This is a genomic window from Gilliamella mensalis, from assembly GCF_900103085.1.
GTDB lineage: Bacteria > Pseudomonadota > Gammaproteobacteria > Enterobacterales > Orbaceae > Gilliamella > Gilliamella mensalis.
Genome location: NZ_FMWR01000010.1, coordinates 1 through 115,343, shown reverse-complemented (window position 1 = coordinate 115,343; position 115,343 = coordinate 1). Strand labels below are relative to the sequence as shown.

Annotated in this window: 101 protein-coding genes, 4 tRNA genes and 1 CRISPR repeat array (1 of these 106 running past the window's edge); of the genes, 51 read left to right on the top strand and 54 right to left on the bottom strand. The window is 36.4% G+C overall.

The annotated features are described in order from the left end of the window. A protein-coding gene (miaB, locus tag BQ5209_RS05940) for a tRNA (N6-isopentenyl adenosine(37)-C2)-methylthiotransferase MiaB (RefSeq protein WP_085247626.1) crosses the window boundary here: on the bottom strand, positions 1–1,077 show its 5' portion. The gene continues 351 nt to the left of window position 1, outside the view; only the first 1,077 of its 1,428 coding nucleotides appear in the window; the start codon lies at positions 1,075–1,077; its stop codon lies beyond the left edge, outside the window. Between the two features lie 297 nt (positions 1,078–1,374). Here miaB and BQ5209_RS05935 point away from each other — a divergent pair, with 297 nt between their 5' ends. After that, positions 1,375–2,610, top strand: a complete 1,236-nt coding sequence (locus BQ5209_RS05935; protein WP_085247625.1) for an N-acetylmuramoyl-L-alanine amidase — start codon at positions 1,375–1,377, stop codon at positions 2,608–2,610. 40 nt (positions 2,611–2,650) lie between these two features. Here BQ5209_RS05935 and rsmG read toward each other — a convergent pair whose 3' ends face one another. Further along, on the bottom strand, positions 2,651–3,250 hold the full coding sequence (rsmG, locus tag BQ5209_RS05930) for a 16S rRNA (guanine(527)-N(7))-methyltransferase RsmG (RefSeq protein WP_085247624.1): 600 nt from the start codon (positions 3,248–3,250) through the stop codon (positions 2,651–2,653). Next, positions 3,228–5,120, bottom strand: coding sequence for a tRNA uridine-5-carboxymethylaminomethyl(34) synthesis enzyme MnmG (gene mnmG, locus BQ5209_RS05925; protein WP_085247623.1), 1,893 nt, complete (start codon positions 5,118–5,120; stop codon positions 3,228–3,230). Before mnmG ends, rsmG begins: the two co-directional genes overlap by 23 nt. A 619-nt stretch (positions 5,121–5,739) precedes the next feature. Between mnmG and hda the strand changes: the two genes are divergently transcribed. Further along, positions 5,740–6,423, top strand: coding sequence for a DnaA inactivator Hda (gene hda, locus BQ5209_RS05920; RefSeq protein ID WP_085247622.1), 684 nt, complete (start codon positions 5,740–5,742; stop codon positions 6,421–6,423). 1 nt (position 6,424) lies between these two features. Then, positions 6,425–7,204, top strand: coding sequence for a Cof-type HAD-IIB family hydrolase (locus BQ5209_RS05915; RefSeq protein WP_085247621.1), 780 nt, complete (start codon positions 6,425–6,427; stop codon positions 7,202–7,204). Positions 7,205–7,228: 24 nt separating this feature from the next. Here BQ5209_RS05915 and BQ5209_RS05910 read toward each other — a convergent pair whose 3' ends face one another. From BQ5209_RS05910 to BQ5209_RS05865, 10 genes are all read right to left on the bottom strand, one after another. Beyond that, positions 7,229–8,335 carry an anhydro-N-acetylmuramic acid kinase gene (locus BQ5209_RS05910; RefSeq protein ID WP_085247620.1) on the bottom strand — a complete coding sequence of 369 codons (1,107 nt, stop codon included), beginning with the start codon at positions 8,333–8,335 and terminating at the stop codon, positions 7,229–7,231. Positions 8,336–8,339: 4 nt separating this feature from the next. Continuing rightward, the gene (tsaC, locus tag BQ5209_RS05905) at positions 8,340–8,903 is read right to left on the bottom strand and encodes an L-threonylcarbamoyladenylate synthase type 1 TsaC (protein WP_085247619.1); all 564 of its coding nucleotides are present in this window, start codon (positions 8,901–8,903) and stop codon (positions 8,340–8,342) included. A gap of 236 nt (positions 8,904–9,139) precedes the next feature. After that, a tRNA-Asn gene (locus BQ5209_RS05900) sits at positions 9,140–9,215 on the bottom strand. 86 nt (positions 9,216–9,301) lie between these two features. Beyond that, complete coding sequence (locus BQ5209_RS05895) at positions 9,302–9,877, bottom strand: YiiX/YebB-like N1pC/P60 family cysteine hydrolase (RefSeq protein ID WP_167370319.1); 576 nt, start codon at positions 9,875–9,877, stop codon at positions 9,302–9,304. Beyond that, positions 9,861–10,448, bottom strand: a complete 588-nt coding sequence (locus BQ5209_RS05890) for a biotin transporter BioY (RefSeq protein WP_085247617.1) — start codon at positions 10,446–10,448, stop codon at positions 9,861–9,863. The genes BQ5209_RS05895 and BQ5209_RS05890 overlap by 17 nt, the downstream gene beginning before the upstream one ends. 151 nt (positions 10,449–10,599) lie before the next feature. Beyond that, positions 10,600–11,232, bottom strand: coding sequence for an MBL fold metallo-hydrolase (locus BQ5209_RS05885; protein ID WP_085247616.1), 633 nt, complete (start codon positions 11,230–11,232; stop codon positions 10,600–10,602). A gap of 4 nt (positions 11,233–11,236) precedes the next feature. Beyond that, complete coding sequence (locus BQ5209_RS05880) at positions 11,237–12,640, bottom strand: DHA2 family efflux MFS transporter permease subunit (RefSeq protein WP_085247615.1); 1,404 nt, start codon at positions 12,638–12,640, stop codon at positions 11,237–11,239. Positions 12,641–12,984: 344 nt separating this feature from the next. After that, entirely contained in the window at positions 12,985–13,776 is a 792-nt protein-coding gene (locus BQ5209_RS05875) for a TatD family hydrolase (protein ID WP_085247614.1), read from the bottom strand. A gap of 8 nt (positions 13,777–13,784) precedes the next feature. Continuing rightward, complete coding sequence (gene recC / locus BQ5209_RS05870) at positions 13,785–16,994, bottom strand: exodeoxyribonuclease V subunit gamma (protein WP_085247613.1); 3,210 nt, start codon at positions 16,992–16,994, stop codon at positions 13,785–13,787. Between the two features lie 648 nt (positions 16,995–17,642). Beyond that, positions 17,643–17,718, bottom strand: a tRNA-Phe gene (locus BQ5209_RS05865). Positions 17,719–17,877: 159 nt separating this feature from the next. Here BQ5209_RS05865 and BQ5209_RS05860 point away from each other — a divergent pair. From BQ5209_RS05860 to groL, 3 genes are all read left to right on the top strand, one after another. Then, positions 17,878–18,315: an FxsA family protein gene (locus BQ5209_RS05860; RefSeq protein WP_085247612.1), complete on the top strand. Its 438-nt coding sequence runs from the start codon at positions 17,878–17,880 to the stop codon at positions 18,313–18,315. A gap of 145 nt (positions 18,316–18,460) precedes the next feature. Then, positions 18,461–18,754: a co-chaperone GroES gene (locus tag BQ5209_RS05855; protein ID WP_034915350.1), complete on the top strand. Its 294-nt coding sequence runs from the start codon at positions 18,461–18,463 to the stop codon at positions 18,752–18,754. A gap of 46 nt (positions 18,755–18,800) precedes the next feature. Further along, positions 18,801–20,447, top strand: a complete 1,647-nt coding sequence (gene groL / locus BQ5209_RS05850; protein WP_085247611.1) for a chaperonin GroEL — start codon at positions 18,801–18,803, stop codon at positions 20,445–20,447. A gap of 631 nt (positions 20,448–21,078) precedes the next feature. Here the strand turns inward: groL and BQ5209_RS05845 are convergent. From BQ5209_RS05845 to rlmN, 3 genes are all read right to left on the bottom strand, one after another. Then, on the bottom strand, positions 21,079–21,660 hold the full coding sequence (locus BQ5209_RS05845; protein ID WP_085247610.1) for a manganese efflux pump MntP: 582 nt from the start codon (positions 21,658–21,660) through the stop codon (positions 21,079–21,081). A 63-nt stretch (positions 21,661–21,723) separates the two neighbouring features. Continuing rightward, the gene (locus BQ5209_RS05840; RefSeq protein ID WP_085247609.1) at positions 21,724–22,338 is read right to left on the bottom strand and encodes a tetratricopeptide repeat protein; all 615 of its coding nucleotides are present in this window, start codon (positions 22,336–22,338) and stop codon (positions 21,724–21,726) included. 27 nt (positions 22,339–22,365) lie between these two features. Then, positions 22,366–23,556 (bottom strand): dual-specificity RNA methyltransferase RlmN, encoded by a 1,191-nt coding sequence (rlmN, locus tag BQ5209_RS05835; RefSeq protein WP_085247608.1) that lies wholly within the window; start codon positions 23,554–23,556, stop codon positions 22,366–22,368. A 102-nt stretch (positions 23,557–23,658) separates the two neighbouring features. Between rlmN and BQ5209_RS05830 the strand changes: the two genes are divergently transcribed. Next, positions 23,659–24,408, top strand: a complete 750-nt coding sequence (locus BQ5209_RS05830; RefSeq protein WP_085247607.1) for a M15 family metallopeptidase — start codon at positions 23,659–23,661, stop codon at positions 24,406–24,408. Positions 24,409–24,420: 12 nt separating this feature from the next. Here BQ5209_RS05830 and BQ5209_RS05825 read toward each other — a convergent pair whose 3' ends face one another. Both BQ5209_RS05825 and BQ5209_RS05820 read right to left on the bottom strand, forming a co-directional pair. Beyond that, a complete protein-coding gene (locus tag BQ5209_RS05825; protein ID WP_085247606.1) occupies positions 24,421–25,716 on the bottom strand; it encodes an ATP-binding protein in 1,296 nt (431 codons plus the stop codon). A gap of 19 nt (positions 25,717–25,735) precedes the next feature. Continuing rightward, positions 25,736–26,416: a response regulator transcription factor gene (locus BQ5209_RS05820; RefSeq protein ID WP_085247655.1), complete on the bottom strand. Its 681-nt coding sequence runs from the start codon at positions 26,414–26,416 to the stop codon at positions 25,736–25,738. Between the two features lie 566 nt (positions 26,417–26,982). On the opposite strand from BQ5209_RS05820, the gene BQ5209_RS05810 reads away from it, so the two are divergent. The 3 genes from BQ5209_RS05810 to asd all read left to right on the top strand — a co-directional run bounded on the left by BQ5209_RS05810 (position 26,983) and on the right by asd (position 28,699). Continuing rightward, positions 26,983–27,058, top strand: a tRNA-His gene (locus BQ5209_RS05810). Between the two features lie 24 nt (positions 27,059–27,082). Continuing rightward, positions 27,083–27,159, top strand: a tRNA-Pro gene (locus tag BQ5209_RS05805). Positions 27,160–27,595: 436 nt separating this feature from the next. Further along, positions 27,596–28,699: an aspartate-semialdehyde dehydrogenase gene (gene asd / locus BQ5209_RS05800; RefSeq protein ID WP_085247604.1), complete on the top strand. Its 1,104-nt coding sequence runs from the start codon at positions 27,596–27,598 to the stop codon at positions 28,697–28,699. 62 nt (positions 28,700–28,761) lie between these two features. On the opposite strand, the gene BQ5209_RS05795 is transcribed toward asd, so the two are convergent. From BQ5209_RS05795 to nagB, 3 genes are read right to left on the bottom strand one after another with little or no spacing between them, the layout of a single operon-like run. Then, on the bottom strand, positions 28,762–29,991 hold the full coding sequence (locus BQ5209_RS05795) for an ROK family protein (protein WP_085247603.1): 1,230 nt from the start codon (positions 29,989–29,991) through the stop codon (positions 28,762–28,764). A gap of 36 nt (positions 29,992–30,027) precedes the next feature. Continuing rightward, entirely contained in the window at positions 30,028–31,170 is a 1,143-nt protein-coding gene (gene nagA / locus BQ5209_RS05790) for an N-acetylglucosamine-6-phosphate deacetylase (protein ID WP_085247602.1), read from the bottom strand. Positions 31,171–31,181: 11 nt separating this feature from the next. Further along, entirely contained in the window at positions 31,182–31,988 is an 807-nt protein-coding gene (gene nagB, locus BQ5209_RS05785) for a glucosamine-6-phosphate deaminase (protein WP_085247601.1), read from the bottom strand. A 242-nt stretch (positions 31,989–32,230) separates the two neighbouring features. Between nagB and nagE the strand changes: the two genes are divergently transcribed. Continuing rightward, positions 32,231–33,724, top strand: a complete 1,494-nt coding sequence (gene nagE / locus BQ5209_RS05780; protein ID WP_085247600.1) for an N-acetylglucosamine-specific PTS transporter subunit IIBC — start codon at positions 32,231–32,233, stop codon at positions 33,722–33,724. A gap of 180 nt (positions 33,725–33,904) precedes the next feature. Here the strand turns inward: nagE and tusC are convergent, their stop codons facing one another. Genes tusC through fkpA form a run of 3 tightly spaced genes read right to left on the bottom strand, consistent with a single transcriptional unit; the run spans position 33,905 to position 35,459 of the window. After that, positions 33,905–34,258, bottom strand: coding sequence for a sulfurtransferase complex subunit TusC (gene tusC, locus BQ5209_RS05775; protein ID WP_085247599.1), 354 nt, complete (start codon positions 34,256–34,258; stop codon positions 33,905–33,907). Between the two features lie 15 nt (positions 34,259–34,273). Then, positions 34,274–34,639 (bottom strand): sulfurtransferase complex subunit TusD, encoded by a 366-nt coding sequence (tusD, locus tag BQ5209_RS05770; protein WP_143421861.1) that lies wholly within the window; start codon positions 34,637–34,639, stop codon positions 34,274–34,276. A gap of 4 nt (positions 34,640–34,643) precedes the next feature. Continuing rightward, entirely contained in the window at positions 34,644–35,459 is an 816-nt protein-coding gene (fkpA, locus tag BQ5209_RS05765; RefSeq protein WP_085247597.1) for an FKBP-type peptidyl-prolyl cis-trans isomerase, read from the bottom strand. Between the two features lie 232 nt (positions 35,460–35,691). Between fkpA and fabZ the strand changes: the two genes are divergently transcribed. The 4 genes from fabZ to rnhB are packed head-to-tail and all read left to right on the top strand — an operon-like array spanning position 35,692 to position 38,699. Continuing rightward, complete coding sequence (gene fabZ, locus BQ5209_RS05760) at positions 35,692–36,138, top strand: 3-hydroxyacyl-ACP dehydratase FabZ (protein WP_085247596.1); 447 nt, start codon at positions 35,692–35,694, stop codon at positions 36,136–36,138. A gap of 43 nt (positions 36,139–36,181) precedes the next feature. Continuing rightward, complete coding sequence (gene lpxA, locus BQ5209_RS05755) at positions 36,182–36,961, top strand: acyl-ACP--UDP-N-acetylglucosamine O-acyltransferase (protein ID WP_085247595.1); 780 nt, start codon at positions 36,182–36,184, stop codon at positions 36,959–36,961. Then, positions 36,961–38,115, top strand: a complete 1,155-nt coding sequence (gene lpxB / locus BQ5209_RS05750) for a lipid-A-disaccharide synthase (RefSeq protein WP_085247594.1) — start codon at positions 36,961–36,963, stop codon at positions 38,113–38,115. The genes lpxA and lpxB overlap by 1 nt, the downstream gene beginning before the upstream one ends. Further along, a complete protein-coding gene (gene rnhB, locus BQ5209_RS05745) occupies positions 38,109–38,699 on the top strand; it encodes a ribonuclease HII (RefSeq protein WP_085247593.1) in 591 nt (196 codons plus the stop codon). Before lpxB ends, rnhB begins: the two co-directional genes overlap by 7 nt. A gap of 373 nt (positions 38,700–39,072) precedes the next feature. Here the strand turns inward: rnhB and BQ5209_RS05740 are convergent, their stop codons facing one another. Then, entirely contained in the window at positions 39,073–40,362 is a 1,290-nt protein-coding gene (locus BQ5209_RS05740) for an NAD(P)/FAD-dependent oxidoreductase (RefSeq protein WP_085247592.1), read from the bottom strand. A 351-nt stretch (positions 40,363–40,713) separates the two neighbouring features. On the opposite strand from BQ5209_RS05740, the gene BQ5209_RS05735 reads away from it, so the two are divergent. The 5 genes from BQ5209_RS05735 to rraA all read left to right on the top strand — a co-directional run bounded on the left by BQ5209_RS05735 (position 40,714) and on the right by rraA (position 45,601). Then, positions 40,714–41,685, top strand: a complete 972-nt coding sequence (locus BQ5209_RS05735) for an HlyD family secretion protein (protein WP_085247591.1) — start codon at positions 40,714–40,716, stop codon at positions 41,683–41,685. Continuing rightward, positions 41,685–42,806: an ABC transporter permease gene (locus tag BQ5209_RS05730; protein ID WP_085247654.1), complete on the top strand. Its 1,122-nt coding sequence runs from the start codon at positions 41,685–41,687 to the stop codon at positions 42,804–42,806. The genes BQ5209_RS05735 and BQ5209_RS05730 overlap by 1 nt, the downstream gene beginning before the upstream one ends. A gap of 17 nt (positions 42,807–42,823) precedes the next feature. After that, complete coding sequence (locus BQ5209_RS05725) at positions 42,824–43,984, top strand: ABC transporter permease (RefSeq protein ID WP_370737829.1); 1,161 nt, start codon at positions 42,824–42,826, stop codon at positions 43,982–43,984. Between the two features lie 135 nt (positions 43,985–44,119). Continuing rightward, the gene (locus tag BQ5209_RS05720; RefSeq protein WP_085247589.1) at positions 44,120–45,022 is read left to right on the top strand and encodes a 1,4-dihydroxy-2-naphthoate polyprenyltransferase; all 903 of its coding nucleotides are present in this window, start codon (positions 44,120–44,122) and stop codon (positions 45,020–45,022) included. 87 nt (positions 45,023–45,109) lie between these two features. Continuing rightward, on the top strand, positions 45,110–45,601 hold the full coding sequence (gene rraA / locus BQ5209_RS05715) for a ribonuclease E activity regulator RraA (RefSeq protein ID WP_085247588.1): 492 nt from the start codon (positions 45,110–45,112) through the stop codon (positions 45,599–45,601). A gap of 89 nt (positions 45,602–45,690) precedes the next feature. On the opposite strand, the gene dprA is transcribed toward rraA, so the two are convergent. Continuing rightward, positions 45,691–46,797 carry a DNA-processing protein DprA gene (gene dprA, locus BQ5209_RS05710; protein ID WP_208609960.1) on the bottom strand — a complete coding sequence of 369 codons (1,107 nt, stop codon included), beginning with the start codon at positions 46,795–46,797 and terminating at the stop codon, positions 45,691–45,693. Between the two features lie 156 nt (positions 46,798–46,953). Here dprA and def point away from each other — a divergent pair, with 156 nt between their 5' ends. Further along, positions 46,954–47,466, top strand: coding sequence for a peptide deformylase (def, locus tag BQ5209_RS05705; protein WP_085247587.1), 513 nt, complete (start codon positions 46,954–46,956; stop codon positions 47,464–47,466). A gap of 43 nt (positions 47,467–47,509) precedes the next feature. On the opposite strand, the gene grpE is transcribed toward def, so the two are convergent. After that, the gene (gene grpE / locus BQ5209_RS05700; RefSeq protein WP_085247586.1) at positions 47,510–48,094 is read right to left on the bottom strand and encodes a nucleotide exchange factor GrpE; all 585 of its coding nucleotides are present in this window, start codon (positions 48,092–48,094) and stop codon (positions 47,510–47,512) included. A 157-nt stretch (positions 48,095–48,251) separates the two neighbouring features. On the opposite strand from grpE, the gene nadK reads away from it, so the two are divergent. Continuing rightward, the gene (gene nadK, locus BQ5209_RS05695; RefSeq protein ID WP_085247585.1) at positions 48,252–49,130 is read left to right on the top strand and encodes an NAD(+) kinase; all 879 of its coding nucleotides are present in this window, start codon (positions 48,252–48,254) and stop codon (positions 49,128–49,130) included. A gap of 55 nt (positions 49,131–49,185) precedes the next feature. Here nadK and BQ5209_RS05690 read toward each other — a convergent pair whose 3' ends face one another. Both BQ5209_RS05690 and argF read right to left on the bottom strand, forming a co-directional pair. Further along, positions 49,186–49,683, bottom strand: coding sequence for a phosphatidylglycerophosphatase A family protein (locus BQ5209_RS05690; RefSeq protein ID WP_085247584.1), 498 nt, complete (start codon positions 49,681–49,683; stop codon positions 49,186–49,188). A 99-nt stretch (positions 49,684–49,782) separates the two neighbouring features. Beyond that, entirely contained in the window at positions 49,783–50,793 is a 1,011-nt protein-coding gene (argF, locus tag BQ5209_RS05685) for an ornithine carbamoyltransferase (RefSeq protein ID WP_085247583.1), read from the bottom strand. Positions 50,794–51,064: 271 nt separating this feature from the next. Here argF and carA point away from each other — a divergent pair, with 271 nt between their 5' ends. The 8 genes from carA to cas6f all read left to right on the top strand — a co-directional run bounded on the left by carA (position 51,065) and on the right by cas6f (position 64,228). Then, positions 51,065–52,228, top strand: a complete 1,164-nt coding sequence (gene carA, locus BQ5209_RS05680; RefSeq protein ID WP_085247582.1) for a glutamine-hydrolyzing carbamoyl-phosphate synthase small subunit — start codon at positions 51,065–51,067, stop codon at positions 52,226–52,228. A 2-nt stretch (positions 52,229–52,230) separates the two neighbouring features. Beyond that, positions 52,231–55,443: a carbamoyl-phosphate synthase large subunit gene (gene carB / locus BQ5209_RS05675; protein WP_085247581.1), complete on the top strand. Its 3,213-nt coding sequence runs from the start codon at positions 52,231–52,233 to the stop codon at positions 55,441–55,443. Positions 55,444–55,611: 168 nt separating this feature from the next. Next, positions 55,612–56,565, top strand: a complete 954-nt coding sequence (cas1f, locus tag BQ5209_RS05670) for a type I-F CRISPR-associated endonuclease Cas1f (RefSeq protein ID WP_085247580.1) — start codon at positions 55,612–55,614, stop codon at positions 56,563–56,565. Next, the gene (gene cas3f, locus BQ5209_RS05665) at positions 56,562–59,885 is read left to right on the top strand and encodes a type I-F CRISPR-associated helicase Cas3f (protein WP_085247579.1); all 3,324 of its coding nucleotides are present in this window, start codon (positions 56,562–56,564) and stop codon (positions 59,883–59,885) included. The genes cas1f and cas3f overlap by 4 nt, the downstream gene beginning before the upstream one ends. A 416-nt stretch (positions 59,886–60,301) precedes the next feature. Next, entirely contained in the window at positions 60,302–61,684 is a 1,383-nt protein-coding gene (gene csy1, locus BQ5209_RS05660; RefSeq protein WP_085247578.1) for a type I-F CRISPR-associated protein Csy1, read from the top strand. Next, complete coding sequence (gene csy2, locus BQ5209_RS05655; RefSeq protein ID WP_085247577.1) at positions 61,684–62,607, top strand: type I-F CRISPR-associated protein Csy2; 924 nt, start codon at positions 61,684–61,686, stop codon at positions 62,605–62,607. Before csy1 ends, csy2 begins: the two co-directional genes overlap by 1 nt. A gap of 35 nt (positions 62,608–62,642) precedes the next feature. After that, on the top strand, positions 62,643–63,653 hold the full coding sequence (gene csy3, locus BQ5209_RS05650; protein ID WP_085247576.1) for a type I-F CRISPR-associated protein Csy3: 1,011 nt from the start codon (positions 62,643–62,645) through the stop codon (positions 63,651–63,653). A gap of 5 nt (positions 63,654–63,658) precedes the next feature. Further along, a complete protein-coding gene (gene cas6f, locus BQ5209_RS05645; protein ID WP_085247575.1) occupies positions 63,659–64,228 on the top strand; it encodes a type I-F CRISPR-associated endoribonuclease Cas6/Csy4 in 570 nt (189 codons plus the stop codon). 137 nt (positions 64,229–64,365) lie between these two features. Then, positions 64,366–64,633: a CRISPR direct-repeat array (repeat unit 28 nt; unit sequence CTTCAATGCCGTATAGGCAGTTTAGAAA). Positions 64,634–65,073: 440 nt separating this feature from the next. On the opposite strand, the gene flhA is transcribed toward cas6f, so the two are convergent. The 5 genes from flhA to flgA all read right to left on the bottom strand — a co-directional run bounded on the left by flhA (position 65,074) and on the right by flgA (position 69,947). Further along, positions 65,074–67,161 (bottom strand): flagellar biosynthesis protein FlhA, encoded by a 2,088-nt coding sequence (gene flhA, locus BQ5209_RS05640; protein WP_085247574.1) that lies wholly within the window; start codon positions 67,159–67,161, stop codon positions 65,074–65,076. 17 nt (positions 67,162–67,178) lie between these two features. Further along, positions 67,179–68,309: a flagellar biosynthesis protein FlhB gene (gene flhB, locus BQ5209_RS05635; RefSeq protein WP_085247573.1), complete on the bottom strand. Its 1,131-nt coding sequence runs from the start codon at positions 68,307–68,309 to the stop codon at positions 67,179–67,181. Between the two features lie 143 nt (positions 68,310–68,452). Next, positions 68,453–68,887 carry a flagella synthesis protein FlgN gene (locus tag BQ5209_RS05630; protein WP_085247572.1) on the bottom strand — a complete coding sequence of 145 codons (435 nt, stop codon included), beginning with the start codon at positions 68,885–68,887 and terminating at the stop codon, positions 68,453–68,455. A gap of 28 nt (positions 68,888–68,915) precedes the next feature. Next, positions 68,916–69,209, bottom strand: coding sequence for a flagellar biosynthesis anti-sigma factor FlgM (gene flgM / locus BQ5209_RS05625; protein ID WP_085247571.1), 294 nt, complete (start codon positions 69,207–69,209; stop codon positions 68,916–68,918). Between the two features lie 78 nt (positions 69,210–69,287). Continuing rightward, positions 69,288–69,947, bottom strand: a complete 660-nt coding sequence (flgA, locus tag BQ5209_RS05620; RefSeq protein ID WP_167370318.1) for a flagellar basal body P-ring formation chaperone FlgA — start codon at positions 69,945–69,947, stop codon at positions 69,288–69,290. Positions 69,948–70,099: 152 nt separating this feature from the next. Here flgA and flgB point away from each other — a divergent pair, with 152 nt between their 5' ends. The 9 genes from flgB to flgJ are packed head-to-tail and all read left to right on the top strand — an operon-like array spanning position 70,100 to position 77,340. Beyond that, a complete protein-coding gene (gene flgB / locus BQ5209_RS05615; protein ID WP_085247569.1) occupies positions 70,100–70,510 on the top strand; it encodes a flagellar basal body rod protein FlgB in 411 nt (136 codons plus the stop codon). A gap of 5 nt (positions 70,511–70,515) precedes the next feature. Next, positions 70,516–70,920 carry a flagellar basal body rod protein FlgC gene (gene flgC / locus BQ5209_RS05610; RefSeq protein ID WP_085247568.1) on the top strand — a complete coding sequence of 135 codons (405 nt, stop codon included), beginning with the start codon at positions 70,516–70,518 and terminating at the stop codon, positions 70,918–70,920. A gap of 13 nt (positions 70,921–70,933) precedes the next feature. Then, positions 70,934–71,650, top strand: a complete 717-nt coding sequence (locus BQ5209_RS05605; protein WP_085247567.1) for a flagellar hook assembly protein FlgD — start codon at positions 70,934–70,936, stop codon at positions 71,648–71,650. A gap of 16 nt (positions 71,651–71,666) precedes the next feature. After that, positions 71,667–72,878: a flagellar hook protein FlgE gene (gene flgE / locus BQ5209_RS05600; RefSeq protein ID WP_085247566.1), complete on the top strand. Its 1,212-nt coding sequence runs from the start codon at positions 71,667–71,669 to the stop codon at positions 72,876–72,878. 14 nt (positions 72,879–72,892) lie between these two features. After that, positions 72,893–73,648 (top strand): flagellar basal body rod protein FlgF, encoded by a 756-nt coding sequence (locus BQ5209_RS05595; protein WP_085247565.1) that lies wholly within the window; start codon positions 72,893–72,895, stop codon positions 73,646–73,648. 29 nt (positions 73,649–73,677) lie between these two features. Beyond that, entirely contained in the window at positions 73,678–74,460 is a 783-nt protein-coding gene (flgG, locus tag BQ5209_RS05590; protein WP_085247564.1) for a flagellar basal-body rod protein FlgG, read from the top strand. Positions 74,461–74,470: 10 nt separating this feature from the next. Then, on the top strand, positions 74,471–75,172 hold the full coding sequence (locus BQ5209_RS05585; RefSeq protein WP_085247563.1) for a flagellar basal body L-ring protein FlgH: 702 nt from the start codon (positions 74,471–74,473) through the stop codon (positions 75,170–75,172). A 14-nt stretch (positions 75,173–75,186) separates the two neighbouring features. Further along, positions 75,187–76,293: a flagellar basal body P-ring protein FlgI gene (locus BQ5209_RS05580; RefSeq protein WP_370737828.1), complete on the top strand. Its 1,107-nt coding sequence runs from the start codon at positions 75,187–75,189 to the stop codon at positions 76,291–76,293. 12 nt (positions 76,294–76,305) lie between these two features. After that, a complete protein-coding gene (flgJ, locus tag BQ5209_RS05575; RefSeq protein WP_085247561.1) occupies positions 76,306–77,340 on the top strand; it encodes a flagellar assembly peptidoglycan hydrolase FlgJ in 1,035 nt (344 codons plus the stop codon). A 360-nt stretch (positions 77,341–77,700) separates the two neighbouring features. Here flgJ and BQ5209_RS05570 read toward each other — a convergent pair whose 3' ends face one another. The 10 genes from BQ5209_RS05570 to tyrA all read right to left on the bottom strand — a co-directional run bounded on the left by BQ5209_RS05570 (position 77,701) and on the right by tyrA (position 86,924). Then, positions 77,701–78,126: a F0F1 ATP synthase subunit epsilon gene (locus BQ5209_RS05570; RefSeq protein WP_085247560.1), complete on the bottom strand. Its 426-nt coding sequence runs from the start codon at positions 78,124–78,126 to the stop codon at positions 77,701–77,703. A 42-nt stretch (positions 78,127–78,168) separates the two neighbouring features. After that, positions 78,169–79,551, bottom strand: coding sequence for a F0F1 ATP synthase subunit beta (gene atpD, locus BQ5209_RS05565; protein ID WP_065635973.1), 1,383 nt, complete (start codon positions 79,549–79,551; stop codon positions 78,169–78,171). Between the two features lie 47 nt (positions 79,552–79,598). Further along, positions 79,599–80,468: a F0F1 ATP synthase subunit gamma gene (gene atpG / locus BQ5209_RS05560; RefSeq protein WP_085247559.1), complete on the bottom strand. Its 870-nt coding sequence runs from the start codon at positions 80,466–80,468 to the stop codon at positions 79,599–79,601. Between the two features lie 14 nt (positions 80,469–80,482). Further along, the gene (gene atpA / locus BQ5209_RS05555; RefSeq protein WP_085247558.1) at positions 80,483–82,024 is read right to left on the bottom strand and encodes a F0F1 ATP synthase subunit alpha; all 1,542 of its coding nucleotides are present in this window, start codon (positions 82,022–82,024) and stop codon (positions 80,483–80,485) included. Positions 82,025–82,035: 11 nt separating this feature from the next. Further along, positions 82,036–82,569, bottom strand: a complete 534-nt coding sequence (gene atpH / locus BQ5209_RS05550) for a F0F1 ATP synthase subunit delta (protein ID WP_085247557.1) — start codon at positions 82,567–82,569, stop codon at positions 82,036–82,038. A 13-nt stretch (positions 82,570–82,582) separates the two neighbouring features. Then, a complete protein-coding gene (gene atpF / locus BQ5209_RS05545) occupies positions 82,583–83,053 on the bottom strand; it encodes a F0F1 ATP synthase subunit B (protein WP_085247556.1) in 471 nt (156 codons plus the stop codon). A gap of 24 nt (positions 83,054–83,077) precedes the next feature. Further along, on the bottom strand, positions 83,078–83,308 hold the full coding sequence (atpE, locus tag BQ5209_RS05540; RefSeq protein ID WP_034901511.1) for a F0F1 ATP synthase subunit C: 231 nt from the start codon (positions 83,306–83,308) through the stop codon (positions 83,078–83,080). 36 nt (positions 83,309–83,344) lie between these two features. Next, positions 83,345–84,127: a F0F1 ATP synthase subunit A gene (gene atpB, locus BQ5209_RS05535; protein ID WP_085247555.1), complete on the bottom strand. Its 783-nt coding sequence runs from the start codon at positions 84,125–84,127 to the stop codon at positions 83,345–83,347. A 256-nt stretch (positions 84,128–84,383) separates the two neighbouring features. Then, positions 84,384–85,715: a phosphoglucosamine mutase gene (gene glmM / locus BQ5209_RS05530; RefSeq protein WP_085247554.1), complete on the bottom strand. Its 1,332-nt coding sequence runs from the start codon at positions 85,713–85,715 to the stop codon at positions 84,384–84,386. Between the two features lie 87 nt (positions 85,716–85,802). Next, complete coding sequence (tyrA, locus tag BQ5209_RS05525; RefSeq protein WP_085247553.1) at positions 85,803–86,924, bottom strand: bifunctional chorismate mutase/prephenate dehydrogenase; 1,122 nt, start codon at positions 86,922–86,924, stop codon at positions 85,803–85,805. A gap of 116 nt (positions 86,925–87,040) precedes the next feature. Here tyrA and xthA point away from each other — a divergent pair, with 116 nt between their 5' ends. The 3 genes from xthA (at position 87,041) to dolP (ending at position 90,038) form a co-directional block, all read left to right on the top strand. Further along, positions 87,041–87,847, top strand: coding sequence for an exodeoxyribonuclease III (gene xthA / locus BQ5209_RS05520; RefSeq protein WP_085247552.1), 807 nt, complete (start codon positions 87,041–87,043; stop codon positions 87,845–87,847). A gap of 35 nt (positions 87,848–87,882) precedes the next feature. Next, positions 87,883–89,217, top strand: coding sequence for an exodeoxyribonuclease VII large subunit (xseA, locus tag BQ5209_RS05515; protein ID WP_085247551.1), 1,335 nt, complete (start codon positions 87,883–87,885; stop codon positions 89,215–89,217). A 242-nt stretch (positions 89,218–89,459) separates the two neighbouring features. Then, entirely contained in the window at positions 89,460–90,038 is a 579-nt protein-coding gene (dolP, locus tag BQ5209_RS05510) for a division/outer membrane stress-associated lipid-binding lipoprotein (protein ID WP_085247550.1), read from the top strand. Positions 90,039–90,082: 44 nt separating this feature from the next. On the opposite strand, the gene csdE is transcribed toward dolP, so the two are convergent. The 10 genes from csdE to BQ5209_RS05460 all read right to left on the bottom strand — a co-directional run bounded on the left by csdE (position 90,083) and on the right by BQ5209_RS05460 (position 101,649). After that, positions 90,083–90,478 carry a cysteine desulfurase sulfur acceptor subunit CsdE gene (csdE, locus tag BQ5209_RS05505; protein ID WP_085247549.1) on the bottom strand — a complete coding sequence of 132 codons (396 nt, stop codon included), beginning with the start codon at positions 90,476–90,478 and terminating at the stop codon, positions 90,083–90,085. 69 nt (positions 90,479–90,547) lie between these two features. Then, the gene (gene csdA / locus BQ5209_RS05500) at positions 90,548–91,771 is read right to left on the bottom strand and encodes a cysteine desulfurase CsdA (protein WP_244168449.1); all 1,224 of its coding nucleotides are present in this window, start codon (positions 91,769–91,771) and stop codon (positions 90,548–90,550) included. Beyond that, positions 91,728–92,606: a U32 family peptidase gene (locus BQ5209_RS05495; protein WP_085247547.1), complete on the bottom strand. Its 879-nt coding sequence runs from the start codon at positions 92,604–92,606 to the stop codon at positions 91,728–91,730. The genes csdA and BQ5209_RS05495 overlap by 44 nt, the downstream gene beginning before the upstream one ends. 152 nt (positions 92,607–92,758) lie before the next feature. Continuing rightward, complete coding sequence (gene ubiU, locus BQ5209_RS05490; protein ID WP_085247546.1) at positions 92,759–93,754, bottom strand: ubiquinone anaerobic biosynthesis protein UbiU; 996 nt, start codon at positions 93,752–93,754, stop codon at positions 92,759–92,761. A gap of 631 nt (positions 93,755–94,385) precedes the next feature. Next, on the bottom strand, positions 94,386–95,213 hold the full coding sequence (ubiA, locus tag BQ5209_RS05485) for a 4-hydroxybenzoate octaprenyltransferase (RefSeq protein WP_085247545.1): 828 nt from the start codon (positions 95,211–95,213) through the stop codon (positions 94,386–94,388). Between the two features lie 139 nt (positions 95,214–95,352). Beyond that, positions 95,353–95,910: a TorD/DmsD family molecular chaperone gene (locus tag BQ5209_RS05480; RefSeq protein ID WP_085247544.1), complete on the bottom strand. Its 558-nt coding sequence runs from the start codon at positions 95,908–95,910 to the stop codon at positions 95,353–95,355. Between the two features lie 99 nt (positions 95,911–96,009). Beyond that, positions 96,010–96,858: a dimethyl sulfoxide reductase anchor subunit family protein gene (locus BQ5209_RS05475; protein WP_085247543.1), complete on the bottom strand. Its 849-nt coding sequence runs from the start codon at positions 96,856–96,858 to the stop codon at positions 96,010–96,012. 5 nt (positions 96,859–96,863) lie between these two features. Continuing rightward, positions 96,864–97,478 carry a DMSO/selenate family reductase complex B subunit gene (locus tag BQ5209_RS05470; RefSeq protein ID WP_085247542.1) on the bottom strand — a complete coding sequence of 205 codons (615 nt, stop codon included), beginning with the start codon at positions 97,476–97,478 and terminating at the stop codon, positions 96,864–96,866. A gap of 30 nt (positions 97,479–97,508) precedes the next feature. Then, positions 97,509–99,950 (bottom strand): DMSO/selenate family reductase complex A subunit, encoded by a 2,442-nt coding sequence (locus BQ5209_RS05465; RefSeq protein WP_085247541.1) that lies wholly within the window; start codon positions 99,948–99,950, stop codon positions 97,509–97,511. Between the two features lie 346 nt (positions 99,951–100,296). Then, positions 100,297–101,649 carry a hypothetical protein gene (locus BQ5209_RS05460; protein ID WP_143421858.1) on the bottom strand — a complete coding sequence of 451 codons (1,353 nt, stop codon included), beginning with the start codon at positions 101,647–101,649 and terminating at the stop codon, positions 100,297–100,299. 445 nt (positions 101,650–102,094) lie between these two features. On the opposite strand from BQ5209_RS05460, the gene parE reads away from it, so the two are divergent. The 9 genes from parE (at position 102,095) to fusA (ending at position 115,253) form a co-directional block, all read left to right on the top strand. Beyond that, a complete protein-coding gene (parE, locus tag BQ5209_RS05455) occupies positions 102,095–103,984 on the top strand; it encodes a DNA topoisomerase IV subunit B (RefSeq protein WP_085247539.1) in 1,890 nt (629 codons plus the stop codon). 27 nt (positions 103,985–104,011) lie between these two features. Continuing rightward, a complete protein-coding gene (gene parC / locus BQ5209_RS05450) occupies positions 104,012–106,240 on the top strand; it encodes a DNA topoisomerase IV subunit A (protein WP_085247538.1) in 2,229 nt (742 codons plus the stop codon). Between the two features lies 1 nt (position 106,241). Beyond that, positions 106,242–107,087: a co-chaperone DjlA gene (gene djlA / locus BQ5209_RS05445; RefSeq protein ID WP_208609959.1), complete on the top strand. Its 846-nt coding sequence runs from the start codon at positions 106,242–106,244 to the stop codon at positions 107,085–107,087. A 14-nt stretch (positions 107,088–107,101) separates the two neighbouring features. Further along, the gene (locus BQ5209_RS05440; RefSeq protein WP_085247652.1) at positions 107,102–108,547 is read left to right on the top strand and encodes a TrkH family potassium uptake protein; all 1,446 of its coding nucleotides are present in this window, start codon (positions 107,102–107,104) and stop codon (positions 108,545–108,547) included. A gap of 142 nt (positions 108,548–108,689) precedes the next feature. Further along, positions 108,690–110,264 carry a TerC family protein gene (locus tag BQ5209_RS05435; protein WP_085247536.1) on the top strand — a complete coding sequence of 525 codons (1,575 nt, stop codon included), beginning with the start codon at positions 108,690–108,692 and terminating at the stop codon, positions 110,262–110,264. Between the two features lie 197 nt (positions 110,265–110,461). Next, a complete protein-coding gene (locus tag BQ5209_RS05430) occupies positions 110,462–111,772 on the top strand; it encodes an NCS2 family permease (protein ID WP_085247535.1) in 1,311 nt (436 codons plus the stop codon). A 317-nt stretch (positions 111,773–112,089) separates the two neighbouring features. After that, complete coding sequence (rpsL, locus tag BQ5209_RS05425) at positions 112,090–112,464, top strand: 30S ribosomal protein S12 (protein WP_034883792.1); 375 nt, start codon at positions 112,090–112,092, stop codon at positions 112,462–112,464. A 101-nt stretch (positions 112,465–112,565) separates the two neighbouring features. After that, positions 112,566–113,036 carry a 30S ribosomal protein S7 gene (gene rpsG / locus BQ5209_RS05420; RefSeq protein ID WP_034915550.1) on the top strand — a complete coding sequence of 157 codons (471 nt, stop codon included), beginning with the start codon at positions 112,566–112,568 and terminating at the stop codon, positions 113,034–113,036. A 114-nt stretch (positions 113,037–113,150) separates the two neighbouring features. After that, on the top strand, positions 113,151–115,253 hold the full coding sequence (gene fusA / locus BQ5209_RS05415; RefSeq protein WP_085247534.1) for an elongation factor G: 2,103 nt from the start codon (positions 113,151–113,153) through the stop codon (positions 115,251–115,253). Positions 115,254–115,343: the final 90 nt, after the last annotated feature.

Genomic DNA, 115,343 nt, shown 5'->3' with positions numbered 1-115,343 from the left:
CTTTTCTTCTTCTGATACATTATCTTCCATTTCAGCAGCAGGAGTACCTGGGCGCGATGAATAAACAAAGCTATAACTTAAATCAAAATTGACATCGGCAATCAGTTTCATTGTTTGTTCAAAATCTTCTTGTGTTTCACCTGGGAAACCAACAATAAAATCCGAACTAATTTGAATATCAGGACGCACTTTACGTAATTTTCGAATAATGGATTTATATTCAAGAGCAGTATGCGTACGTTTCATTAAGTTTAATACACGATCTGAACCACTTTGTACTGGCAAATGTAAAAAATTAACTAGCTCTGGCGTATCACGATAAACATCAATAATATCATCGGTAAACTCAATTGGATGACTGGTTGTAAAGCGAATGCGATCGATACCATCAATGGCTGCAACTAAGCGTAATAACTCAGCAAAGGAACAAATATCACCATCAAATGTGGGTCCACGATAAGCATTAACATTCTGACCTAATAAATTAACTTCACGCACACCTTGTTCAGCCAGTTGAGCTATTTCATAAATGACATCATCACAAGGTCTGCTGACCTCTTCACCTCGGGTGTAAGGCACTACACAGTAAGTACAATATTTATTACATCCTTCCATAATCGACACAAATGCAGTTGGACCTTCGCTACGAGGTTCAGGCAAACGATCAAATTTTTCAATTTCAGGAAAGCTTACATCAACCACATGATTGTTGTTACCACTGCGAATCTGTTCAATCATTTCAGGTAAGCGGTGAAAGGTTTGTGGTCCAAAAATAATATCTACAAATGGTGCACGTTTACGAATTTGAGCACCTTCTTGTGAAGCAACACAACCACCAACACCAATGATGATATTTTTATTATGTTGTTTAAGGTTTTTCCAACGACCTAATTGATGAAAGACCTTTTCTTGGGCTTTTTCCCGAATAGAACAAGTGTTAAGTAATAATATATCGGCTTCTTCAGCATTGTCTGTTAAGGTTAAACCATGGGTAGATTCAAGGAGATCAGCCATTTTTGTTGAGTCATACTCATTCATTTGGCAACCCCAAGTTTTGATATGTAATTTTTTGCTCATCAATAACTCAGCTATATTTAATAGTTAAAATGAAAACGGGTTTAAATCCGCGATTTTAGCGTGCCATATTGTAATCTTTTGTTATTGTAGGGTCTATAACAAAATAAAAAATGGCAATGCAAAGCTATACTTGTTTTTCCCATTTAAAATAGTTCCTTTTTAATAAAAAGGGCAGGTAACTTAAAAAAGTTTATTTATCAAAATAACCACTTATTATGATAATCATTTTTTTTAATATCCCTTTATTTTGTGCTATTATCTGCGACTGATTTTGATAATAATTAAAGTGTTTAAAGTATGATAAAAACATTTAGCCCAACAAAACGCCTATTAGTTAAAGGTATTATTGCTACATGTTTACTATCAGTCACTCGTGTTGGCTTTGCAGCAACCAAAGCTCAAGTTGTTGCTGTGCGTGTTTGGCCTTCCTCTACCTATACTCGAATTACATTAGAATCAAACATTAAACTCAATTATAAAAGTGCTTCACTATTCAACCCTGATAGAATAGTGATTGATATTAATAATCTCAGTGTAAATCCAATTTTAAAAACAATTTCATCAAAAGTATTAAGTCATGATCCTTATATTAAGTCGATACGCGTTTTGCAATTAGATCCTAAAACAGTAAGAATTATGATTGTATTAAAACAAGGGGTTAAACCTAATACTTTCACACTATCACCGGTGGCAAAATTTAAACATCGTTTAGTTATGGATATTTATCCATCAAAGCCTTCTTCTACAACAGATGATGATCCTTTACTTGCATTATTAGAAGAATATAAAGAGGGAGATCTTAATAAAAAACAATCTGAGATCAAAACACCAACTAATAAAAGTAAAAATGCCCCGATTATCGTGGTACTCGATCCTGGGCATGGAGGTGAAGATCCTGGCGCAATTGGCTACAATAAAACACGTGAAAAAGACATTGTTTTACAAATTGCACGCCGCACTTATAATTTATTAAAAAAAGAGCCTAACATAAAAGTCTACATGACACGTAACGAAGATGTGTTTATTCCCTTAAAAGTCCGCGTTGCTAAGGCGCGATCTTTGCATGCTGATCTGTTTATTTCTATCCATGCTGATGCCTTTACAAACCGTTCTGTTGGTGGTTCATCTGTTTTTGCATTATCAACACGTGGGGCGAGTAGTTCTGCAGCCAGTTATTTAGCTCAAACCCAAAATGAAGCTGATCAAATAGGTGGCGTAAGTCGCAGTGGCGATAAATATTTGGATAATACAATTTTAGATTTAGTTCAAAAAACAACGCTAAGTAATGGCGTGTTACTTGGTAATGCCATTTTAAATCGTATGAAAAAAATAAATAAATTACATAAGCCATCACTTGAAAAAGCAGGCTTCGCTGTATTAAAAGCGCCCGATATTCCATCAGTTTTAGTCGAAACAGCCTTTATTAGTAATGCTACTGAAGAAAAAAAATTAAAGACTGCCTCATTCCAAAATCAAGTATCTAAATCGATTGTTGATGGCATTAAAGATTATCTGAAAAAACGTAAAAATTAAATTTATAAAAAGTTTCAGATAATATTTTTTAATATTAAAACTATTGAATAATAATCAAACACCTTTCAGCATCTAATCCTGGTATAGTTAATTTAATATTTTGTTTAAGTATAAAGCCATCAGGAATAGGATCTATATCACTTCCTTTTAAAGCATAAAAAGATCCCTGTTGATCTGGAAGATGCTTACACCAATTAAGCATATCTTGTAAAGAAGCAAAAGCTCGGCTAATAACCCCATCAAATTTTTTATCATTATACTCTTCGATTCGGCTTTGTACTGGATTAATGTTTGTTAGTTTTAATTCAAATTGTACTTGCTTTAAAAAGCGAATACGCTTACCTAAGCTATCCACTAAATCAAATTGTTTATTCGGGTTAATAATAGCTAATGGAACGCCTGGTAAACCAGGACCGGTTCCTACATCAATAAAGGTTTTGCCAGTTAAATAAGGTGATACAACTAGGCTGTCCATAATATGCTTAACTAACATTTCGCTCGGATCGCGAACGGCTGTTAAGTTGTAAGTTTTGTTCCATTTGCTGAGCATCTCAACATAATGGATCAATTGATCTATTTGTGATTCAGAGATCGAAAGATCCGTTTGATCAATTAGATTAGTGAGTTTCTTTTTTAACATAATTCTTCTTTTTTAAATAAACTAATAACATTGAAATAGCAGCTGGTGTAATTCCTGATATACGAGAAGCTTGTCCTATTGAAACAGGTTTATGCTGCTTTAATTTAGCCACAACTTCATTCGATAATCCCGATATTTCTGCATAATCAATATGCTCTGGAATAAGTGTTTCTTCATTGCGCTTTTGACGTTCAATTTCTTCTATTTGCAGTTTAATATAACCATCATATTTTACTTGAATTTCAACCTGTTCAGCAGCCTGTATGTCAGATAAGCCAGGTGCAAATAATGAAAGTGATTTCAATGAGTTATAACTCATTTCAGGCCTTTTAAGTAACTCTTCACCATTGGCTTCTTTAGTCAAATTAGCACTTAAAACAGCATTGACTTCATCGATGGTTTCAATATGAGGATGTACCCATATATCCCGTAACCTTGCTCTTTCTTGTTCAATAGCTTCGAATTTTTCATTAAAACGACGCCAACGATAATCGTCGACCATGCCTAGTTTACGACCTATTTCAGTTAAACGAATATCAGCATTGTCTTCACGTAACATTAAACGATATTCAGCGCGCGAGGTAAACATACGATAAGGTTCGTTAGTGCCAAGTGTACAAAGATCATCAACTAGCACACCTAAATAAGCTTGATCACGATTTGGATACCATTGATCTTGATCATGTGCAAAGCGGGCTGCATTTAAACCAGCAAGCATTCCTTGTGCAGCCGCTTCTTCATATCCTGTTGTGCCATTGATCTGTCCAGCTAAAAAGAGCCCTTTGATCACTTTACTTTCAAGTGTTGGTTTAAGATCCCTTGGATCAAAATAATCATATTCGATCGCGTAACCCGGTCTTATAATGTTGGCTTTTTCTAATCCTTTCATACTACGGACAAATGCAAGTTGCGTATCAAATGGTAAGCTTGTTGAGATCCCATTTGGATAGATCTCATTGCTATCTAATCCTTCAGGTTCTAAATAGATCTGATGAGAATTGCGATCGGCAAAACGCATGATCTTATCTTCAATTGATGGGCAATATCTTGGTCCTACACCTTCAATAATACCAGTATACATAGGGCTGCGATCTAAATTAGATCTAATAATATCGTGGGTTGTTTCATTCGTGCTGGTGATATAGCAAGGGATCTGCTTAGGGTGTTCATTTGTATTACCCAAAAATGAAAATACTGGAACAGGATCATCGCCATATTGCGTTCCTAATTTTGAAAAATCAATGGTTCTAGCATCAATTCGTGGTGGAGTACCCGTTTTTAAGCGCCCCATTCTAAACGAATATTGATGTAGTGATTTTGATAAGCCGATCGAGGCTGGATCGCCGGTACGACCGCCACTATAATTATCAAGCCCTATGTGGATCTTACCGTCTAAAAAAGTACCTGTTGTAAGTACAACAGCTTTGGCTTTAAAAGAAACACCCATTTGGGTTTTTACACCAATGATCTGATCGTTTTCAATGATCACATCTTCAACCGATTGTTGAAACAACATTAAATTTTCTTGGTTTTCAAGTGTTGTTCTTATCACTTTTCGATACAGAGATCGATCAGCTTGTGCACGCGTAGCCCTAACGGCTGGACCTTTGCTGCTATTTAAGATCCTAAATTGGATCCCTGCACGATCGATAGCATGGGCCATTAAGCCTCCCATTGCATCAATTTCTTTAACTAAGTGGCCTTTACCTATACCGCCAATGGCTGGGTTGCAAGACATTTGTCCTAATGTATTGATATTATGGGTTAAAAGTAGTGTTTTTCGTCCCATTCTTGCTGATGCCATGGCTGCTTCTGTTCCGGCATGGCCGCCGCCGACGATGATGACATCAAAAAGATCTGGATAAAACATAAAAAAAGCCTCGTATTTATTTTGTGTACAGAAGATCGCTAATTTAGATCTGAAGATTTGGTTTATTTAGGGTAGGGAATTTTACTCATCTTTTCGATTACGTCAAATGATCTATTTTGATCGCGATCTAAATAAAATAAGATCTTTTAGATGATCTTTTTATTTTTATTATTATTACTGTGGATCCTTTTTGTTGATAACTCTTTTTTATAATTATTTTATAGGATCTTATCTATCATCTAATTCTGTTAATTGATCGGATCTTTTTTTATTTTAACTTGTTTATAACTATTCTATTTATCCACAGATGATTTATTAGGTAAGGTTATTAATGCGATCATAACAGCTTGTGATCCTAATTTATCACAGAGTTATCCACAAAAAATAAATTTGTTTGCTTAAATTTTATCCTTTATTGCTTCTATTTTATACTTATTAAATGAGCTTTTATTAAAGATCTAACATATTTAGTTCAAAAACTAAATGATGAATATGAAACAAAATAGTAAGTAAATTATAATATGATACTAGGATATTTTTCTTTTCTATAAAAGTGATTGATTTTTATGAAAGCAAATTTATACTTAACATGATTATGTTTTTATTGTGAGGTTATTTTATTACTCTTTCGCAGCTACCTTTACCTTTTTCATTACCTAATAATGAAACTTTTGATAGTTTTTATGTAGGCGATAATCGATTATTATTTGATTCATTACAAACCTTATTAGGTAAAGAGGGGTTTAATATCTTTTATATATGGTCGGCTAGCGCTGCGGGTCGAACTCACCTTTTACATGCATCAAGTCAAAATAAATTAGCCAGTTATATTCCCTTAAAGCAGTACTATCATCTTGTGCCTGAAATTCTGCAGGGGTTGGATCATTATGATTTAGTCTGTTTAGATGATATTGATGCAATAGCTGGTCATAGAGATTGGGAAGAAGCTATTTTTGATTTATTTAATCGTTTAACTGAAAAAAACGTGAGTAAATTATTGATAACGGCAAGTAGACCGCCTAAACAAATCTCTTTTATATTACCTGATTTGGTTTCTAGATTATCTTGGGGGCAAGTTTATCAATTAAAAGAGCTTAGCGATGATGATAAGCTTAAAGCCTTGCAATTAAGGGCACAATTAAGTGGGTTTGAATTATCAACAGAAGTTGGGTTATTTTTATTAAAGCGCGTTAACCGTGATATGCGTACACTGTTTTCTTTATTAGAAAAGTTTGAAGTTGCAACGCTTGCGCAACAGCGTAAATTAACCATTCCTTTTATTAAACATATTTTGGATTTGTAATATGAGCAAGAAACCTGATGCTATTGTTTTTTTTGATTTAGATGGAACATTATTTAATAGCCAAATTGATGTATTACCAAGCTCTTTGGAAGCTATAAACAAATTAAAACAAAATAATATTACACCAATTATGGCAACGGGTCGAACACCTTGTGAGGTGGTTGATTTAATGAAAAAGACTCAGATTGAGTCGATAATTGGCATGAATGGGCAAGTTGTTTTATATAAAGGCGAAAAAGTCTTTACTAATGATATTGATAAGGGTGTTATCGATCGGTTGTATCAATTTTCTAAACAGCAAACAGGTTTTCCACTGTCTTTTTATAATTACGAAATTATGCGAGTGTCGCAAGATAGCCAACCAACTAAAAAATTTTATCGTTTCCTAAAAGAGCAAGTGCCGCCTGTTGATGATCAGATTTATTTAAAAACACCTATTCAGATGCTTTTATTACTTTGTGAATCCGGTGAGGCGCTTTATAGAGAGAGCTTCCCTGAGTTAACTTTTATTCGTAATACGCCTTACTGTGTTGATGTTTTTAATCATGGTGGTTCTAAAGGTTATGGTATTACTAAATTGTTACAAAATAAAGGGTTTACTGATGTACCAACCTATGCCTTTGGTGATGGCATGAATGATTTTGAAATGTTTCTAACCGTTGATCATCCTATTGCTATGGATAATGCTGTTGATGAATTAAAAGCACAAGCTGAGTTTGTGACAGATACTAATGATAATGATGGAATAGCTAAAGGATTACAACATTTTGGCTTGATTTAATCAAAATCTATCTATATTTTTAGTTTATTGATAAATAACCCCTAAACAAACAGCTTGGCTTGCACCAGTTACCTCGGGAATGTTTGATGGAATATTATTGATTCGACAATAAGCAAGCCAAGCAAAGGCTATTGCCTCCATATCATCACCATTTATGCCTTTTGTGTCGGTTGTTAATACTGCCCACGATGGTAATAATGCTGATAATCTTTGCATAATTAGTGGATTTTTCGCTCCTCCACCGCAAACTAAAAGCTCACAAGGTAATGTGCTGACTATAGGTAATTTATTAATTTCGTTGGCAATGGATAAAGCAGTAAATTCAACGAGCGTTGCTTGAATATCTTCTGGTTTTAAATTAGTTCCTGCTAATTTTTTATGTAACCAAGGTAAATTAAATAGTTCTCGTCCTGTGCTTTTTGGTGCGGGTATTTGAAAGTAGTCTTCTTTATATAAAAGCTTTAATAAGTCTTGATTTATTTTACCTGTTTTTGCCCATAAACCATTTTTATCATAGTTTTTACCTAAATGTTCTTTTATCCAACCATCAAGTAATACATTACCTGGACCTGTATCGTAACCAATAACAGTATGGTTAGGAATTAATACTGAAATATTACTTATTCCCCCAATATTTAATACTACACGATTGATTTGTGGATCTTGTAGTACCGCTTTATGAAAAGCAGGCACTAGTGGTGCGCCTTGGCCTCCATAAGCCATATCTTTACGACGAAAATCGGCAATAGTGGTTATACCTGTTTTTGCAGCAATAATATTGGCATCACCAATTTGTAAAGTAAATGGAAACTCGCCGTTTGGTGCATGGTAAATTGTTTGTCCGTGACAACCAATAGCTTTAATTTTTTGTTTATCAATATTATTATCTTTTAAAAACTGATTTATGCTATCAGCAAATAGTTTGCCTATTTGATGATCTATCTCACCTAAATTTTGTAATGTGGTTTGCTGGGTTTCACATAATGTTAGTAAATGCTGTTTTAAATAGGCGGGCATTGGATAGCAGTTGCTCGCGATTGATGTAACGTTTTTGGCAGTAATATTAACTAAAGCAATATCAACTCCATCCATGCTAGTACCTGACATCACACCAACATATAAATTTTGCATAACTTTATCCTTGTCTAATGATTTGCCCTGTTTTGATGTCTTTTATTTCCGATGGTTGTGATCGATGACCTGTGTCACCGGCTAAAATGGGGAAATATGGACCAAATTGTTTGGCGACTTCGATGGCAGTTTTGCAAGGATTATGAGTAGAAAGATTAGCGCTAGTTGATACTATTGGTTTGCCATAAAGATCACAAAGCTTGCAAACTAAAGGATGATTAGTGACGCGTACCGCAATAGAATCAAATTTACCTGTCAAAAAATAAGGCGTATTTTTATTTTTAGGAAAAACCCAAGTAACAGGTCCAGGCCAGCTAGTAAGTGCTAACTGTTTTTGTTCATTGGTAATGGCGGATACATCTATGTAAGGAATTAGTTGGCGGTAACAGCTAGCAATTAAAATCAAGCCTTTATCTATTGATCGTTGTTTTAGTTGTAGCAACTTTAATACGGCTGATTCATAATCCGGATCACAACCTAGACCAAAAACGGCTTCAGTTGGGTAAGCGATCACTTCACCATTTTTTAAATAATTACTTATTTCCGATAGCGTTAATAAATTAGCCATTAAATTTGAATATCAACTGAGTACAATTGGTATTTATATTAAACCTAGGTTTTAGGTTTTGCAAATTCACATTATTCATGTCTATAAATGGTCATATGCTCTCAAAATAATTTATAGAGGATCATCCATTTGCAAGTACAATATAGAGTTTTGATATTAATACTGTAAAAAGTGAATAAAAATATTACTGTAGATATCGGATAATTTATCAAAGACAGGATTAAAACTTAGGAAGTTGGCTCCTCCAACAGGACTTGAACCTGTGACATACGGATTAACAGTCCGCCGTTCTACCGACTGAACTATGGAGGAACCGAAATGTAGCGCGCATATTATAGATTTTATGGCGCTATGTCAATAGTTAAATGCTTTTTTGTATGAACTTGCCTCCTTTATAATCATTCAAGTGTTAGGATTGTCTTGAATAAATGTTTTTGTCTGAGTAATTGTTGTGGATGCGAACCAAGCTCTTGTTGTGGGATGCTCTGTTTTAGATCGCGATAATAATCAATCCAATAAGGCAAAACTTGATTTGTCGTTATATCCTTAAAATTCATTGGATATAATGCGAAATAATCACTACCTTGTTTAGTTTTAAAAGCATAAGTAATCAGTTCACTGCAATAAAACCCATCTGTATTTTGATTAAAGCTATGATTGTAAGGTGAACCTAAGCAATGTTTAGCTCGCTTTAATGCATTTTGAATAACAGCCAAATCATGGATTCTACCAATGATATTACGTCTAGCCGCACCAACAAAGTCAGTCAAAGATTGTTCAATCACGCCATATTTTTGTGTGGCTTCAATGACGCTATTATTGCCAATATATAAACCGACATGATTGATATTTTTTGTTATCTCATCCATGTTAGGCACTGCACCAGAACGGTTTATAGCGTCACTAAAATCATCATCTTCGTTAAGGCTTTGAAAGATGATATCGCCACTTTGAATATTATTTATTTTTAGCACGATAACGCCATAGTGAAAACATTACACAAGTTGCAATAATAAATTTAAGTGCATCAATACCAACAAATGGAAAATAACCTACTTTTAACGCATCAATAAGTGTAATGTGTAAATAGCCCATTAAATAGACAACACCAAATACAAATAACAGTTGATGCGCACAAGCAAATGCAATTAAGCCTAAAATAAAGCGACGATCGTACCCTCTTTCTGCTGCAAAACCGGCTAAATAGGCACTAAATACATAGCCATATAAGTAACCGGAAGAAGGTGACGCTAATGCCATAATCCCACCACTGCCATTAGCAAATAGCGGTAATCCCATTGCGCCTAAAAAAAGGTATTGGATTATTGCTAATGCGCCTAATTTACGACCTAAAAAAGCACCAATTAACAATACCGCCAATGATTGTAGTGTAAATGGAACAGGGTAAGTTGGAATACTAATATTAGCCGCTAACCCTAAAAGTAATGCTGCACAGGTAGTAGTCAATAGCTTACGTTGCCAAGAAGATAAATTAACCAGTGTAGTGATAAATGTTGGATAATACGAAGTAATTTGTTGTTTCATTATTTTCTACCTTTGATACATAAATAGTAGAACTATAATAGCGCAACGCACTTTAATGTAAACTATTTTTTTTATTTTAAAGTTTACATTAAGTTTGGGATTTGCTATCACCCCAAAACAAAGAGCGTGATAACAAAAAATAAGGTTCTACTTAAACTAAGTAGGGATTGCTTATTCGTTCATGACCAAAACTTGACATAGGGCCGTGTCCTGGCACAAAAATAAAGTCATCACCAAGTGGTAATAATTTATTAGTGATTGATGATATTAAATCGGTATGGTTGCCTCGAGGAAAATCAGTTCGTCCAATACTGCCTTTAAATAATACATCGCCGACAAAAGCTAGTTTATCCAAATGATTAATAAAAACAATATGTCCAGGAGTATGGCCTGGGCAAAAAAGCACATCAAGGGTTATGTTACCTACTTGAATTTGGTCGCCTTCTTTTAACCAACGATCAGGTAGAAAGCTGTCAGTATGAGGAAAACCAAATTGTATGCATTGCTGTGGCAAACTTGTTAGCAAAAATTCATCTTCTTGGCTTGGTCCAATAATCTTTACATCATAATATTGAGCTAATGTGGTTGCTGCACCCACATGATCTAAATGTCCATGGGTTAATAAAATCTGTTTAATATTTACGCCTAGTTTTTCAACGGCTTTTTTCAGTAGTTCTGGTTCACCACCAGGATCAATCAATGCGCCTTCCATGGTTTGATCGCACCAAATAATGCTACAGTTTTCTTGGAAAGCAGTAACAGGGACGATTTGATATTGAAACATTTACTTATCTCCTTATTTCTTGGTGATGGGTGATTAGATTTTGGCCGTCTTCTTTTTTTAGTTGCGCAAAAATAACGCTTGATAGCACTGTAACCACACCGAGTATAACAAATGTTAATTGAAATGCGTGAATAGTACTAGCTGAGTTGCTAATTAATCGCAGTAAAACTGCACCAAATCCTGTACCAAAACTGATTGCAAGCTGTTGATTAACTGCCATTAAACTATTACCACTACTCGTATTTTCGTTTTCTAAGTTCGCTAAAGTTATGCTATTCATCGCGGTATATTGCATAGAATTAATACCACCTATACAAAATAACAATAAACTGATTAAGATAAGGGGCGTCGATAAATTTAGTAGAGACATTAAAACAATCATGACGCCCGCTAAAATGGTATTAGCAACGAGCACAAAACGATAGCCTAAACGAGCTAAAATACGTGGAATAAAAATTCGAGTACAAATTGATGCAATGGCCATTGGCATTAGCATCACACCGGCAAAAACAGCCGAGTAGCCAAAACCGACTTGTAATAACAATGGAATTAAAAAAGGCACACCAGATATACCTAATCGGCAAATTAAATTGCCAATAATGCCTATTTTGAACGTATGGATCTGAAAAAGTGATAGTGGGAATAAGGGGGTTGGTTTCTTTTTGGCATACCCATAATAAACAAGTAGAAAAACGAAGCTGATTACGGCAAGTAGCAATGGAAAATCATATGTCTGATTTTGGTTTAAAACCTCTACACTTAAAGTAGCACTAATAAAGGCAATCACAATAAATATAAAGCCAAACAAATCAAAAGGCATGTGTTCACCCTTTAGATTGGGCATATATTTCCAACTAATTATCACACCTAAAATACCAATGGGTAAATTAATAAAAAACACCCAATGCCAACTCACCATATCAACCAAATATCCTCCTAATACCGGTCCTAAAACAGGTCCAATTAAACCGGGAATGGTGGCAGTATTTAAGGCGGCTAAAAAATCACTACGCTTAAAAGATTTAATTAATACTAAACGTGATATCGGTACCATCATTGAGCCACCAATACCTTGAATAACACGCGAGATATCTAAAAAAATTAATGAATTGGATAAAGCACAAAGCAATGAGCCAAGGGTGAACAGTGAAACTGCCATCACAAAAATATTTCTAGTGCCAAATTTATCTGATAAAAAACCACTGACTGGAATAAATAATGCCAAGGTTAAAGCATAGCTTATCACTGCTGATTGCATATTTAAGGGGGATTCATTAAGATCTTTAGCCATCGTGGGAAGCGCAGTGTTTAATATCGAGGTATCAAGCGATTGCATAAAAAATGCAAATGCTGCAATCCATGGTAATATTCGATAAACAAAGGGTGGTAATTGTAATTCGCTATTCATTTTAATTTTGCCTAAAATTAATTTAAATGCTGGATGAGCAGTTGGCTATAAGCTCGGAAAATTAAGCTCTCTTACTACCTATTTTATTAAGAAAAAGAGCAGATAAATGCTATTTTACAATATTATTTGCTAATTATTGGCTTTTTTCTTATTTTTAACAGGTTTATCTTGCCGATAGCCAGCTAGTAATCAACTTACAATATTGTGCCAAACCGAAAATACTACAGCGGGCAGCATTGATAAAAGAGAGGTAATCGATCGAACAAATAGTTGATAAAATTGTCTGGTCATATAAACCTGCTATGAGTCTAATAAAATTATTCTATAATAATGATAAAGTTATTTTAGTTTCTTTGTGTGATTTTTGCTCTATTGAGTCTACTAAATAGCGTCAAGGTATTTGCTAAAATCGTGTGCATTATGTGCTCTGCTGACTCATTGCGTAATTGAGTCAAGATTTTAAATACTTCTGCGATATATTCAGGGCGATTTATTTGACCTTGACGACCACTTAATGGCATATCGGGAGCATCCGTTTCAAGCACAAGACTTTCTAGCGGTAATTGAGCAATCGTATTGCGCGTTTTATTCGCTCGTTCATAACTAATTACGCCACCTACACCAATATAATAGCCCAGCTTAACAAATTGCATAGCTTGCTGATAGCTACCTGAAAATCCATGTATTACACCACGGCAAGGTAGGTTGGCACGGTGTAATTCATGGTACATAATATCGTGCGCTTTGCGTGAATGAATCAAAACGGGTAAATCAAATTGTTTAGCAAGCGCTAATTGTGATCTAAAAAATGATAGCTGCTGTTGCCAATCAATACTTAAATCATAGCGATCCAGTCCTATCTCTCCAATGGCAATTAATTTTTTAGGTTTGGTTTTAACGATATTGGTTAACAGCTCTAAATCAGCTATGGTATGTTGATAAATAGGATGCAGCCCCAAAGCAGCATAGATCTCGCAATAATTATCAGCAAGTTGCAAAACGGTATTAAAATAGTTAGCGCTAACTGCGGGTATGATTAACCCAACAATATCCGCTTGGCGAATTTTAGCTATTGAATCGGCCAGATGATCAGTAAAAGGCGGAAAATCAAAATGACAGTGTGTATCAATAAACATAATGCCCCTTATTCTACAGTTGTTTGATGTAATAAAATTGGCAGTAAAAATCGTTGGGCAGCAAAAATAATTTGTTCAATTAATGCGTCGGTTAAGTCAGGGTAAACTCTAGCGTAGTAGCTATCACATTCAGGTGATTGGTATAATCCTCCTTGCCAAGAATTTAACAGCTGATTAATTGCTTTTTCACTTGAGATTACCTCACCTGTTTTTTTGTTATAGGCTGCAATTAACCAATTCCATGCGCATTGTACAGGTAGTAATAAAGGTTGATTGATACCTTGTACATAGCCTTCAACTAATGTGGTTAAAATTGCCATAGCCTTATCACTTGGGATGTGTGAAAATCGCCATTCATTATTTTCCCTACCATACATACGACTTTGACTGTCAATTTTTTCGGGATGTAAAATGCAATAAACCAAATGATCGATCCACAACGAAATACCATCTCGAATCGAAAGTTTTGCAGGGCGCCATGTTAAAATACCATCATCTTGAATATGGGTTAACCAACCTTGTAATTGGGCATGTTGCCCATTGGTCAAAATAGTTAAATTGACCTCTTGCGTTGTCATAACCAAGCGTTCTTGGTTAATTTTATTCGCTAATGGTTGCAGTGATTCAAATTGATTATCATAAATAATTTCACCAAAGGCACCATCTGGTAATTCACCTGTTAATGCTAAACGCTGATAAAAATCATCGGATTTTGGTGGTTCATTAGAGATCAGCTGATTTAAAATCAGCAAGTTCAATTGATAACGTTTTAAACTATCAAGATTAAAATTTTCGGCATCAGGTAAGGTATCATCCAAATAATTGATATAAAAATTAAACCGTTTTTGTAAAAAAAACCGAATAGAGTGTTGGTAAAATCGTTTTAATTCATCGAGATTGATATTATCGACATCAATAACAGGTATTTGACTAATAAATAATTGGTTTTCACCTTGTTGCAATGCCGCAGGTAACCACTCATCGGCATAGCTTTTTGGTTCTTGTAAAAAATTTTGCGGATTAAACGGTGTGCGTGTATGGTTTACACGTAAAAAATCCAAGCTGTTAGCAGAACTAACCATGTTATTTGCAGGTATATTATAATATTGGGCAATATACTCCCAAAGTTCATCAACAAGTATAGAGGGATAACGCTCACTATCATCTTTCATTTCGCGACCAATATAACTGATATACAGCTGTTTTTGCGCAGATAAAATTGCCTCTAAAAAAAGGTAACGATCATCGGTGCGACGACTGCGATCGCCTCGTCTTGGATGCTGTGAGATTAAATCAAAGTCAAGTGGAAGCGACGTTCTTGGATAATCCCCGTCATTCATTCCCAATAAACAAACAACTTTAAAGGGAATCGAGCGCATTGGCATCATGGTACAAAAGTTTATCTTACCGACTAAAAAACGATGTGCTAAATGATTTTGTTCTAAGCGTGATTGCATGGCATCATGCAAAATCGTAATAGAAATATTATCCATATAATTGGCTGACAAACCACTATTAATCAACGCTTGCCACTCTTGTGCTATCATCAATAAAATGGATTCACGTTGTGAATTGCTGACAAAAAAATCATTAATCAATTCAAGACAACAAGGTTGCCAATCAATGAGCGGTTTTTCTTCGTTTAAGATAGCAAACCACTTCTTTACCACTTTAATAAATTCGGCTAATTGACCGATTAGTTCGGCATCTAAACCGGTTGCACCATCATAAGGTAATATCTGTTGCCAACCGCCTTGTTCACTACTCATGGTATAGCCTAGTAATAAACGTTCCAGTCCAAATAACCAACTATGTGCACTATCAAGCCCAAAACGAATGCCTGACTCAACAATCCAAGTCCTCAACAAGGTTAGCTGTGATTGATTAATTGCAAATTTTTCACAAATAGCCGGGATCTCAAGCAGATTAAAGAGTTCTTCTGCTGTAAAGCGGCTATTTGGAAAATTTAAAATAGTAAAAAAACCTTGAACAATTGGATCGATATTTCGTGCTTTTTGATCTGAAATGGTAAAAGGTAAATAGCGCTTTTCATAAGCATTAGCAAAAACAGCTCGAATATAAGGCACATACTTATCAATATCCGAAACCATAACTATGCAATCACGTAATTCTAGTGTGGGATCAGCGTCAAAAACCGATAGCAGATAATCATACAAAACCTCAACTTCACGTTGTTCACTATGGCAGACATGAAACGAAATTGAGTTATCTGTTGCTGCAATATGCTCATTACCAAAATCGTTTTGATACAGATCTAAAATATCTTGCTGAATGGCATTTAATAAACAAGATCGCCCTTGATCAACAAATGCTTCAATATCTTGTTTATTATTAAATTCCTGTAACAAAAACAGATTATCACGTCCCAATTTTCCCCACGAGGTTAAAAGAGGATTGGGGATTTTATCGGGTGTATTTAATATATCTGACAACTGCTTTTCAACAATATCGCCCCAATACCATTTACACGGATTGTTAAACATCAAATGGACATCAATATGTTGCCCAAGTGCTGACAGTAACGAAAGATAAATAGGAGGAAGAGAAGTAATACCAAAAATAAAAATACGATTAGGTGATAGAGCTAAACGTGAACGCTCAAAGTTATTATCTAACAAAATTTCAAGCATTTGTTGATAAATATTAGCGCGATGATAAGGTTGACTGATAGATATTAGCTTTCGCCATAGCTCTGCTTGCCACTTTTCATCGGAATGATGATTTAATTCACTAACAGTCTGATTGGCCTCCCACTTTGCTAGCCAATCAGGGCGATAAACTAAATATTGGTCAAATAACCGCGCTATACGGGTTGCAAGCTGATATCGTTTTTTATCTTGTTTATCAATATCTAGATAATGTTTAAGTGCGCTAAACTCAGGTTGCCCAATAACTTGGGGCAACAAATAGTACAGACGCCAACTCATTGCTTCAATACTATAACTATTTTCAATGGGCGCATCGGGCAATAACGTTTGATAAAGTTGCCAAATCAATTGAGTTGGAAAAAGAAAATCAACATTAGCCACAATACCCAGTTCATCCGCTAACGCAATTTGCAACCACTGTGCCATACCTTGACTTTGCACCATAACTATATCAGATGTAAATACATCCTCTAATGGTTGCCTGCGCATCAATTCACTCAATAGCGTCTTGAGTAAATCGACCTGATTTGAATGATAAATGGTAAACATAACAATACTAATTATTGATAAGAGAAGATTAAGATTATCGCTGATCGTTACTAATAAATCTAGTTGCTATTATTTGTTCATTTTAGGCATCTTTTTGTTGTTAAAAAATATTTACTAAACTATGAACGGCTCAGACTTATTTTGTATTATCTATATATTCTATTAATTATATATTTTTTAAGTGATTGAATTATAATTTGTTAAAATTTGATCAAAACTTAATAACATTTGATGTAATTGTCATAAACGAATTAATGAAAAAAATTGATAAAATTTATACAGTACTACAAAAAACGCACAATCAAACAAATATCACTTTTATAATATAAAAAATATTTTAATTTCAAAATATTAAAAATAAATATTCAAGCACTGAATAAAATTATTTAAAAGATTAGAATCATGACCGAGATTAAACCTAATTGATTCTATTAACTATTTTATTATTGAAGGTAGTGGGAATGAAATATCAAAAAGAACTTTTAGATAGGTTGTATTCCTATGTAGCAACTGCGATCACAAGATTAGCTTATCCAAATTCAATATTTGGGTTGAACTAAGTTGAATAGTGAAACAAGTTGAAAGGCTTATTCTAAAAGGATTTAGACATAAAAAAACCTGCTAGAGCAGGTCTTAGAATTTGGTAATTGGTGCCCGGACGCGGAATCGAACCACGGACACGGGGATTTTCAATCCCCTGCTCTACCGACTGAGCTATCCGGGCAACAACGGATGCACATTAAACACGATTCGTGATTATCAGTCAATCCTTTTTGTAAGATTTTTTAAAAAAATATATTGTTTGGTTGAAAAATAGCTAATCATCTTCATATTAATAGCTAGTTTCTAATAATATGTCTTTTATGCTTATAGGAATTGTTATATGCGATTTATTGGTTTTATTGTTTTTTTTATTTATGTTTATTGTGAGGTTAGTTGTTTCATTGCAGTTGCAAATATAATCGGGGTTTTTCTTGCTTTAATTTGTATTATTGCAACGTCAATTCTTGGTTTTTCATTAGTTAAAACACAAGGTTTAAAGAATCTTAGCATTATGCAACAAAAAATCGCAAATAACCAAAGTCCTAAAAATGAACTCATTAAAAGTGTAGCCTTACTTTTTGCTGGTTTTTTTCTGCTTATTCCTGGGTTTTTAACTGATATTTTAGGTGCAATTTTATTAATACCTAATGTTCAAGAACATATTGTTAAATTTATTGTTAGAAAAATACCAATTAAATCAACATTTTCATCATCACAAACACATTACCAAAATGAAGATATTATTGAGGGGGAGTTTAAACGTAAGAATGATGAATAAATAATCAATTGGATTTTTTTTTAATTTTTACCACTTGAAGATTTTAAAATAGTCCCCATTTAAAGTGGACTATGTCATAAAATCGTAATTTTATGATTTATTTTTAATAATTGTCTATTTAAAAATTAGTGCTAGGAGATAACTAATGAAAATTCGTCCATTGCATGATCGTGTGATCATTAAACGCAAAGAAGTAGAATCAAAATCAGCTGGTGGTATTGTGTTAACTGGTTCAGCAGCTGGTAAATCAACACGTGGTGAAGTTTTAGCTGTTGGTAATGGTCGTATTTTAGAAAATGGTCAAGTACAGCCGTTAGATGTTAAAGTGGGTGATATTGTAATTTTCAATGAAGGATATGGCGTTAAAACCGAAAAAATCGATAATGAAGAAGTGCTTATCTTATCAGAAAGCGATATTTTAGCCATTGTTCAAGCATAATCGGCATATAATTAAACTATAGACAGAATTTAGGAGAAATACGAAGATGGCAGCTAAAGATGTAAAATTTGGTAATGATGCTCGCATCAAAATGCTTCAAGGTGTTAATGTATTAGCTGATGCAGTTAAAGTAACTTTAGGTCCAAAAGGACGTAATGTAGTATTAGATAAGTCATTTGGTGCACCAACTATTACTAAAGACGGTGTTTCTGTTGCTCGCGAAATCGAATTAGAGGATAAATTCGAAAATATGGGCGCACAAATGGTGAAAGAAGTGGCATCTAAAGCGAATGATGCTGCGGGTGATGGTACAACTACTGCAACTGTGCTTGCTCAAGCGATTGTTAATGAAGGATTAAAAGCTGTTGCTGCTGGTATGAATCCAATGGATTTAAAACGTGGTATTGATAAAGCAGTTGTTGCTGCGGTTGAAGAGCTTAAAAAATTATCTGCGCCATGTGCCGATTCTAAAGCAATTGCACAAGTTGGTACAATTTCAGCTAACTCTGATGAAACTGTTGGTACTTTAATTGCGCAAGCAATGGAAAAAGTAGGTAAAGAAGGCGTTATCACCGTTGAAGATGGTACAGGCTTACAAGATGAGCTTGATGTTGTTGAAGGTATGCAATTTGATCGTGGTTATTTATCTCCATACTTTATCAACAAACCAGAAACGGCAACTGTTGAATTAGAAAGCCCTTATATCTTATTAGTAGACAAAAAAATCTCTAACATTCGTGAATTATTACCAGTTTTAGAGGCTGTAGCTAAAGCAGGTAAATCTTTATTAATTATCGCAGAGGATGTTGAAGGTGAAGCATTAGCAACATTAGTTGTTAACACCATGCGTGGTATTGTTAAAGTTGCTGCGGTAAAAGCACCTGGTTTTGGTGATCGTCGTAAAGCAATGTTACAAGATATTGCTATCTTAACTGCTGGTACTGTTATTTCAGAAGAAATCGGTTTAGAACTTGAAAAAGCAACACTTGAAGATTTAGGTCAAGCAAAACGTGTTGTTATCAATAAAGACAATACTACAATTATTGATGGCGTTGGTGAAGAGTCTTTAATCTCTGCTCGTGTTGAACAAATCCGTAAACAAATCGAAGAATCAACTTCTGATTATGATAAAGAAAAACTTCAAGAACGCGTAGCCAAACTTGCTGGTGGTGTTGCTGTAATTAAAGTCGGTGCTGCAACTGAAGTTGAAATGAAAGAGAAAAAAGCACGCGTAGAAGATGCTTTACATGCAACTCGTGCCGCTGTTGAAGAAGGTGTTGTTGCTGGTGGTGGTGTTGCCCTTGTTCGCGCAGCGTCAGCAATTGCAGAACTTAAAGGTGCGAACGAAGATCAAAACGTGGGTATTAAAGTTGCACTTCGAGCAATGGAAGCACCATTACGCCAAATCGTGACTAACTGTGGTGAAGAAGCTTCTGTTGTTGTTAACTCTGTTAAAGGTGGTGAAGGTAACTATGGTTACAATGCTGCAACTGAAGAGTATGGCGATATGATTGCAATGGGTATTTTAGATCCAACTAAGGTAACTCGTAGCGCATTACAATATGCGGCATCTGTTGCTGGTCTTATGATTACCACTGAATGTATGGTAACTGATTTACCTAAAGATGATAAAGCTGATTTAGGTGCTGCTGGTGGCATGGGCGGCATGGGTGGTATGGGCGGAATGATGTAATTTCTGTCGATAATCCAACCAATATCCATTAACTTAAACCATTTGCGTAGGCAAATGGTTTTTTTTTCATAAAACTCCTTTTACCAACGCCCTTAAAATCCAAACAAAATATAACTAAAACTAAATAGTAACACTATGAAAAGATAAGTTTTATTTTTAAATAGAATAAGTATTTGTTATTTAATTTTCATCTGAAATAGGATTAAAAATAGATAATAAAAACAAGTTGTTAATCTTATAGAAAAAACTTGGCAGTACAAAACTAAAAAACTACTTAGGTAAAAGGTGATAGAATATGCTCAATTTAAATGCCGATTAAATGAAGTTATTGAGCGGATTATTTTTTTGTGAAATTGACAAACAGAATCAAATATATCAACTTCGTGATTTTACTGTAGAGAAATCTGATTATTGTACAAGTCCATTTTGACATGACATTTTGTACAATTTAAAAAGAGGCACATAGAAGTGTTTTTTATAAACTGTTACCTTTGGGAAGATAACAGCTTATGGTAACTTACTTAAGTTGGTTTCAATGCTACCGATTGGATTTCTTAAAGTTAGAGGATATTGTTATGATGATTTATCCTTTAAAAATTAATTTGTTATTCTATATAAGCGTCAAAAAAGGCTAGTTAGATAAATGCTGATAAAGTGTAATTGTACCAATCAGAATAAGCACCAATCCCCCTAAGAATTCAGCCCGCTTACCAATTAAACATCCCAACTTATTGCCTAGCAATAACCCAATGGTAACCATTAAACAGGTTGCTATGCCAATCATTGTTGCAGCAAAACAGATATTGACGCTTGCTAATGCCAATCCAACCCCAACAGCAAAAGCATCAATACTGGTTGATATAGCAGTAAAAATTAACATTAAAGAAGATTTTTTTGATGAGGCTTCTTTATCATCTTGATCTTGGCAATCTTCATCAGATTTTTTAAAACTATTGTAAATCATGTTAATACCTAAAAATAACATGACAATAAAAACAACCCAATGATCCCATTGTTCGATATATTGCAGTGCAATATAGCCAATTAACCAACCTAGTAATGGCGTAATAGCTTCGACAACACCAAATAAAATACCGACTTTGAGTGCCCCTAAAAATGGGGTAGATTTAAGCGAAACTCCACGACATACAGCGACAGCAAAGGCATCGGTTGACATAGCCAGTGCTAACAACAAAATAGCCCAAAAACTCATGACATATACTCTTGCTTTACATTATATTAATTTTATTATTATTGAATAATAATTCGTTATGATTTATTTTTTTATTACTGAAAATAAATAATTTGCGACATTTATATCCCCCTTGTTTTGATAAAGCTCAGCTATTTGTTTGACGTTAGCTCGACGATTTGCATCATATTGAAAAAGTAGTTTAAACATTAAGTCAGCTGTTTTTTTATCATGATGTTGGATAGCACAATAGCCATATTGCTCATAAGCATCCGCTTTCCAATGGTGGCGATCTAAATCAAGGCTTTGCTGAAATTGCTGTTTTGCTTCTTCATAACGATCCAGACCACATAAAAAAGAGCCATAATGCACTCGATATAATCCATTACCTGGTTGCATTAGGGTAATACGTTTATAAATCATCTCAGCTTCTTTGTATTGACCAACATGTTGATCAAACATTGCCATAGCTAACATAATTTGGGGATTGTTTGGAGAGTATTGCGCAGCTAATTTTAGATTATAATGAGCTGCTTTGACATTTTCTTCTGACTCATTTGCTTTAGCAAGATATCCTAATCCAAGTCTCATTCTAGCCAAAGCAGCTTTCTCTGGGTCAAATTCATGGCTGTTATTCATTTGACAACCTGATAGTATTAACATCAAAAAACAGCTAGATATAACTAACAATTTTTTCATCTATCTCTCCTTTATAAAGGTTTATCCTTAAGCTGTTTGCTCAATTAAATTTTGTTTTTTATAAAGTGTTCTTTTAGTGCGATCAACAACTTCGCCAGCCAATTGTCCACATGCTGCATCAATATCATCGCCACGTGTCTTACGAACAATCACTGTAAAACCATAGCCCATTAGTGTTTTCATAAAACGATCAATACGTGTATTTGAGCAGCGAGAATAAGGGGCTCCTGGGAATGGATTCCAAGGAATTAAATTAATTTTACTAGGTACATTTTTTAGAAATTGTGCAAGCTCATGGGCATGCTCAACGCCGTCGTTAATTTGATTAAGTAATACATATTCAATTGTTACTTTACCATGATTGGCATTTGAAGTAGAAAGATAGCGTAAAATAGAATCTCGTAGCATTGCCATGTTATATTTTTCGTTTATTGGCATAATTTCACTTCGAATCTTATCATTTGGAGCATGAAGTGAAATGGCTAATGCAACATCAATCATACCGGCTAGTTTATCTAAAGCGGGTACAACCCCAGAAGTTGATAGTGTGACACGTCTTTTGGATAATCCATAACCAAAATCATCTAACATAATTTCCATCGCTGGTGCTACATTAGATAAATTAAGTAGTGGTTCTCCCATTCCCATCATAACGACATTAGTGATAGGTCTATCAGCTAGTTTACCAGTTACCCCAATAGCGTTTGATGCACGCCATACTTGTCCAATAATTTCTGAAACGGTTAAATTTCGATTAAATCCTTGTTGCGCCGTTGAACAGAATTTACATGCTAATGCACAACCAACTTGTGATGAAACACATAATGTTGCACGATCACGCTCAGGAATATAAACAGATTCAATCATTTGGTTATTTCCAACATCAAGTGCCCATTTAATTGTTCCGTCTGATGAACGTTGCTCCATTGCAATCATCGGAGCTTTAATTTCAGCTAAAGTTTTTAGTTGTTCACGTAATTTTTTATTGATATCGGTCATTTGATCGAAATCATCTATTCCAAAATGATAGATCCATTTCATTACTTGATCGGCTCGAAATGGTTTTTCGCCAAGAGATATAAAAAACTCTCTTAATTGCTGGCGTGTGAAGTTAAGTAAATTTATTTTTTCGTTTGTGTGATTAGTTGTATTTAGGTTCATTGTATTTGTAGTGCTTGAATAATTAACAGACGTGTTAGATGAAGGTGGTGTTAACATAAGGCCTCGTTTTTACACATTATGGCTATTTTAATTTTTAGGAAAAGGATTATACTGTTTTTAACTTAATCTGGCTAATAGAATATTGGTAATGCTCAAAAGATGAAAAATTCAACACTACTTAACAAAATGGGCAGTTTGATTTTAAACTTAGCGTTACTTTTATTTTCTACTTTTACTATGGCACAACAAATCCCTCTAAATAAACTGATTGGGCAGTTTGATGAAAAAAAAGACGATAATTTTATCGCATTAGATTCAACCATATTGCCTGTAAATAAAAAAGGAATGTATCTGCAAAAAGAGCCTACCGAGCAACTTATTAAAGCTTATAATGATTTTAAAAAAGTTCATCCAGACATTCCTTTTATCGTAGTAAGCGCAACGCGGAGTTATACTTACCAAAATGGAATTTGGCAACGAAAATGGGATGCATTGTCTACTAAGTTCAATGACCCGCAAAAAGTTGCGAAACAAATTTTAAAATATTCATCAATGCCAGGTACTTCTCGTCATCACTGGGGCACAGATATCGATATTACGAGTGTTTCATCAGAATATTTTAAGTATGATAAAAAAGGAGCCATTCTTTATAAATGGCTACAAGAGAACCTACCTAAATATGGATTTTGCCAAGCATTCAATGATGGAAGAAAAGGGGGATATCAACCCGAAGAATGGCACTGGTCATATAAACCGATCGCTAGTCAATATATTGCGCAATATCAAGCTATATTACAAAGCGAACCACACACTATCATGAAAACATTAACATTTACAGGTCACGATAAAATTGAACTGGAAAATCTTGTTAAAGAGTATGTATTAACTGTTAATACAGATTGCTATTAATATATTTTAATATTAACGTTTTCTCCAATATGGCAAGCGTATTGTTACAACAAGTCCGCCACCATCACGATTAGTTGCTTGGATAGTACCGTTATGCATGATGACCGTTTTTCTAGCTATTGCTAACCCTAAACCATAGCCTTTGCCTAATTGTGGAGACTGAATTCGGACAAACGGTTCAAAAATACTGGATAATTTATTCGCTTCAACGCCTGGTCCACGATCTTTAACTTCAATTTGTAAATACTTGCCTGTTTCTTTTAATGATACATCTACTTCTTGTCCAGCTTTTGAGAAGCGAATAGCATTACGGATAATATTTTCAACAGCGCGGCGTATCTGTTCTGAATTGCCTTTAACAATTGAATGAGTAATTGATGATGAAATGAAATGTACATCAATTAACTGGTGGTTCGCTTCATAGTTAGCGTCATTGATAACTACACTTATTAAATCTTTTAAGTCAAAATATTCATCGGTGCGATTATTCATTTCAGCACGAGAATAGTTTAGGATCTCACCAATTAACTGATCTAATCGTTCTGATTCTAATTCTATTCTAGCCAAAGCAGTATCAATATTCTGCTTATTTTGTTGAGCAAGCCCAATTGCTAACTGTAAACGAGCAAGTGGCGTTCTGAGTTCATGAGATACATCATGAAGGAGTGATTGACGATCAGATATCAAGATATTAAGTTGCTCAACCATCATATCGAAATCTTTACCTAGCTCACTTAATTCATCACGACGAGGTTTTAATTGATTGAATAATCTAACAGAAAGATCACCTTGAGAGACTCTGAAAAAACCTTGTCTTAATAGTCTCATTGGTCTAGTTAAATTCCATGCTAAAAAAAGACTAAAAACAAGCCCAACGCATATTCCCATTAATACAATTAGCAGGGGCATATTGAATAATGCTTTTTTACCACGATCATCTTTATCTTCTTTAAATGAAACCGAATAAAGTGTTCCGTCTGGCGCGACAGCCATACGTTGATAAGCATATGAGGGTGTTTCTAATTCATCGTTCAGAATATTGACTTGATCATTTAATGGAGAAACTAATTTTATTGACAATAAAACTCTTTCTCGCTCAGGCAAATGCGCGATAAAATTAAGTGTCTCATCTTCACCTGCGACATGTAACAACTGAGCGATCATATCGACTTTTGTCGGCATATGATTAAGAAATCTTTGATTTTTATTTTCTACATAAATAGAAAACGCAATCCAAGTTAATTGAAAGGTTAGATAAAAAATAACTCCAAATATAATGAGTATTTTCCAGAATAATCGACGATTCATACCAAAAGCCTATTAGTCGTTAACGGATACGGTAACCGACTGCTCTAATTGTTTCAATAGTTACATCATTTTGTGCTACTTGATGTAATTTTTGACGAATATTACTAATATGAACATCGACACTACGATCGTAAAGTTCTCGTGCTCGACCAAGCCCAATCTCGGATAACTCTTCTTTTGTAACCACGCGCTCACTATGTTTTACCAACAGAACTAATAAATTAAACTCAGTTGAAGTTAAATCAATGGCTTGTCCATTCCAAGTACATAATCGCTGTGGAAGATCTAAAGTTAAACCATTAAAATGGTATTTTTTATCATCCACTATTTCGACGGAACGTTCATCAAAACGTCGTAAAACAGCTCGCAATCTTGCAAGTAATTCACGTGGATAACATGGTTTAGGAATATAATCATCAGCACCTAATTCTAATCCCAAAACTCGATCAATATTATCGCCTTTGGCAGTTAACATAATAACAGGCATATTGCACTGTTGACGGATACATTTAAGAACATCGATGCCATTAATATCTGGTAGCATTACATCTAAAATTGCTGCACGATATTTACCTGATAGTGCTTCATCAATCCCATCTTTACCCAAATAAACACTTTTGATATTAAAACCTTCATTAGTCAAATATTCACTAAGCATTTGTGATAGTTCAATATCATCGTCAATTAATAAAATATTTATCATAATCGCAATCGCCATTAGTTATTTAATTTAGGTTTTTACATTATTGCAATAATAAAAAAAAAGTCAGGTTCTTTTACTAAAATATTACATATTTTGAACGATTCCTGATAACTAAATTTACTATTAAAATAATATAAACAGTTTTAGATCATCTATACGTTATAGTATATGTTTTAAACAAACAATTAAGAGCATAAGTAACCGAGCATTCATTATGCAATCACATCACTCAATTTATCATCCAAATATAATAAATTAATATTTATATGATTTTTTTTAAATTTTAACTTATAACATCTACTATTGTAGATAGAATATGGAGATAAAAAATGAAACAACAAGTAGTGCAGTAAGAATAAATTTTGTAAAGCCCAAAGCGTTTGATACAGAGTTAAGTTATACAAAACTAATATTTGTACTAAAACTGTTCATGGAAAATTTTATATTGAGAGTCGTCAAATTTTATACCTTTATCGTTTTATATCTAACCAATTGGCGTATTTTTTAAAAATTATACTGGACAATATTATTTTTTATGCGTAATATTTCGTCCTGCTTCTATGGTGGCTATAGCTCAGTTGGTAGAGCCCTGGATTGTGATTCCAGTTGTCGTGGGTTCGAATCCCATTAGCCACCCCATTTATAGAATGCAAAAATATCTAACGGCGAGTAGCGCAGCTTGGTAGCGCAACTGGTTTGGGACCAGTGGGTCGGAGGTTCGAATCCTCTCTCGCCGACCAATTTTCAATAAAAAAGCCTGCTTTATCCAAGTGGGCTTTTTTATTGTCTTCTAAACAATTAACAGGTGCTTAAAGATTGATACAATTTGATTGATGCCCTGTCATTTTTTTCATATTCAAATCCTCTGTTACTTTTATCATGGAGAATTTTCAACTTTTTGGCTGTACTATTTAGGGGGGAGTTACAAAAGTAATATTTGTTTATAATAATACAAACAACAGAAATAAATATTTAATTCTGTTATATTCATCCAATAAAAATCTACGTTTAGCTTACTTAAACTCTCATTCAAATCAAAAATAACATAAACGCATATAAAACCACGTTATCAATTCGTTGCCTACAAAAATAATTCTTATCTGACTTGTTTTATGATGATATTTTGCTTTAATAGTGAAAATATCTTTTTATAACATCTACTTTTGGAAATAAAATATGAAAAATGTTGGTTTTGTCGGTTGGCGTGGAATGGTAGGTTCTGTTCTTATGCAACGTATGGTTGAAGAACATGATTTTGATTATATCAATCCAGTTTTCTTTTCTACTTCTCAAGCAGGTCAAGCTGCTCCTACTTTTGGCGGTAAAACAGGCACATTACAAAGTGCAGATAATATTGATGCATTAAAAGCGTTAGATATTATTGTTACTTGCCAAGGTGGTGATTATACCTCCGAGATTTATGCAAAATTACGCGCAACGGGCTGGCAAGGTTATTGGATTGATGCAGCATCAACATTACGTATGGCTGATGATGCAATTATCGTGCTCGATCCAGTGAACAAAGCTAACATTGATGCTGCTTTAGATAAAGGTATTAAAACCTTTGTTGGTGGTAATTGTACTGTGAGCTTAATGTTAATGTCTCTCGGTGGTTTATTTGCTGAAAATCTTGTTGATTGGGTTTCGGTTTCAACTTATCAAGCTGCTTCAGGTGGTGGTGCGCGCCATATGCGTGAACTACTTACTCAAATGGGCATGCTAAATGCTGAGGTTGCCAAAGAGTTACAAAATCCGCATTCTTCTATTTTAGATATTGAGAGAAAAGTGACTCAAAAAATGCGGGATGGTAGCTTGCCTACTGATAACTTCGGTGTGCCATTAGCCGGTAGTTTAATTCCTTGGATCGATAAGGCGCTTGATAATGGTCAAAGCAAAGAGGAATGGAAAGGACAAGCTGAAACCAATAAAATCTTAGGTACCAGTCAAATTATTCCAGTTGATGGACTTTGTATTCGTATAGGGGCACTACGTTGTCATAGCCAAGCTTTTACCATTAAATTGAAAAAAGATATCAGTATACCCGAAATTGAAAAACTGCTTGCCGCTCATAATGATTGGGTAAAAGTCGTACCTAATGATCGTCAATTATCCATGAGGGAATTAACGCCAGCAGCTGTTACTGGTACGTTAACAACACCGGTTGGGCGTTTACGAAAATTGAATATGGGCAAAGATTATCTTTCTGCTTTTACAGTGGGTGACCAATTATTATGGGGTGCGGCTGAACCATTACGAAGAATGTTACGCATTTTAGCCTAAATTTAGAAATAATATAGCAAAGCCCGATTAATTGGTCGGGCTTTATTTTTTATCACAATAGATTACTGTTGTGTATCGTCTAATAATGTCATTAATAACGATCCATTAAATAAAGCTTGCTGTACTAGTGCAAATGCCCCAATTGCCGATCTATCATTAAGTGATGAGCAAGTAATGGTCAGGTTTTTGCGTAAATCTTCTAAGCTTTGAGCGTTTAATGCACTATTGACTGCGTTTAATAGTATTTCGGGCGACTTGGTGAGTTCACCGGCTAATACGATTCGTTGGGGATTAAAGATGTTTACCATAATTGCAACTGCTCTGCCAAGGTTTTCACCTGCATCTTTAACTAGTTTTATAGCTAGCTCATCACCTTGATTGGCGTATTGACAGATATGATTAATGTCACAGTGCTTGGCTGTCAATTTGGATACATAACCTTGTTCAATCATCTGTTTAGCTCGGTATTCAATGGCTTTGTTCACTACACGGTTTTCTAAACAACCAAAGTTACCGCAATGGCAGCGTTCACCTAATGCATCGACTTGAATATGCCCAACTTCGCAAGCGCTTTGATTATGGTTTGTAAGCAGTTGCTGATTAACGATAACGCCAGAGCCTACACCACGGTGTACACGAATTAAAATTGAATCATCAATATATTGTGTTGATCCAAAATAACTTTCAGCTAATGCTAAACTTTGAATATCATTACCTAAGAAAATAGATACATTAAATTTTTCTTGTAGGACTTTGGCTAAAGCCCACTCTTTCACTTGAATGTGTGGCGTATAACGGATAACGCCATTGACAGAATCAATTAAGCCAGGAAGTACAACGGATATTGCAACTAAATGTTTTATTTTTTTTCTATTTTCCACAATGAATTCTTTAATCAATGTAATTAAATATTCTTGTACTTTTCGTTGGGTAAAATTGGTAATTGGATATGTGTTTGACGCAAGACATTTAGCCCCTAAGTCAAAAAGCTCAATGGTGACATGAGAACGGCTTAATTGCACAGCAATGGCTTGGTAGTGTCCAAATTTAGCTTCAATTGAAACCGCAGGTCGTCCCCCTGTTGATTGCTGGGCATCGACTTCTTTAATTAATTTCTTTTTAAGAAGTTGGCGGGTTATTTTAGTAATACTTGCTGGTGCTAATTGACTAATTTCGGCCAATTGAATACGAGAAACAGGCGCTTGCTGAACAATCAAACGATAAATCATTGCATAATTTAGCTGTTTGATTAATTCAGCATTACCAACTAAGTTCAGATAATTAAATGTCATATATTACTCAATATTTTTCATTAATTATCTGATATTCTAGCGATTCATTTCTCCATTAACAACCGTTTTCACTACCGTAAAGTCACGATTAAAGATAACAAGGTTTGCAATTTTGCCTTCACTAATACTACCAAGATGTTTATCCACACCAATTGCTTTGGCAGGGTAAAGTGTTGCCATTCTTAACGCTTCATCTAACGCAATGCCTACATATTCCACAGCATTTTTTACTGCATCAATCATGGTTAATGCTGAACCACCAAGAGTGCCGTTTTCGTCCACACAGCGTCCATTTTTATAATAAATGGTTTTACCTGCAAATATGCCAGATTCTAAATTAGAGCCAGCAAGTAGCATTGCATCGGTAATTAAGATTAAATGATCTTGTTTAATTTTGTGACTATTGCGAATATTTGCCCAACTGACATGTTGACCATCAGCAATAATGCCAACATACACTTCAGGTTCATCATAAATTGCACCAACTACGCCTGGTTCGCGTCCAGAAATATAAGGCATGGCATTAAATAGGTGAGTTCCTAAACGAATACCATCGTTAAATCCACGACGACAATCATCATAATGACCATTGGAATGCCCAACAGAAACATGAATACCTGCGTTAACCAGTTGCTTGATAAAATGACTTTCAACTTTTTCTGGTGCTAAGGTAATAATTTTAATGACATCAGCATTTTCACATAGAAAATCAATCATTTCTTGCGAAGGCTGACGAATAATATTTTCATCATGGATCCCTTTCTTTTCTAGACTAATATAGGGACCTTCAAGGTGTAAACCAAGCGCTTGATTGGTATGCGTAGCTAAATATTCACGCATCACTTTAACCGCCTTTATCATAAATTCATCAGTTGATGTAATTAAAGTCGGTAAATAACTTGTACAACCCGAGATAAGATTGGTGGCTTGCATTGATTCTAATGTCTCAATGCTTAGTGCATCAAGTGTTTCATTAAATTGCACCCCACCACAGCCATTGACTTGAATATCAATAAAACCAGGTGCAACCATTGCACCTTGTAAATTTTCAATTTTAATATCCACAGGTAACTCGTCTTGTTTGCAGATCTGTGCAATTTTATCTCCGTTGATAACAACGGCGTGATTTTCAAGAATTTCATAACCTGTATAGATGCGACAATTTGTTAATGCGTACATTGATTTATCCTTTATAAAACGGTCACTTTAAGATTATCAGCTTCCATTTGCTTAAAATATTTTAGTGTTTTCACTTTAAGATCATCAGTACTTGGTTCATCACAAACAATGATTGATGCTGGATGCATTTGTAGTGCAGTTACTGTCCAAAGGTGATTTACAGAACCTTCAACACCGGCTTGTAACGCTAAGCTTTTATTATGACCACAAACTAATAAAATGACTTCTTGTGCATCCATTAAAGTTCCAACACCAATGGTTAATGCATATTTTGGTACTTGATTAACATCATTATCAAAGAAACGAGAATTAGCAATTCGTGTATCTTCAGTTAATGTTTTGATCCGAGTACGAGAACAAAGTGAAGATCCTGGTTCATTAAATGCGATATGTCCATCTTGACCAACCCCACCTACAAAAATATTGATTTTGCCATAAGCTTTGATTTTTGCTTCATATTGACGACATTCTTCATCAATATCTGGTGCATTACCATTTAGTATATGGATATTGTTTTTATCAATATCAATATGGTTAAAGAAATTTTCGTACATAAATGTGTGATAACTTTGTGGATGATCTTCTGGAAGTCCAACATATTCATCCATATTAAAAGTCACAACATGTTTAAAGCTAACATGACCTGCTTTATAATGTTTAATTAATTGTTGATACATTACTAACGGTGAGCTTCCTGTTGGTAAGCCTAGTAAAAATGGTCGATCTGCGGTTGGTTTGAATTGGTTAATTTTATTAACAATGCGTTGTGCGACCCAAGCGCCGGCTTTTTGAGCATTTTGTAAAGGGATAAGTCTCATAAGATGATACCTCTTTTGATATAATTAATAACTTATTTTTTTAAGTAAAAAATGTTGATTACATTTTACTATATAAAAGCAACTAATCAAAAAAAAATCGTGATTATAGTCACAAAAACAAATAATTAATTTGCGAAGTAAAATAATATAGAGTGAAATAAAGAAGACTTACTTATAATCGATTAAAAATGTAAAATTTTATTACATTTTTATATGCCCTTAAAAATATATGAGGTTAACTTATGGGAATTTTAGCTTATATGCAACGTATTGGGCGCTCACTGATGGTGCCTGTCGCAGTACTACCCGCCGCCGCAATACTACTAGGGATTGGGTATTGGATTAACAGCGTGGAATGGGGAGCTAATAGTATTAGCGCTATATTTTTAATAAAATCAGGAAATGCAATTATTGGCAATATGCCAATACTTTTTGCTATTGGTGTGGCTTACGGTATGTCTAAAGATAAAGATGGTGCCGCTGCACTTGCTGGATTGGTTGGTTTTTTAATTATTACTACTCTGTTATCGCCTGAGTCAGTAGCTCTTTTCCAAGGGATAAATATAAAAAATGAAGGCTGGGAAATGTTAATATCACCAGCGTATGAAAAAATTAATAATCAATTTATTGGTATTTTAGTTGGGATTATCTCGGCTGAATTATACAATCGATTTAGCTCAGTAGAATTACATAAAGCATTAGCTTTCTTTAGTGGTAAACGTTTAGTTCCGATTATCGTTTCTGTGGTAATGCTATTTATTTCTGTGATTTTTTATTTTATATGGCCTGTTGTATTTAGCGCATTAATAACATTTGGTGAGTGGATTAAGGACTTAGGCGCAGTTGGAGCAGGTATTTATGGATTTTTCAACCGTTTACTTATTCCAGTCGGCTTACACCATGCTTTAAACTCAGTGTTTTGGTTTGATGTTGCTGGTATTAATGATATTCATAATTTTTTAGCTGGACAAGATGCAATTAATTCAGGTGAGGCTATTGTAGGTGTTACTGGGCGTTACCAAGCAGGTTTTTTCCCAATTATGATGTTTGGTTTACCTGGAGCTGCATTAGCGATGTACCATACAGCTAAAAAAGGTAATAAAGATAAAACAGCTTCAATTATGTTAGCTGCTTCATTCGCTGCATTTTTGACTGGAGTTACTGAACCGTTAGAATTTGCGTTTATGTTTGTTGCACCAGTACTTTATTTATTACATGCTATTTTAACAGGTATTTCTCTGTTTATTGCTGCTTCTATGCAATGGATATGTGGGTTTGGTTTCAGCGCAGGTCTAACCGATATGTTACTACAATCAAGCAATCCACTTGCCGTACATTGGTATATGCTTATACTTCAAGGTTTAGTGTTCTTTATTGTTTACTATGTTGCATTTCGTTTTGTAATTGTTAAATTCAACCTTAAAACACCAGGTCGTGAAGATGAAGATACCACAGTTTCATCAACCGAAAACACTCAGCAAAAACAAGCAATTGGTGATACATCGAAACTTGCAGAGCAATATTTAGCTGTTGTTGGTGGCAAAGAAAATTTAACCAATATTGATTCTTGTATTACACGTTTACGTTTAGGTGTTCATGATTCAGATCTTATTGATGAGCAAGCGGCCAAAGCGCTTGGCGCAATGGCAGTGATTAAGTTAGGTAAAACTGGCGCACAAATTATTGTTGGAACTCAAGCTGAAAAAATTGCTGATCAAATGAAAAAATTAGTTTAGTCAAAAAACTAAATCAAATGAAACTATAGCCCACTCTATTTAAGCATCGAAAAAAAATGGCGTGGGTTATTTATTTGATTTAAAAAAATAAAAAATTAAATAAAATCAATTGTTTTTCTGAGTGATTTTGTTTGGATATAAATCTTGTTGTGGCGTGATATTTTATATTGCAGTATAAAATTAGAATCGCAATATTACATCTTGAGTGGTTAATAATTGAGCTATCGATAGCGTATCAATCACTTTACTTGGGATATTACGAGATATCTGGGTTAGATTTCTTGATTTAAGGGATGATTTACATACATATACATCATCAACGTCATAAAGTTCAAGCATATTAAAAGTTGCAATATAATCGCGCATTAAAATTTGATCTGGTTGCTGATTAGGTAACAAATGAAATACACCATCATTGACAAAAAAAACAGAAATTTGGTTAAAAGCTGAGGTCGCCAATGCGATATCTAGTGCTTCTCGACCTTTGGCATTTCCATGAGGTGGCGAGCTAATAATTATTGCTACTTTTTTCATTTGCCCCCCCTAACTTTAAAACTGAATAGTACGATCTGTGGTTGCAATTGATTCACTCAATTCACCAAGACCAGTTAATTCAAAACGATCAGCTAGGTTATTTTCGATAATGCCACGACGCTGTGCTGCTGCTACACAAACCGTTAACGCAAAAGCGTGTTTTTGAGATAATTCTTGCCATGCCGAAACTAATTTAAATTCATCATTAGCGGGATCGGTATAGCGGTTGCCATTATAAACACCATCGGCATAAAAAAAGATATTCTTAATAGTATGAGGAGTATTCGATAGTAAGGCTTGTGCAAATTGATACGCACAATAAGCAGATTGGGTCCCATAAGCAGGACCCATAACAACAAGTGTATAGCTTAGTGAACTAATCAAATTATTTATCTGATTGTTCAGATTGTTCTTGATTTTGAACTGGCGTTGATTCTTCAGCTTTATCACCATCAATACCAAGTAACTCAACTTCAAACACTAACGTTGATGCAGGTTGGATCCCTGCTTTATCTTGTTGCCCTGGAAGACTTTGATCACCATAAGCTAAATCAGGTGGTACAACCAATTTAATCTTACCACCAACGCCGATCAATTGAATTCCTTCTGTCCAACCTTTGATAACACCATTAAGTGGAAATGTAGCGGTTTCACCACGATCATAAGAACTATCAAATTTACGTCCATCCGTTAATGTGCCTAAATAATGAACAATTACAGTATCTTTAGCGGTTGGATGACGTCCTGATCCTTCGGTAATAATTTGGTAAAGTAAACCAGATTTGGTTTGTTTAACACCATCTTGTTTAGCAAATTCTTCACGGAATTTGTCACCGGCAGCTGTATTTTCGCTTTTTTGTTTTTCAAAACGCGCTTGGCTTTCTTCTTGAATTCGTTTACCAAACGCATCTAAGATATTTTTAACATCATCTTTTGAAAGTTGAGATGCATCATGAAATGTTTCATTAAAACCACTAATTAAATATTCTTTGTCTGGATTAATTTCATTTTGTTCTAAGTTTGACTTCATGTATGTTGCAAATGACGACCCCAAAGCATAAGCTTCTTTTTGTGCATCAGTTGAAATTGTGATTTGATTAGTTGCGGAACTACTAGTGTCAGATGACTTTTTATCATCACAACCAGCTAATGCTAGTACAATCGCACTACTTACTAAGGTCATTTTAATCAATGATTTCATTATACTTCTCCGTGTTGTCAACTTTTGTAGCTAATTATTCTAACTATTATATATGATTTCCCACTGAATAATAGAGTGATTTATAAATCATTTATTTAATTAAGTTAGTTTAACATTTCATCAATATTTTGGAATAAATAAAACCGGCTATTTAAATCATCCTTGAGTGAAACATGCATCCTCAGTTATAATGTATAAAATTTATAGCAAATAATGTATAAGGATAGCTATTTTGACTACCGAACTTAATGCCCTTGATATTGAAGAAATTATCAGTTTATTACCCCATCGTTATCCATTTTTAATGGTTGATCGCGTGCTTAGTTATGAAAAAGGTAAAACATTAAAAGCGATAAAAAATGTTACTGTAAATGAACCATTCTTTCAGGGGCACTTCCCTAATAAACCGATTTTCCCAGGTGTATTAATTTTAGAAGCAATGGCACAAGCTACAGGAATTTTAGCATTTAAAAGCATTGAAGAGTTATCTCCTGGGCAACTTTATTATTTCGCTTCAATTGACAAAGCACGTTTTAAACGTCCTGTTGTACCTGGTGATCAACTTGTGTTGGATGTTGAATATATTAAAGAGCGTCGTGGCATTGCGCTATTCCATGGTATTGCAACCGTTGATGGCAAGTTAGTTTGCGAAGCTGAAATGATGTGTGCTCGTAAATAACATTTGGTATTTTACATATTCCAAATTGTTTTAAGGAAATACTATGGCAACAGAAATACATCCAAGTTCAGTCATTGAAAAAGGTGCTAAAATCGGCGATAACGTCAAAATTGGTCCTTTTTGTTTTATTGGTGAAAATGTTGAAATTGGTGACGGAACATTTTTAAAATCACACGTTGTCATCAATGGTCACACCAAAATTGGTAAAGATAACCAAATTTATCAATTTGTCTCAATTGGTGAAGTAAACCAAGATTTAAAATATCGTGGAGAACCAACGCGCACTGAAATCGGCGATCGTAATATGATTCGCGAAAGCGTAACTATTCACCGTGGTACGGTTCAAGGTGGTGAATTAACTCGTATTGGTAGTGATAATTTATTGATGATCAATGCGCACGTTGCGCACGATTGTCATATTGGTAATCACTGTATTTTAGCAAATAATGCTACTTTAGGTGGGCATGTTCAATTAGACGATTATGTCATTATAGGTGGTATGACAGCTGTTCATCAATTTTGTGTGATTGGATCACATGTAATGGTCGGTGGTTGTTCTGGCGTTGCGCAAGACGTTCCACCTTATGTTATTGCTCAAGGTAATCATGCAACACCGCATGGCGTGAATTACGAAGGCTTAAAACGCAGAGGGTTTAGTAAAGATGCCTTACAGGCGATTCGTAATAGCTATAAAATTCTTTATCGAAATGGCTTAATGTTAGACGAAGCCAAAGTTGAAATTGCAACCCTTGCCCAACAATATCCTGAAGTACAACTCTTTGTTGACTTTTTTGCACGCTCAACGCGTGGCATTATTCGTTAATGACCAATAAACCATTAACCATTGCCTTAGTCGCTGGAGAAACCTCTGGTGACATTCTTGGCGCAGGATTAATTTGTGCGCTAAAAAATTATCATCCCAATATTAAATTTGTTGGTATAGCTGGTCCAAAAATGCAAGCCGAAGGTTGTAGGGCTTGGTATGAAATGGATGAATTATCGGTTATGGGCATTGTTGAAGTATTGGGACGATTACGCCGTATTTTATCTATTCGCCGGGATATCACTAAACGTTTAATTGAACTTAAACCCGATATATTTATTGGTATTGATGCACCTGATTTTAATCTTTCCCTAGAGGGTAAGCTAAAGCAAGCGGGAATTAAAACCATTCATTATGTTAGCCCCTCTGTTTGGGCTTGGAAGCAAAAACGGGTTTTCAAAATTAAACGTAATACCAATCTTATTTTAGCTTTTTTACCGTTTGAAAAAACATTTTATGATAAATTTGATGTGCCTTGCCGCTTTATTGGTCATAAAATGGCGGATGACATTCCCCTTATTCCCGATCAAATAGCGATGCGTCAGTTATTAGGTGTTCCGACTGGTTGCCCCTGTTTAGCATTATTACCGGGTAGTCGTCATGCTGAAGTGACATTACTATCAGCTCCTTTTTTAGCGGCTGCGCAACTATTACGTCAACGTTATCCTAATTTACATATTGTTGTGCCATTAGTGAATGAAAAAAGACGAAAAGAGTTTGAACAGATTAAAGCAGAAGTTGCCCCACAACTTGACATACAATTATTAGATGGTCATGCCCGTGAAGCAATGATTGCCAGTGATGCTGCAATTTTAGCCTCCGGTACTGTGGCACTAGAATGTATGTTAGCCAAATGTCCTATGGTTGTAGGTTATAAGATGAAACCTTTAACTTTTTGGCTTGCTAAAAAATTAATTAAAACACCTTATGTCTCATTACCTAACATTTTAACTGGTAAAGCCTTGGTTCCAGAGTTATTACAGCAAGATTGCACACCTGAAAATATCGCCAATCACATTATTCCCTTGTTAGAAGGTGATAATTCTGAGCTAAAACAGACATTTTTATCTTTGCATAAACAAATCCGTTGTAATGCCGATGAACAAGCGGCTAAAGCAGTACTTGATGTATTAGAGGATGTACATTGTTGTTAGACTTTACTTATCCAGATATAACACTTATTGCAGGCGTCGATGAAGTAGGACGTGGTCCACTGTGTGGTGATGTGGTCACTGCTGCGGTTATTTTAGATCCTAACAAGCCAATTAAAGGCTTAACTGACTCTAAAAAACTGACTGAAAAAAAACGAGAACAGCTATTTGATATAATCAAACAGGATGCTTTAGCGTGGAATATTGCCCGCGCTTCAGTGGATGAAATAGATAAATTAAACATATTACATGCCACTATGCTAGCAATGCAGCGTGCTGTATCAGGTTTATCTATTAAACCCAATTTTGTATTAGTCGATGGTAATCGTTGCCCTGATTTTGGTATTCAAACTCAAGCGGTCATTAAAGGCGATTTATTGGTAGCAGAGATTAGCGCTGCTTCAATTTTGGCTAAAGTTACACGTGATCGTGAAATGGTTGAGCTGGATAAGTTGTATCCACAATATGGTCTTGCTAAGCATAAAGGTTATCCGACTAAAGCGCATTTAGCGGCAATCGAACAACACGGTATTAATCATCTATATCGTAAAAGCTTTGCACCAGTTAAGAATTTAGCGTTATTTTAATACTAGCTTTAATCCTACCATTGCTTATCAACCGTTATCAGCTATGGTGAATTATACATAGAAAGTGATAAAACAACTATTTCTTAATAAAGGCATCTTATTATCGTAACGTTTTCTATTTTTAATAAAAATAATATCCATATGGCTGCATGGCGAGTTTATTGTTTGTTTAGTAGCGAGGTTTTATTCTGATTGTGAAGATGGAAAAATGTTTATAGCTAGCAATACTAATTAAAACTAATTAAAGTGAATTAAAAACAGCATAGACACTAAAACAAAACGTATATACATCAATAATGCTATACCTATTTTGAATAAATAGCTACTTATCAAAGGTATTTTGTAAGTAGCTATCAAACAAAAGGAGAAGAACCTAATCTTGATGAGTAAAGATAGATGCAAATTTACTTTTGTACATTTCTTTGCTAGCTTTAGCAAATCGGATTGTTTTGAAAATACCCAATAAGCTTGCTTGATGCATACGATACAATAGGCGATGAATAGTTAAAGCAAAAAATCCTTTAACATTCATTTCTCGTTTTCCTGCAATTTTAACCACACCTTGTGCTGTATCATGCAGGGAAATAATCGTTCCATTATCGGTATAATTAAACGATTTCATTGACTTATTATTTAACATGTTAACAATATTTTCAAAACAGATTTTTGCCATCTGATGTGCAGCTTGTGCTGTAGCGGGAGCTGCTCGTCCGCTGTTTTGCATCGCGTAAGCACAATCACCAATAACAAAAATATTATCATCGCGTGTTGTTTGTAGCGTCGGTTTAACAACAAGTTGATTAGAACGACTTGATTCTAAACCAGCAATATCTTTTAGATAGTCAGGTGCTTTTACACCAGCAGTCCAGATCATAATATCTGCGTTGATGGTATCGCCTTCTTTTGGATAAAAGCCATCACTTTCCGCTTTAGTTATCATGGTTTTGGTTAACACATGAATACCACGTTTTTGTAATGTTTCGGTAATACCTAATGCTGTTTTTTCAGGTAATGCTGGTAAAATACGATCAGTTGCTTCAATAACCGATATATCCAATACATCTGAACACATTTTATTTTGGCCACAAGCACCAAATGTTTCAACCATATGAGGTAATTCGGAAGCTAATTCAACTCCAGTTGCGCCACCACCAACAATAGCAATACGAATCTTATCTTCATTAGTTGCTTCATGTTTATCAATAATTGAACAAAAACTAGCAAATTTTGCAATAAGTGTTTCACGTAAACGAATTGCAGCATTTTGGTCATCTAAAAAGATACAATGTTCTTTAACACCAGGCGTACCAAAATCGTTTGAAGTACTGCCTATTGCCATAACTAAAATATCATATGGAATAGAAACAGACTCGTGATTTAAGTTTTCAATAATAACTTGTTTTTCTTCACGATTAAGATTAGTAAAAGTACCTTGATTAAATTGGAAATTGTGTTGTTGCCCTTGTGCAGCATAATCGATTTTATCCGCTTGTTCGTTTAAAACGCCTGTGGCAACTTCGTGTAATAGTGGTTTCCATAAGTGATAACTGTTTTTATCAATCAGCGTAATTTCGGCTTGGTCACCTTTGCCTAGTTTATCACCAAGGTCTGTTGCTAGTTCTAATCCCCCAGCACCACCACCAATAATAACTATTTTTTTCATATATTAATGCCTTATCATTTTCTTTAAAAATATCATACTAAATAACTAGGTTTTTATCTATTTCTTTTGACTGATATCATTTATATATAAAATCTATTAAAGTGGTGGTTTGTAATCATTAAAAATTATCTTAATCAAGTATAGAAAGCTGACTTACAGCGATTACTTGCTGTAATAGTAAATTAGTATTGATATTGTATGATTTTTAAATTAAATTGGCATTAGCAGTAAAAATAAAGCACTTTTCGTGCAATGCGGAGACGAAAATTTACGTATGTTTATTTGACCAAGCATATAATAAATTTAATTCTCTATGTCTTATCTCTTTACTACCACTCTATACAAAATTTTATGAACAAAAAAATTTTTACTAGTATTGCGTTAATCGTTATTTTAATATCAATGACGATCTTAATTCGCTCACATAACAGTCAACTTATCCTACAAGGTGAAGTTGATGCACCAAATGTTAGTGTTGCCTCTAAAGCCAAAGGTCGAGTACAAGTCATCCATGTCCGTCGTGGAGATGATGTTAAACCTAATGATGTCCTTATTACACTCGATAGCCCAGAACTCTTAGCTCAGGTTAAAGCTGCTGAAGCTGCGCGAGACCAAGCAAAAGCACAATTAGCACTTTCAGATCATGGAACACGTGAAGAAAGCATTCGTTATTACGAAGCAATTTTAGAGCAAGCAAAAGTAACGTATGATAATGCTTCCAAAGAATATGATCGTAACAAAACTATTTCGGCCAAAGGTTATGTTTCTCAATCAATTTTAGATAATGCTTTAAAAACACGAGATTCAGCCTTTCAACAGGTTCAATCAGCGCAAGCTAATTTAGACCAAGCTAAAAATGGTGATCGAGTTGAACAACGTGCAATTTATGCAGCCAAATTAGAAGAAGTTGAGGAACAACTTAAACAGCTACAAATACAATATGATGATTTACAAGTTAAAGCGCAAGTCGCTGGTGAAATAGGATCTATTCCTGCTGAAGTAGGTGAATTATTTAATGCTAATAGCCCATTATTAACTGTGATTCAACTCCCTCAAGCTTACTTTGTGTTTAACCTACGTGAAGATATTATGTCTAATATTCGTAAAGGCGATCACATTACGCTTGAAGTGCCCGCGCTTAATCAAAAAGAGGTTGAAGCTGAAATTCGTTATATAGCACCAATGGGCGATTATGCAACGAAACGCGCAACAAGGGCAACAGGGGATTTTGATTTGAAAACTTTTGAAGTAAGGCTTTATCCTGTTGCACCGGTTAAAGGCTTACGTGCTGGTATGAGCACATTATGGAAGTTGGACCAATAATGTTAGATTTCTGGCACCGTTTTAAAGATGCATTTAATGATGAAATACCGCAAATTTTTAGGCGATTTACATTTCATTGGTTAATGTGGATTATGCCACTAATTATTTTTTTTCTAATTAGTAGCATCTTCTATCGAGGTGTATTGTTAGATTTGCCAGTAGGCTATATTGACCACGATAAGAGTACGTTGTCGCGTGAAATTGTTCGTAATCTCAATGCTGCAGCGCATGCGGATCTTATCAATTATAACGACCAACTTTTAGATGCTGAGCGTGATGTACAAAAAGCGAAAATTTATGCGTTGCTTTATATTCCACCTAATTTTGAAGCGGATGTATTATCAGGTCGCCAACCAACGCCAATGCTTTACTATAATGCTTTATATTATAGTGCTGGTTTATATTCGATCATGGATTATTCAGGGTTGATAGCAACACTTAATACGCAATATCGCACCACCATGGCGACAAGCATTGGCATGCCGGTTCCACCATTGGCTAAAGTGAATTTTAATTATGATGGTTTATTTAATGCCAGTGGTAACTCTATGTACTTCCAACAATTTTCAGCGGTAGTACATTTATTGCAGTTATTTGTTGTAACTACAACAATTCATATTTTAGCGCAATTACCAAAGCGAACGCGTGCTAATTACCCTTTTGTTTTAGGAAAATTAGCACCTTATACAATTTGGTTTACCATGCTGCTTATTTTTGAAATTGCCATGCTCGTTTTGTTTTCTAATGCGCGTGTATCGGGTTCCCCTTTTGCCATGATGACGGTGGTATTTTTCTATGTTATTGCTGCACAAAGCATTGGTATTTTACTATACACATTTACTAAAACCCCCATTAATGCTTATACCTATATAGGTCTTTTAGTTGGGCTTGCATTAACTTATTCTGGTGTTGTTGTGCCTGAACTATCTATGCCATGGATTGCTAGGTTTATTTCTTCTCTTGAGCCATTAACTTATGCACTAAATAAACTGTTCGATCTGTTTTTACGTCATTCTAGCTATTTTTCGGTGTTAAAAACTTGTGGTATTTTAATGATCTATCCAATAATTATTACCTTGCTAGTCAGAAAGCGCTTAGTAAGGCGTTTGCATTCACAGTGAGAGGGTAGATTTAGATGATTAAGATTTTTTGGTCTTCATTTATAAGAATATTTTTCCTTTTGTTAGGGCGACCAATGTGGTTATTGTTGCTATTGTCTGTGTCATTAATGAGTCTTGTTTATATCAATGGCACCATCACCAATTTACCGGTAGCTATTGTGGATCAAGATCATACCCCAACCAGCCGTGGTTTAATCCGCTCTTTAGAAACCAGCTCAAAAATTGATACAATTATCTACGAAAGCTCACTACAAGCTTATGATGATATCAATCATCGCAAAATTTTTGCTGTGATAACTATTCCTAGAGATTTTGAAAAACGTTTAATAAGCGGACAGGAAGTTACCATTCCTGCATATGGTGATGCTTCAAGTCGCCTAGCTAATGGTCTAATACAAGTTGATATAAAAGGGATTTATCAGCAGATATTAACTGAATATAATACCAAAATAATGCGTAATAATGGATTTTCAGAAGAACAGATCAATATCATTTTATCACCTATTAAAAGTCAAACCGAACCCCTTTATAATGCAGGTATCAGTTTTGCTGCAATTACCTTTCCTGGGTTATTAGTGATGTTGTTGCAGCACTCTTTTTTAATTGCTTCAACGCGTACTAATATCACCCTCAATTCGCTACCCCAAGGCAAACCACCTAAAATTGTCATGTTTGGCAGCTTATGTGGGTTATTACCTATTTGGTTATTTTTATCTATTGTGCTATTTGGGTTATGGCCTTGGGTACTTGGCTATCGGCAATTGGCCAGTATTCCAGAAATACTTATCATGACATTTCCACTATTGCTTGGTGCGCTGGGCTTAAGTAAATTACTCACTGAATGTTTACGCCGTACAGAGATGATATACCTTACATTGGCATTTTTAACCACGCCGGTTTTCTACCTTTCAGGAACTATTTGGCCACTCAGTGCTATGCCTGTATGGGTGCGATGTGTTTCTTATTCTCTACCTTCAACTTGGGCAACCAATATGATTGCAGGTGTGAATCAAATGGGGCTAAGCTTATCGGATAACTGGCTGAACATATTGATGATACTTTTACTTGGCGTAATATATAGTACACTTGGTATATTTGTATCAGCATTACGTGAAGGAAAAGTTAGAAGAGTATTTAGAAAAATGAAAACGTTGCGATATTTCAAAATGCGCAGCTAAATGATTAAGATCGATCCAGCATGTAATTGGAAATAATCTGAAAGTTATTAGAGATATTTTTATCATCAATACCGTGAACTTTTTTTGTATTGCTGTTATTATGATTAATAGCTTTCACTATAAATAATGTACTGAATGTATAATAAATTTCATCCATGGATTATTAGTTTACGGTTACAAACTCTGCCCCTTTCTCTTTCGGCAGTATTAATAGGAAATGCGTTAGCTTATTGGCAACACCAATTTAATTTTTGGATACTATTATTTTCATTAATTACCGCTTCATTATTACAAATTCTTGCTAATCTAGCCAATGACTACGGTGATGAAATTAAAGGGTGTGATCAAAACAATCTTACCGCCCATACTCGTGGAATACAATTGGGCTTAATTACACTTAAACAGCTAAAAATAGCATTATGGATTAATACTTTTTTATGTGTTTCATTTGGGCTAAGTTTACTTATGCTTGCTTGTAATAATATCTATGAGTTATTTAGTTTTATATTATTAGGACTCTTATCTATTATTGCAGCCATAACTTATACCATAGGTAAAAAACCTTACGGCTATATTGGATTTGGCGATCTATCAGTACTTCTTTTCTTTGGCTTGATTGGGGTTATGGGTAGTTACTACTTGCAAACCAAAGTACTTTTTTTACCGATTATTTTACCCGCTTTAGGTTGCGGACTATTATCTGTTGCTGTACTTAACATCAATAATCTTCGTGATATAGAAATAGATCAAAATCATAATAAGCGTACATTAGTGGTCATAATGGGTAAAAATATGGGAAGATATTATCATCTATTGTTATTACTTATTGCGTTTTGTTGCCTTAGTTTATTTGCATACAACTGTTTACAAACAGTATGGAGCGGTTTATTTATACTAATCTTACCACTATTTATTAAGCACATTTATGCTGTTTTTCAATTTAATACACATAAAGAGGCTGTACCTTTATTATTACAGATGGTCAAATTTGCTTTATTGACAAATTTACTTTATTGTTTAGGAATTATTTTGAGCTAGTTCACGTTTATTTAAATTTAATATCATTTTACTTAATGTTAGCGTTATACTAAGTAAACTTATATCACAGCACAAGGAGACTTGATAATGGAGTTTGATACTTCAATTCTTTGCGATTATTACCCAGAAGATGTTAACGTAGTTGAACCGATATTTAGTAATTTTGGTGGTGTTGCATCATTTTCAGGTCAAGCTGTAACAGTTAAATGTTTTGAAGATAACGGCTTACTATACGAAATTTTACAATCAGACGGCTCAGGTAGAATCTTGGTAATCGATGGGGGTGGCTCTGTTCGTCGTGCATTAATTGATGCAGAACTAATAGATATGGCCGTTCAAAATCATTGGGAAGGGATTATTGTCTATGGTGCTGTTCGTCAAGTTGATTATCTGGCTGAAGCCGAGATTGGTATTCAAGCATTGGCAGCAATTCCAGTTGGTGCTGAAGATCAAGGTGTTGGTGAAATCGATATTCGTATTAATTTTGGCGGAGTAACTTTCTTTTCGGGTGATTTTGTCTATGCAGATAACACTGGTATTATCTTATCTGAAATAGCTCTGGAAATTGAAGATAAATAAAAAACGGATTATTACCGCCGATTTATATCGGCGGATTTTGTACTTAGCTGCATGCTTTCCTAAAAATTTTTAACATAAATACGGCTATTTTAAATTAATCTATTGCGAATATAACCTCCGGTTACCGTTTTAATTAATCCGGCTAATTCCATATCTAATAATTTTATTGTTACTTCCGGAATGGACATATTTACTTGTTGAGCAATAATATCAACCGGAATAGGTTGATGATGAATCACAGCAAAAATTTCAGGATATAAAATAGAATTATTTTGTTCTTCTTTAAACTGATTATGCGAGCTATTTGCTACCGATAAATAACGACAATAATGCTCTAAAATGTCAGCCGGTTTAGAAACTAAATAGGCACCTTGTTTAATTAAATAGTGTGTTCCACTACAGTTTTCATTATTAATATCACCAGGTAAGGCAAAGATATCGCGATTTTGCTCAAGTGCATAGCGCGCAGTAATTAACGACCCGCTTTTCTCTGAAGCTTCAATTACAAAGGTACCTAAACTTAATCCACTAATAATTCGATTTCGACGAGGAAAATAGACCGATCTAGCCTTTTCAAACGGCAAAAATTCGGACACAATGGCACCATCTTGAGCTAAAATATCATTAGCTAAGTTTAAATTTGATCGTGGTGCAATTTTTGCTAAACCACTACCTAAAACTGCAATCGTATGACCAGATACCTCAAGCGCACCACGATGGCAAATCGCATCTAACCCTAGCGCCAAACCACTGGTTATTGTTAAACCATTCATAGCCAGTTCGCCAGCAAAATATCGCCCCCATTGGGCCCCATATTCACTAAATTCACGGCTTCCAACCATAGCTAGTTGAGGGGAATACAATAGCTGTCGATTACCTAAAACAAACAATAATAAAGGCGGAGAGCTAATTTGTTTGAGTAGCAATGGATAATCACTATCACAATAGGCAATAAGGTGTTTTTGTGGGTAGGGTGAATCTAACCATTCAAGGACTGGTTCAAAATGCAAATATGAAGTTTCATAAAAAAGCGTTAATTGAACATCCGAAAATCCCAGTTTATCTAGCAAAATAGAAACATCTTGTATGCAACTTGGTAAATTGTTTGCAAAAAGTTGTCCAATTTTTTCAAAAATGGCTTGTTTGCCATGTCCAAGCATTGAAATTCGTAATAAGAACTCATATTTACTCATCATAACTTTTTTGTTCTCATGTTAAATAATTTAACTATCTTGAATTGATAAGATAAATACTAGTAATAGCCAACAAAGACTATTCATCAGTATGATAAATGTTTACAATGTGCAAAAGTTTGAATAAACCCGAAATCTGAGGAGTAGATCGAAGAATTTATGGCTATTTTACCGGTATTACGTTTCCCTGATGAGCGACTTCGCAAAGTTGCTAAGCCAGTTACCCAGTTCACACCAGAGTTACAAACGATCATTGATAATATGATTGAAACTATGTACGCCGAAAACGGAATCGGCCTTGCGTCAACTCAAGTGGATGTGCATGAGCAAATTATTGTGATTGATGTATCAGAAGATAAAAGTCAAGTTTATGTGATTATCAATCCAGAAGTTATTAGCCAAGAAGGTGAGACCGGTATTGAAGAAGGTTGCCTATCAGTACCTGATTGTCGCGGGTTTGTACCAAGGGCTGAAAAAATCAAAATTAAAGCACTTGATCGTAATGGCAATCCTTATGAAATTGACGCCGATGAACTACTTGCTATCTGTATTCAACACGAAATGGATCACTTAAAAGGTAAACTATTTGTTGATTATCTTTCACCATTAAAACGTCAACGAATCGAGCAAAAAATGAAAAAGCTTGCTCGTGAAGAACAACGGAATAAATAAAATTAACCGCCAAAATGGTTGGCGGTTATCGATTTAAACTAAACTATTTAGCAACAATGACCATCGCAGGACGAATTAAACGACCATTTAAGGTGTAACCTTTTTGAATGGTATTAACGATTTGACCTGATTGATGTTCTGGCGATTCAACCATGCTAATTGCTTGGTGTACATCAGGATTTAATTGTGAATCTTCGGTATTAATTACTTCAATACCAAATTTTTTGACCGTATCTAAGAATGATTTTAATGTCAATTCTAACCCTTCCACAGTGGCCTTATGTTCTGGATTAGCTTTGTCTGTTGATTCTAAAGCGCGTTCTAGATTATCAATAACTGGTAATAATTCATTAGAGAATTTTTCTAGTGCAAATTTACGTGCTTTATCAACATCTTGCTCAACACGTTTACGAACATTATCAATTTCAGCTCGTGCACGAATCATCGCTTCGCTTTCATTTTTTTTCGCTAATTGCAATGCTTGCTCAAGCTCTGTAATGCGAACTTCTTTCGCTTTTAATTGCTCTTCAAAATTAGGTTGTGACGCTGCTTGTTGTTCGATTGTTTCTTCTGCTGGTGTGTCAATGCTAGTTTCATTTTCTGACGTATTTTTATCTTGTTCTGTCATAAGGTACTCCAAATAATGTAGTCGAAAACTTAGTGAATAACGGTTATTATGGGGACAATTTTTATGATTACAAGCTTATTGGCACATTGATATGTAATTTTTTGACCTGTGACGAAAAAATACATATTTTTTATGTAAAAAATTACAAGGATATTTTATGCAAACTCCATTTAAATGCATTGGTCTCATCGGACTTCCGCGTAAGTTAGAAGCAATTGAAACCCATCAAGTGCTTTATGATTGGCTTGTTAAACTTGGTATTCGTGTGTTAGTTGAAGAGCGCTTGGAGGACCATATTCAATTTCCCGTTAGCCATTATGCTTCTTTAGAAACAATTGGCCAGCAAGCTGACCTCGCCATTGTTGTGGGGGGGGATGGCAATATGTTACGTTCTGCGCGTTACTTATCTCCATATAAAATTAAAGTGATCGGTGTCAATCGTGGCAATTTAGGTTTTTTAACCGACATATCACACGAACAAGTGATTGAACAATTAAGCCCAGTGATTGCCGGCGAATATGACAATGACCCTCGCTTTTTACTAGAAGTTTCTATTTATGATGAAGGCAATTTAATTAATTCAAGTTTTGCTGTGAACGAAATTGTTGTGACCCCCAATACGGTTGCCCATATGATTGACTATGATGTTTACATTAATGAACGCAATGCGTTTTCACAGCGGGCTGATGGATTGATTATTGCAACACCGACAGGCTCTACTGCCTATTCACTATCAGCGGGTGGACCTATTTTAGCGCCTCATTTAGACGCATTAATTATTACACCAATGTTTCCGCATTCGTTAGCAGTTAGACCATTAGTTATTAAGGGAGATAATCCTATTCATCTTAAATTTCCAACGACTGCGCTTGATATAAATATTGCCTGTGATAGCCAAATTATTTTACCGGTCAAACCAACACAGGATGTAATTATTCGTCGTTCATCGTATGAATTTAATTTGATTCATACCAAAGATTATGATTACTTTAATAATCTTTCAACCAAATTAGGTTGGTCACAAAAGATGTTTTAGTCTAATTTTGTCAAAAACTTTCAGGAAAGTATGTGTTTTAGTATAAAATTTCATCTTAAATAATCAATGTCATGGCATAAACGGTGAATGATGAAAAGATAGCGGCAAGCACATCATCTACCATAATGCCAAATCCACCCGGTACACGTTTATCAAACCAGCGAATTGGCCAAGGTTTTGCCATGTCAAACACTCTAAATGCCACAAAAGCTATGGCAACCCACATAACTGAAAGTTGCGGAATAAAAAATAAGGTGATCCACATGCCGACAAATTCATCCCAAACGATATGCCCTGAATCGTGAGTATGTGTATCATCCGAGGTTTTTTGACAAATAAAACAACCAAAAATAAAAGTCACTAAAATAAATATCCAGTATAAAGCTGGCTGTAATCCATAAAACAAAAGCCATAACGGGATTGCCATTAATGAACCCATGGTACCTGGCATAATCGGTGACATGCCACTACCCAATCCTACTGCTAAAAAATGAATGGGATTGGTCAGTTTTAGGTATTTTTTAAAATCTTTATTTCGCTCTTGTTTGGTCATGATTCAATATTCTTTTTAGATAAAATTATGCCGACATTAAGTCGGCAAAAAGAAAGGCGCTTATTTTAACAAAACACCTTTGTATTGATTGTGATAATATTATTCGTCTTTGGTTAATGTTGCAACCATTACCGCTTTAATGGTATGTAGCCTGTTTTCCGCCTCGTCAAATACAATACTATGCTCAGATTCAAATACGTCATTAGTTACTTCAAGCCCATTGATTAAACCATATTGTGCTGCCATCTGTTTGCCCACTGTCGTATTGGTATCATGAAAAGCTGGCAAGCAGTGCATGAATTTGACATTGGGATTATTGGTAAGTTTGATTACATTTTCATTTACTTGATAAGGCGTTAATAATTTAACTCGTTCATCCCAGACTTCTTTTGGCTCCCCCATTGAGACCCATACATCAGTGTATAAAAAATCAACATCTTTAACACCCAAAGTAACATCTTCAGTTAAGATAATTTTGGCACCGGTTGTTTTGGCAATATCTTGGCATTTTTGCACAAGTTCGGCTTCCGGCTGACAAGCTTTTGGGGCCACTAATCGAATTTCCATCCCCATTAACGCAGCACCTTCCATTAATGAATTTCCCATATTATTCCGAGCATCGCCTAAATAGGCAAATTTAATACTACTTAATGGGCGATCTTCTATATGCTCTTTCATTGTCATAAAATCGGCTAATATTTGGGTTGGATGTGCTTCGGTCGTCAGACCATTCCAAACTGGCACCCCTGCATATTTTGCTAACGTTTCAACAATTTGTTGACCATAACCCCGATACTCAATTCCGTCATACATTCGACCCAGTACGCGCGCGGTATCTGCAATTGACTCTTTATGCCCAATTTGACTACCACTTGGTCCTAAATAAGTGACATTAGCACCTTGATCAAATGCACCAACCTCAAAAGCACAACGAGTACGGGTAGAGTCTTTCTCAAAAATTAATGCAATATTTTTACCTATCAAATGTTGTTGTTCTTGCCCTTGTTGTTTGGCTTGTTTTAATTCAATAGCAAGATTAATTAATTGATTGATTTCACTAGGGCTAAAGTCGAGTAATCGTAAAAAATGGCGCTGATAAAAACCGTGCATAATATTGCTCCTAATAACCGTAATTATTCAAATAATTCTATTTGAATAATTATGCAAATTCAAGTTAAACATTATAATAATCCCAATATTTTATCTTTATATTGAGAGGTGTCTAAAAAATTAGACTTATTTATTAAGATAATTTTTATGATATTGCTTCTTTTGTACAAAAAATTGTAATAAAATGGTCAATTATTATATCTTTATAGATAAATGAATTTGAATTTATATTCAAAAATATCGATAAATTATTCAAAAGGTCTTTTAAATCATGCAAACTTATGCCCTGCTTATGTTACAAGATGGTTCGCAATTTATCGGAAAATCCATTGGTGCTGATGGTCAAACTGTTGGAGAAGTGGTTTTTAATACCTCAATGACCGGCTATCAAGAAATTCTTACCGATCCCTCTTACTGTGAACAATTGGTTACATTGACCTATCCTCATATTGGTAATGTAGGGACAAATGATGATGATGCCGAATCCGGTCAAGTTTATGTAAAAGGGCTGGTTATTCGTGATTTGCCATTATTAGCTAGCAACTACAGAAGCGAACTCGATCTTTCCAGCTATTTAAAAAAGCATAATGTTATTGCCATTGCTGATATTGATACACGGCGCTTAACGCGTATTTTGCGTGAAAAAGGAGCACAGCATGGTGTTATCATAACGGCAACGGATAAAAAGACCTTACTTGAAAAAGCCGAAATAGCCAAACAGCAGGCGATAAATTTTAAAGGATTAAGTGGGCTTGATTTAGCTAAAGAAGTGACATGTTCAACAAGTTATATTTGGACTGAAGGCATATTATGGACAGGGCAACAACAGCAGACTAATCCAATACCAGAGACTCAATTACCATACCATGTTGTTGCCTATGACTTTGGCGTAAAACGCAATATTTTGCGCATGTTAGTTGAGCGTGGTTGTAAATTAACAGTCGTACCAGCTAAAACAACAGCAAAAGAAGTCCTTGCATTAAAGCCTGACGGAATATTTTTATCTAATGGTCCAGGTGATCCCGCTCCTTGCAGTTATGCAATTGAGGCTATTAAGCAGTTTTTAAACACTGATATTCCTATCTTTGGCATCTGCTTAGGCCATCAACTTTTAGCGCTGGCATGTGGTGCCAAAACGATAAAAATGAAGTTTGGTCATCATGGCGGAAATCACCCTGTGAAAGATCTGGAAAATAATCAGGTGATGATTACCGCACAAAACCATGGTTTTGCAGTAGATGAAGTAAGTTTACCCGCTCATTTACGCGTGACGCATAAATCACTGTTCGATGGTTCACTGCAAGGTATTCATCACAACCAAAAACCAGCTTTTAGCTTTCAAGGTCACCCAGAAGCCAGTCCCGGGCCGCATGATGCCGCACCTCTTTTTGATCACTTTATTGAGTTAATTAAAATTTATAAGCAGGAGCAATAATTATGGCTAAGCGAACAGATATCAAAAGTATATTAATTATTGGCGCAGGCCCAATTGTTATTGGTCAAGCATGTGAATTTGATTATTCTGGTGCACAAGCTTGTAAGGCACTACGTGAAGAAGGCTATCGCGTTATTTTAGTTAACTCTAATCCTGCTACTATCATGACGGATCCTGAATTGGCCGATGCCACTTATATCGAGCCAATTGATTGGACATGTGTTCGCAAGATTATTGAACAAGAAAGACCCGATGCTATTTTACCAACCATGGGGGGGCAAACAGCATTAAACTGTGCATTAGAGCTTGAAAAACAAGGCGTATTAAAAGAGTTTAATGTCGAAATGATTGGCGCAACAGCCGACGCTATAGATAAAGCCGAAGATCGTAAACGTTTTGATGAGGCTATGAAAAAAATTGGTCTTGATACTGCAAGATCAGGCATTGCTCATTCGCTTAAAGAAGCGTATGCCGTTCTTGAGCAAGTTGGTTTTCCCTGCATAATTCGCCCGTCCTTTACCATGGGTGGCACAGGAGGTGGAATTGCGTATAACACGGAAGAATTTGACGAAATCTGTACCCGTGGGCTCGATCTTTCACCGACTAATGAACTGCTCATCGATGAGTCATTAATAGGTTGGAAAGAGTATGAAATGGAAGTGGTGCGAGACAAAAATGACAATTGCATTATTGTTTGCTCAATTGAAAACTTCGATCCAATGGGGATTCATACCGGTGATTCAATTACCGTTGCGCCAGCACAAACATTGACAGATAAAGAGTATCAAATCATGCGTAATGCATCAATTGCCGTACTGCGTGAAATTGGCGTTGAAACTGGTGGTTCCAATGTGCAATTCTCGGTCGACCCTAAAACTGGACGATTAATTGTTATTGAGATGAATCCGCGAGTATCACGTTCATCAGCGTTAGCTTCTAAAGCTACCGGTTTTCCAATTGCTAAAATTGCAGCTAAGTTGGCAGTTGGTTACACTCTTGATGAATTATCTAATGATATTACTGGCGGTAAAACCCCTGCCTCATTTGAACCGTCGATTGATTATGTGGTCACTAAAATCCCACGCTTTAATTTTGAAAAATTTGCGGGCTGTAACGATCGTTTAACCACGCAAATGAAATCGGTTGGTGAAGTCATGGCTATTGGGCGTACTTTCCAAGAATCATTACAAAAAGCATTGCGAGGGCTTGAAGTTGGCGCTTCAGGTTTTGATCCTAAAATTGATGATTATACCGATGAAAAAAATATCACTAAAATTCGTTATGAACTCCAAGAAGCGGGTGCCGATCGTATTTGGTATATTGCCGATGCCTTTAGGGCTGGATTGAGTTTAGATGAGATCTTTACATTAACCAATATAGATCGTTGGTTTTTGGTGCAAATTGAAGAGCTAGTTAATTTTGAAAACAAGCTAAAAGAGCAGTCACTAGCACAGATAGATCAAGAAACATTATGGCAATTAAAACGTAAAGGTTTTTCAGATTTACGCATTGCCAAACTACTTAATACTACTGAGCAATCGGTTTGCGATTTACGTCATCAATATCATATTCACCCTGTTTATAAGCGGGTAGATACCTGTGCAGCTGAATTTGCAACAGATACCGCTTATCTTTATTCAACCTATGAGCAAGAGTGTGAAGCTAATCCTCAATTTAGCCGTAAAAAAATTATGATCCTAGGTGGTGGTCCTAATCGAATTGGACAAGGTATTGAGTTTGATTATTGCTGTGTGCATGCGGCATTAGCTCTGCGTGAGGATGGTTATGAAACCATTATGGTTAACTGTAATCCCGAAACTGTGTCAACCGATTATGACACTTCTGACCGCCTCTATTTTGAGCCAGTTACGCTTGAAGATGTGCTTGAAATTGCACATGTTGAAAAACCAAATGGTGTTATTGTGCAATACGGTGGACAAACACCGCTAAAACTTGCTCGTGCGCTTGAAGCCGCTGGCCTACCAATTATTGGTACCTCACCCGATGCTATAGATAAAGCCGAAGATCGTCAACGCTTTCAAGAAGTCGTCGATAAACTGAAATTAAAACAACCTGTCAACGCAACAGTGACCGATATTAATGAGGCAGTCATCAAAGCAGAAAAAATAGGTTATCCATTAGTGGTTAGACCTTCTTATGTATTAGGGGGGCGCGCAATGGAAATTGTCTATAATGAACAAGATTTAAGGCGTTATTTTAAAACCGCAGTAAGCGAATCAAATAATGCACCAGTCTTACTCGATCACTTTTTAGATGATGCCATTGAAGTTGATATTGATGTGATTGCTGATGGCGAACAAATTGTGATTGGTGGCATTATGGAACATATTGAACAAGCAGGCATTCACTCTGGCGATTCCGCTTGCTCACTACCAACTCACACCTTAAGTGCAGAGATTTTAGACAAACTACGACAGCAGGCCAAACAATTGGCACTTGAACTTAATGTAAAAGGCTTAATGAATGGACAATTTGCCATCAAAGATAACCAAATTTATCTGATTGAAATTAATCCTCGTGCAGCACGTACCGTACCGTTTGTCTCAAAAGCAACAGGTTTACCATTGGCTAAAATTGCCGCTCGTGTCATGACAGGGCAATCACTTGCCAAGCAACATGTGACTAAAGAGGTGATCCCTCCTTATTATTCAGTAAAAGAAGTGGTATTGCCATTTAATAAATTCAGTGGTGTTGATCCAATCTTAGGTCCAGAAATGCGCTCAACGGGTGAAGTGATGGGGATCGGTAAAACCTTTGCTGAAGCCTTTGCTAAAGCGCAACTTGGTAGCCTATCGAATATGAAAAAATCAGGAAAAGCATTATTATCGGTTCGTGATCAGGATAAAACAAGGCTGTTAGAAGTTGCTAAACGATTAATTGCGCATGGATTTAGTATCGATGCAACTATCGGCACGGCAAAAGTGTTACAACAAGCAGATATACCATGCCAAATTGTAAAAAAAGAAAACGAAGGGCGACCAAATATCCATGACCATATAAAAAATGGCGAATATAGCTACATTCTTAATACCACTTCTGGACGAGCAGCCATTGAAGCATCAAAAATATTGCGTCGAAGTGCCATTCAATATAAGGTACATTACGATACCACCATGAATGCTGCTTATGCTACAACTGCAGCGCTAGATTACGATCCAGCACAAACTGTAACGCCATTACAGCAACTTTATTGATAAACAAAAAGATAAAGACGAGCAATGCTCGTCTTTAAAAATCCCTGCCATAATCTAATAACTTTGCAATAACTCAATTGCTCGTAATAGACAATAAAATGCTCGTTTTTCATATAAAATAATGTTAATTTATTGGCTATATTTCAATTAATTTAATCAGTTATCATCATGGATATGATTCATTCTTCTGATCTAAAAACGATCATGCATTCCAAGCGAGCCAATATTTATTATTTAGAACATTGTCGTGTTTTGGTTAATGGTGGACGAGTTGAGTATGTGACTGAGCAAGGTCAGCAGTCGTTATATTGGAATATCCCAATAGCAAATACCACCTGTATTTTATTAGGTACGGGAACATCATTGACGCAAGCGGCAGTGCGAGAGCTTTCACGAGCAGGTGTTATGATTGGTTTTTGTGGCGGAGGCGGAACGCCTCTATTTTCATCTACTGAATCTGAATTTGCCTGCCAGTTTTTCTCGCCACAAAGTGAATATCGCCCGACACAATACCTACAAAGCTGGTGTCAATTTTGGTTTGATGACAAACGTCGATTACAAGCAGCTAAATTATTGCAACAAACACGGCTTAATATTATTAGTGAATGTTGGCCACAATTTGATTGGGATGTTGATAAAACGCAGTTAGCGCATATTCTTACTGATGCAACACAACAATTTACCGATGTTGATAACAGCCAAGCTCTTTTAGCTGCAGAAGGGCGTATTAGCAAACGTCTTTATGGCATGGCAAATCAATTAACCTTACAAGATGACAAATTTAAACGAGAACAAGGCACACGAGGTAAAAGTCATGATCCCGCTAATCAATTTTTAGATCATGGTAACTATTTAGCCTATGGTCTTGGCGCAACGGCTTGTTGGGTATTAGGTTTACCACATGGGCTGGCTATTTTACACGGAAAAACTCGGCGTGGTGGCTTAGTTTTTGATGCGGCAGATATTATTAAAGATGGCATTGTATTACCTCAAGCTTTTTTATCAGCCAAACAAGGCGACAGTGAAAAAGAATTTCGTATGGCATGTATTGCGCAATTTGCCCAATTAGGTGCACTTGATAGGATTATTGATACTTTAAAACAGATAGCAGATCAAATATGAATATTTTACTTGTTAGTCAATGCAAAAAGAATGCATTAACCGAAACGCGTCGCATAATTGATCAGTTCGCTGAGCGCTGCGGTGAACGAACATGGCAAAGCCCAATGACCGAAGCTGGGCTACAAACGCTTTATAAATTATTACGCAAAACCGCACGCAAAAATACTGCTGTTGCATGTTATTGGACACATGGTAAAAATTTAACTGATCTTTTGTGGATTGTGGGTGATCGCAGTCAGTTTAATCAAGAAGGACGAGTCCCAACTAATCGTACTAAACGTAATATTTTACGCAGTGACAGCGAAAATTGTTGGCAATATGCAACCGCCATTCAATTAATTACTACCATAGCGGCACTACTTCATGATTTAGGTAAAGCAACGATTGGTTTTCAATCTAAATTACGAGCAGAAACGGCTGTGGCGGCTGATCCTTATCGACATGAATGGATTTCGTTGCAATTATTTTTATTAATGATTCAAGACTGCACCACCAACGAAGCCTTATTTAATCGATTAGCGCATTTTACTCAATATCAACAACAACATCCTAATTGGTACAAGCAGCTTACCAAAGTTGAAAAAAATGATCTTACGCAGTTACCATTATTGGCACAATGGATTGCGTGGCTCATTGTGTCGCATCATAGAATGCCGTTTTTAACGACTTCATTAGATGGTGATAAAAAAAAGAAACAAGAAAAAGATTCATATCTCTCAGGCTTAAAAATAACTACCTTTTATAAAATATTGAATGCAGTTGATGGGTGGGTTAAAAATAGTCATAGTCAGCATACTTCGCCCGATGATTTTTGGCAGCTTAAAAGCGATATTACCTTAAGTCAGCTTTGGCTGAAAAAACTAAGCCGTTATGCAACCAAAGCCCTAAATCATGTTCCCTTAATGCAATTGTCTAATATTGACGCGTTTTTATTGCATATTTCACGTTTAAGCTTAATGGTGGCTGATCATAACTACTCAAGTTTATCTTTATCAAATGACGAGGCAAAAAAAAATAGGGCAATACTGATTGCCAACACAAATTACCAAAAAGAAGCCAAACAGTGTTTGGATGATCATTTGGTCGGTGTTGCTAATTTTTCAGCCCGTTTTGCTCGTTTATTACCTAAAATAACCACGGAATTACCCGCAATCAATCAACATAAACCTTTTACCAAACGAACAACTATAAAACGATTCCAATGGCAAAATCATGCTTTTGATTTAGCAAAAAGTTATCAACAACAATCTGATGAATGTGGCTTTTTTGGTGTTAACATGGCATCGACTGGCTGTGGTAAAACCTTAGCCAATGGGCGGATTATGTATGCGCTTTCAAATCCAAAACGGGGCGTTCGTTTTACCATTGCATTGGGATTACGTGTTTTAACGTTGCAAACAGGTAAAGCATTAAGAGAAAGATTACACTTAAGTGATGAACATCTGGCGATTTTAGTGGGTGGGCGAGCCACAAAAACCTTGTTTGAGCTAAGTAATGAAGAAATACAACAAAACGATTCTCCAAAAAATTCAGAAAACCAAGGTAGTGAATCCATCGAATCATTAATTGATGAATATATTGATGTAGCAGAAAGTGGTATTGCTGATTGTGAATTAGGCACCATTATCGAAAACAGTAAAGCAAAACAATTACTCTATGCGCCCATTGTGACATGCACTATTGACCATATTATTCAAGCGAGCGAATGTACGCGAGGCGGTAAATATATTGCACCAACGTTAAGATTGTTAACCTCAGATCTGATTTTAGATGAACCCGATGATTTTGATCAACACGACTTGCCAGCGCTAGCGCGTTTAGTGCATTTAGCCGGATTGTTTGGGAGCAAAGTACTGCTGTCATCGGCGACTTTAACACCAGATTTAATTGCCGGATTATTTGACGCTTACCAAGCAGGGCGAAAAATTTGGAATCAAAATAATCAATATGCCGATAATACCATTGTATGTGGCTGGTTTGATGAATATCAACAGTCGATATCACAAATTGCTGATACTAAAGCGTTTAGCGATCACCATCAACAGTTTGTAGCAATGCGCATTCATCAATTAGCACAAAGTGCAATCCGCCGTAAAGGGCATATTTTAGATCTATTAAATTACCAAGAAAATAAAACAGAAAACCCAAAAACCGATTATGGTGTGCTGGCTAAACAACTATTAGATCAAGCTTATCAATTTCACCAAGATCATCATCAAATAGATAAAAAATCACAAAAAAAAGTTAGTATTGGTTTAATGCGTTTTGCCCATATAGAAGATGTTATTTCACTTACACAACAAATTTATGAACAAAAGAAGTTGCCTAATGATACCGCTTTTCATATCGTGGTCTATCATGCTCGGCAACTGCTGTTATTGCGTAGCCAATTAGAAGAAAAACTCGATAGAATTTTAAATCGCAGTGATGAACAAGCACTATTTAACCAACCCGAAATTTTCCAGGCTATAAAAAGTAGCAATAAAGAAAACCATATCTTTATTGTGATAGGCACGCCAGTCACCGAAGTCGGGCGTGATCACGATTATGATTGGGCAATTGTAGAACCCTCATCCATGCGATCTATTATTCAGTTAGTTGGACGGGTATGGCGTCACCGGCCACAAAAAATTGCACAAAAGGCCAATGTGGCCATATTAGGCTCGAATTTAAAAGCAATTGAATCTAAGTATCGTACGGATAAAGCCTGTTTTACTAAACCGGGTTTTGAAGAAGAGCCATTATTCTTGCTGAAAACCCATAAAACAAATGAACTAATTCCTGAGCATCAGTTAGTAAATGTTGATGCGGTTCCACGTATTCATTCTTGCCCTGAAGATGGACTAACGCTAGCTGAATTAGAACATAAGGTCATGGCAGATCTGTTTGCGATTAATGCCCGTAAAAGTAATTATGTGACCAGCTATTGGCAACAAGGTTTAGCTCATCACCATTGTGTGCATTTACAGGCGATTTCACCATTTAGAGGGAATGATGAGACACAAGATGAATATATTTGCCAACTTGACGATGATGGAAATTACCAATTTAGCTATGCAGATATCGCATGGCAAACACCAGATGACTGCTGTAAAGATACCCAAAATAGTATAATTGAATATAAAAACTGGTCACTTGATAATCCTAGCATCCAACCTTGGCTAATTAATAGTGTCGAGCAAGCCATAGCAAAAATAGCCGAATATTTCCCAAATAAAACGCCATATCGATTAGCGAATGAATTTTGTAGCGTAAACTTATATCGTAATTACAGTTGGTATTTTCATCCTTACTTTGGATTTTATAAAAAGCAAGGATAAAAGAATCTTGTTTTTATACTGAAACATATAGTTACCTGAAACTTTTTGACAAAATATCGTCAGGTGAATAATGGTTGCTAGTAAAAGTGAGGTAATTCTTTTATACTGAGCTCTGACAACCGAGTAGGTTGCTGAGAAATGTTAAGTATTTACTTTTCTTTGAAGTGAATTTTACCGCTGAATAAGCGGTCTATAAAAGTGTTAATCTTGGACAGTATAAATTAGCTAGTTTTATTTATCGTATTGATTCTTTCATAATTATTTTTGATTTTATTCCTGTTAAGTATTAAATTTTTCTTTGATTCTTTCTTTTTTATTTTTTATTTTTAGATTATTTTTTGTGTTATTTGCTTGATTTTTAGCAAGGGTTATTTTATTCTAATTATATTAAAATTTAAGATAAATAAGGAGGGAAAATGGATAATATTTCTTGGCAAGATATAAGAAAAGTAATTTTAGATTTTCTGCAACAGCGACTTGCCAATAATAGTAGCTATAAAAGCGAAACCGCTAAGCTAGAAAAAGCAAAAGAAGCAGGCGATCAGGTCGCAGTGAATGAAGCTCAGCAAAAGTTAGCTGAACTTGCTAAAAGGTTTGATTTTGAAACGTGGATGGAAGATGCGGCTATTCGTCGTATTTCATGGCTTCTTATCGCAACGCATCTCTCCAAGGGAATTCACCCTAGCTCTAAGGCTTGTAATGCTAATTATAATACTCAGGTAAAACCTGATACTTTAGGTAATTTTGTATCATCTTCTACAGTAAATGTCCTGCCTTTTGATGCAACAGGTAGCGCTGCATCCTTAGATATATTTGGATTACTAAATCAAACTGTTAAAAATGATATAACAATTTTACAGCTTATTATTAATAATCACCCTGCTGTTCAAGAAGCTTTATCTGATGATAAAAATAAATCTGCTCTTTATTTGGAAAATTTTCAGCAGTTACTTAGAGATAATTGGAGTGATGCGCAGGCTTCGGAACTTAATAAGCAATTTTTCTGGCCTAATAGTGAAGAAACTTATTTATCACAGCAAGAACATAATTACCGTTTATTGATTCCATTACATCCTAGTGCTTTGTGTCATTTAGTTTATAAAAAGGTACAAACACGATTTTCGGAAGAAAATAAAAATGCACGAGAACTGCGCCGAAAAAAGGATGTTGAGCATCAACCTTATTTTTCTTTTCACGAGCTGGCTGTTGTTAGGCTCGGTGGCAGTAATGCTCAAAATGCAAGCCAACTTATTGGTAGTCAAATGGGGCGTAATTTTTTATTGCCCTCCATACCTCCTAAATTCAAAAACTCGCCATTTCCAATGGTAGGCAAACAACAAGAAACTATTTTCAATCATACATTGCAATATTTCTGCCGATTTGGTTTTAAATTACTGTTTGATATGGTTGAATCGCCAAAAAATATTGTAGAAGAACGAGATGATCGTAAAGATGCGTTTGCGGTGATTTTATCATTACTACTTAAGTTTGCTCGCCATATTCAAACTACTCAACCAGCCGGTTGGAGCCGTGATTATTCTCTCTACTTTCATGAAAAACTTTGGCTTGATCCACAGCGAGCCCAATTAGAGAATGAAGAGGATTTTAAAAAGCAGTATGAACAAGGCGATTGGCAACAAAGTTTAGAAAAGAGTTTTGCCAAGTGGGTTCAAAATACTTTAAAAGAAAAATTTAAAAATATTAAACAGCAATTTGCCGATCCTGAATTTAGCGAATGGCGCCGCGAATTTAGTGCAGCGGTAAAAGCAAGTCAACGTAAACGGGAGGGAATATTTTAATGGCATTACCAGATTATTATTTATTTTTTGATCATGTCAAAATTCATAATGCTAATGCAATTTCTAGCCCATTAACGTATGGATTCCCAGCTATTTCTGGATTTTTAGGCGCTATTCATGCTTTAAGTCGTAAAATTGAATCAGAAAATCCTATTTACTTAGATGGTGTGTTAATTGCATGTCATGAATGTGATGTACAAGTTTATCGGCCAAACAACTATGCGGATTATACTTTTCGATTAACACGAAATCCACTAGCTAAAAATGGTAGTACTCGTTCAATTATTGAAGAAGGTCGAGTACATCTTGATGTATCATTATTAATCGAAGTGAGAATAGAAGATTTAGAAACATTATATGATGCTGAGCAACAGAAAGCCTTTATCCAACAGATGAAACAAAAACTTTACCAACAACGTATAGCCGGTGGTCATGTAGTATCTATTGGGGATGTCAAGTTAATTTCTTCTGATGAATCAGATGCTGATTTAGCTAATTTACTATTACCAGCTTTTGTTTTAGTTGAAGCACCACAAGATTTACAAGATATCACTGCGGAATTACAGCAACAAGATCCTAATGCTACAGCGCTTGATGCCTTGATTGAAACCGCAATGTTACATCATTATCCTCAAGAAAAAGATCACTGGCAAACCACATCGGTTAAACAAGGGCGCGGTTGGCTTGTGCCTTTACATTTGGGCTATCAAGCTATTTCGCCACTATTTTCAGCAGGTAAGGTTGAACATGCGCGCAGTAATGAGCATGCCACGCAATTTGTGGAGTGTATTTATGGGCTCGGTAAATGGGTCTTTCCTTTACGCTTGAAAGAGAATTTATCACAGGCTTTTTGGCGTTATAAACGCAGTGAATTGCAATCTAATGATGCAGAAATTTATGTTATTAATCAAGAAACCAATTAAGTAAATTTAGAAAATTATAGAATAAGGAATACATTATGAGTAAAGATAAAATCACCACCGCCAGCGTACTTGCTTTTGAACGTAGTTTTGATATTTCTGATGCGATTTTTGCACAGCAAGATAATACGGATTCCAATAAATTATCTCCTGTTACAGTCACTGAAAAATCAGTCCGAGGCACTATTTCAAATCGTCTTAAAAATGCAGTTGCAAACGATCCAACCAAATTAGATGCTGAAATACAAAAGCCAAATTTACAAACAGTTGATGTTGCTGCGTTAGATGCCGATAAAGATACTTTGGTCGTGACATGGAGCTGTAAAGTGTTGCCATTTTTAGGTAAACCTTCCGTGTGTAATGATATTGAATATCAAAAAGAACTAGAAAAAACAACGCAGGATTATATTCAAACGCAAGGAATGCTTAACTTGGCTAAGCGTTATGCCATTAATATCTTAAATGGTCGTTGGTTATGGCGTAATCGTATGACCGCGGAGCACATTAGCCTTTCAGTTACTCGAAAAAATGATAAAAAACCATTTATTGAAGTCAGCGATGTTAAACAATACCAGCTTAATGTATTTGATTATGATGATAAATCGGTGAATGATCTTGCCAAACTGATTGAGGCTGGATTATCCGGTAAAGAGTTTGTGATTTTTAACGTTGAAGCCAAACTGAAAATGGGCTTAGGTCAAGAAGTCTATCCGTCACAAGAATTAATCCTAGATACGGGTAAAACAAAGAGTAAAGTATTGTATGAGAAGAACCAACAAGCCGCCATGCATTCACAAAAAATCAGTAATGCAATTCGAACTATCGATACTTGGTATGAAGATAATGCACAATTTCCAATAGCGATAGAACCGTATGGCTCGGTCACTTCAATGGGGCATGCTTTTCGCCAACCAAAACAGAAATCAGACTTTTATACCCTATTTGATAATTGGGTTTTAAAAGGTGAAAAACCAGCGCTTGATCAGCAACATTATGTGATTGCAGTATTAATTCGTGGTGGTGTATTTGGTGCCAGCGGTAAGGAGTAAATAAGATGCACTCACATTATTTAGAGTTGCGAGCGATTTCGCAAATTGAGATAACCGAAGTGGATGTGATGAATCAAGTGATGCAATCATTACACCAAATTTTGGTCAATCACCAAGGCAATATCGCAATTAGCTTTCCTTGTTACAGAGTGCACCAAACATTAGGCGGAGTGATTCGCCTATTGGGCACCGAGCAGGAGTTGCAAAACCTTAAAGCAGATATACAGCAAAAATCATCAATTAGCGATTATGCTTTACTGATGCCTATCAAAACCGTACCGACGACGATAAAAGGCTATTTACGTTTTAGCCGAGTTAACCCTAAAGGTCAAAGTGCGTTAAGGCGTGCCGAAAAACGATTAACAGCACAGGGAAAATGGACACCTGAAGTGAAAAATAAAATGATTGAAAAGTGGGGAAGCGTTCATTTGCAATATCCACACCTTCATTTGCATAGTAAAAGTACAGGGCAAAAATTTATTTTGTGGATAAAACAAGAAAAATGCCTAGAGCCAGTACAAGGCAACTTTAATAGCTATGGACTAAGCCAAACCGCAACAGTTCCCGATTTTTAAATTTCTAACCCTTTTTTTGGGGATGATTTTAACATATTGATTATTATTGATATTAAAATAGAGACAAAAAAAGGGTAAAAATTGGGTAAAGTGCAATATGCTCTTTTATAATAAGGAACTATTGAGATAAAATTCTACTTCAATGCCGTATAGGCAGTTTAGAAATGACGGCTACAAAGAGCTTGTTATTGATAAAACTTCAATGCCGTATAGGCAGTTTAGAAATTCAATTAGTAGAAACCTTCACCGACTATAGTCTTCAATGCCGTATAGGCAGTTTAGAAATACGATGACAGTATGAATATAAACGGGGCGGTCTTCAATGCCGTATAGGCAGTTTAGAAAGTGTACGTTTTCGCTCCACACCGTGGTAATAGCTTCAATGCCGTATAGGCAGTTTAGAAACGTTGTTATTTTGCGCAGAGTTAATTCGGTAACTTCAATATTTCAATTAAAGCGTGTATCACTTTTTTCGGCTTTCTTAAGCTTGAAACGGTATAGAATCCTGAATATTTTTTACAAAAAATATCACCTAAAAAGTGAACCGTTCAACTTTAACCAAACGTTTAATTCCATAACCGATGGTTTTATCAGGTTCTCACGGGTTAAGGGGGGATAGATAGCTTTCATTGAGCTTTCTTTAGCACGTTATAGATGGTCAAATAACTGACCATAAAACGTTTAGCTAAATCAGTGAAGGTTAGTTTTCTTTATGATATCGCGCCATATCTCTTGTCTGTGATATGGCGTTATTTTGGTTTTTTATCGATATTTATGACCGTATTTTTTCTAATTACTGTAAATAATGCGAGTAATTACTACACATTATTAGCATAAAAGCATTACTATTCAGCACCAACTTGCGAAGTCATTTTTATCTCTCGATTATCGGTAATTTCTAAATTCGATAGCACCACTAATTGAGGAAAGTTAGGTCTTAAAAATTGCGATAACATCGGTCTTAATGCATGATTAACTAATAATACCGGTGGAGCGCCGATGGCATCTTGTTGATTAATGGCTTGTCTGATTTGTTCAATAATGTGTTCGGCAAGTCCCGGTTCAAAATTGCTGGTATTTTGCAGTGCTTGTAATAACAAACGTTCTAAATTGATATTTAATCCTATGACATTAATTGGATCAGAGCCAGGGAACCATTGTTGTGTAATAACTCTGCCTAAAGCTATTCTTACCATACTAAGTAGCTGATAAGCATCATTTTGAGTTGGCGCATGCTCACAGATTGTTTCAATAATAGTTCGCATATCTCGAATTGACACTTTTTCGGCGATTAAATTTTGCAGTATTTTATGAAAGGTGGTTAATGTCACAACGCCTGGAATAAAGTCTTCTACTAATTTTGGAATATCCTGTTTTATTCTATCGAGTAGTTCTTGGGTTTCTAAGCGTCCTAATAAGTCACTAGCAAATTGTTGTAATAAATGGTTGAAGTGTGTTGCGATCATCGTACTGGTATCCACAACGGTATAACCTAATATTTGTGCATTTTCTTTATCGCTTGCATCTATCCATACCGCTGGTAACCCAAAGGCGGGCTCGGTTGTTGGTGTGCCTTCAATCGTTTCGATGACATTGCCGGGATTAATGGCTAGCCATTTATTATTCACAATTTCACCTTTGCCAATTTCCCCGCCTTTGATAAATATTTTATATTGATAAGGTGCTAACGAAAGATTGTCTCTTATATGCACCTGAGGGGGTAAAAAACCCAATGTTTGAGCAAATTTTTTGCGTAAACTACGAATTCGCCCTAACAACTCTCCATTTTGAGTTTGATCGACCATTGGTATTAATCCATAACCAACTTCCATGGCTAATATATCTTCAATATTGACATCAGACCATGTCGCTTCAATATTGGCTGGCGTGGTTGCTTGCACATTAGCTTGTTTAGGCGCGGCTGTCTGTTCTGTTTTTTTCTGTTTAGTTAGCCACCAAGAGATAATGGATAAGATAGCAGTAAAGAGTAAAAAAACTAAATTTGGCATGCCCGGAATTAGCCCAAGTAAACCAATTACAACAGCGGTTAAAATTAATACTTGCGGATTGTTAAAAAGCTGGGTAATCATTTGATTACTAATGTTATCTTGCGATGTAACTCGCGTAACAATAACCCCTGCTGCTGTTGAAATAATCAGGGACGGTATTTGTGCAACCAAGCCATCACCAATGGTCAGTAACACATAGGTTTTACTTGCATCAGATAGCGCCATATCATGTTGCACAACCCCAACTAGCAAGCCGCCAATAATGGTAATGGCCATTATTAATAATCCGGCAATTGCATCACCACGTACAAATTTACTGGCACCATCCATCGAACCATAAAAATCTGCTTCTTGGGATACTTCGGCTCGACGTGCTTTGGCTTCATCTTCACCAATTAAGCCGGCATTGAGATCGGCGTCAATGGCCATTTGTTTGCCTGGCATGCCGTCTAATGCAAAGCGTGCACCCACTTCAGCTATTCTACCTGCCCCTTTGGTGATAACCATAAAGTTGATGATAACCAAAATGATAAATACGACGATACCAATAGCAAAATTACCGCCTACTAAAAAGTGTCCAAAAGCTTCAATCACCCGTCCCGCAGCAGCGCTACCAGTGTGACCTTTTAGTAAAACGACTCGTGTTGAGGCAACGTTTAATGATAATCTTAATAACGTTGCAAATAATAAGACAGTTGGAAATGCTGCAAAATCAAGCACTCGTTTAGTAAATAATGCCACAATTAATATAATAATTGATAAAGCAATATTAAACGTAAAAAACAGATCCAAAATAAAGGCAGGAAGTGGTAATACCATCATTGAAAGAATCAATAAGATTAGCATTGGACCTGCCAATATCTGATAATGGCCATTTTTTAACGTATTAAGCGATAATAATGTAAGTAGTTTAGATTTAATCATAAAATGAGTAATTGCCTTTATTTATTTACGGATAATGACTCAGGAATGGGTAAATTATCGGGTGCGATTGGTTTATTGCCACCATATTTATGCCAATGTTTTAATTGATATACCCAAGCTAAAATTTGTGCAACTGCGGTATATAATTCTGTTGGAATCGTTTCACCTATTTCACCATGGCGGTATAACGCTCTAGCTAAAGGTGGTGCTTCTAATAGAGGTATATTATATTCAGTAGCAATTTCTCTAATGCGTAGCGCAATGTTATCTGTTCCTTTTGCTAGTAATTTTGGTGCAATCATGGTTTTTTCATCATATTGTAAAGCAACCGCATAATGGGTTGGATTGGTCACAATGACATTGGCTTTTGGCACATCTTTCATCATTCGGCGTCTGGCAATCGCTTGTTGCATTTGGCGAATACGCCCTTTAATTTGTGGGTTTCCTTCTTGTTCTTTAAACTCATCTTTAATTTCTTGTTTTGACATTTTCAATTTTTTCAAATTGCTCCATATTTGATAAAAAATATCAAAACCAACCATGGGTATTAACGATATAACGCTTAACATTCCACAAAAAATCACTAACTGGATGGCTTTAGCTAATGCATTATTTAAATACATATGGGGTAACGCAAGCAGGTCAGAAAAATGGTGCATTAAAAACCACGTTGATGCGATAGAAATTAAAATAACTTTAAGTAGACTTTTTAGTAACTCAGAAAAGATTTTAGTACTAAATAATCTGCCAAAACCAGCGATAGGATTTAATTTATTAAAATTGGGTTTAATTGATTGCAGACTAAATAGTAGTCCTCCCACACAAAGTGGTGCGAATATGGCAACAATAACTAAACCAAAAAAAATTGGCACAATTGACCAAAAGCCATGGGTTAACAAGTTAATTAAATTAAAGACGATCAATTTATCATCGCCTGTTTTATACGAAAACATCATTGCTGATTTTATGATGGTGATTAACTGGTTAACTAAATGTGACCCCATTAATCCAAACAAAGAGATGCCTATTAATAAGATTATCAACGAAGTTAACTCGCGAGATCGAGGGATCTGTCCCTTTTCTCTAGCCTTTTTTATTTTGCTATCGGTGGGATGCTCGCTTTTATCTAGATCATTATCGTCAGCCATGAGGAATCAAATAAAACTTCATCGTTTAATTAGAGTTTACACGCCTAACAGTATGACCTAATTACTCACGAATTATTGGCTTAATAAGAGGGCATTTTTGGCGGTATTTATCGCCTTTACCATCAACAAATATTAATTCTCCGTTAAACTTTGGCTCGTTTTGATGAGATTACATCGGCTTGTTGATAGCCATTATTGGTATAAACAACTGGACTGTTTATGCCTTTAAGATAGTTAATCGATTGCTGGGTAATATTCATACGATTTTGGATGATTAATCCATTATCACGATTTATATTAGCTAATAATTTTGTTGTGTCTGTGATAGATAGCCAATGCGCTGCAATGGTTGGATTGTCGTTATAGGGGGGATGAATACCTAATTGTTTACTTAATGTTACGCGTTTTTCATCCAGTAACTTTAATTGAATCAATAACTGGCTTTTTTTATTAATAATTTCATTTAACTGATTTGTTGAACTATTATCAATTAGTATTTGTTGTTCTGTTTGTAGAATTTCTGAGAGTGTTTGTAACATTTCGGTTATTTGGTTTAGGATGTCATCGAGCTCTAACATTTATATATCCCTGTAATTCTGACTTATTCTAAATATGTTGCAGTAATTGATTAATTAATTTATCTGCAATTTTATGGGTATCAATAACTAATGTACCGTTGGTAATGGCTTGTTTTATTTTATCAATTTTTTCTATATCAATATCTTTATCAGTTGAATGCAACAGATTCATTGAGTTTTGAGTGATACTCACGGTAGTGCTTGCATTAGTACTGTTTTGGGTAGGTACAGATGCTGTTTGATTTTTTTGTTGTTCATTCACTACATCACGGTTAAGTAGTCCTGATATGCTTGTCACGGATTTTGTTGCATCGATACTCATAAAATACCTTTAATCAAATTGACGATTTAAGTGATTTGTTTAGTTTTATTATCGGCAATAATAAAAAAATCATTAATATTATTTGTTGAAAATAATAACCCCTTGGTGAGTCAATGTACCTTCAACAATATTGTTAGAATTTAGTTTAACTCTAATGTTATCATTTAATACACCATTGCTAAGTGTCTTGCCATTAGTTTCTATTTGATAACCTTCACCATTAATTATCACTTTGGTTATTTGTCCTGCTTTTACCAGCCAATTTTTTTGAAGCATTGTGGTTTTGATTGACTCATCAAGATTAATATTGCGTAAAGCTATATGATTAAGTACGTCAGCTTCATTTAAAATGACAGCGGCAGGTAGCTTATCTAACCAACCTGATTGTATACGTATGTGATCTTTGTTGATGATAGTACCAGCGCTTATTGCTTGCTTAGCTACAATATAGTTCCCCATCACAGCCACATTAATCTGAATAAATTTTTTCTGATTATCACATTGAGCACAAATGGTCATGTTGCCCCACTGTTTTTTTTTATTTAATAACGAAAGTATAGGCGTATTGCAACTTAATTGTGGTTTGGCGGTCAGGTAAGTAATCGAAATATCATCTACTTTATGGCTAAATTGCTGAGAGATTAAATTGTAAATCTGCTTATCAAAAGAACTTGCCACAACAGGATACCCGCTAAATAGTATAAAAATAGCGAGTATTAATTTTGCGATTTTAATCATGTTTATCTGTTTCAAATTATGCATAAACTGATTGTACTTTATGATTGCATAAAACAAATCTTGAAATAAGGGCTATTTTTATCGTTATTTACTCAATGACTTTTTTTTTATTCGCTTAAAATCCTCACTATCAAAAAAAGTGAGATGATTTTATGTTTGATAAATTGAATACATGGGTTAATTTTCACCAGCAAGCATTAAATATACGAGAAATGCGACAAAATATATTAGCCGCAAATATTGCAAACAGCGATACGCCTAACTATCAGGCGCGAGATATTGATTTTAATGCTGAGTTAAGTAAGGCGCTTAATAATCACAGTAACATTAATCACGTTGGACTTAATATTACCTCAGATCATCATATTCAGGTAAAAGCGCCTGTCACACTTAATCAAAATGTACTTTATCGTATTCCGTATCAGGCATCAGCTGATGGTAATACGGTAGAAATGGATCAAGAGCGTACAGCCTTTATTGACAATAGCATTCATTACCAAAGTAATTTAACGTTTTTGGGTGAGCAATTTAAAAATGTTATGTCGGTATTACAGCAAGGATAATAAAGATGAGTTTTTCAATTTTTGCAATTTCAGGGTCAGCATTAATGGCGCAAACCCAACGCATGAATGTCAGTGCCAGTAATTTAGCTAATGCTGATAGCGTAACAAGTACCTCTGGAGAAGCTTATCGAGCCAAGCAAGTTATTTTTCAAGTGGATGATAATGGTCAAACCAATTCAATTGCGGGTGTGAAAGTGTCGCAAGTGATTGAAGATCCCACGCCAATGAATTTGGTTTATCAACCCCATCATCCGTTGGCTGATGCTAAAGGCTACATTCAAAAACCGAATGTTGATGTGGTTGCCGAAATGGTCAATACGATTTCAGCTTCACGTAGTTATCAGGCAAATGTCGAAGTGATTAATACGGCAAAAAGTTTAATGCTAAAAACACTGACATTAGGCCAGTAATAAGGAGAAGCTTATGGGAGTGAGTAATGTTGCTGTTTCAGCATCAGGGGTAAAAAATCCGCAAACGATTCAAAAAAATTCATCAGATGGTAATTCAAGTAGGGAGCTGCAAGACAATTTTTTAACATTACTTATTGCTCAGATGAAAAACCAAGATCCGACCAATCCAATGGATAATAGTCAGTTAACATCACAACTGGCACAAATTAATACCTTAGCTGGTATCGAAAGACTAAATACAACATTGGGAATGGTTTCAGGTCAGATCGATGACAGCTTATCGGTTAATGCGAGCAACATGATCGGCAAGGGTGTCATGGTACCTGGCGATAAAATTTTAGTAGCTACCTCTGAACTAGAAAGTTCAGATGCAGGTAAAGAAACGGTTACTACTCCATTTGGCTTTGAGTTAGTGCGAGATGCCGATTCAGTGATTATCACCATTCAAGATGCAAATGGTAATGTGGTGCGAGAAGTTGATTTGGGCGCAATCCCTGCTGGCGTAAGTTCCTTTACTTGGGATGGTGTGCTAAATGATGGGACAATTGCGCCTGATGGCAGTTATACCTTTTCAGTCAATGCAAGTTCAGATGGGCAAAAAGTATCATCCACATCATTAGCTTATTCAGTGGTCTATGGTGTTATCAATAGTAAAGTTAATAATAAAGTATTACTCGATTTAGGAATACTTGGTTCAATTGGTATTGACGAAGTACGTCAAATTCTTTAAAGAGGATAAAATTCAGATGGGATTTTCTCAAGCAGTGAGTGGCATGAATGCTGCATCAAAGCAGTTAGATGTGATCGGTAATAATATTGCCAACTCAGCAACGGTGGGTTTTAAAAGCGCCAGCATTTCATTTGCCGATATCTATGCCGGTTCAAAAGTCGGTATGGGGGTAAAAGTAGCTGCGGTTATGCAAAATTTTAATGATGGAACCGCCACAACCACTAACAACAGTCTAGATGTGGCTATCTCAGGTAATGGATTTTTTCGTTTAGTGGATAGTAATGGACAAGCTTACTATACTCGTAACGGACAATTTCAATTAGATGCTGAGCGAAATATTATTTCTGCTGATGGTCTTTACCTGACTGGCTATCTTGCAACTGGTACGCCGCCTCAAGTGCAGCAAGGTGCAGCACCTGGTCCATTAAAAATTTCGCAAGAAATGTTAAATGCATCAGCAACAACCAAGGCTTCTTTGCAAACAAACTTAAATGCCAATAGTAAAGTTCCTGCTAAACAACCGGTCAATGCCCTTGATGCCGATACATTTAATTATTCTACAACCATTACCACCTATGACTCGCTTGGTAATCAACGGAATGTTCAACTCTTTTATGTTAAAACTGGCGATAACCAATGGGATGTTCATTATCTTGATAGTAGTGATCCTAATGGAAGTTTACAAAAAGTGGGGCAAATGGAATTTGACTCTTCCGGTAAATTAATTAGTGATCCTGAAATGACCATTAATATTAATGGGTTAAATGGATCTGCCGACAATACTTTTACTTTATCATTAGCCAATAGTTCTCAGCAAAACATGGGTAAAGAAGTAGGTAGTATCAAAACGCCAATTATTAATGGTTATGCACCAGGTAATTTAGTAGGTTATAGCATTAATGATGATGGTTCTATTTATGGCGTTTATTCTAACCAACAAACGATGTTATTAGGTCAAATTGCCATGGCTGATTTTGCTAATGTTAACGGTCTAGAATCAGCAGGGAATAATAATTGGCGTTCGACAATTAAGTCTGGCACAGAAGTATTGGGTGTGGCAAATTCTGGTACATTTGGCGCATTAGCCAGTGGCGCACTTGAATCTTCAAATGTTGATATGAGTCAAGAGTTAGTGAATATGATAGTTGCTCAGCGCAATTACCAATCTAATTCACAAACCATTAAAACCCAGGACCAAATTTTAAATACATTAGTTAATTTGCGCTAATTTAAAGGTTATTTATGGATCGTGTTATTTATACAGCAATGTCAGCAGCTAGCCAGACACTAAATCGGCAGTCAGTGACAAGTAATAACCTAGCTAATGTATCTACAGTGGGGTTTCGTGCACAGTTAACGGCAATGAAAGCAGTTCCTGTTGTGGGCAATGATATACCGACACGGACTATGGTAACAGCAACAACGCCCACGTTTGACTCAACGATGGGTGCATTTAATTATACGGGTAGAAATTTAGATGTTGCTTTGGCCGAAGATCACTGGTTGGCGGTGCAATTAGCTGATGGTAGCGAAGCTTATACACGTAATGGTGCTATTGATATTGACGAAAATGGTACGCTTAATATACAAGGCTATCCATTAATTGGTGATAGTGGCGTTTTAACTGTGCCCCAACGATCTCAAATCACTATTAGCAGCGATGGAACACTTTCTGCATTGGGTGCGGGCAATAAACCAACCACCATTGCCCAAGTGGGTAAAATAAAAAAAGTACATCTTGAGCGAAACGAGATTGTCCGTGGTGATAGTGGTTTTTTTCAACTAACTGACCAAGTACGTAATGAACGAGGTGCAGTTATGCCAGATAATCCAAAAGCTAAACTTATGTCCGGTGTGTTAGAAGGAAGTAATGTTAATCCTGTTACTGCTATGGTGGATTTAATTAGCCATGCTCGCCAGTTTGAAATGCAGATGAAAGAAATTATAACCGCAGATGAAAATGCACAAAAAGCGAACCAAATTTTGTCGCTGACTTAAATTTATCAATATATTAAGTAGGAATAACTATGATTAAATCATTATGGATTGCCAAAACGGGCTTAACGGCGCAACAAATGAACATGGATATTATTTCAAATAATTTAGCGAATGTGAGTACCAGTGGGTTTAAAAGACAAAGAGCTGTATTTGAAGATTTATTGTATCAAACAGTTCGCCAACCCGGCGCGCAGTCTTCTGAGCAAACCACATTACCGTCAGGTTTACAGATTGGTACCGGCGTTCGTCCGGTTGCGACAGAACGTATTCATAGCCAAGGCAATTTAGAGGCAACAGATAACAGTAGTGATATTGCTATTAACGGACAAGGTTTTTTCCAAGTTTTATTGCCTGATGGCACACAAGCTTATACTCGTAGTGGAGCTTTTCAAGTTAATCAAAATGGGCAATTGGTGACTGCGGCGGGATATGAAATTCAACCAGCCATTACTATTCCATCCAACGCAATCAAAATGACTGTCGCGCGTGATGGTGTAGTGAATGTGACATTAGCGAATCAATCAACACAAGTTCAAGTTGGTCAACTTACTTTACATACTTTCATTAATGATGCGGGTCTTGAAAGCGTGGGCGAAAACCTTTATTTAGAAACCGAAAGTTCAGGTTCTCCGACCGAAAATACCCCCGGATTAAATGGTGCAGGATTGCTATATCAAGGTTATACCGAAACGTCTAATGTCAATGTTGCTGAAGAGCTGGTAAATATGATTCAAGTACAACGTGCTTACGAAATTAATAGCAAGGCGATTTCAACATCCGATCAAATGCTACAACGTTTAAATCAGCTTTAACATTAACAATATGATAAGTCTATTGAGATATTTTTATATTCCAATTGCCTTCTTTTTGTTTAGTTGCTTATTTAGTTGCGCACAATTACCTAAGCAAGCTTTAGTTGAAGGCAAAACGAGCATTGTTCCGCAAATGCCCGCCATTGTAAATACTAGTGGCTCTATTTATCAAGCCGCTCAGCCAAGCAGTTTTGGGTATCAACCCATGTTTGAAGATCGCCGTCCGCGTAATATTGGTGATGTATTGACCATTGTTTTACAGGAAAACGTCAGTGCCAGCAAAAGCTCATCTGTGAATGCAGGGCGTAATGGCTCGGTTAATTTAGGTATAAAAAAGTTGCCTACGTTTCTCGATGGATTAGTTGGCAGAGGCAAAGCTGAAACGGATATTGCTGGTGGCAATGATTTTAAAGGTGCCGGTGGCGCTAATGCTAAAAATACGTTTAGTGGTACTATCACCGTCACCGTTCAAGATGTCATGATTAATGGTAATTTAAAGGTGATCGGTGAAAAACAGATTGCGATTAATCAAGGCACCGAATTTATCCGCTTTTCTGGCGTGGTAAACCCTAGAACAATAAGCGGTAATAACACCGTTATTTCAACACAGGTTGCTGATGCTCGTATTGAATATGTCGGTAATGGATATATTGACGAAGCACAAACAATGGGTTGGTTACAACGCCTATTTTTAAATCTTTCACCATTTTAATGAGCCTGATTATGATAAGAAAATTGCGCCTCTTTTTTGGCTTTATCTTTATGATGATATTGTTCATACCTCATGGACATGCTGAACGTATTCGTGATTTAGTGACCATTGAAGGTGTAAGAGACAATGCTTTAGTTGGTTATGGTATTGTTGTTGGACTTGATGGCACAGGCGATCAAACCTCGCAAACACCTTTTACTATTCAAAGTATTACCAACATGTTATCTCAGCTAGGTATTACTGTACCGTCAGGCAGTAATATGCAATTAAAAAATGTTGCCGCGGTCATGGTAACTGCCAAATTACCTTCTTATTCGCGTGTTGGGCAACAACTTGATGTGGTTGTGTCTTCGCTTGGTAATGCAAAAAGCTTGCGTGGTGGCACATTGATCATGACACCATTAAAAGGGGTCGATAATCAAGTGTATGCTATTGCTCAAGGCAATCTTTTTGTAGGAGGAGCGGGAGCAAGCAGTAAAGGAAGTAGTGTTAGTGTTAATCAAACAGCAGGAGCCACCATTCCAAATGGCGCAACGATTGAACGTCAGTTAGCCACTCGTTTAGATGAACAAGACATTATCCATTTGCATCTTAACCAATTTGACTTTACTCGAGCTTTAAAAATATCGGAAGCAATTAATAAATTACAAAAAAATAGTGCAGTTGCCTTAGATGGCACAACAGTTTCTCTAAAAATGCCAAAAGAAAGCCACGCACGTGTACAATTTTTATCTAAAATACAAAATTTAGAAATAGGTCGCACGCCAATTTCTGCCAAAGTTGTTATCAATACGCGAACAGGCGTTGTTGTGATGAATCAAAAAGTGCAGCTAGATAATTGTGCTGTAGCGCATGGTAATTTATCTATTGTGGTGAATAATAAATTAAAAGTCAGTCAACCCAATACACCATTAGCCGGTGGTACAACAGTGGTAACACCTGATACACAAGTAAGTATTGAGCAAGAAGGTGGGGCATTACATAATTTAGCCGCAGGCGCTGACTTAAAACGTGTTATTAAATCACTGAACTTGTTAGGTGCAAACCCGACCGAATTAATGTCGATTCTTGAGGCACTAAAATCAGCGGGTTGTTTACATGCTACGCTTGAAACTATTTAAAGAATATTGCTTATGAATACTAAAATTGGTCAATCATTCAACCGTTTTGCCTATGATTTATCGGGTCTTAACCAGCTAAAGCGTAGTGCAATAAATGGTTCATCTGAAGGTATTAAACAAGTTGCTAAGCAATTTGAATCATTATTTATTAATATGATGATGCAATCAATGCGTAAAGCTGTACCTGAAAGTGGTTTATTTGGTCAGTCTGCTTCACAGTTATTTACTTCAATGTTCGATCAACAAATTGCACAGCAGGCAGCGGGTAAAGGGTTTGGATTAGCCCAGATGCTCACCAAACAGTTAACTAACAAGGTTTCACCATCAATTAATATTAACTCACAAGCTAATTCATCACAGGCTAATTCAAATAAAACTGAGCAAAATCTTCATTTAGCTCAGTCTTTATTTAGTAGTGCACCCTCTAATTTATCGCCTCAAGCATGGGGGCAAATGCTTTACCAAAGTCATAAAGCAAATCAAACCAATCCAACTAATCAATTATCTTTAAATACACCAATAAAAGAGGGTAAAGATGATCATATCGTTAAATTTATAAAAGATTGGTTAGAGCCAGCTAAGCAGGCAGCTAAACATTCAGGTATTCCTTATGAAGTGATTATTGCACAAGCTGCATTAGAAACAGGCTGGGGACAAAAGCAGATCAAAACCACCAATAATCAAGTAAGCCACAATTATTTTGGTATCAAAGCCAACGCGTCATGGCAAGGGGATTCTACTCGCTTAATCACACAAGAATTGGTTAATAATAAAATGACTAAAATTGAGGATAATTTTAGAGTCTATAATAGTAAACAACAGGCGTTAACCGACTATCTTAATTTATTAACCAAAACTCCACGTTATCGTGCTGTTGTTAACGCACCAGATGCCAGAACAGCTGCCAAAGAATTACAAGCTGCACATTATGCAACTGATCCAAATTATAGTGATAAACTTATACAGATCATCAATCGTATCGAACAAATTACCCAAAATAATCAATCAACAATGGTATCAGGATTTAGGAAAATTGCGTTCAATTGAGAATAAAAGTAAAACGATAGAATCGTTACCTTTTTCCGCATAATGTGCCACTGTAAATACCGTTCGTCAGTGTTGTAATTTTAGTCCAATTAGGCAGTGTTTTTCGCATAAATGGCTTATTTGGGCATGCTATTGTCCATATTGGTGTGGCGTTAACCCTGAGTGAAAGGCTGCCAAATTCCTATACCGAAAGTATATGGTTAAATAAAATAGATTTAATTTTATAAAAAAGTTTTTGTGAAAACTTATAAATTCTTTAGAAGTCTAATTTAAATATTTAATAACTAATTGAACTGAGGAAAAGATTACAACACGATTGCATTGTAACCTTCAATATATGGGAAAACTTCAAAAAGCAACTTATTGACCGATACGACGCGTTAATTCTATAACACGAATTTTCGCTAAAGCTTTTGATAGCTCGGCAGAGGCTTGAGCAAATGACATATCATCGCTTGGGTGATTAATATGTTCTTGCGCTTGTCTTACTGCTTCTTGTGCTCTTGCTTCATCTAGATCTTCGCCACGGATAGCGGTATCCGCTAAGATGGTTACGATGTTAGGTTGAACTTCCAATATGCCACCAGATAGGTAGATGAACTCTTCTTTACCATCCGCTTTCACAATGCCAACCATACCGGGTTTTATGGTTGTCAGTAAAGGGGTATGACCAGGGTAAATCCCAAGCTCACCTTCTTTACCTGTGATTCTGATTCGCTGAACATCACCTGAAAACAGGTGAGATTCAGCACTAACAACTTCTAATTGATAGGAAGTTAGTGCCATAATACGATCTCCATTAAATACGATCTTCGTTCAATGAATCTCTTAGAGAGATTTTGCCTTCTCAATCGCTTCATCGATTGAACCAACCATATAGAATGCTTGTTCAGGAATGTGGTCATAATCACCGTTCATGATTCCTTTAAATGCGCTGATCGTGTCTTTCAAAGGTACATATTTTCCTGGTGAGCCAGTGAATACTTCTGCAACAAAGAATGGTTGAGATAAGAAGCGTTGAATTTTACGAGCACGAGCAACGATCAATTTATCATCTTCTGATAACTCATCCATACCAAGAATGGCAATAATATCTTTCAATTCTTGATAACGTTGTAAAATTGACTGAACGCCACGGGCACAATCATAGTGCTCTTGACCAACAACTAAAGGATCTAATTGACGGCTAGTAGAATCTAATGGATCCACGGCCGGATAGATACCTAAAGAAGCAATTTGTCGACTTAATACGATTGTTGCATCTAAGTGAGCAAAGGTTGTTGCTGGTGATGGGTCAGTCAAGTCATCTGCTGGTACGTATACGGCTTGGATTGACGTTATCGAACCCGTTTTAGTAGATGTGATACGTTCTTGTAGTAAGCCCATTTCTTCGGCTAATGTTGGTTGATAACCTACCGCCGATGGCATACGACCTAATAGTGCAGATACTTCAGTACCAGCTAAGGTATAACGGTAAATATTATCGATAAATAATAAAACGTCTTTACCTTCATCACGGAATTTTTCAGCCATGGTTAAACCCGTTAACGCAACACGTAAACGGTTTCCAGGTGGCTCATTCATCTGACCATAAACTAACGATACTTTATCAAGTACGTTTGATTCTTTCATTTCGTGGTAAAAGTCATTACCTTCACGAGTACGTTCACCCACACCAGTAAACACAGAGTAGCCTGAGTGTTCGATAGCGATATTACGGATTAACTCCATCATGTTAACGGTTTTACCGACACCCGCACCACCGAATAGCCCCACTTTACCACCTTTAGCAAATGGACAAATTAAGTCGATAACTTTAATACCGGTTTCAAGCAATTCAGTTGAGTTTGCGAGTTCTTCATAGGTTGGCGCTGCACGGTGAATAGCCCAACGCTCTTCTTCACCAATTGGACCTGCTTTATCAACAGGATCGCCAAGCACGTTCATAATACGACCAAGTGTTTTAGTCCCCACTGGTACTTCAATGCCGTGACCTGTATTTACAACTTTAAGTCCACGTCTTAAGCCATCAGATGATCCCATTGCGATACAACAAACAACGCCACCACCTAATTGTTGCTGAACTTCCAGAACTAATTTTTCAGTGCCAGTTTCCACTTCTAATGCATCATATACCTTTGGTACTGCATCTTCTGGGAATTCGACATCAACCACCGCACCGATGATCTGGACAATCTTTCCAGTAGCCATTTTTAATCCTCTACGTCTTTTTCTTAACTATAAGCCAATATTTAGCACTAACCTGAAACAGCGGCTGCACCGGATACAATATCAATCAATTCATTAGTGATAGCACCTTGACGTGCTTTGTTATACACAATTTGTAATTCATTAATTAGGTTTGCACCGTTATCTGTTGCCGCTTTCATGGCCACCATTCTTGCTGCTTGTTCACTCGCTAAATTATCAACCACTGCTTGATAGACTTGTGATTCAATATAGCGACGTAAAATCACGTCTAATAGTGATTTAGCATCAGGCTCATAAATATAATCCCATGATGAAGCTTTGAGTTCTTTATCTTCTGATGGCGGTAAAGGTAATAATTGCTGAATTGTTGGCTTTTGCGACATGGTATTAATAAATTTATTCGTCACAATATATAATTTATCAATTTTACCATTGTCATATGCCTCAAGCATTGTTTTTACCGGACCAATTAAATCGGATAAATTGGGTTCATCCCCTAAGTTAGTCACTTGAGTTAAGATGTTTGCTTTTATTGATGAGAAAAACGAAACACCACGAGAACCAACTAAAGCAACATCAGCTTCAACACCTTTTTCCTGCCATGCTGACATGTCAGCAATGACAGTTTTAAAAAGATTGATATTTAAACCACCACATAAACCACGATCGGTTGAAATAATAAGGTAGCCAACTCGCTTTACATCTCTTTCTTCTAAATAAGGATGTTTGGCGCCTATCTGAGCTAACGCTAAATGTCCAATTACTTCGCGGATCATTTCAGCATAAGGTCGACTAGCTGCCATTCTATCTTGCGTTTTACGCATTTTAGAATTGGCAACCATTTCCATTGCTTTTGTGATCTTTTGCGTACTTTGGATACTGGCAATTTTTGTTCTAATCTCTTTTGCATTAGCCATTTGTTACCTCACCCTTACCAAGTTTGAGTTGATTTAAAGCTTTCAAGTAATGCTTTTAGCTTACTTTCAATCTCATCATTGTAATTACCCGTCTCGTCGATTAATTTGACAAAATCGGCATATTGACTATGGGCATAAGCAAGTAGTGCTGTTTCAAATGATAATACTTTAGCCAGTTCTACATCTTCAAGATAACCACGTTCAGCAGCGTAAAGCACAATTGATTGTTCAGCAACAGTCATTGGAGAGTATTGCTTTTGCTTTAACAATTCGGTTACTTTTTCACCGTGGCTTAATTGGTTTCTTGTTGCTTCATCTAAATCTGATGCAAACTGAGAGAACGCGGCTAACTCACGATACTGCGCCAGTGCGGTACGAATACCACCTGATAATTTTTTCATGATCTTCGTTTGCGCAGCACCACCCACACGTGAAACCGAAATACCTGGGTTAACCGCAGGGCGGATACCTGAGTTAAATAGGCTCGTTTCAAGGAATATCTGACCATCAGTAATCGAAATTACGTTAGTTGGTACGAACGCCGAAACATCACCTGCTTGAGTTTCAATAATTGGTAACGCTGTTAATGAACCTGTTTTGCCTTTAACTTCGCCTTTTGTGTACTGTTCAACATAAGCTTCGTTCACGCGCGCTGCACGTTCAAGTAAACGAGAGTGAAGATAAAATACATCACCTGGGTAAGCTTCACGTCCAGGTGGACGACGAAGTAGTAATGAAATTTGACGATAAGCAACGGCTTGTTTAGATAAATCATCATAAACAATTAATGCATCTTGACCACGATCGCGGAAGTATTCACCCATTGCACAACCAGCATAAGGAGCTAAGTATTGTAACGCAGCTGATTCAGACGCTGATGCTACAACGACAATTGTGTTTTTAAGTGCACCATGATCTTCCAGTTTACGCACAACATTAGCAATAGTTGATTGTTTTTGACCAATGGCAACATAAATACATTTTACCCCTGAGTCGCGTTGGTTGATGATGGCATCGACAGCAAGCGCTGTTTTACCTGTTTGACGGTCACCAATGATAAGCTCACGTTGACCTCGTCCAATTGGAATCATTGAGTCAACGGCTTTATAACCGGTTTGTAATGCTTGGTCAACGGATTTACGATCGATAACACCTGGAGCAACAACTTCGACAGGTGAAAAGCCATCATGTTGAAGTGAGCCTTTACCGTCAATTGGTTCGCCTAGCGTGTTAATTACGCGACCTAATAAACCTTCACCAACTGGTACTTGTAAAATACGACCAGTACATTGTACTTTCATACCTTCGGACAAGTCTTCGTATGGCCCCATGACTACCGCACCGACAGAGTCTCTTTCAAGGTTTAATGCCATTGCATATCGGTTGCCAGGTAATGCAATCATCTCACCTTGCATTACATCAGTTAATCCGTGGATTCGAAGAATACCATCACTTACAGATATGATAGTTCCTTCATTGTGAGCATCACTCACAATATTGAACTGAGCTATCCGCTCTTTAATTAGTTCACTTATTTCAGTTGAATTTAGCTGCATTATCAGTCCCCTTAAGACTGTAGAGCGTCATTTAAACGATTTAAACGCCCTCTGATACTACTATCAATAACCATATCGCCCGTACGAATAATAAAACCAGAAATGAGCGATTTATCTATATGACATTTTAGTTTTACTTTTCGTGATAAACGTTTTTCGACAGCGACAGAAATTTTATTAAGTTGTTCATTAGTTAGCTCACTGGCAGAAATAACATCTACATCTGCTTGTGCTTCTCTATCTAAACAATATTGTTCAAACAAGGTTAATACTTCAGGAAGAAGTGATAACCGCTTGTTTTCAGCCATAATCTTAATAAAGTTAGTGCTAAACTCATCTAATACATCTTTACAGATGTTGATGAGTAAATTAGCCACCGAATCGGTTTTCATGTCTGATGTTAAAACACTTCTTATTTGAGCATCTTTACTCACTTCAGATGTTAACACTAACATGTTATGCCATGATTCGATGCTATTTCTTTCTACTGCAAAATCGAAAGCGGCTTTAGCATAAGGGCGAGCAATTGTAATTAAGTCAGCCATTGCTCTATTCTCCTTATAGTTCAGCTACGAGTTTATCAATGATGTCGCTATTTGCGGCTTCATTAACAGAACGTTGAATAATTTTTTCTGCACCAGCAATAGCAAGTGTAGCAACTTGTTGTTTGAGCTCTTCTTTAACTCGTTTGCGCTCGGCCTCTACTTCGGCAAGCCCTTGCGCAACAATTCGTTCTTTTTCGCGAGAAGCTTCTTGTTTTGCTTCTTCAAGAATGGCTGCTTTACGTTTGTTGGCTTGCTCAATAATTGCATTAGCCTCAACCTTAGCCTGTTGCATTATGTCAGATGTATTTGCTTTGGCTAATTCCAAATCTTTTTTTGCTGTTTCTGCTGAAGCAAGTCCTTCGGCGATCTCTTTTTGGCGTTTTTCAATTGCGCCAATAACAGGAGGCCAAACAAACTTCATACAGAACCAAACAAACAATACAAATGTAATTGCTTGGCCGAGGAGAGTTGCGTTCATATTCATGACACGATTCCTCTTAAATTTTTATTAACCTGCGACAGCAAAAATAACATAAAGTGCAATACCCACACAGATCATTGGGATCGCATCAACTAGGCCCATAACGATAAAGAATTGAGTACGTAGCATAGGCATCAATTCTGGTTGACGAGCAGCACCTTCTAAAAATTTGCCACCTAATAAACCAATACCAACTGCACCACCAATTGCAGCTAATCCCATCATGATGCCTGCGGCTACAAATAACATACTATCCATTATATACTCCAGTTTATTATCAAAAAAATATTAAAATTAATGATCTTCCGTTGCCGACGCCATAGCTAAATAGACGATCGTCAACACCATAAAAATAAAAGCTTGTAACGTAATTATTAAAATATGGAAAATGGCCCATGGTAATGATAATACCCACTGTGACCACCAAGGTAATAATGCAGCAATTAGGATGAAGATAAGTTCACCTGCGTACATATTTCCAAAAAGTCGAAGTCCTAAAGAAACAGGTTTAGCTAATAGGCTAACTAATTCAAGTACTAAGTTGATAGGCGCAAATGCCCAGTGATTAAATGGATGTAAGGTATATTCTTTGATAAAACCTGAAATCCCTTTGTACTTAATTGAATAAATGATAATAAGTGCAAACACACCTAAAGACATTGACATGGTAATGCTAACATCTGCAGTTGGCACTACTCTTAAATGTGATAGACCCAAATATTGACCGGCATAAGGGAGAAAATCAACCGGGATAAGATCCATTAAGTTCATCAAGAAAACCCAAATAAATACCGTTAATGCTAACGGTGCAATGAGTTTATTTTGACCGGTAAACATGTCTTTAACGGTATTGTTGACAAACTCAAAGATCATTTCTACTGCACATTGTAGTTTACTTGGTACGCCACTGGTTGCTTTTCGGGCAACACGATGAAAAATCCACAAAAAGATAATACCAAGTAGAATCGAAAAGAACAACGAGTCAAGATTAAAGGTCCAAAAACCTGAACCTACTTGCAAGTTCTCAAGATGGTGCTTGATATAAGCTTGTGGTGAAGCTGGAGAGGAAACTGACATATAACCCTCTTAACCTATTTCTAAAAAATAAAAATATTGCTCATGTTTTCATTTGAAAGATATAAGCAATCGCTGTAATAATCCGAAGTTGCTATTTTAAACCTAATTGCCTATATTAAGTCAACCTTTGATTAACAAAATTAAGAATTTAGACACTTTTTACTAATTTTGCGTAAATTAATACAACTTTGTGCATTATTTTAAATCGAATTTAGCTCAATTTATGGCTGAACTAATGGCGTAAATGAGGTTATTTCTAAGCTTTAACTGCAATTGCGATAGTTTCGGCTAAGTTTTGCACTTCATGTTCATTGCTTCCCTCTACCATGACACGAATTAGCGGTTCGGTTCCTGATTTACGAATCAAAACACGTCCATGATGACCAAGTTGTTTTTCTGCTTGCGCAATAGCCGATTTTACCTCAGCGCTATTGAGTGGATCGTGTTCACCGGCAAATCGAACATTAATTAATACTTGTGGCAACATTGTCATGCCACTGCATAAATCAGCTAATGACATATCATTACGTACCATTGCGGCGAGTACTTGTAAGCCAGCAACAATACCATCACCGGTGGTAGTTTTGTCTAATAATAACACGTGTCCTGAATTTTCAGCGCCTAAGCGCCAATTTTTCTCGACTAATTTTTCCAATACATAACGATCGCCGACCTTGGCACGGACAAAAGGAATACCAAGCTTTTTAAGTGCTATCTCAAGCCCCATATTGCTCATTAATGTGCCGACTACGCCGCCTTTTAGTTGACCTTGTCTTAATGCTTCACGTGCAATGATATAGATAATTAAATCACCATCAATTTTACGGCCTTCATGATCAACCATGATGATGCGATCGCCATCGCCATCTAATGCAAAACCTAGATTGGCTTTTTCGTCAATTACACATTTGGCTAGTGCTTTTACATCAGTTGCGCCACAATTTTCATTAATATTAACGCCATTAGGTTCACATCCCATTTTTATTACTTGTGCTCCAAGTTCTCGTAATACTTTAGGGGCGATGTGGTAAGTTGCACCATTAGCACAATCGACAACAATTTTTAAACCAGCCAAACTTAAATCATGATCGAATGTGCTTTTACAAAATTCGATATAACGACCGGCAGCATCGGTAATACGGCTTGCTCGACCAAGTTGTTTGGACTCTACGCAATCGATCTCTTTTTCAAGTTCGGCTTCGATTTCTAGTTCGATTGTATCATCAAGCTTTTTCCCTTCGGTCGAAAAGAATTTAATGCCATTATCATAAAAAGGGTTGTGTGAGGCAGAAATAACTACACCGGCATCGGCCCGGAAAGTACGGGTTAAATAGGCAATTGCAGGGGTTGGCATGGGGCCTGTAAAAGCAGCTGCAACGCCGGCTGAAGCAAATCCTGCTTCGAGTGCTGATTCAAGCATATAGCCTGAAATGCGAGTATCTTTACCGATTAATACTTTTTTCACGCCATCTTTGGCAAGCACACGACCTGCTGCCCAGCCTAATTTGAGCGCAAAATCTGGTGTGATAGGATACTCCCCAACTTTACCGCGAATCCCATCGGTACCAAAATATTTTCGATTAGACATTTTATTTCCCCACACTAAATTATTTTTGATAAACGCATATTTTTATTTGTAAAAAACTTTCAGGAAAGTATACCGCTTAGTATAAAGTTACTCTCGATTATCATTGGCAAATTTTAATAATACTTGGCTCTCTTTAATAAAGCGCTCTGCGTAAGAGCCAAACCAAGTGGTTACTTCATTAAAATTTTTGATAAATTTTGCTTTGTCTCGCTGTTCAATTAATTTAACCATTTGTCCAAAGCGTTCGTAATAGCGTTTAATTAATTCGATATTATCATCTGATGCCATGATGATATCGGCATAAAGCTCAGGATCTTGAGCAAACAAGCGCCCAACCATCATCAGTTCGAGACGATAAATAGGCGAGGAGAGCGCAATTAATTGTTCTAAATCAGCCTGTTCACGTTGCAAATTAACGCCATATGAAAAAGAAGTAAAATGGCGCAGAGCTTGGATGAATGACATGCATTTGTCATGTTCTTTGGCATCAATTGCGCATAAATTAGCGCCCCATATACGCATTTGCTCAATTAGCCATTGATATTTTGTTTGATCGCGTCCATCACAATAAACAATGATTTGTTTCGCTAAATTAGGGACGTCGGGACCAAACATTGGGTGTAACCCGACTACTGGACCTTGATGTTTATCAAGCATGGCTTGGAGTGGCTTGACTTTTATGGATGTGAAATCTGTTAAAATACAATCTTTAGGTAATGGTGGTAATTGTTTGATGATTTCGCAAGTTTTGTTTATTGGCACTGTCACAATCACAGCCGCTGCATCGGCAACCACCTCGGCTGCTTGATGCAGCGTTTTGGAACCCAATGTTTTGACCTGATAGCCAGATAAGGTAAATAATCGAGTAAATAACCGACCCATTTGTCCATTACCACCAACGATGACTATCGAGCCTTGACCGTGATAAATTTTTTTAAAGCCTTTATCATTTTCGCTAATATAAGATTCACGCATTAAACGACGTAAAATATCCTCAATCAAAGCGGGCGATAAGCCTGCTGTTTCAGCCTCTTGTCGTCTTTTTGCTAGCATATCTGCTTCACGTTTAGGATCATAAATCGGAATACCGTGTTTGCTCTTTACTTCGCCGACTTCGGCAACTAATGCTAATCGCTTGGTAATTAAAGATAAAATAGATTTATCAACTTCATCGATTTTATCGCGCAAGGCAAGTAATTCCGTAGACATATTTGGTGATTCCTTTTATCACAAATGATAACTGTTTCTGTAATAGCTTAACAGTATAACGTATTTTTGGTAGGATTGGACAACTGCAACACTAAATCTAACGCAATAAAATAATTATGAAAGTTATCTCGTTTAATATTAATAGCCTTCGCGCGCGCATTCATCAGTTAGCCGCAATTATTGACACTCACCAACCAGACATTATTGGTTTACAAGAAACTAAAGTTCATAACGATCAATTTCCCGTTGAGGAATTAGCTCAGTTTGGTTATCACTTACATTACCACGGACAAAAAAGCCACTATGGAGTGGCGTTATTAACCAAACAAAAGCCTTTATCAGTACAATGTGGCTTTCCAACCGATAGTGATGATGCGCAATGTCGTTTGATCATAGCTGAGTTACCAACTAGTCAAGGCAAGTTAACAGTAATTAATGGTTATTTTCCTCAAGGTGAAAGTTTACATCATGAAATTAAATACCCAGCTAAACGTAAATTTTATCAGGATTTAGTAACCTATATTAATCAGCAGCAATTAAGTAGTCAGTTATCTTTAATTATGGGGGATATGAATATTTGCCCAACTGATTTAGATATTGGCATTTCACAAGAGAGCCGTAAACGTTGGCTACGCACGGGTAAATGTTCATTTTTGCCCGAGGAACGTGAATGGATGAACAGGGTAATGTCACTTGGTTTTATTGATACTTATCGCAATGTTCACCCAACAGAGCTTGAGTATTCTTGGTTTGACTATCGTTCAAAAGGTTTTGATACGCATACCGGGTTACGAATCGATTTAATATTAGCTAGCCAAAAAATGCTGGCGCATTGCAAGCAAACGGGTATTGATTATGATATTCGTGCAATGGAAAAGCCATCTGATCATGCGCCAATTTGGGCTCAATTTGATATAGTATAAACTTGTATAGTTATAATTGTAATAAGGATAATCGCATGCAAAACAGTTCGATTTTATCGGTCAAAGATCTTAATCAAATGGTTAAAGAGCTGCTTTGTGATGCTATCGGTCAGATTTGGTTAATGGGTGAAATTTCAAACTTTTCACGCCCTTCATCTGGTCATTGGTATTTTTCATTAAAAGATGATAGTGCACAAGTACGCTGTGCTATGTTTCGCAATAGTAATTTTCGTGCTGGTTTTACGCCACAAAATGGGCAGCAGGTTTTAGTTAGAGCAACTGTTACACTGTATGAGGCACGTGGTGAATATCAACTGGTTATTGATAAAATTCAACCCGCAGGTGCGGGACTATTGCAGCAAAAATTTGAACTGTTAAAACAAAAACTGTCTGACGAAGGGTTATTTGATCCTATTTATAAACAGCCATTACCTGAAAACATTCGTACAGTAGGGATTATTACTTCCTCAACGGGTGCTGCACTGCATGATATTTGCCAAATATTAAAACGCCGTGATCCGAGTTTGCATTTGATTATCTACCCAACGCAAGTACAAGGCAGTGAAGCTGCGGGGCAAATTGCTAAAATGATTCAAATTGCTAATCTTCGTCAAGAGTGTGATGTATTAATTGTTGGGCGTGGCGGTGGCTCGCTTGAAGATTTATGGTCATTTAATGAAGAGGTGGTAGCAAGGGCTATTTTTGCTAGTCAATTACCCATCGTCAGTGCGGTTGGGCATGAAATTGATTTTACCATTGCCGATTTTGTGGCTGATGTCAGAGCAGCAACACCATCTGCTGCGGCAGAATTAGTAAGTCACGATAATTTGGATCAAATAAAACGTATTGAAGCAAAACAACAGCATTTATCTATGGCTATGGATTATTATTTAATACAGTGCCGAGAAAAACTCAATAAATGGCATCATCACTTGCAGACCCAACATCCACAAACAAAACTAGAAAAACAATTGAATCAACTTTTAATTTATCGCCATTTATTATATGACAATATTCAGCAATATTTACTCAAGCAGTCAAATCGTCATAATTTTCTAGATAAACGGCTATTACGCGTATCGCCACAAAATAACATGACTTATTTAAGGCAAGAGGTTCGACAAAAACAGCAACAGATCATTAATTTAATTGAACAGAAGTTAACAAAGTCACAGCATCAATTTGTGTTACAAACTTCGCAACTGCATAGTGTCAGCCCGCTGGCTACACTTGAACGAGGCTACTGTGTTACCACAAACCAAAACAATACAGTGGTTCGTCGCTGTGAGCAGGTGACTGTTGGGGAATTTATCGTTACAAAATTAAAAAGAGGCAAACTGGTTAGTCAAATTACAGAAATAAAAAAATAACGCACTATTTAGTTCTAAAATCGAGCAAGTAGTTGAGTTATTTACTATGATAAGTAAACAGATATTAGTATGAAAATAGACAAATTTTAGAACAAATTACAGGCTATTGACTAAAAAACGTGTTGATATTTATGTTAATTTAAATAATAAAATTGTTTTGCAAATCAATATCGACAGGGCATAATAATGGCAAGTTTATTGGAATTTGATTATTACTAAGTAATAAGTCATAAGGAGTTATAATGAAAAAAGCTACCTTAATGGTCATGTTAATATCTTGCGTATTAATATTACAAGGCTGCGTTGCTGCAGTTATTGGCGTTGGAGCCGGCGCTACGGCAAAAGTTGCAACAGATCCGCGCACCGCCGGAACTCAAGTTGATGACACAACACTTAGTTCACGTATGGGTATTAAACTTAAAGACCATGGAAATCTGTTTATTGGTTCGCGTATTGTTGCAAGTGCTTATAGTGGCAATATACTTTTAACTGGACAAGCCAATAGTGAACAAGCTGAAAAAGCCCAAAGCCTTGCGTATCAGGTTGAGGGGGTAAAAAAAGTCTATAACCAAATTCGTATTGGTCAACCAGTTGGTGCTGGTACAATTACCAATGATGCTTGGATAACGACTCAAGTTAAATCTCAACTAATTTTAAATGCGCAAACAAAAGCACGCAAGCTTAAAGTGGTGACCGAAAACAGTGAAGTATTTTTAATTGGCATTGTTACACCAGAAGAAGGTAAAGCAGCAGCTGAGGTTGCAAGTAAAGTCAGTGGTGTAAAAAAAGTCATCACACTATTTACTTATGCTGACAAATAGACAGTAATGCTATAAAAGGTAGGGGCGGTGTATTAGCCCCTTTTTTATGCAACCGATTTTATGCGTTCAATTAATTTGGCAAGCCCTTGCAACCGTGATTGGCTTAGCTCATCAGAAATTTTTAACTGACTTAATAGTGTTGAAAAATCGATAGCCGTAATTTCTTGCGCAGTTTTATTGTTGGCAATCATAATTAAAATTGCTAATAACCCTTTCACTATTCGACCTTCACTATCGCCACTAAAAATATAGGTATTATCTGCTTGTTTTTGATAAGTTAGCCAAACTCGGTTTTCGCAACCATTCACTTGATTTTGCGCTGTTTTTTGCTGTGCAGGAAAATCAGGTAATTGCTTTGCTAACATTAACAACTGTCGATAACGATCTTGCCAAGTATGTTGCTTTGCAAATAACTCGGTTAAATTTTGCTGTGATAGCATAATATTGACCTATTTATGGTTGACTATTTTGTAAAAAACTTTCAGGAGTCTATACCGTTTAGTATAGAATTACACCAATATTTCAATTGCACTTTGCAACTCTAAAATAAATTTATCTACATCTTGCTGATTATTATATGGCATTAATGATAGACGAATCGCACCATGGCAACCTAATTTATTCATTAAAGGTTGAGCACAAAGCTCTCCAGTGCGGATCGCAATGTTTTGTTCACTTAATAAAATGGCAATATCATTATGATGAATATTATTGATATTAAACGTGATGATCGGGCTACTATCTACACTATAAAATTGAATATCAGTCAGCTGGTTTAGTTGTGATTTTGCGTAGTCAGCCAGCTGCTTTGTGTAGTTTTCTGCTTGCTTGTTATCCCAACTTTTTAACCATTGAAGTGTGGCGTTAAAGCCAAGAATACCTGCAATATTGGGTGTGCCTGCCTCAAATTTATAAGGTATATCTTCTTGAATAAAATCATCAAATGAGGCACTTTTTAGCATTTTACCGCCACCATGCCAAACCGACATTTGCTTAAGTAAAACTGGCTTTCCATATAAAACACCAAGACCAGTTGGTCCATACAATTTATGGGCAGAAAAAGCATAAAAATCGATATTTAACTGCTGAACATCAAGCGCATGGTGAACAATACCTTGTGCTCCGTCAACAACTAAAACCGCATTATGTTGATGAACAATGTGGCTAATTGTTGCTAAATCAGGGCAAAATCCAGTGACGTTTGACATTTGGGTAATGGCAACAATTTTGGTCTTTGCTGACAGTAGCGATGATAATTCATCAATATCCGATGACCATTTTATGACTTTAGCACCCGTTTGTTTAGCAACAATTAACCAAGGTAATAAATTACTATGATGCTCTAATTCACTCACAATAATTTCATCATCAGGTTGTAGCAATGGGCGAGCATAGCTTTGCGCGATTAAATTAATTGATTCGGTTGCACCCCGTGTCCAGATAATTTCAGTACTGCTGTTGGCATGAATCAAATCAGCAACATTTTGTCTTGCTTTATCAATCGTTGTTGTGACTTGCAAAGCATCTTGATACAAACTACGTTTTGCGGTGGCTGTATTTTGTGCATAATACGCAAATGTTGCATCAATCATCACTTGTGGTTTAAGTGCGGTTGCAGCCGAATCAAGATATACGCTTTCACTATGGAGCGCAGGGAAATCTGCTCTAAATTGCTCAGGCACAAAATGCTTATTGGGTAAGTTCAAGTCCGGCAATACCATTCCAGTAACCATTACAATCTCGTTTATGTTCAATTTGCAGCGGGTTTAATCCATCTTCATTAGCTTTGAACTGTTTGACAATATCGAGTGTTTCAAGACCAAGTGGTGAAATTCTAACAATATCCACTAATCCTTTCATCTCTTTGAGATTATTGCCCAAGTTATAACAATAACCACTTTGGGTCTGAATACCATTTAGCACAAATACTTTTTGCTGTTCTTGCGAGAACACTTCGCGTCCAACAGGGTAGTTAATGCAACATGTTTCACATTTATCTTTAGGCTTGTCTTCCGATCGAGCGGTAAAACAACGCGCTGAATAAGCTAAAGGTAAATAACCATAACTGAATACTTCAACTTCAAAATTTCGCTTAATATTTAAACTTTCAAACTGATTAAGCACATTGGTTAACCAATCACGAGAAAGCTCAACCGGCATACACCAACGTACCATTCCTTGTTTTTGTAATAATTTTAAAGTTAACGCGTTATAACAGTTAATGGCAGGACCTGCAACAAACGGTAATTTATGCTCTTGCGCAATATTAATGGCAGCTAAATCATTTGCTTCCACTAAAAAATCACCGTTATTGACTAATTGTCGTAAGTCGTTTAATTCTGATGGCGCTTCAAGTAACGCTAGGGTTGAAAGTACCACTTGTTTACCTGATTTAGCAATTTCTTTTGCTAGTTCAAGCCAATTGGCAACTTTCATTTCACGGCGTTTGGTACACACGGTTTCGCCCATATAAATAATATCTGCTACACTTTCTTTTGCAGCATGATAAAACGCTTCTGTTTCAGTTTTAGGCCAATAATAGAGCACCGGTCCTAATGCGTATTTCATAGTTTTGCTCACAATATTTTTTATATCAGATCAATTAAATCATTAAGATAATACCTTATCACCTGCATGTATTGACAAAAAACAGAAGATATAAAAAGCGAAATATTACCTTAAAACATATATTTTTTAATTATTTAGGTAGATAAATTACGTTATTGCCATTTACGGTGATAAGCACCTAATGTTGTCTGTGTCCCTTCTGAAACAGAACCAAGTGTATCCATCCAGCTTTTTTCCGCTTGGAATGATTGCGGATTAGATTTATAACGATCGATAGCTTGCCGCCATACTTTTGTCACTTGCTCGACATAGGCAGGACTACGCTGACGCCCCTCAATTTTAACCGAGGCAATATTAGCAGCAAACAGCTCGGGTAATAGCTCAATAGTATTTAAGCTGGTTGGCTCCTCGATTGGATGATAAAGCTCGTCACCAACAAAATAACGTCCTTTACATAACGTTGGGTAACCTGCATTTTCGCCTTTTTTATGGCAATCAATTAACACATTATTGAGGCGTGACTCAAGTCCTTTTTCGGTCTCTTCCCAACGAACAAATTTAGCTGGCGAACAAGCCCCAACCGTATTGGGTGATTCGCCAGTTAAATACGATGATAAATAACAGCGCCCTTCCGCCATAATGCACAGGCTACCGAAAGCAAATACTTCAAGCGGAACAGGAGAAACTTGTGATAGTTGTTTGACTTGATGCATCGAAAGTACACGCGGTAAAACAATGCGATGTACCTGAAAATTGTTATAGTAAAACTTAATCGACTCTTCGTTGGTCGATGATGCTTGCACAGAAACATGACGCTCAAGATCAGGATACTTTTCAGCTGCATAATCAAGCATAGCAAGATCAGCAATAATTAACGCATCAGCCCCAATATTAGCTGCAGTATCAACGGCATATTGCCAACGCTGAAAATTTTCAGGATGGGCAAAGGTATTAATGGCAATATGTAATTTTTTGCCACGTTTATGTACATAATCTGAAGCTTCTAACAATCGCTTTTCATTAAAATTTAAACCAGCAAAATGACGGGCATTGGTGTCATCTTTCAAACCAATATAAACAGCATCTGCACCGTTATCAATGGCCACTTTTAGTGACGGTAAAGATCCTGCTGGACAAAGAAGTTCCATAATTATTCCTAACTTTAGTTTGGTCGTTTATTCTCTATGTATTATGCAATAATTCCTAACGTAAAGCGAACATAAAGCGATAGTGTTAATTAAAAAATGAGCAGATATGTGGTTTATTGTACAAACAGTAATCCTTGCGTTGTTTACCGTCATTTGAGTAACTATGCTAGCGATGGTTAATCGTTTTGTTAGCAAATATGCCGATTTATAACTGCAAAAGATTAGTTTGTATAGGGCTAGGTTTTTAACATTTGGGCTTTTGTTGTCAAAACTCGCTATAGTTACCACCTCCATACCCACTCGATAAGCAACCTCTTTTCACTTGAGTTAGATTTTAACATATCGTTTGTGATTGGTTCTTGAACAAAGTACAAACTCGTCAAATAGCCCTTTTTGACGTGCTAGTTCATTTCAATAGTCAGTCTTTTGTTAGGTACGGAAAAGCAGTACCAAGCTAGATCATCACTAAAATAGAAACGCTCTATAATCGCTTGATTTTAAATAATAATGTTAAATAAAAAATTCAATAAAATCAAATATCTACCTGGTTTTTTAATTTGGATATGTGTAACTATAATGATTGACCATATTGATACTAATCAATCTATAAATATACGAACCCTGTCATTTTTTAAGCAAAAAACAGCCCTAAAAACACAATAAAACCTACATAATTATTATTCATAAACGCGCTAAAACACCTGTTTCGAACACGATTTTTTATCAGCCATTGTTGGTAAATAAATAGTGCTGTAACCAGAAATAGAGCAATATAGAATATTTGTGATAATTGGTTGATTAAGCCAATAAATAATAAGCCAACACCCGAAACTATCTGCAATAATCCAATGATTAATTTATCATAACGTCCAAATAAGAGGGCGGTGGATTTGATACCTATTTTTACATCGTCATTGCGATCGACCATGGCATATTCAGTGTCATAAGCAATTGTCCAACAAATGTTAGTAAAGAAAAGTAACCAGCAAGTTAAGGGAAACTGCTCAATGGTTGCTGCATATACCATCGGAATGCTCCAACTAAATGCAATGCCTAATATGACTTGCGGTAAATGAGTATAACGTTTCATAAAGGGATAAATCAGTGCGGTTAATAACGCAAAACAGGCAATCAACCATGACAGTTTATTTAAATTTAACAATAAGCAAAGTGCTATAAGCAATAATACAAATAAGGTCCATAATGCATTTTTTTCGGTCAATGCACCACGAGCAAGGGGGCGATTTTGTGTCCGTTCCACATGAGCATCAAAATGGCGATCGGCATAATCATTCACTACACAACCTGCCGAGCGCATTATAAATACACCGAGTATAAAAATAATCGTTATATAGGTAGATGGATGACCGACAAGCCAAATAGCCCAAAGTGTAGGCCAGAGTAAAAGCAATGTACCAATGGGTTTATCTAAGCGCATGAGTTGTAAATAAGCTAACATCAATATTATTTACCTTGAAAAAGCATAGGATGGATTATACTGATTACGATAAAAGCTGCAATGTTACGATATGCAAGTTATCACCCATTACCGAATAAAAGAGTCATTTTCTGTGCTATAAGTATGCGCAATATGCAAATTAATGCATTTGTAAATATTGCTCAGCAATCACGGCTAAAGCTCGATAAAATGCGCTAATTTTGTTGTTCTTTAACTCTTTTAAATAAGCTGAAGACCAAATCATTAAGTGTTCATCAATAAGTTGTTTTGCCGCTGTATAGTTATTATTTTCAAGCAATATGGCATAGGCCATTAGCATTAACCCAAATTGATCGTCGGGTTCGTTCATTCCTGTATTGAGCGTCAAACCATGTTGTTGCAAAAATCGGTGATAGCATGCTTGTGATTCGCCTAACAATAGGTGTTCTGTATCTAGGTAAAATGAACCCCATGGTGGTGCTGGCATTGTTCCTTGCCCTTCAAATAGTAATGAAAATTGATAATCAAGATCGGGATTACCAATTTGATTCGCTAATATATTACACTGCTCATAAATAAGGGGGAGATTGGGCCACTTTGCTAGATGGTCAATATGTAATAATGCCTGCATTAATGGTGCAGTCACTTTACTATTGGGTGGATAATAAAAAAAAGCACCAAGTAGTTTTGCTAATGTGATAGTGGTTAGGTTATCCAAAAAAGTATCCTGACTGATTTGATTTTAGCGGTTAACAATATAAAGGCTATTTTATCGTGCTTTTTTATTGTTGTTAAATGCGTAAAAACGTTATTAATGCTACATCGGAATAGTCCATAAATTATAAAATGCGATTCGCCCGCATAACTCAGCAATTAAAATAATAATAAAGGCTATAATATAAATAATTGTTGATTGTTTAGATCTGAATATATTTAATATCACCAAAATAAGTGCGAGTAATAATAATATGCACTGAATTAACATCCAAATATGTTGTTTTGCGGTCAGTTCTGGTGATATTAAAGCCATCAAATTAAGATAAGGTATTTTTAAAAAAAGAATCAACATGGTGCCAATAAAGAATAAAATTACACCAATTTTATAGAGTCCAAAAACGGTTGCGGCGATTGCGCCTAACACTAACATAGTGGTATACATCTGAATGGCCGTGTAGTAGGTATTCCACGTTTTAACCGTTGGTAGCATATAGGTCAGTACAATTGTCCAAACAAAAATCAGACTCAGCAAGGCTAACAATAGGGATAATATTTTAGTTAAATTGGGAATTTGATTAATTCGTTGGCAAAATGCGTTAATCAGTGGCCAATTATCACCGTTATTATAGTGAGAAAAGTAAGTTAATAATACCCATGCTAATGTTATTGCAAATAAAAGACCAAAGGTAAAAATCTCGTTACTCATTGGTGAACGACCAATCCCCCAAATTACATTTAAAGCTCGAAAGGGGTGACCTAAATGAAACGAGGCAATCAACATCGCAACAGCCATTATAATTAGCGCAAACAGATTCATTTTATAAATGGCAATACGACTATGTGAATAACAACGTGAACCACAACCGATAGAATATAAGCTCCCAATCAACACCATTCCTGCCGATAATTGCCCCAATACCGTAAAAAACACCAGTGGTAATTCATGCATATTGCTTATACCTCCTCAGGATTGAGTACTTTACCCAAAGTATCGCCAGACGCCTTGGCTTGTGCATGGGGTTTTATCACAATATTGGGTTTAGTAAGCTGTGAGCTTGGTAAGGGGGCAATATTGCATTCATCGCCATAGTGCTGACGTAGTTTTTCAATTTCGTCAAAATCTAACGCTCTTTGAGGACATGATTCAACACAAACAGGCTTTAATCCCTCGGCAACACGTTCATAGCAACCATCACATTTTGACATGACCTTTTTTTGATGATCAAATTGTGGTGCACCATAAGGGCAACGCATTTCGCAATATCGACAACCAATACACACATCTTGATTAACAACAACTAAACCATCTTGTGAGCGTTTATGCATTGCGCCTGTTGGGCAACCTTGCACACAAGCTGGCTCTTGGCAATGGTTACAGGAGATGGATAAATAGTAGGTAAACGTATCGTTTTGCCACAGGCCATCAACTTGCTGCCAACTACCCCCTCCATATTCATAAACACGACGAAAATGAACACCTAATGCATTATCTTTTTCGTCTTTACAACTGAGTTGGCAGGTTTTGCAACCAGTACATTTTGAAGAATCAATATAAAATCCATATTGCATTTTTATTATTCGCTCTTTAATTTATAAAGCTCAATCCACCACCGATAATGGTTTAACTTCAACCAGATTGGTATGCTGTGGATTCGATTTTGCAAGCACCGTTGGGCGCAATGATGTTAAACGATTAATACAACCGCCAATATCAATCCCTGCCGCATTGGTTTTTGCCCACATCCCTTGCGGAATGGCAATCACACCCGGTAATATCCTTGGTGTGACTTTAGCGGGAATATACAGCCGACCTCGGTCGTTATAAACCTCAACTAACTGACCATGTTTTATTTGTCTTTGCTCGGCATCAAATGGATTAATCCAAATACTGTTAGCGACAGCTTCGCGCAATTGCGGTAAATTACTGTAAGTGGAATGGCATTGCCCTTTGGTATGGAAACCAATCAGTTGTAGTGGGTATTTTGTGCGTTTGGGTTTATCTTCACTGCCTTCAATCGCCGGTAAATACGCCGGAATGGGGTAGAGTATATCTTCTGGATCAAGTTCCCATTCATTGGCTATGTTAGCTAGCGCTTCAGAATAGATCTCAATTTTCCCCGATGGTGTATTTAATGGGTTTTTAATTGGATCATCTCTAAAGGCTTTTAATCCAATTTGTGTATCACTATCAGCAAGTTTACGATCGATTACTCCCATACCGTCAGTATTGGCAAAAGGGGGTAAATGGGGTTCATGTTTTCGCAACTGCTCATAACAATACGCTATCCATTCATCTTGACTACGACATTCGGTAAATTTATCTTTTACGCCCATTTTCTCGGAAAGTTCGGTTAACACATCATACGCTGCTCGGTTTTCCCAAAGTGGTTTAATTGCTCGTTGCATGCGGATAAGGTAGCTATACGCGCCAGATGAATAAGAATTATTAATCAAATCAGTATTTTCAACTGATGAAACGTCGGGTAACAGTAAATCGGCATATTTGGCTGATGCGGTCATATGCGTATCCCAAACAAGAATAAATTCACATTTAGACTCATCTTGTAAAATCTGATGGGTACAATTGAGGTCTGAATGCTGATTTCCCATTACATTACCGGCATAATTCCAGATAAATTTGATACCAACATCCAACTTATCTTTACCTTTAAGATAAGCATTTTGGGCGGTCATACTTGGACCATCTACAATTGCTTTTGTCCACAAAAAGAAAGGAATACTCGTTTTTATCGGATTGGGAAGTTTAAAGCTAGGTATAGGATAAACAACACTGCCACCCCACGTTCCTATATTGGTACCCGGCTTACCAAATTGACCGGTTATAATGGGTAAAATCATAATAGCGCGAGCGGTGTGTTCACCATTTTGCCAACGCTGTACACCATAACCTTGCGAAATCCAAGCAGCTTTAGCATTAATAATATCCATCGCCAATGAGCGAATTTGTGCAGCAGCAATACCGGTTTTTTTAGCTGCCCATTCTGGGGTTTTAGGTGTTCTATCATAGCCTAAGCCTAAAAGGTAAGATTTATAATCACTATAAGGTGGTGCACTATCAGGCAAGGAATCGGCACTCCAACCGATACAATATTGATTAAGCATGTTTTCATCAATGCGATCTTGCTCAAGTAATGTATAGCCAATTGCGGCGACTAATGCAGCATCGGTACCGGGAATAATTGGGATCCACTCAGCATTATACGCCACCACGCTTTCGCTACGACGCGGATCAATAATAATCACCCGTGCCTTGCTCTGTTCTAATGCCTGAAAAAGCTCTGTAACTTGCCCTCCACCTGACATTCGGGTTTCGGCAATATTATGCCCAAACATCACAACTAAATCGGAATGCTTTATTTGATCAAGTAAAGATTCCTTAGCATTACCAAAAATATAAGGTCGAATAGCCGAAATCTGTCCACTTGAATAATCACCATGATAATTTAAAAAACCACCAATTGTACTTAAAAAACGTTGGCACGCATTACGCCCTGAAAGATTAGCACCGGTTGTTCCTGAACCATATTGGTAATAAATCGCCTCGTTGCCATACCGATTAATAGTATATTTCAATTTATCTGCCAGTAAATTAATTGCCTCACTCCACGAAATACGTTTAAATTTACCTTCACCACGTTGACCAATGCGTAGCATAGGATATTTTAAACGATCCGGATCATATGTTCTCCAACGAACAGCGCGACCGCGAAGACAAGGACGGATTTGATGCAAACCAAAAACGGCATCATTTACCCCATCTTCTGGTGCTATTTTAGTAATAACATCGTTTTTAACATGAACTTTTAAAGGACAGCGGCTACCACAGTTAACTAAACAGGCACTATAAACAATTTTTTCTTCATCGGTTGAATTTGAAATTGTACTACTATTATCATCGTAACTCGCTTTTACATAGGCAAAAGGTAATTGCATATTACCTGTTAGTGCAGCTACACCGCCAATGGTTAATGATTTTTGTAAAAAATCACGCCGACTTATTTTATTTTTTAATTTACTCACACTATTCCCTGATATTAATATGGGATTTATTGATAATAATACTAAAAAATGAATAAACAAACTAAAAACAAAACGATTATTAAATTAATGAGTATTCAATGGTTCGATGATTAAGTAGCTAGATTAACAATCGACAATGCTCATATTGTTATCAACCACATTACAAAAATTTTGGATATCATATCTTGAAAAAAATAAGGTACTATTTCAATCGTTGGTTAACAAGTCACTAGCAAAAAGTAATATTGTTTAAAGAGAAAGCGCAGTTTAAATAGTCCAAAATTTTATAAAAATTAGACTATTTATATTATATATTCTTAATAAAGGATGCCTAACACGCGTTATGTTAAGGCGTCACACACGCAGCCATGGCGAAGGTGTAGATATTATCATTTAAGGTAATATGTCCATGCGGAAAGACTAGATATTCGTCAGATGCCCAATATTGGTCATCGCTCCAATCGTCCTTTCTAAGTTTATCGTAGGTAAAGTCTCCCCATTCATTAAATAAACCACCTATCCATCTGTCACCACTTTTGTAGCTTAGTTGCCTGATGCTTTCATTTCCTTGTCCCGGCTCTCCCCACTGCCAAGAAGAACTATTCGCATTGGTATAGTCCCCAACACTAGGCATACGATAATTATGACCTAAACTATTACAGAACATTTGGGCTTCAGCATAAGAACCATCATTAGAATCATCTGGATTGGCAATATACCAACGTTCTATTTTAAAGCTATAAAGTAACTGATTGTGGCTAGCATCGGCATAAAGCTTAAATAACGCAGGACTAAAACTTTTGTCACTTGAATCTTTATTTGGACCTTTTAATGTTATTTTTAATTGCTCTTCATCATTGCCATCCCATCCTACACCCATTTCTGTATTTAACGATAATGTTACTGTATTACCGCCACTTACCGCTGACACGGTTGTACCATTCACATCAATGACTTGTTTTGGTGTGATACCGCCTAACAGTAAATGGAAACTGAGTTCATTTGAACCTGTTGTTGGGAAGTTTTTATCAGGTTTCTCAACATCTTTTACCTCAAAGCCAAGTCCCCTGCTCCAGTTTGTACCACTTGTTCCATACGGATCGGGTGGTTGTGCATAACAAACTCGAGCTTCATGTGTTACTTTAAACGTATAAAGCTGCCAAGCATCCGGTAAATCGATTGTCTTTGGTATACCATATTGCGTTGATAGTTGAGCTTTCGGTACGTAGAGTTCTAACTCATAGGGGGCGGAACAGGGGTCAAATTTACTTACAGTGTCTGCAATTTCATCCCCATTTACATCATACCAAGCAAGTTCTAGATGACCTGTTATATTGACATTTCCATCGCCATCATCATCTGACCAATAGTTATTTACGCCTACCAAATCTTTTAAATCAATAATTGATTTGTGGTTATTACCAGATATAGGCTCTATTGTTTGAATTTTGTCAAAAGAGTCTGCATTACTGGGTAGGGTAATGGTTTCATAATTATCTATTGGTGTAGCATTTGGGTATAAGCTTGATTGCCCATCTTTGGGTACATATTCACGTCCATCAGGTAGTCTAATACCTAATAATGCACTAATATTGCTTTTGGTTGCTCCACCATCAAAAGTAATATAGGGGGCATGACCGTGTATCACATCGGTTGTTGATGCTGATAACGCACTTGCATAATGAATATGGCTTGTCATGAAAAATACAATTGATACGATATAATGTAATACAGGCTTTGCTTTACAATAACGCCAATAAAAAAGGAGTGATATCGAAACGAAAAACAAAACGACAAAATGCTTATAATTGTGGCTTAATTGCCACGACAGGTAAGTGACTATTTCTAACATTCTTAATTTCTTTCCATAAGTTTAATTTACTTGTTTTTATTTGATTTTTTATTAGAAAACCAAGATGTTTAAATTATAGAGTTGCTAATAAATAATCAAAATTAGAGTAAAGTATAACCGTTTTTAGGATTTTGGTAATAAATTTTTACCATACTTATATAAAATATTTAGCGAAGCTTACCTAATTGATGGCTTATATTAGCATTTGCTAAAGCGCATTAACCATTGACCTTGGTCTTATTTGTGAAAGGTTGTTATAATAAGTTCATTTATTCGAATAAATAGAAACATTATGTCGCAATCCACTTATAATGCCGTTGATATTGAAGTATTAAAAGGGCTTGATCCTGTTCGTCATCGCCCCGGAATGTACACTGACACAAGTCGCCCAAACCATTTAGGGCAGGAAGTCATTGATAACAGTGTCGACGAAGCCATCGCTGGTTATGCTCGTCAAATCAAGGTCACACTTTATGAAGATAATTCATTAGAAGTCATTGATAATGGGCGAGGAATGCCTGTTGATATTCACCCAGAAGAAGGTGTGCCAGCAATTGAGCTATTACTTTGCCGTTTACATGCTGGTGGTAAATTTTCCAACAAGAATTACCAATTTTCCGGTGGATTGCATGGGGTGGGTATTTCGGTGGTTAATGCGTTATCAAAACGCGTTGAAGTGACCGTTCATCGTGATGGTCAAGTGTACGAGATGGCCTTTGAAAATGGCAACAAAGTCGAAGATTTACACATCACTGGTACATGTGGGCGCCGTAATACTGGCACTAAAGTGCATTTTTGGCCAGACGAAAAATATTTTGATTCACCTCGATTTTCAGTGCCTCGCTTGTCACATCTACTTAAAGCCAAAGCGGTGCTTTGCCCAGGTCTTGAAATTATTTTTAAAGATAAAATTAACAAAACCGAACAAACCTGGTGTTATCAAGATGGTCTAAAAGACTATTTAATGGAGTCTGTCAGTGGTTACTCACTATTACCGGAAACCCCTTTTACTGGTAGCCATGTTGGTGAAACTGAAGCTGTAGAATGGGCTCTACTTTGGATGCCTGAAGGCGGCGAGTTATTAACCGAAAGTTACGTTAACTTAATCCCAACAGTACAAGGTGGTACGCATGTTAATGGCTTACGTCAAGGATTGTTAGAGGCGATACGTGAGTTTTGTGAGTTTCGCAATTTGTTACCGCGTGGCTTAAAATTAACGGCTGATGATATTTGGGAACGTTGTGCCTATGTTATTTCAGTCAAAATGCAAGAACCTCAATTTGCAGGTCAAACCAAAGAGCGCTTATCATCGCGTCAAAGTGCGGCATTTGTTTCAGCTATTGTGAAAGATGCGTTTAGTCTTTGGTTAAATCAACATGTACAAATAGCTGAATTACTAGCCGAAATGGTGATTTCTAGCGCGCAAAAGCGCTTAAAAGCGTCAAAAAAAGTTGTCCGTAAAAAATTAACTAGTGGCCCTGCGTTACCGGGTAAGTTGGCCGATTGTTCATCGCAAGACTTAAATCGCACTGAGCTTTTTTTAGTGGAAGGAGATTCTGCCGGTGGCTCAGCCAAACAAGCTCGAGACCGTGAATTCCAAGCAATAATGCCGCTTAAAGGTAAAATTCTAAATACTTGGGAAGTGTCATCTGACGAAGTATTAGGATCACAAGAAATTCATGATATTTCAGTGGCAATTGGCATTGATCCCGATAGCGATGATTTGAGCCAATTACGTTATGGAAAAATTTGTATTTTAGCCGATGCTGACTCGGATGGATTACATATAGCCACTTTACTTTGTGCGTTATTTGTTCGTCATTTCCGCGCGATGGTTGAGCATGGGCATGTGTTTGTTGCAATGCCTCCTCTTTATCGTATCGATTTAGGCAAAGAGATCCATTACGCTCTCGATGAAGAAGAAAAAGAAGGTATTTTAGAGCAACTGAAGCGTAAAAAAGGCAAACCAAATGTACAGCGTTTTAAAGGTCTAGGGGAAATGAACCCGCTGCAACTACGCGAAACAACGATGGATCCTAATACGCGTCGTTTAGTGCAACTATCGCTTGATGATACTGAGCAAACAATGGCATTAATGGATATGCTACTTGCGAAAAAACGCTCAGAAGATCGCCGTGAATGGCTACAGGAAAAAGGCGATCAAGTTGAACTTGATGTCTAATAAACAGAATGATTTAGAGGAACAATAATGAGTGAGATAACTCATGACGGAGTAGAAGTCCAGTCGCTACGTACCTTTACCGAAAGCGCCTATTTAAACTACTCAATGTATGTCATTATGGATCGTGCGCTACCGTTTATTGGTGACGGTCTTAAGCCCGTGCAACGACGTATTGTCTATGCCATGTCAGAACTAGGTTTAAATGCACAAGCAAAATTTAAAAAATCAGCACGTACCGTAGGGGATGTGCTTGGTAAATATCATCCTCATGGTGATAGTGCTTGCTATGAAGCGATGGTACTGATGGCACAACCATTTTCATATCGTTATCCATTAGTTGATGGACAAGGTAACTGGGGGGCGCAAGATGATCCTAAATCATTTGCCGCCATGCGTTATACCGAATCACGCTTATCAAAATATGCTGAATTATTATTAGCTGAATTAGGGCAAGGAACGGTTGATTATACGCCTAACTTTGATGGTACGCTGCAAGAGCCTAAAATGCTGCCAGCCAGATTGCCAAATATTTTATTAAACGGCACAACGGGGATTGCAGTTGGTATGGCAACTGATATTCCTCCACATAATATTCGTGAAGTGGCGAATGCGGCAATGATGTTGGCTGATAACCCAAATGCAACTTTAAGCGAAGTAATGGCTCACATACAAGGGCCTGATTTCCCAACGGAAGCTGAGATTATTACGCCGGCAGAAGACATTGCGAAAATTTATAAAACTGGGCGTGGCTCAATCCGTATGCGTGCAGTTTGGAAAAAAGAAGATGGAGATATTGTGATTACTGATCTCCCTCATCAAGTGTCGGGCGCTAAAATTTTAGAGCAAATTGCCTCTCAGATGCGCGCAAAAAAACTGCCGTTGATTGAAGATTTACGCGATGAGTCGGATCATGAAAATCCAACTCGTTTGGTGATTGTGCCACGTTCAAATCGAGTCGATTTAGAGCAAGTAATGAATCATTTATTTGCAACAACCGATCTTGAAAAAAGTTACCGCGTTAATATGAATATGATTGGGCTTGATAATCGCCCATCAGTCAAAGGTTTGGTTGAAATTCTTACTGAATGGCTAGCGTATCGCAAAAATACGGTCACTCGTCGCCTAAATTATCGTTTAGATAAAATTTTAAAAAGACTACATATCCTTGATGGTTTATTAATTGCATTTTTAAATATTGATGAAGTGATCGAAATTATTCGTCACGAAGATGAACCAAAGCAAGAATTAATTAGACGTTTTACCTTAACCGACATTCAAGCTGAAGCTATTTTAGAATTAAAACTGCGTCAATTAGCCAAACTTGAAGAAGTGCGTATTAAAGGTGAACAACGTGATCTGGCAAAAGAGCGCGATCACTTACAAGCCTTATTATCTTCACCGAAAAAACTCAGTAATTTAATTAAAAAAGAGTTACAAGAAGATGCTGAAAAATATGGCGATAAGCGCCGCTCTCCGATTGTTGAGCGCAGTGAAGCAAAAGCAATTAGTGAACAAGCATTAACGCCATCTGAACCTGTGACTGTAATTTTATCGGAAATGGGTTGGGTAAGAACGGCAAAAGGTCATGATATTGATCCAGTTGGTTTAAGTTATAAAGCGGGCGATAGTTTTAAAGTTGCAGCTAAAGGTAAAAGTAACCAACCCGTTATTTTTATTGATTCAACCGGCCGTAGTTACGCAATAGAGCCAAATACGTTACCATCTGCTCGAAGCCAAGGTGAACCATTAACCGGTAAATTGGCTCTTCCTGCTGGGGCAACGGTTGAACATGTGCTGATGAATCAAAATGAGAATCAAAAATTCCTACTTGCATCCAGTGCAGGTTATGGTTTTATTTGTCAATTCAATGATTTAATTGCTCGCAACCGTAACGGTAAGGCGATTATTAATTTGCCAAATAATGCAAAAATACTTGCTCCTTTGGAAATCCTATCGGAAGAGAGTTTACTATTAGCAATTACCCAAGCGGGTCGAATGCTCATTTTTCCGGTAAAAGATTTACCACAACTTGCCAAAGGTAAAGGAAATAAAATTGTGTCGCTCTCTGGTGCTGATGATAGCCTTTCTTATATGATATTAATTAACTCAGAAGCATCAGTGACTTTGTACGCAGGAAAACGCAAACTGACACTCAAACCTGCTGATTTACAAAAATTTAGAGGAGAGCGAGCACGCAAAGGTGCAACATTACCACGAGGTTTACAGAAGATAGATAAAATTGAGGTGAATGAATAATATGTCTTTTATCTGGGCAATGATTACGGGCTTTGTATTAAGTATTGTATTAAAAACAGGATGGGGGTTTATCCTTGGGCTATTTATTGGTCCAATGCTTTATCAAGCATTTTGCAATAAATTGACAGAACAAAAAACTAAAGCCAATCCAGAACTTTACTTAACGGTTGTTTTTGAAGTCCTTGGTCATTTAAGTAAAGCAAAAGGTGTTGTCACTCAAGATGACATCAATCTTGCTAGCCAATTTATGGACAGATTACAACTGGATCGAAATAGTCGAAAACTAGCACAAGACTCATTTAATCGAGGCAAAGCAAGTGACTACCCACTCCGATCTCGTTTGGCGGAGTTATATGCACAATATCGTTATCGACGCAATGTGTTAAATATTTTTTGTGAACAACTGATCCAAGCAGCATTAGTTGATGGCATTTTAGATGAAAAAGAGCAACAAATTCTTTTTATTGTGGCTGAAGAATTTAATATTCCACGTCAACAAATGGCAATATATGTTCAAATGATGATGGGTAGTTACCATTTTCGCCAAAATGGTTATCACAACCAACAAAATCAGCGAGGTCAATATCAACATGGTAATCATTATGGTGGTTATCAAGGGCGATCAACACAGACCGATCTGCAAAATGCTTACAAAATTTTGGGTATTGACTCCTCTGCGGAAATCTCAGAAATCAAAAGGGCTTATCGTAAGTTGATGAACGAACACCATCCAGACAAATTAGTATCTAAAGGTTTACCGAAAGAAATGCTAGAGGCAGCCAAAAAACGCGCACAAGAGATTCAAGCTGCTTATGATCTTATTAAATCAGCTCGTGGTTTTAAATAGAGACTATCATTATGATGCATTGGCGATCGATTCTGCGCATTATTGGGCTATTAATTTCCCTGTTATCAATATTTATGCTACTACCGGCACTTATTGCCTTAATCTATCGTGATGGTGCAGGTGCAATCTTTGTTCGATCATTTTTTGCAGCATTGTTATTAGGCTGTTTATTATGGCTACCTAATCGCCACCATCGTCATGAACTGAGCACGCGTGAAGGCTTTTTTATTGTCGTACTATTTTGGGTTGTGCTTGGTACAATCGGAGCCTTTCCTTTTATTTTTGATACACATATTAATTTAAATTTAACCAATGCCTTTTTTGAATCATTCTCAAGCTTAACCACAACGGGCGCGACAACAATTGTTAAGTTAGATCACCTTCCTAAAGCTTTACTTTTTTACCGTCAATTACTGCAATGGCTGGGTGGTATGGGGATTATCGTTTTGGCTGTTGCCATCTTACCATTATTGGGGGTAGGGGGTATGCAGCTTTATCGCGCGGAAATCCCTGGTCCACAAAAAGATAGTAAAATGCGTCCTCGCATTGCCGAAACTGCAAAAACGCTTTGGTCAATTTATATTTTGCTAACAACACTTTGTGCCATTTGCCTATGGTTGGCTGGTATGAATGTATTTGATGCTGTATCACATAGCTTTTCAACGATATCAATGGGGGGATTTTCAACTCATGATGATAACCTTGCTTATTTTAATAGCGCTACAATCAATTACATTGTCACCCTCTTTTTAATTTTATCGGGTTGTAATTTTGCACTACATTTTGCCGCATTAAGCGGATTTTCAATTAAGGTTTACTGGCGAGATCAAGAATTTAGAACGTTCGTTTTTATTTTGGCTGCTTTAATTGCAATTTGTGCATTTGGCATTTATGTTTATCAACCAGAAAGAAAATTAAGTATCGATAAAATAGTACTGCAAGTTGTATCGATAACTGCAACGGTTGGCTTTACCGTTGATGATATTAACACATGGCCTTCATCATTACCTATTTTTTTACTGTGCGCTTCATTTATTGGTGGTTGTGCGGGTTCCACTGGCGGTGGTTTAAAAGTGGTTCGAGTCCTGCTTTTGTTTATGCAAGGCTCGCGTGAATTAAAGCGGTTAATTCATCCAAATGCTATCTATACCTTAAAATTAAACAATCGTGTGGTTCCTGAGCGCATTATCGAGGCCGTTTGGGGATTCTTTTCGGCCTATGCGTTAGTTTTTTTAGTCAGCTTATTTGTTATTATGGCAACCGGTATTGATGCGACTGATTCTTTTTATATTGTAGCCTCATCACTGAATAATTTAGGGGTTGGTCTTGGTAGTGTAAGCGATAATTTTGCGAGTGTTAGTGATGTAGTAAAATGGGTTATGGTGGTCGATATGCTATTTGGGCGATTAGAAATATTTACTTTGCTGGTTTTATTTACGCCAACATTTTGGCAAAGCTAATTTTATATTCAAACATATACTTTTCTGAAAGTTTTTGACAAAATCCACAATTTTTATAAATATTTTATTGATTATTTGCTCAATTACAGACAGAATTACAACGCAGCATGTGCTGTATTTATAAGAGGTAATCACCTGACATATGGAATGGATCATGGATCCTACAATTTGGATTGGCTTATCCACTCTGGTTGTACTTGAAATCGTCCTTGGTATTGATAACATTGTTTTTATTGCCATTCTTGCCGAGAAACTGCCTCCCCAACAACGAGATAAAGCACGCATAACAGGCTTGGCCTTTGCATTAATTACACGAATATTGCTATTAATGTTTACAGGTTGGTTAGTCACCCTCACCACACCGCTATTTTCAATATCGGAAATCAGCTTTAATGCGCGCCAACTGATTATGTTAGTTGGGGGTATATTTTTGCTATTCAAAGCTACCATGGAGCTTAATGAACGCCTTGAAGGCGCTTCAAACGAAGATGGCAAACCTAAAAAAACCTCTCACTTTTGGACTGTTGTTGCTCAAATAGTCGTACTTGATGCGGTGTTCTCGCTCGATTCAGTCATTACGGCGGTGGGAATGGTTGAACATATTCCTGTGATGATTATTGCCGTGTGTATTGCTATCGGTATTATGATGGTTGCGAGTAAACCACTGGCTAATTTTGTTAACGCTCATCCAACTATTGTTATCCTCTGTTTGAGTTTTTTATTGATGATCGGTTTTAGTCTGGTTGCCGAAGGATTTGATTTTATGATTCCGAAAGGCTATTTATATGCGGCTATTGGCTTTTCAATCATGATTGAGTTTTTCAATCAATTAGCTATTTTTAACCGTCGTAAAGCATTAAATAAAAAACCATTACGGGAACGCACAGCCGAAGCAATTTTACATCTATTAAAAGGTGATGCAGAAGAAGATCCCGATAATCACACCATTGATGTAGCATCAGATACTAATAAAAAATCGCCGGTATTTAATCATCAAGAACTGAGTATGGTTGAACGAGTTCTTGGACTGGCACAACGTTCTGTCAGCAGTATTATGACATCTCGACTTGACGTTGATATGGTCAATATTAATGACGATCGTGATGCTATTATAAAAGAGATTTTTGAAAACCCACATTCACGTTTAGTTGTTACCGATAATGTTTCAATTGATGAACCACTAGGAATCATCCAAGTTAATGATCTATTAAAAGATATACTACAAAGTAAAGAGCCTATTGATATTCACTCACTTATCAAACAACCCCTGATCTTCCCTGAGACTGTATCGTTACTAGTTGCATTAGATCAATTTAAAAAAGCCAAAACCCATTTTGCTTTTGTGGTGGACGAATTTGGCTCAATGCAAGGGGTTGTTTCGGTGACAGACATTATTGAAACCATTGCTGGCGATTTTCCAACTGAAGAAGAGGAAATTGATGCTAAACATGATATTCAATCTCTCGATGAAAATAGCTGGATGGCAAATGGCTATATTCCTGTTGAAGAGTTGGTGCGCTTTGTGCCAATTGCCATTGATGATAAGCGTGAGTATCACACCTTGGCAGGGCTGTTAATGGAAAAAGCACAGCATTTACTCAATGTTGGTGAAACCTTACAAATTGGCGATTACTTATTTGAAGTCACTGAAATAGAAAGTCACAGAATTCTTAAAGTAAAAATCACGTTAAACAAAGTTGATTCTGTCACATTATAGTATAGCGTAGCGAAATAACTAGAATAACGCTTGACCAAAAGAAATAACTAGCAATAATAATGCTGTAAAATTTCTGTTTATTTGAAGATGTAGGGCAATAGCTCTTCATCTTTTTTATTTTTACCTATGGGTAAAAATAGATAGCACTCTTTATAAATTTTTATTCTTGCTTATCAATCTAAATTAGGCCTTAACTTATGAATGCAATATGCGAAAAACTATTTCAATTGAAAGAGAAAAAAACAACTATCGGCACTGAGATTATCTCTGGTTGTACCACTTTTCTAACAATGGTTTATATCATTTTTGTCAATCCATCTATCTTATCTGCAACCGGAATGGATACTTCTGCTGTTTTTGTTTTAACTTGTGTGGTTACTGCCTTTGCGACAATTTTAATGGGGCTATTTGCCAATTTACCAATTGCCTTAGCACCGGCTATGGGACTTAATGTCTTTTTTGCTTATGGAATATGTGGTGCGATGGGCTATTCTTGGCAAGTGGGTATGGGTGCCATATTTTGGGGCTCATTAATCTTTTTTGCACTATCTCTATTTAAAGTCCGTCACTGGTTAATCGAACATATCCCACAATGCTTACGTGTGGGGATTAGTGCCGGTATTGGGTTATTTATTGCTTTTATGGGTTTTCAAAATATGGGTCTTGTGGTTGCTTCTCCTTCGACACTCTTAACGATGGGTAATATCTTATCGCTGAAAGTGTTATTAGGATCACTAGGCTTTTTCATCATTGTTATTTTAGCTGCTCGTAACTTTCATGCAGCAGTATTAGTTTCGATTTTAGTGGTTACATTACTGGCGCTATGGCTTGATCCTAATATTAGTTACCAAGGTATTGTGTCTATGCCACCAAGTGTTACCAGCGTTGTTGGTCATGTTGATCTAGCTGGCTCACTTAATATCGGTATTATGGGCGTTATTTTTTCGGTAATGATTGTCAGCTTATTTGACTCATCAGGCACTATTTTAGCATTAACCGATAAAGCTGGCATTAGTGACGAAAAAGGTCGATTTCCTAAAATGCGCCAAGCGCTATTAATTGATAGCTTTAGCTCTTCTTTAGGTGGATTATTTGGCACATCCTCAGTGTTAACCTATATCGAAAGTTCAGCCGGTATTTCAGTGGGCGGACGCACAGGGTTAACAGCGGTTGTTGTCGGTCTATTATTCTTAATCGTGACTTTTTTATCGCCTCTTGCCCATTTAGTACCAAGTTATGCAACATCTGGCGCACTTATCTTTGTTGGAATTTTAATGGTTTCAAGCTTAGTGAAAGTTAACTGGTCTGACTTAACAGAGGCAACACCTGCTTTTATTACCGCAATTATGATGCCATTTGCCTTTGCCATTACTGAAGGTGTCGCACTTGGTTTTATCTCTTATGTGGTATTAAAAACCTTTACGGGTAAATTTAAGCAATTAAATCTGTGTGTGATTATTTTTGCTTTACTATTCGCTTTAAAATTTATTTTTATCGATCATCACTAAAAACAATCCCCCCATTGTTACTTGCGGTGGGGGGGAATATAGCTTTTAGCAAAACAGCTAGCACATGCATTGATATATGCATGCATCAGTTTTAAATTTAAAATTTACCGATTTTCCTTATTAAAATTGCGACCATTTTCTATCAATAATTAATACCAAGATCAAGCACTTATTGATAGCAAAAACTTGACATTATTGCCCCTGGGGTCTAGAATCTTGCGACCCAAAACTTATATACATAGGTTTTGGTCTACAGTTATTAATTACGTATCTAAACAGCAATTTTAAATTTATTTTAATTAATCAGGAGCTTATTAATGGCAACAATTAATCAGCTGGTACGCAAACCAAGAGCACTAAAGGAAGCAAAAAGTAACGTTCCTGCCCTTGAAGCATGCCCGCAAAAACGCGGTGTTTGTACTCGTGTTTACACAACTACACCGAAAAAACCAAACTCAGCATTACGTAAAGTTTGTCGTGTACGTTTAACTAACGGTTTTGAAGTTACTTCTTACATCGGTGGTGAAGGTCATAACCTACAAGAACATAGCGTGATTTTAATCCGTGGTGGTCGTGTTAAAGACTTACCGGGTGTTCGTTATCACACTGTTCGTGGTGCATTAGACTGCGCAGGTGTTAAAGATCGCAAACAAAGCCGTTCTAAATACGGTGTTAAACGACCTAAAGCTTAATGGAACTCCGTTAAGTAAGGCCAAACTATTATAATTCCATTTAACTCATTTGAGTTTTGGGTAAACCTGAAAAATTTATAACATATAAACGGAGTATTCCAATGCCACGTCGTCATGTTGTCGGTCAAAGAAAAATTCTTCCTGATCCGAAGTTCGGTTCAGAGTTACTGGCGAAATTTGTAAATATTTTAATGATAGATGGTAAAAAATCTATCGCAGAATCAATCGTATATTCAGCTCTTGATAAATTAGCTGAGCGTAGTGGAAAAGACCACTTAGCAGCTTTCGAAGTTGCATTAGATAACGTAAGACCAACTGTAGAAGTTAAGTCTCGTCGCGTTGGTGGTTCTACATACCAAGTTCCAGTTGAAGTGCGTCCAGTTCGTCGTAATGCACTTGCAATGCGTTGGATTGTAGATGCTGCACGTAAACGTGGCGATAAATCAATGGCTTTACGCCTAGCGAATGAACTTATGGATGCTTTTGAAAATAAAGGTACCGCTGTGAAAAAACGCGAAGATGTTCATCGTATGGCTGAAGCTAATAGAGCGTTTGCACACTATCGTTGGTAATATTCACACTTGTATTTGTATAAGTGACTTGAATTAGGACTGATAGCCCTTATCTGCTATCAGTCAACCAAAATGATGTTTTATTAAGCAAACGATTCTAAACAGAGGATTAATATGGCTCGTACAACCCCTATAGCACGCTATCGTAATATCGGTATCAGTGCACATATTGACGCAGGTAAAACAACAACGACTGAACGTATTTTGTTTTATACTGGTGTAAGTCACAAAATTGGTGAAGTTCATGATGGCGCAGCTACCATGGACTGGATGGAACAAGAACAAGAACGTGGTATTACTATCACATCTGCTGCTACAACAGCATTCTGGTCTGGTATGGGTCAACAATTTGAACCACACCGTATCAACATCATCGACACCCCGGGACACGTTGACTTTACAATCGAAGTTGAACGTTCTATGCGTGTTCTTGATGGTGCAGTAATGGTTTATTGTGCAGTTGGTGGTGTTCAACCACAATCTGAAACTGTATGGCGTCAAGCAAACAAATATAAAGTTCCACGTATTGCATTTGTCAACAAAATGGACCGTATGGGTGCTAACTTCTTACGTGTTGTTGATCAAATCAAAACTCGTTTAGCAGCAGTTCCTGTTCCTTTAGTTTTACCTATCGGTGCAGAAGAAGGATTCACTGGTGTTGTTGATTTACTTAAACGTAAAGCAATTAACTGGAATGATGCCGATCAAGGTGTAACATTCACTTATGAAGATGTACCAGCCGAGATGGTTGACCAAGTCGAAGAATGGCGTTCTTTCTTAATTGAAACCGCTGCTGAAGCAAGTGAAGAGTTAATGGAAAAATACCTTGGTGGTGAAGAGTTAACTGAAGAAGAAGTGAAAGCAGCATTACGTGAACGCGTACTTGCTAATGAAATTATCTTAGTCACTTGTGGTAGTGCCTTTAAAAATAAAGGTGTGCAGTTCATGCTTGATGCGGTTATTGAATATTTACCAGCACCAACTGATGTACCTGCAATCAAAGGTGAATTACCAAATGGTGAAGATGCTGAACGTCATTCAAGTGATGATGAACCATTCTCATCATTAGCATTTAAAATTGCAACAGACCCATTTGTGGGTAACTTAACATTCTTCCGTGTTTACTCTGGTGTGGTTAACTCTGGTGATACTGTTCTTAACTCTGTTAAAGATAAAAAAGAACGTTTTGGTCGTATCGTTCAGATGCACGCTAACAAACGTGAAGAAATTAAAGAAGTTCGCGCTGGAGACATCGCTGCTGCAATCGGTCTTAAAGATGTAACTACAGGTGATACGCTTTGTGCTGAAAGTGCACCAATCATTCTTGAGAGAATGGAATTTCCAGAGCCAGTAATTTCGGTTGCTGTTGAACCAAAAACCAAAGCTGACCAAGAAAAAATGGGTCTTGCTTTAGGACGACTAGCACAAGAAGATCCTTCATTCCGTGTTCACACCGATGAAGAATCAGGTCAAACCATTATTTCTGGTATGGGTGAGCTTCACTTAGAAATCATCGTTGACCGTATGAAACGTGAATTTAAAGTGGAAGCAAATGTAGGTAAACCTCAGGTTGCTTACCGTGAAACAATTCGCAATGAAGTAGAACAAGAAGGTAAATTTGTTCGTCAGTCTGGTGGTCGTGGTCAATATGGTCATGTATGGTTAAAAATCAAACCATTGGAAGCAGGTGGCGAAGGCTACAAATTCAACAATGAAATCGTTGGTGGTGTGGTTCCTAAAGAATACATCCCTGCAGTTGATAAAGGCTGTCAAGAACAGATGAAAAACGGTGTTCTTGCTGGTTATCCAATTGTTGATGTTGAAGTTACTATCTTTGATGGTTCTTACCATGATGTTGACTCATCAGAAATGGCATTTAAAATTGCCGGTTCAATGGCATTTAAAGATGGCTTCATGAAAGCTAAACCTGTGCTTTTAGAACCGATTATGAAAGTAGAAGTTGAAACTCCAGAAGATTATATGGGTGATGTTATCGGTGACTTAAACCGTCGTCGCGGTATGATTGAAGGAATGGAAGATACTGCAACTGGTAAAACAGTCAAAGCACAAGTTCCACTTTCAGAAATGTTTGGTTATGCAACAGACCTTCGTTCGCAAACACAAGGTCGTGCTTCTTACTCTATGGAGTTCTTGAAGTACAATGAAGCACCAACAAATATTGCAACAGCAATTATTGAAGCTCGTAAAGCGAAATAATTTTTATCTAAATAAAGTAACACTTCCCTTCGTTTATTAAGGGAAGTGATTTAATAAAGGAACATTAAGATGTCTAAAGAAAAATTTGAA

Excerpts from the sequence above, each read along its gene's own strand:
- BQ5209_RS05935 (WP_085247625.1), top strand. The coding sequence starts at position 1,375 with ATGATAAAAACATTTAGCCCAACAAAACGCCTATTAGTTAAAGGTATT.
- rsmG (WP_085247624.1), bottom strand. The coding sequence starts at position 3,250 with ATGTTAAAAAAGAAACTCACTAATCTAATTGATCAAACGGATCTTTCG.
- mnmG (WP_085247623.1), bottom strand. The coding sequence starts at position 5,120 with ATGTTTTATCCAGATCTTTTTGATGTCATCATCGTCGGCGGCGGCCAT.
- BQ5209_RS05915 (WP_085247621.1), top strand. The coding sequence starts at position 6,425 with ATGAGCAAGAAACCTGATGCTATTGTTTTTTTTGATTTAGATGGAACA.
- BQ5209_RS05910 (WP_085247620.1), bottom strand. The coding sequence starts at position 8,335 with ATGCAAAATTTATATGTTGGTGTGATGTCAGGTACTAGCATGGATGGA.
- tsaC (WP_085247619.1), bottom strand. The coding sequence starts at position 8,903 with ATGGCTAATTTATTAACGCTATCGGAAATAAGTAATTATTTAAAAAAT.
- BQ5209_RS05890 (WP_085247617.1), bottom strand. The coding sequence starts at position 10,448 with ATGAAACAACAAATTACTTCGTATTATCCAACATTTATCACTACACTG.
- BQ5209_RS05885 (WP_085247616.1), bottom strand. The coding sequence starts at position 11,232 with ATGTTTCAATATCAAATCGTCCCTGTTACTGCTTTCCAAGAAAACTGT.
- BQ5209_RS05880 (WP_085247615.1), bottom strand. The coding sequence starts at position 12,640 with ATGAATAGCGAATTACAATTACCACCCTTTGTTTATCGAATATTACCA.
- BQ5209_RS05875 (WP_085247614.1), bottom strand. The coding sequence starts at position 13,776 with ATGTTTATTGATACACACTGTCATTTTGATTTTCCGCCTTTTACTGAT.
- recC (WP_085247613.1), bottom strand. The coding sequence starts at position 16,994 with ATGTTTACCATTTATCATTCAAATCAGGTCGATTTACTCAAGACGCTA.
- BQ5209_RS05860 (WP_085247612.1), top strand. The coding sequence starts at position 17,878 with ATGCGATTTATTGGTTTTATTGTTTTTTTTATTTATGTTTATTGTGAG.
- BQ5209_RS05855 (WP_034915350.1), top strand. The coding sequence starts at position 18,461 with ATGAAAATTCGTCCATTGCATGATCGTGTGATCATTAAACGCAAAGAA.
- groL (WP_085247611.1), top strand. The coding sequence starts at position 18,801 with ATGGCAGCTAAAGATGTAAAATTTGGTAATGATGCTCGCATCAAAATG.
- BQ5209_RS05845 (WP_085247610.1), bottom strand. The coding sequence starts at position 21,660 with ATGAGTTTTTGGGCTATTTTGTTGTTAGCACTGGCTATGTCAACCGAT.
- BQ5209_RS05840 (WP_085247609.1), bottom strand. The coding sequence starts at position 22,338 with ATGAAAAAATTGTTAGTTATATCTAGCTGTTTTTTGATGTTAATACTA.
- rlmN (WP_085247608.1), bottom strand. The coding sequence starts at position 23,556 with ATGTTAACACCACCTTCATCTAACACGTCTGTTAATTATTCAAGCACT.
- BQ5209_RS05830 (WP_085247607.1), top strand. The coding sequence starts at position 23,659 with ATGAAAAATTCAACACTACTTAACAAAATGGGCAGTTTGATTTTAAAC.
- BQ5209_RS05825 (WP_085247606.1), bottom strand. The coding sequence starts at position 25,716 with ATGAATCGTCGATTATTCTGGAAAATACTCATTATATTTGGAGTTATT.
- asd (WP_085247604.1), top strand. The coding sequence starts at position 27,596 with ATGAAAAATGTTGGTTTTGTCGGTTGGCGTGGAATGGTAGGTTCTGTT.
- BQ5209_RS05795 (WP_085247603.1), bottom strand. The coding sequence starts at position 29,991 with ATGACATTTAATTATCTGAACTTAGTTGGTAATGCTGAATTAATCAAA.
- nagA (WP_085247602.1), bottom strand. The coding sequence starts at position 31,170 with ATGTACGCATTAACAAATTGTCGCATCTATACAGGTTATGAAATTCTT.
- nagB (WP_085247601.1), bottom strand. The coding sequence starts at position 31,988 with ATGAGACTTATCCCTTTACAAAATGCTCAAAAAGCCGGCGCTTGGGTC.
- nagE (WP_085247600.1), top strand. The coding sequence starts at position 32,231 with ATGGGAATTTTAGCTTATATGCAACGTATTGGGCGCTCACTGATGGTG.
- tusC (WP_085247599.1), bottom strand. The coding sequence starts at position 34,258 with ATGAAAAAAGTAGCAATAATTATTAGCTCGCCACCTCATGGAAATGCC.
- fkpA (WP_085247597.1), bottom strand. The coding sequence starts at position 35,459 with ATGAAATCATTGATTAAAATGACCTTAGTAAGTAGTGCGATTGTACTA.
- lpxA (WP_085247595.1), top strand. The coding sequence starts at position 36,182 with ATGGCAACAGAAATACATCCAAGTTCAGTCATTGAAAAAGGTGCTAAA.
- lpxB (WP_085247594.1), top strand. The coding sequence starts at position 36,961 with ATGACCAATAAACCATTAACCATTGCCTTAGTCGCTGGAGAAACCTCT.
- BQ5209_RS05740 (WP_085247592.1), bottom strand. The coding sequence starts at position 40,362 with ATGAAAAAAATAGTTATTATTGGTGGTGGTGCTGGGGGATTAGAACTA.
- BQ5209_RS05735 (WP_085247591.1), top strand. The coding sequence starts at position 40,714 with ATGAACAAAAAAATTTTTACTAGTATTGCGTTAATCGTTATTTTAATA.
- BQ5209_RS05730 (WP_085247654.1), top strand. The coding sequence starts at position 41,685 with ATGTTAGATTTCTGGCACCGTTTTAAAGATGCATTTAATGATGAAATA.
- BQ5209_RS05720 (WP_085247589.1), top strand. The coding sequence starts at position 44,120 with ATGTATAATAAATTTCATCCATGGATTATTAGTTTACGGTTACAAACT.
- rraA (WP_085247588.1), top strand. The coding sequence starts at position 45,110 with ATGGAGTTTGATACTTCAATTCTTTGCGATTATTACCCAGAAGATGTT.
- dprA (WP_208609960.1), bottom strand. The coding sequence starts at position 46,797 with ATGATGAGTAAATATGAGTTCTTATTACGAATTTCAATGCTTGGACAT.
- def (WP_085247587.1), top strand. The coding sequence starts at position 46,954 with ATGGCTATTTTACCGGTATTACGTTTCCCTGATGAGCGACTTCGCAAA.
- grpE (WP_085247586.1), bottom strand. The coding sequence starts at position 48,094 with ATGACAGAACAAGATAAAAATACGTCAGAAAATGAAACTAGCATTGAC.
- nadK (WP_085247585.1), top strand. The coding sequence starts at position 48,252 with ATGCAAACTCCATTTAAATGCATTGGTCTCATCGGACTTCCGCGTAAG.
- BQ5209_RS05690 (WP_085247584.1), bottom strand. The coding sequence starts at position 49,683 with ATGACCAAACAAGAGCGAAATAAAGATTTTAAAAAATACCTAAAACTG.
- argF (WP_085247583.1), bottom strand. The coding sequence starts at position 50,793 with ATGCACGGTTTTTATCAGCGCCATTTTTTACGATTACTCGACTTTAGC.
- carA (WP_085247582.1), top strand. The coding sequence starts at position 51,065 with ATGCAAACTTATGCCCTGCTTATGTTACAAGATGGTTCGCAATTTATC.
- carB (WP_085247581.1), top strand. The coding sequence starts at position 52,231 with ATGGCTAAGCGAACAGATATCAAAAGTATATTAATTATTGGCGCAGGC.
- cas1f (WP_085247580.1), top strand. The coding sequence starts at position 55,612 with ATGGATATGATTCATTCTTCTGATCTAAAAACGATCATGCATTCCAAG.
- cas3f (WP_085247579.1), top strand. The coding sequence starts at position 56,562 with ATGAATATTTTACTTGTTAGTCAATGCAAAAAGAATGCATTAACCGAA.
- csy1 (WP_085247578.1), top strand. The coding sequence starts at position 60,302 with ATGGATAATATTTCTTGGCAAGATATAAGAAAAGTAATTTTAGATTTT.
- csy2 (WP_085247577.1), top strand. The coding sequence starts at position 61,684 with ATGGCATTACCAGATTATTATTTATTTTTTGATCATGTCAAAATTCAT.
- csy3 (WP_085247576.1), top strand. The coding sequence starts at position 62,643 with ATGAGTAAAGATAAAATCACCACCGCCAGCGTACTTGCTTTTGAACGT.
- cas6f (WP_085247575.1), top strand. The coding sequence starts at position 63,659 with ATGCACTCACATTATTTAGAGTTGCGAGCGATTTCGCAAATTGAGATA.
- flhA (WP_085247574.1), bottom strand. The coding sequence starts at position 67,161 with ATGATTAAATCTAAACTACTTACATTATTATCGCTTAATACGTTAAAA.
- flhB (WP_085247573.1), bottom strand. The coding sequence starts at position 68,309 with ATGGCTGACGATAATGATCTAGATAAAAGCGAGCATCCCACCGATAGC.
- BQ5209_RS05630 (WP_085247572.1), bottom strand. The coding sequence starts at position 68,887 with ATGTTAGAGCTCGATGACATCCTAAACCAAATAACCGAAATGTTACAA.
- flgM (WP_085247571.1), bottom strand. The coding sequence starts at position 69,209 with ATGAGTATCGATGCAACAAAATCCGTGACAAGCATATCAGGACTACTT.
- flgA (WP_167370318.1), bottom strand. The coding sequence starts at position 69,947 with ATGATTAAAATCGCAAAATTAATACTCGCTATTTTTATACTATTTAGC.
- flgB (WP_085247569.1), top strand. The coding sequence starts at position 70,100 with ATGTTTGATAAATTGAATACATGGGTTAATTTTCACCAGCAAGCATTA.
- flgC (WP_085247568.1), top strand. The coding sequence starts at position 70,516 with ATGAGTTTTTCAATTTTTGCAATTTCAGGGTCAGCATTAATGGCGCAA.
- BQ5209_RS05605 (WP_085247567.1), top strand. The coding sequence starts at position 70,934 with ATGGGAGTGAGTAATGTTGCTGTTTCAGCATCAGGGGTAAAAAATCCG.
- flgE (WP_085247566.1), top strand. The coding sequence starts at position 71,667 with ATGGGATTTTCTCAAGCAGTGAGTGGCATGAATGCTGCATCAAAGCAG.
- BQ5209_RS05595 (WP_085247565.1), top strand. The coding sequence starts at position 72,893 with ATGGATCGTGTTATTTATACAGCAATGTCAGCAGCTAGCCAGACACTA.
- flgG (WP_085247564.1), top strand. The coding sequence starts at position 73,678 with ATGATTAAATCATTATGGATTGCCAAAACGGGCTTAACGGCGCAACAA.
- BQ5209_RS05585 (WP_085247563.1), top strand. The coding sequence starts at position 74,471 with ATGATAAGTCTATTGAGATATTTTTATATTCCAATTGCCTTCTTTTTG.
- flgJ (WP_085247561.1), top strand. The coding sequence starts at position 76,306 with ATGAATACTAAAATTGGTCAATCATTCAACCGTTTTGCCTATGATTTA.
- BQ5209_RS05570 (WP_085247560.1), bottom strand. The coding sequence starts at position 78,126 with ATGGCACTAACTTCCTATCAATTAGAAGTTGTTAGTGCTGAATCTCAC.
- atpD (WP_065635973.1), bottom strand. The coding sequence starts at position 79,551 with ATGGCTACTGGAAAGATTGTCCAGATCATCGGTGCGGTGGTTGATGTC.
- atpG (WP_085247559.1), bottom strand. The coding sequence starts at position 80,468 with ATGGCTAATGCAAAAGAGATTAGAACAAAAATTGCCAGTATCCAAAGT.
- atpA (WP_085247558.1), bottom strand. The coding sequence starts at position 82,024 with ATGCAGCTAAATTCAACTGAAATAAGTGAACTAATTAAAGAGCGGATA.
- atpH (WP_085247557.1), bottom strand. The coding sequence starts at position 82,569 with ATGGCTGACTTAATTACAATTGCTCGCCCTTATGCTAAAGCCGCTTTC.
- atpF (WP_085247556.1), bottom strand. The coding sequence starts at position 83,053 with ATGAATATGAACGCAACTCTCCTCGGCCAAGCAATTACATTTGTATTG.
- atpE (WP_034901511.1), bottom strand. The coding sequence starts at position 83,308 with ATGGATAGTATGTTATTTGTAGCCGCAGGCATCATGATGGGATTAGCT.
- atpB (WP_085247555.1), bottom strand. The coding sequence starts at position 84,127 with ATGTCAGTTTCCTCTCCAGCTTCACCACAAGCTTATATCAAGCACCAT.
- glmM (WP_085247554.1), bottom strand. The coding sequence starts at position 85,715 with ATGTCTAATCGAAAATATTTTGGTACCGATGGGATTCGCGGTAAAGTT.
- tyrA (WP_085247553.1), bottom strand. The coding sequence starts at position 86,924 with ATGTCTACGGAATTACTTGCCTTGCGCGATAAAATCGATGAAGTTGAT.
- xthA (WP_085247552.1), top strand. The coding sequence starts at position 87,041 with ATGAAAGTTATCTCGTTTAATATTAATAGCCTTCGCGCGCGCATTCAT.
- xseA (WP_085247551.1), top strand. The coding sequence starts at position 87,883 with ATGCAAAACAGTTCGATTTTATCGGTCAAAGATCTTAATCAAATGGTT.
- dolP (WP_085247550.1), top strand. The coding sequence starts at position 89,460 with ATGAAAAAAGCTACCTTAATGGTCATGTTAATATCTTGCGTATTAATA.
- csdE (WP_085247549.1), bottom strand. The coding sequence starts at position 90,478 with ATGCTATCACAGCAAAATTTAACCGAGTTATTTGCAAAGCAACATACT.
- csdA (WP_244168449.1), bottom strand. The coding sequence starts at position 91,771 with ATGGTTACTGGAATGGTATTGCCGGACTTGAACTTACCCAATAAGCAT.
- BQ5209_RS05495 (WP_085247547.1), bottom strand. The coding sequence starts at position 92,606 with ATGAAATACGCATTAGGACCGGTGCTCTATTATTGGCCTAAAACTGAA.
- ubiU (WP_085247546.1), bottom strand. The coding sequence starts at position 93,754 with ATGGAACTTCTTTGTCCAGCAGGATCTTTACCGTCACTAAAAGTGGCC.
- ubiA (WP_085247545.1), bottom strand. The coding sequence starts at position 95,213 with ATGTTAGCTTATTTACAACTCATGCGCTTAGATAAACCCATTGGTACA.
- BQ5209_RS05475 (WP_085247543.1), bottom strand. The coding sequence starts at position 96,858 with ATGCATGAATTACCACTGGTGTTTTTTACGGTATTGGGGCAATTATCG.
- BQ5209_RS05470 (WP_085247542.1), bottom strand. The coding sequence starts at position 97,478 with ATGCAATATGGATTTTATATTGATTCTTCAAAATGTACTGGTTGCAAA.
- BQ5209_RS05460 (WP_143421858.1), bottom strand. The coding sequence starts at position 101,649 with ATGACAAGCCATATTCATTATGCAAGTGCGTTATCAGCATCAACAACC.
- parE (WP_085247539.1), top strand. The coding sequence starts at position 102,095 with ATGTCGCAATCCACTTATAATGCCGTTGATATTGAAGTATTAAAAGGG.
- parC (WP_085247538.1), top strand. The coding sequence starts at position 104,012 with ATGAGTGAGATAACTCATGACGGAGTAGAAGTCCAGTCGCTACGTACC.
- djlA (WP_208609959.1), top strand. The coding sequence starts at position 106,242 with ATGTCTTTTATCTGGGCAATGATTACGGGCTTTGTATTAAGTATTGTA.
- BQ5209_RS05440 (WP_085247652.1), top strand. The coding sequence starts at position 107,102 with ATGCATTGGCGATCGATTCTGCGCATTATTGGGCTATTAATTTCCCTG.
- BQ5209_RS05435 (WP_085247536.1), top strand. The coding sequence starts at position 108,690 with ATGGAATGGATCATGGATCCTACAATTTGGATTGGCTTATCCACTCTG.
- BQ5209_RS05430 (WP_085247535.1), top strand. The coding sequence starts at position 110,462 with ATGAATGCAATATGCGAAAAACTATTTCAATTGAAAGAGAAAAAAACA.
- rpsL (WP_034883792.1), top strand. The coding sequence starts at position 112,090 with ATGGCAACAATTAATCAGCTGGTACGCAAACCAAGAGCACTAAAGGAA.
- rpsG (WP_034915550.1), top strand. The coding sequence starts at position 112,566 with ATGCCACGTCGTCATGTTGTCGGTCAAAGAAAAATTCTTCCTGATCCG.
- fusA (WP_085247534.1), top strand. The coding sequence starts at position 113,151 with ATGGCTCGTACAACCCCTATAGCACGCTATCGTAATATCGGTATCAGT.